A 115,343-nucleotide genomic window follows, 5' to 3' on the forward strand; every position below is an offset into this window, starting at 1 on the left:
AAATCAGCAAAATTGATCCGTGGTTTTTAGAACAAATAGCATCCATCGTTGAGATGGAACGACACGTCCGCGCTCACGGACTCCCCCAAGATGCAGAAAATTTACGCATGTTGAAAGCCATGGGCTTTTCGGATGCTCGCTTGGCTAATCTTACCGGACAAACGCCGGATGATATCATCGCTTTACGTAAATCGCTTAATATAAAGCCTGTTTTTAAACGTATCGATACTTGTGCAGCTGAATTTTCTTCTCCTACAGCTTATATGTATTCGACGTATGAAAAACCCTTTACAGGCGCGGAATATTCAGAAGCAAGAGTCTCTCAGCGCAAAAAAATTGTCATTTTAGGCGGAGGTCCAAACCGCATCGGCCAGGGCATCGAATTTGACTATTGTTGTTGCCATGCCGCCTTTGCTTTACGCGATGCTGGCTTTGAATCTATCATGATTAATTGCAACCCTGAAACTGTCTCGACGGATTACGACACATCTGATCGCCTTTATTTCGAGCCTTTAACAACAGAAGATGTATTAGCTATCTTGGAAACAGAACAAGAAAAAGGCGAATTAATTGGAGTGATCGTCCAATTTGGCGGGCAAACGCCATTAAAATTGGCAAGCGCTCTAGAAAAAAATAATATCCCCATTTTAGGAACTTCACCTGATGCTATTGATCTAGCAGAAGACAGGGACCGCTTTCAAAAATTATTATTCAAACTCAAGTTGACGCAACCCCGGAATGGCATCGCCCATTCAGTTGAGCAAGCGCGTCTTATCGCCCACGAACTAAGCTTCCCGTTAGTTGTTCGCCCCTCTTATGTTTTAGGCGGACGTGCTATGCAAATTATTCGCGACGAACGTGACTTGCAGAATTATTTAGTCGGAACAGTCCCTGAATTAGTACCAGAAGATATCAAAGCCCGTTATCCCCATAGCACTGCAGATCAAGTCAACATATTACTTGGTAAAAATCCGCTTTTATTTGATACCTATCTAACAGAAGCCATTGAAGTTGATGTTGATTGTCTATGTGATGGAGAAGAAACGCTAGTCGTTGGTATTATGGAACATATTGAAGAAGCCGGCATCCATTCTGGTGATTCAGCTTGTTCTTTACCGGTACGCACACTGTCCCATAAATTAGTAATTGAACTGGAGCGGCAGACCAAAGCGTTAGCGCAAGCACTACATGTTCGTGGCTTTATGAATGTACAATATGCTATCAAAAATGAGACGATTTATGTTTTAGAAGTCAACCCTCGTGCCTCACGTACTGTTCCATTTGTTGCAAAAACCATTGGCCGACCAATCGCCAAAATTGCTACACATATCATGGCAGGAGAAAACCTTCACGATGCATTTAAAGCTTATGGTGGATTACCGTCTATACCGCAAAAACCGTATGTTGCTGTCAAAGAAGCAGTCTTTCCTTTCGCTCGTTTCCCGGGTGTAGATACACTGCTTGGCCCTGAAATGCGTTCAACCGGCGAAGTAATGGGGCTTGATTACAAATTTCCTCTTGCTTTTGCTAAAGCCCAACTTGGAGCCGGTATTGAGCTACCACATGAAGGTACTGTCTTCGTCTCTGTCAGAGACGAAGACAAAGAACGTATTTTAAAGCCGATCAAACGCTTAACTAAACTTGGTTTTTCTGTTTTAGCGACAAGCGGAACGCACAAATTTCTCAGCGAACACGGTATTAAGTCTGATAAAATTAATAAAGTGCTTGAAGGTCATCCTCATATAGAAGATGCCATTCGTAATCGGCATATCCAATTAATTTTCAACACAACCAATACTGCCAGTACCATCTCGGACTCCAAATCATTACGCCACGCAGCGTTAATGCACAAAGTGCCCTATTATACGACAATAGCCGGTGCTGAATCCGCAGTGCACGCCGTAGAAGCGCTTAAAACCAATAATCTTGAAGTGCGCCCATTACAAAGCTATTTTGCTTAATTTGTGTTGTATCATAAATACAGCGCTCTTTATTTTCTGGCCATCTTTGCCTTGTATAAAAAGCTTGTTTTTTATACTAAAATCGTTTAGGGATGCCCCCATCGAATTTTCGGTTATGCGACTTTCTTTCCTGTGCAACGCGCACTTTTGATGAAACTTCTCCTGCCTAATTTCGATCTAAAGTTGTATTGAAGACATTTGGCTTCAGTACTACGGTAATTTTACATATTTATTAAGGAGTTTCCTATGTCTACAGGAACAGTAAAGTGGTTTAATACAACGAAGGGTTTTGGATTTATTCAGCCTAGTGACGGTAGTGCTGACGTCTTCGTACATATTTCTGCCGTTGAACGCTCTGGTTTAAGTGGTCTCAATGAAGGACAAAAAATTTCTTATGACGTTCTCCAAGATCGTCGCTCGGGAAAATTTGCTGCTGAGAACCTTGCCGCTCTTTAAGTTCTGCTTATTTTATTTGAGAAACCTCTCCGTCACAGGCGAGGTTTTTATTTTTCTAAAAGTGTAGCCCATATTATAATGCGTTTGCTATTAACTTTGTGCAATTGTTAAAGAGTTTTCGTATTCTCTCTGCAGTTTATCATAATAATCGGCAATTGTTCCTTGCTTAAAAAGATTCCAAGAAAAGTAATAGAAAATTCTAGATACGAATCACTTTCGCAACCGCGAGGAGTAACATATCGTCGCTGCAAAATCCGGGGCGGTTGATCAAATCATGAATAACTGCAAACATAGACAATGGTTTTCTCCAAACGTAGAGCATGTGTAAATGCTTGCATAAAAAATCTTTGGTCATATCGCTTGATGAGTAGGCTGACCGTCTTTAAACCCATTGTTAACTTTATCTGTCAAAATTTTATCCACTGGTAAACTTTAACGACTGTCGACGCGCCGTACACATCTTTAATCGTACAACTCTTCTTCATAACTATTAATTAATCCAAAAAAAACTTATCCGTAACAAAACTGATAGCGAAAATTCCGGCTACAGTTCTGACTGCAAGAATTTTCAAAGTGAAGGCTCGTGCTTCCGCACACAAAAGAAATTTTTTCTCATATTTATTCCAGAGAGCTTCTTTAGAATCCTCGCGAAGCGGAGTCGTAAAATTTACGCCTAAAATTAAGTTTTGTAGGAGCCTCCTTGCAGTTTTTTATCGCTTGCGACATAATCCCCTATAGAGTTCACCCGGGTAAATAACTATCCGTCCACCTACAAAGGAATCGAAATTATGGCTTTTATCGCCGACAAACTTTCTCGTATCAAACCTTCTGAAACGATCGCCATTTCTGGAAAGGCACGTCATTTAAAAGCTTTAGGTCGTGACATTATTGCCCTAAGCATCGGAGAGCCCGATTTCGATACACCAGATAATATCAAAAACGCCGCTGCTGAAGCTATTCAACGTGGAAAAACAAAATATCCACCTGTGTCTGGTATTCCAGAGTTACGCCAAGCAATTTCTGATAAGTTCAAAAAAGAAAACAACCTTGATTACAAGCCAGAGCAGGTCATTGTCGGCACCGGTGGTAAACAGATCCTCTTTAATGCATTAATGGCTACGCTGAACGAAGGAGATGAAGTCATCATTCCATCTCCTTATTGGGTCAGCTACCCGGATATGGTTGCCCTCAATAATGGCACACCTGTCTTTGTAAAAACCAAAGGTGAATTTTTTTATAAACTCCAGCCACAAGATCTAGAGGCCGCTATTACTCCCAGAACAAAATGGTTTATATTTAACTCTCCTTCAAACCCGTCAGGCGCCGCTTATACGTACGACGAATTAAAAAAGCTAACAGATGTTTTATTAAAATATCCCCATGTGCATATCCTCGCTGACGACATCTACGAACATCTAACGTATGGAGATTTTACTTTCGTTACACTAGCCCAAGTAGAGCCCCAGCTCTACGAGCGCACACTGACAATGAACGGCGTTTCCAAAGCCTATGCCATGACAGGCTGGCGAATTGGTTACGCGGGCGGACCGCAAGAGTTGATTAAAGCCATGGATATCATTCAAGGTCAACAAACATCTGGAACAAGTTCTATCTCACAATGGGCAGCCGTCGAAGCACTTACTGGCCCTCAAGATTTTATTGCTCGCAATAAAAGCATTTTCCAAGCGCGTCGTGATCTCGTCGTTTCTATGCTTAATCAGACTCCTGGTATTAGCTGCCCAACACCTGAGGGTGCCTTTTACGTTTATCCTTCCTGCGCGGATTTCATCGGTAAAAAAACGCCCAGGGGTAAAATTATAACGAATGATGAAGACTTCGTAACAGCACTTTTAGAAGAAGAATCTGTTGCCGTCGTCCATGGATCTGCCTTTGGGCTTGGGCCGGCGTTCCGAATTTCTTACGCGATATCAGAAAAAGCATTAGAAGAAGCTTGTTCACGGATCCAACGCTTTTGTGGCAGTTTGCTCTAAAAATTTTAGATAATTTTGTCAGCTATTAACGCCATGCCCCAAAATGCCAATATTTTTGGGGCTGCGTCGTGGTGTATACGAGTTATGCGAGAGGAATTTACGCGAATAAATTGCATGGAGATATAGTTGCAATGAGTCCGTATTAAAGGGATCATCTTTCGAACAATCCTGCCTTAATAATGATAGGCAAGCGCTATGTGCGACGATGCCTGTGGGGGGTGTTTATCCATTTATATCAAAGGCGGGACGCTTGTTATTTTAGCGGTTCCTTAATTAATTGTAATCGCGCCGCTTTAACAAAATAAACGAGAGTTTACGGGCAGAAATACGGGTCTGTAATTATCTGATAAAATCACTGCTTTATTGAATGATCGGTCCCGAAGACCTACAGGAAAAGCTATCAATCAAATTCGTCATGTCTAAAAGCATTTCGTGCTTACCTTGATTTTCTATATCCAAGAGCTTTACGATACAAACACCCTTTTTTCCCCCTTTACACCGAACCTTTTTTGAAAAAATTATTGAACGCTCATAAAATTTTAAAAAATTTCTGCCTATCTTTCTTACAATATCTTAATTTTTCGACCTTATCCCAGAGGCAAAAAAAAACCGGACTAAAGCCCGGCTAATTAAGGGGGGCCTTCAGAAAAAAATCCTACAGACCTCCACAGGGGAACACTCAAGAAAATGTAATAGGAGTAAACATGATCAAGAGACAGCGCTTTATGCCATTTTATCCGAAGAAGCACAATGAAAACTCGAGCGCATCTGCTATGCAATAAACACATAGCTCAGTAGTTTTTTTTCATTCTTGATAGCCCGTTAGCTTATAAAATATCATTTAATTAAAAAGACCATTTACGAGCTTTTAGGAAAATATAATCTCGAAAAGCATTCAGCTTTGCTAAATTTTTCAAAGCATCTGGGTAACAAAAAAAGGTATCAAAGGAAGGGATATCAGTTGTATCGGGAAAAAGCCTCACAAGCTGCTCATTATTATGAGCAATATAATCAGGAAGTACAGCAATACCAAAATTGCGCATAATTGCATTTTTAATAGAGATTATATTGTTAATTTGTAGCACTGAAGCACGCAAGGAACCATCATTTCTTCCAGCCTTTTCTAGCCAATTTAAGCCAGATAGATAATGTGGAACCGGTTGACCAAATGAAATAATACGATGTGCATCCAGCTCAGATAATTTTTCTGGCTTACCATACTTCGCTATATAACCTTCCGAAGCATAAACATGCATATGAACCGTAAATAATTTTCTTTGTATCAAATCAGGTTGCTGCGGCTGATGTAAGCGGATAGCACAATCTGCATAACGCATTGTTAAGTCAAGCTCTTCGTCATTGAGCAAAATTTGGACGCGCATATCGGGATAAAGGTCCAGGAATTCGGGCATACGCTCTGCAAGCCACCCTGCCCCCATCCCAAAAGTCGATGTGACGCGTAAACGCCCCGTTGGCTTTTCACGACTTTCATTTAATTGCAAACGCGTATTTTCTAGTTTCATTAAGACATCATGGGCTGCGCGGTAAAGAATCTCGCCCTGCTCTGTTAAAATTAAACCACGTGCATGACGTTGAAATAAGGGCACACCGACGTCCTGCTCTAAAGCCGAAACCTGTCGCGAAATTGCCGATTGAGATAAATGAAGACGCTGAGCTGCGTGCGTAAAAGAACCTGCCTCTGCCGCAGCGTGAAAAACTCTTAACTTATCCCAATCTAGCGGTGAAGTCACAATCCCTTCCCCTTATTCCCTTTATTTTATATTTTATTAATAAAAGCCATTTTCCAGATGTTTCTATCTATGTTTCCAAAAATCGCTCTGCCTCTAGTGCCGCCATACATCCTCTTCCGGCCGCGGTTACGGCTTGGCGGAATACATCATCAGCAACATCGCCTGCTGCAAAAACGCCAGCAATACTCGTCGCTGTTGAATCTGGGGCCGTCCATAAATAGCCGCCTTCTTTTTGCCTCAATTGCCCTTCAAACAAAGAAACAGCGGGGTCGTGCCCGATAGCAATGAATATCCCCTCTGCATTTATTATTAATTCTTGGCCTGTTTCAACATTTCTGAGGCGTGCACCCGTCATAACAGCGCCCATTGATGATTGAGCCTGTAAACCAATAATTTCCTCTACCGTATGATCCCAAATGACGCGCACATTATCTCGAGCGAATAACCTATCTTGCAGAATCTTTTCCGCACGAAAACGGTCTCGCCTATGAATCACGCTCACACTTTTAGCCAAATTAGATAAATAAAGAGCTTCTTCAACAGCTGTATTGCCGCCCCCCACAACAAGGACATCCTTACCACGATAAAAAAAACCATCGCAGGTGGCACAAGCAGAAACTCCCCCCCCCATAAAAGTCTTTTCGCTTTCTAAGCCAAGCCAGCGAGCCTGCGCCCCTGTCGCAATAATAAGCGTGTCACAACAATATTGCATTCCTGAATCGCCGTATAAGATGAAAGGACGCTTCGATAAATCAGCTCTTACAATAGTATCGTAGGCAACTTCCGTTCCCATACGCTCGGCTTGCTTCACCATTTGTTCCATCAACCACGGCCCCTGAATTGGATCAGCAAAACCTGGATAATTTTCAACGTCAGCCGTAATTGTCAGCTGTCCCCCTTGCTGCAACCCAGTAACCAAAACCGGCTTGAGCATCGCTCGAGCCGCATAAATTGCCGCTGTATAACCAGCCGGCCCTGAACCAATAATCAGAACGCGAATATGCGACCGCACCGTAGAACCTCTTTTATCTTTGGCTTTTTATTTTCTGTCCATCAATTATGATAAAACGTATTTTTTAAAAAAATATTTTTCGACGATTTAAATTATGGTATATGCGCGTTTTTTGCAAGATTAGCTAAGAGGTTGATTGTCAATTTATCGCAGCGTACTTACTATTAAGAATTGAACTTTATTCTACGAGCATAAAAATATATAAATTCTAGTAGGCGCAAAATGCAATAAAAACAAACAGAGATAGGGAAAAGTCATCTTTCAATTTATCATCAATGTCTGCGCCCGTTTTGCCTTAATCATGGGAATGGCTATGCTTCTCCCGATTTTTGTTGATTTGTGCGATGGCAACCGTAGTTGGGTAACTTTTCTCCATCCTTGCGCCGTAACCGTCATGCTGGCAACACTGATCCTTTTAGCTACCAGAGGCTCTACTTGCCGTTTTTCAGCGCGACTTGGCTTCACTCTGACAGTTTGTCTTTGGCTAACAGGAAGTATAGTGGGTGCTCTCCCTCTTTATCTTTCTCCGCTCCCGATTTCTCTAGCCGGAGCGATCTTTGAATCTGTCTCTGGAATTACAACTACAGGCTCCACAGTAATCATTGGTCTCGACTATTTGCCACGAAGCATTTTATTGTGGCGTTCCATTATGTGCTGGATCGGTGGCATTGGCTTTATTGGTTTAGCTTTATTGCTCTTACCTTCACTTCGCGTCGGGGGAGTGCAGCTTTTTCATATGGAATCATCAGATAAATCTGAAAAAATACTGCCCCGCATCAATCAAATCGCTAACGGAATTATTACTGCTTATATCGGGCTAACACTCGCTTGTATGATTTCTTATTTTGCCGCTGGTATGACCTTATTCGATTCCGTTAATCACGCGATGAGTACGATAGCGACAGCAGGTTTTTCAACGCACGATACCTCTTTTGGTTATTTTTCTAATAAACCGGCCATCCTGATCGTTGCGACTATTTTTATGTTGTTTTCTGCTTTGCCCTTCGTGCTTTACGTTAAATTAGTACTCCCAGGCCACTCCAAACGCTCCATTGATCCGCAGGTTATCGTTTTTCTAAATATAGTTTTCTTCTTTAGCCTTGCTTTGGCTGTGTGGCTGCGATTTCACAATCACCTCGCATTTCACTCGGCCTTCCTCGATGCAATTTTTCACATCACATCTATCATCAGCACCACAGGCTACAGCGCCAAAGACTACCAACTTTGGGGCCCCTTTGCACTTGGTATTTTTTTCATTGTTTCTTTTGCAGGTGGGTGCGCTGGTTCTACCTCCGGTGGCATAAAAATAAACCGTTTAATTATTCTCTGGCGTATTGCGCAAGCGAATATGGCAAAACTTCTTTCTCCTAACGCGGTTGTAAAAGTCCGATACGATCACTCAAATGTATCAAGCGATATCGCTAAAGCAGTCCTTCTTTTTGTATGCCTTTATATGTCTTGTCTTCTCACTGGTACCGCACTTTTGCTTACGACCGGGCTCGATTTTACTTCTGCCTTTACAGGTGTCTTAACAGCACTTTCGAATATCGGCCCAGGTTTTGGAGATATCATCGGTCCTGCCGGTAATTTCTCAACAATTAACGATAATGCTTTATGGATTTTGAGCTTTTTAATGCTGGTTGGCCGCCTTGAAATCGTGACCATATTTGTGCTTTTTATCCCTGCATTCTGGCGCAAACAATTTTAAATTGGTATTTCAGCTCCTTTTATATTAGCCGAGGCCTTGTTTTGTTGTGCTTTATTAGCCTACGCCGCCAATTTGAAACCAATCTGCGCACCTATCTACTGCAACTTAATAACGAGCTATTCTCGGTACAACAAAGGAAATTTTTGGTGAATTTAATTTTTCTATATCGATGTTTAACATTACCCAAGATACAGATAGCCTTACTGTTCGCGTGCAGAATTTTGGCCTATGCAGGAGTGCAATCAGTAAGCGTTGAATTAAAATTTTAGCATAAACTAAAAAAGAACTGCACAATTTCCTTTTACAAAAAACTTAACCTAACCAAAACACTGATTACAACAAAAATATCATCATATTGATTGTTCATCCTGGGTGGCAGAGTACCTTCATTAAAGATAAACTTAACATCCAATTCCAACTACCTAAAAGCTCAATTTTTTATAATTGACCACGAGCTATCATCGTAACCATTAAAATAGTTCTTCGTTCTTTGCAAAAACGAAAGACTATATTTTATTTACATTTTTAAAAATAATAATTTTCAAAGATTTTTAGCGTATTTAAGGCGTTTGTTCCGCAAATATTGCCTCATAAACACTCTCAATCGCGATGGCTTCTTTCTCTAAAGGAAAATGCGCGCGAACATGGGCTAAAGCCTTTTGCCCTTCTTTCGATGTTTTTCTTAAATCACTAAAATAAGATTCAATTGCTTTCGTCAAAGCTGCTCCATCGCCCACTTCAACAACCGTTCCTGTTCCATTTATGACTAATTCTTCATAAATACCGGTATTACTAGCCACCACAGCTGTCTGCGAGGCCATTGCCTCCAAGGGCGTTAAACCGAAACCTTCTACGCGAGAAGGAGCCACATAAAGCGACATACGACGATACCACAAAGGTGTATCCAAAATCTCGCCAAGCATAATGATGCGATTATTTAAACCAGCAGATGAAATTTTTCGACGCAATTCCTTATCGAACATATAATGTTGCGCTGTAGTCCGGCCGGCAATAACCGCAGTCCAATCAGGATAGCGCGGCAATAATGCCAACATCGCGTCTACAAACAAATCCGTACCCTTCGAATGACGCACACGGCCAAAACACCCTACCGCATATTTCCCTGGCAGCCCAGATGCTGAAAAAAAGTCTTCAGCAATCTCTGGTGGAGAAAAACGTTCAAGGTCCACCCCATGCATAATAATTTGATAAGGAACCTTTAGATAAGCCCCTACACGCTCACTAGTAGCAATAACTTTATCCATACGGCGAATCAACCATTCGGTGAAAACTGTATGATGGCGCTGGGAAGCTGACGTGAATATGAGTTTGAGCTTCATACGTAAAACATCACGTAAAAGAACTCCACAAAGCATCTCGATATTACGCCGTGCATGCCAAATACGAAGCGGTTTGTCTCCTGAGCTCTTCCAAAGCCCAAAAAGATCCCTAAAGGCAAGATGCGGCAAATTCTGCGGCAGCCCCATTCCCAAAACAGAGACACGCACACCTCGCTTTCGCTGCAATGGAATAAGCTGAACGACTGTAGACGTCACTCCAGATAAACGTTTTTTAAAGTGAACAGCAATAATATCAGTGTCTTTTAGGGATACACGCATGACAATTTAAGCGTAGTGAATCTTAATGATTTCGTAATTATGCGCACCACCTGGTGCGTTCACTTCAATCACGTCGCCTTCTTGCTTTCCGATAAGCGCGCGCGCAATGGGCGAAGAAATAGAAATTTTACCGGTTTTCACATCAGATTCTTGATCACCAACAATCTGGTAAACCTTTTCTTCCTCAGTATCTTCATCCAAAAGCTTAATAGTGGCCCCAAATTTAACTTTGTCTCCTGAAAGGCGAGAAACATTAATAACTTCAGCCCGTGCAATATAATCCTCAAGCTCATTTATACGCCCTTCATTATGGCTTTGTGCTTCTTTAGCAGCATGATATTCAGCATTTTCTGACAGATCGCCGTGCGCACGTGCCTCAGAAATCGCCTCAATAATCCGTGGCCGCTCTTGTTGCTGACGCCAACGCAATTCCTCTTTGAGACTTTCGAAACCGGCTTTAGTCATTGGAAACTTTTCCATGATCTGTCCCTTTCTTTTCTATGAAAGATCTTAATAAAAATACAAAAAACAGACTCCAAAATCACTTTTGGAACCCGAGAACCACGACCGCCTTTTATTATATAGTACAGAAACCCTATTTTCCATACAAAAAATAAAGGAGCATCCTCCGACCATTATCAAAATTAAATTTTTATTTTAGATCGAAAATATTTAATTGAATCCTTATGGCAACCAACTCACAAAAAGGAAAATTCACCACAATTTTAAATTTAACACATTGCGCAAAAACAAAAAAATATATTTAAAAGAAGATTATAAAAAAGTGAATCAATTTCCAGGATTTTGGCACTCTATTTCTATAACGAAATAACAATTTAAATTGTAAATAATATAGAATCAAAAAACAACGTATTTTGTATCATAACTTAATATTCGATGTATAATAGCAACCGACCTCTTAATATATTGGCATCTTCCTACGCCCAAAGGTGCGACTTTACGTTAAACTAATGATGATTTACGGGCAGGTTAAGCATCATTTTACGACCATTTTCTTCAAGACTAAAGAGGAACTCTTTAATGTATATACGGCGTTCATGCGCAATAAGCAGCACCATATAACTATAAATTATATATATTTTGCTTATTTTCTGAATATTATTGCCTATGATTTCATTTCCACCGGCCATATTACCTCAGATGAGCTCAGTTTTCACCGAAAATAGCTGCTACCCCCCCCACAACAACAAGCATCCGTCATAAAGAATAGGAAATACAGAACAAGCGCCGCTGCAATGTAAATAGAAAATAAAAAGAATCAAAAGAACGCTATTAAAGTGTTCCCCGTAACAAATGAAACACAAAATTCTTTCATCTTTCTCTTGTTATACCAAAATGACTGTATAAAATATGTCTTTATAATGTCGCACCAGAAACCTAAGATAACTCCGAAACAAGTTAATCAAGCGTCCCGTGGAGCGCCGATGGGTCGTGCTGCGGCTATTAAGAAGCATTCCGCTGCAAAATTGGATCCAGTTACAGAGCTTTGTGCCTCTACTGAAACCAGCGCTCTTACATCTAAAAAAAAGGTCAATAATGTTACAAGGACGGTTGAAGCTCTTACTGCACTTATTACTTCAGAAAATCCCCTTTTTAAAAATGGTGTGTTATGGACACCGCACCGTCCTGTTCATCCCCAAAAATCTGAAGGCGGTATTCCATTTCAGGTCCAAGCACCCTTCGAACCTGCAGGCGACCAACCCACAGCAATTCAGGCTTTGGTCGAAGGAATTGAGAAAAATGAGCGTACTCAAGTGCTTTTGGGTGTTACGGGATCAGGAAAAACCTATACAATAGCTAAAGTTATTGAAAAAACGCAGCGCCCTGCCCTTATCTTAGCGCCCAATAAAACTCTAGCAGCACAGCTTTACGGAGAATTTAAAAGCTTCTTCCCTCACAATGCAGTGGAATATTTTGTCTCTTATTACGATTATTACCAGCCGGAAGCCTATGTTGCGCGCTCTGACACTTATATTGAAAAAGAATCCTCTATCAACGAGCAGATAGACCGCATGCGCCATGCCGCAACACGCGCCGTGCTTGAGCGCGATGACGTTATTATCGTCGCCTCCGTATCCTGTATCTACGGAATTGGTTCTGTAGAAACTTATACTGCTATGACATTCCAAATGCAAACAGGCGATAAACTGGACCAAAGACAATTATTGGCCAACTTAGTCGCTCAACAATATCATCGACAGGACAATCACTTCACCCGCGGTTCTTTCCGCGTCCGAGGCGATACGATTGAAATTTTTCCTGCACATCTTGAAGACCGCGCTTGGCGTATTTCATTATTCGGTGAGGAAATTGACATGATTACTGAATTTGATCCCTTAACAGGACAAAAAACAGGTAATCTTCAATCTGTTAAAATTTACGCTAATTCGCATTATGTAACGCCACGGCCAACATTAAACCAGGCGATAAAATCGATTAAAATAGAATTAGCTCAACGCCTCAAAGAACTGAACTCCGCCGGTCGTCTTTTGGAAGCACAACGCTTAGAGCAACGCACGATATTTGATTTAGAAATGTTGGAAACAACCGGCTCCTGTCCCGGGATCGAAAATTATTCACGCTATTTAACAGGCAGGAAGCCTGGAGAGCCCCCTCCTACCATGTTTGAGTATATTCCTAACAACGCTCTGATTTTCATCGATGAAAGCCACGTAACTATCCCCCAAATTGGCGGTATGTATCGAGGCGACTTCCGACGAAAAGCAACCCTGTCGGAATATGGATTTCGCCTCCCTTCATGCATGGATAATCGTCCTTTACGCTTCGAAGAATGGGACGCTATGCGCCCGCAAACTATTGCTGTTTCTGCAACACCTGGACACTGGGAAATCGAACAATCATGTGGTGTTTTTGTAGAACAAGTCATCCGCCCAACAGGGCTCATTGACCCACTAACAGAAGTTCGCCCGGCGCGTACACAGGTTGATGACCTCGTGGATGAAATTCGCAAAACAATCAAAAAAAATTATCGGACATTGGTAACCGTTCTGACCAAACGTATGGCCGAAGACTTAACTGAATATCTCCACGAACGAGATATTCGTGTACGCTATATGCATTCTGATATTGATACATTAGAGCGTATTGAAATTCTACACGATTTGCGACTTGGTACCTTTGATGTTTTGGTCGGTATTAACCTGCTGCGAGAAGGCCTGGATATCCCAGAATGTGGTTTTGTTGCCATACTAGATGCTGATAAAGAGGGTTTTTTACGCTCAGAAACCTCACTTATTCAAACAATTGGACGAGCCGCACGGAATGTAGATGGCCGAGTTATCCTTTATGCAGACACAATCACCGGCTCCATGGAACGCGCCTTACAAGAAACAAAACGACGCCGAAAAAAACAAACAATTTACAATGAAGAGCACCACATCACTCCAAGCAGCGTCAAAAAAAATATTGACCATATTCTTGATGCGACTGGCGAAACTAACTACATCCGCGCAAATATCTCTAATTTAAGTACACAAAGCGATATAGCCGGTCACAATTTAGCCAACCGTATACAGTATCTTGAAAAACTAATGCACGAAGCAGCCGCCGATCTCAACTTTGAAGAAGCAGCCCGCTTTCGTGATGAAATCAAACAGTTACGACAAATGGAATTAACTATCGCCGACGATCTCTTAACGCACAATAACGAATTTCCCATCAGCGAAAATCACGAAGAAATCAAATCTTTTCACAAGACTAAGTCGTAATCAAAATAGACCAACTAGAGATACCTTGTCCCAAATATCCTCAAACAAGAAAAATTTTTCGCAAGATACAACGAGAAAAACTAGGTACACCTAAATCAGAAAGTCACCCTAATTCGCCTCCGACTTTGTACATAAAGTTACTCGAGTGCAAATGCAGCTAACAAATAAAACCGTCCTTCAACAGATAATCATCCTAAATGTCGATAATGTATCCAAGTTCAAAATACACAAAAACGGATAAGATATACCCCATATTGTTCCTATTATTTGGCAAAAATAAGCAGTTTTTAACTTCTTTTAGACCGTTTTTGGTAAAAAAATGACATAAGAATACAGATTTTATGAAGAAAACTCTTGTCAAATATTTTCTTTTCAAGCAATCTTTCCTTGTTCAAGCACATTATGAAACATCGGAAAGATATAAAAAACCACCTAAAAGTAAAAGCGCTTCTAATTTCTAACTTAGCGAAAACGAATAAACAAAGTGCTTTCCGAATGTCAGAAACTGCTTGGATATACCGTTTTGCATACGGTATGGTACATGACGTAGACATTCGAAAATAAGTTGTATTTTACTATCTGCCTTCACAAAGGCAATCAAATAAGGAAAAATTCTATGGCTCAAACGGGCGAAGTAAAATTTTTTAATAGCAACAAGGGTTTTGGTTTCATTAAGCCCGACGATGGCAGCGCTGATATCTTTGTTCACATTTCTGCCGTCCAAGCTTCAGGTCTTACCGGATTAAGCGACGCACAAAAAGTATCGTTCGACGTAGAACCTGACAATCGCGGAAAAGGACCAAAAGCTGTAAATATCAGCGTTGTGAGTTAAGCTGGATATATTGCATTTCTCAAAATCGGGTCTTTGGCCCGGTTTTATTTCGCGCTCCTGTCATCATTCTCCGCTAAAATTTCTTTTTTTGGTCTGACCAGTATAGAATTTTGAGCTGTCTGCACTATATTAGTATAGGGAGTTGTAGAACGCGGATAAATAAGTTCATTAAGGAGTGTTTTATGAAAAAATTGACCAAATTAGCGGCACTATCGGCGGTATCGACTGCGATTATTTCCGCACCGCTAACCGCAGCGCTGGCCTATGACGGGTACAGTACAAAAAAAACAACAGAAAGCTCCCATATTACCAGCAATTACCATCATCAAATACAGGGCCAGCAGAATCGCTATTCGGGGCATAGTCGCGTCCATAGCGAACAAGAAACGCACCGTCGTACTGAACGCAGAGTAGAGAGCCGCGTCCGTGAACGTGAACGCCGCGTGAGTCACAGTAGCAATGTCAATATGGGAGGTGTTTTAGCAGCGGGCGCTGTGGGCCTCATCGCGAGTGCGATTATCGGCAACGTTCTAAGCAAAAAGCAGCAGCCAAAGGTTGTTTATCAAACTCGACCGCAAAATCAGGTAACTTATCAAGGACAAGCAACAACGCACCAACTTGCTCAGCAACGGGGGGCTAACTGGCTTGAATACTGCACGAAAAAATACAAAACATTTAACCCCGAAACGGGTACTTTTCGGGGCAATGATGGCTTAAATCACGTCTGCCGTGCCCCAGTGCAGTGATGCTGTGATCCATTTCAGCAGCATTAAAAATCCTACTTTAAAGCGGAGTTTTGTGTGTTTATTTTCAAATTCCCTGCAGAAAAAGGGGACGTCGTTTTCGTTGTTTAGCTGATTCCCAGACTTTCTAGGCCTTACAGCCAGAGCTAAAGCTGGCATCACCGCCTAAGAGCGGGGGCTTTTACTTAACAGCGGGGACTGTAGTTTTATTAAGTCTAATAACGATGAGGTTGTCTGTTCTCTTTGCCTGTACTTCCGCTACCCAAACTTCGGATTTTACCGAATTAAGCGACGCGTGAAAAGTGTCGTTCAGTACAGAATCTGACTACCGGACGAAGGAATGAAACTCTTAAATACCCGGTGTGACGGGTTGAGGTGGACGCGCTGTATTCTTCAAAACTGGGTCTTTGGCCCAGTTTTATTTTGTACCGCTATAATTATCCTCAACTAAACAGCCCCTTTTTTCGTTCTGCTTGCGTACAACTCAAAACCGTTCAGGCTATATTCAGCTTAGAGCGTGTAAAGTGCGAGTAAATATAAATTCACCGAGGAGTGTTGTTATGAAACAATTGATTAAATTAGCGGTGTTCTCAGTAATATCAACTGCGATCATTTCAGCACCGCTGACTACAGCATCAGCCTATAGTGAATACTATTATCGGCTGCAAAATCCCCCACATTATCGTTCAACATCTCACTACATTTCCAGCGATCATAGAATACATCATCATCATTATCGTCATACTGAGCGCCAAGTGAATTATAACGTTCATAAATATTACGTGGAGCGTAATAACGCAGGTGATGCTTTAGTAGCGGGCGTTCTTGGCTTTGCTGTGGGTGCAATTCTTAGTGAGGCTCTGAAAAAACCGCAGCAACCAGAAATTATCTATCAGGTCCAATCTCCAAGTCAGGTAATTTATCGACAACTCCCGCAAACTCAGGTAATTTACCAAGTACAGCCAACAACGACGTACCAAATTACCTCACAGCCACAAGAAGTAAGTTGGCTTCAATACTGCACGCAAAAATACCGTACATTTAACCCGCAGACAGGCACTTTCCGGGGCAGTGACGGCTTAGATCATTTTTGTCGTGCCCCGTTACAATAATTTCTTTGATGACACCCAAAACCCGCTTTGGAGCGGGTTTTCGTGTATTAAATTCCTTGGAGAAAGGGATTATAGCGGCGTTCATAGCCTATTCGGCTTCCTGGGCCATGGCCGCAAATAAAGCTGACGTCATCTCCTAATGGCAGAATTTTTTGCTTAATAGATTTTATTAATTCTTCATGAGAGCATAACGGAAAATCAGTCCGCCCGATAGAACCACGAAATAATACATCACCTAATAGTGCAAAGCGTTCTTTCTCGTTAAAATAAATAACGTGGCCGGGAGAATGCCCTGGTGTATGAAAAACATTAAACATATGTCCGGCACAATCAACGCTAAATCCATCTTCCAACCATTGATCAGGCGCACAAACGCGTGCATCGCTCATACAATAGCTTTTTGCCATTTCAGTAACATTATCCATCACTGGCTTATCGGCGCAATGTGAACCGATAATTGGGACATCAAGTGCTTCCTTCGCTTGCATCGCCGCCCCCACATGATCAATATGACCGTGTGTTATCCAAATAGCCTCAACTGTAATACCCGCTTCTTGAATCGCCCCCTGAATTCGGGGCCAATCACCGCCAGGATCCACTAAAACACCTCGTTTACTTTCATCATCAAAAAGCAAAGTACAATTTTGCCGGAAAGGTGTAACTAAAATGATACGCGCGCTGAGATAACCCATGGTATCCTTTCCTAATATTAAACATTCTTAAGCTTATCGATAATGCTTCTTACCCCCATTATAGAGGATTTCCCGCCCGACAGCTTCATGCAATTATGCAAACTATACCTCTCGCGTAAATTAAATTTTTGTCAAGGTCTTGGGTAATGAATAATCATATTCAAGTTTTACGCGATAATCCGCCTCGCCTTTTTGTGATTGATGACAATACCTGCATTAGCGATCTCTCATCTCAATTTCTTATTAAAAATGGGTTTCCTGTTTTTGTTTCCGCCAACTCTAACGGAGCTAGACGGTGACTTAAAAATTCAGATTTGATCTTCTTATCATTGATGTAATGGTGTTTAATAAAAATAGCATCGATCTTACCCGATCGTTCCTCTAAACACAAAGAGCGTTCCCATTGTGATACTTATAGTTTTGTCAGAAACAAATAATCGTATTCACAGGCTAAAAGCAGGCATAGAGAATTATCTCGCTAAACTATTCAATCTTCGTGAACTTTTCACTTTGTAGCTTAAAAATCATTAAGTTGTCGAGCAAAGAGCGAGGAATGACGGCCATTTTTTCTGCACATGTAGGTGCACAATTGTGCACTATAAATCCGCAACAGGCGACAGCAATATAAGCGAATATGCGATCAATGTAGAGATCAACTACCCGCGCCGTAAAACAGAAAAAACAAGCCAACTCCTATATAACTCCGGTATGCAAAATATATTGGGAAACTCCCTCGCTTTAGCGCGTGGCGAAGATAATAAAAACGTCAAAAATTTCGATGCAAATACTCTTATACAAAATTTTCCGCCAATGCTCGTCTTCACCAGCACTAATTTTCTTACACCATCGGAGTTCGCGCAGGTTCGAGTGCGCCCGCATACCTGCCCTTTTGGCTAAAAACCTTGTATCAAAATCATTTTATTATGCAGACATTATCGAGCCAACAGCAGTATCTCAGCAAGAATCTTTTATCATTATCATTAGCAATGACTGACTGGATATTCATAAAGCCACGCACTCAGAAATATTTAAACCATTTTTTCGACTTAATAAGGCACGAAACTGAAGCGCCAATAGAACGGATCTCGGCCTTTTTATTGCTCAAAACATAACCCATGACCACGAAGACAATATTCGGTCAGAGGACGGCCTTTAAGAGGCTTGCGTGCCGCCGCTAATACCCCTCATGGGATGCGCTCGGAAAGTCCTCTGTAAGAAAAAATCGCAAAATAGTTTCACCAAATAATCTAGGCGTTACCTACAGTTTCAAACAGAGCATATTGTAATGCTTTACGAGCGCTTTCGCCGGCCCAAGCAACCATTTGAAAAGCAGCATAATGGCTTTCGCAAACTTTTAGTGCGTGTATTAGCAGTGTCTCAACCTGTATGTGGGATGGATGCGCACCACCAGCAAGAAGAAGGCCTTGCCGATAAATGACCGAATTATCCCCCCGCCAATAATCAAAATGTCCCAACAATAATTTCTCATTAATTGCCAACAATAAACGATTCACTTCCATTGCCCGAGCATTTTCAATAGACAGATCAAATGCACAGGCTAAATGAAGAGCTTCTTGTTCTTCAATCCATGAAAAAGCAAGGCGATAATTAGCTCGTTTCCCTTCTACGCAAACGCTAATTTCATCTTTTACATTCCGCTCAAAAGACCAATCGTATTTATAGGCAATCTGTTCAATAAAATCGACCGGATGCTCTTCTCTTTTTATAGTGCTAAAGGCAAGCCTCATTATTATCCCTCGACGATGGTAAGAACACTATCAATACAGCATTAAAATTTATAACCGCAGGAGAACTTTTGCTACGATTAAAATCTTTACACCAAGCAAATACGCATAAAAAACACCGACGACACGCGATACAAAAAACTAAAATATTCTCTACGGTAATGCGCCTGATAAAGACAAAACGAATCACCGATCTTTTTCAGTCTATTGATACAATTTCATAGTGCTAGCCCCCTGATTCAAAAAAAATATTTTTTTGTAAAAAATAAATCAGCACTCTGCCCTAACAGACTCAGGATTAAGCATTTTTCGGCCTCGCGCACGATACCGAAAAATTGGGGATTATTTTTTTGAAGTTACAATCTCTTGCGCTGACTCTTGCACCGAAACCGTTTTAATTTTTTTACGGCTCTGTTCTTCTAAAGTGTCAACACGTTTTTTCAAATCAGCGTTTTCAGCACGTGCTTTAAGAACCATTTCCTTGACCACTTCCAATTCTTCGCGTGAAACGAGATCGAGGTTATTAGCTATCTTCTCCACCTGCAAACGGAAAGCCGTCTCGGCCTCGCGCTGCACGCCTTGCGCGATACCAGCTGCATTCACTACTAATTTTGCTAATCCATCAAAAATACGGTTTGGCTCGTCACTCATGAGGCTTTCCTTTAACTTCAGTCACAAACGCACTCCGGCGCATTCTATATGACACCTAGATACCGTACTCATCTTTTTGATCACCATCAACAGCGATAATCCGCCTTTCTCTAGCTTGACCATTATATATCCATCTGGCATGTTCTAAAGATCATATAATTTTACAAATGTAAAGCGTCCACTTATGAATGATTCCCCTTTTTGTCCCACCATTTCTTTCCCTACTTTCCTAGATCCTGTAATTGTGCGTTTAGGGCCGGTGGCACTCCATTGGTACGGCCTTGGTTACGTTTTAGGTATTCTTTTTTCTTGGTGGTATGCACAAAAATTATTAAAAAATAAACCTTTATGGCATGCTGAACAACCTCCTATGGATACGGAAAAAGTGGGCGATTTTGTCGTATGGGCGGCCATCGGGATCGTTGTTGGCGGTCGCTTAGGGCAAGTACTGATATGGAATCCCGCTTACTATTTTAGCCATCCAAGTGATATTATCGCGGTGTGGGACGGAGGAATGTCCTTCCACGGAGGGTTAATTGGCATCATCATCGCAATGATTTTATTTGCCCATAAAAATAATATCGACACTCTGACCATGTTTGATATAATTGCCGCAGGCGCGCCTGTCGGCATTGGTATCGTGCGAATATGCAATTTCATTAACCAAGAATTATGGGGCAATGTGACTACTGTTCCTTGGGCCGTTTGCTTTCCTTATGATCCTCAGTATCTACCGCGCCATCCAAGCCAACTTTACGAAGCATTAACGGAAGGATTTCTCCTCTTTATTATATTGGCCATTATTGTTTTTGCTTTTAAAGCACTGAAACGGTCCGGCGTTGTAGCAGGTACCTTTATCATAGGCTATGCAGCAGCACGCAGTATTTCCGAAATCTTCCGCGTTCCCCAAGAAGATCCGCAGTGGTTTTCCGCCTTTTTTCGTTCTACGGGACTCACCTATGGTATGGTTTTATCTTTCCCTATGTTTCTTTTGGGGTTTTATCTACTTTTCTGGGCCTTTAGAGATCAATCCACAAAATAATGGCTACCTTAAAAAAGAAAATTAAGGAAATTATTGCTCTTAATGGACCAATAACTGTGGGCCGATATATGACATTGGCGCTCTCAGATCCCCAATTTGGCTACTATCAGACACGAACGCCTTTTGGACGTACAGGTGATTTTGTCACTGCTCCCGAAATAAGCCAATTATTTGGAGAAATGATTGGCATTTGGGTCATTGCAAGCTGGAAAGCCCAAAACTGCCCTCAACCTTTTATTTTGGCTGAAATAGGACCAGGGCGCGGAACTCTGATGGATGATGTTTTACGTACCATACGAAAATTATGTGCACCAACATTCAATGCTGCTGAAATTTTTCTCGTCGAAATAAGCAGACATCTTGCAACAGAACAAAAAAGTCGTCTTTCGCCTCATCAAAAACAAATCCACAGCATTAAAAGCTTTGATCAAATACCGCCGAAACCTCTCTTCTTAATTGCTAATGAGCTATTTGATGCACTTCCTATTAATCAATATATTAAAAGTAACGGAGAATGGAGAGAACGTCGAATTACACTCAATAAAGATGGTGATTTTACATTTATCGCCGGCCCACATAAATTTCCTTCTGCCCACTTACCGCCTCAATGTTCCGGAGTCCCTGATGGAACTATTTTTGAGCACGCACCTTTACGGGATCAATTAATGAAACAAATCAGTGACCACTTAATGCGAATGACAGGTTCTTCTTTGCTCATTGATTATGGTTCTTCTGATTTTGCGTTCGGAGATACACTGCAAGCTGTATCAAAGCACACATTCTGCAATGTTTTTGACGCCCCTGGTGAGCATGATTTAACATCACACGTTAATTTTTGTACCCTGAAAGCGGTAGCAGCTCAAAGAGGCTGTTTTGCCGAAATTTTTGAACAAGGAGATTTCCTTTTTAAAATGGGACTATCGGAACGCGCACAGAAACTCAGCGCTGATAAAACTACCCTAATCCAAGACAAAATCCGCCAAGATGTCGAGCGACTAGCCGGACCAGATCAAATGGGTAAACTTTTCAAAGTTCTATATATAAGTGATAAAAATATAGCGCTACCTCCGGCCTTTCTTGACCGCTAACAACAATATTTGACAAATAGCGGCCCCTCACCCATCATCTCTGTTTCAAATAATCCATAATGGAGCTTTTATGAAATCCATCCTTAAACCCATCTTGGCAAAAAATCTCGTCACATTACACTCGCACCAAGTGAAACACGGTTTTTTTACACGTCAGGAAGACGTTTCAACAGGCCTTTATCAGCAACTTAATATCACTCAAAGCTCAAGCAATCACTCTGAACATATCACGAAAAACCACAAATTGATTACCGATTATTTTGGTATCGAAGTAAAAAATTTAGTCACCGTCCGTCAGATACACTCCTGTGAAGTAGTAGTAGTTGATCAGGTTTTCATTGGTGAACCTCCCGAAGCTGACGCTCTAGTTACAACCGTAAAAGGCCTCGCAATTGGCGTCATTACAGCAGACTGCGGACCAGTTCTTTTTGCTGATCCGCAAGCAGGTGTCATTGGCGCTGCACACGCTGGCTGGCGGGGGAGCTTAAACGGAATTTTGGAAAAAACGATCTCGACAATGGAAGAACAAGGTGCCAAGCGGCAATCAATAACAGCAGTTCTTGGGCCTTGTATCGGCCCCCGCTATTTTGAAGTAACAAGCGAATTTTACGACCAATTTATTAACTGCCATAGCCAATTTAAACGGTATTTTTTGAAAACAGCAGATCATTTTAGCTTTAATTTATGGGCATTTATTACGGACCGACTAAAAAAAGCAGGCGTCAACGCTTCTTGTGTAGAACTTTGCACTTATCAGCATGCACAGCATTTTTTTTCTTATCGCCGCGCAACACACCGTAACGAACCCGATTATGGACGGCAAATGTCCGCTATTATGTTAGAAAATAAAAGATAAGCTTCTTTTGGGCCGTAATGATATTCAAAAATTCTTCCAGGCAACAGCCTTCTTTTCGGAAAATACACTATCAATTCCCGCTGCGGTACTTTTTCAGTCTATCATCCATCGTAAAGACATCAATGATTCGAAGACAACTCGAGATCCAATATTATCGATACTCCGACAACGCGCGCTGCTACTCTCATTAATCAGCTAATCAATATAAAATATCGATTGCACCTAAAGCCCTCAAATTAGTAAAAGACTCCGAAAATCGAACGTGACCTTTAGAAAAAAGGCAATAGACTCCATACCACTTTAACCAATGATAAATAAAATTAGAGTGATTTTGCGATTGTTTCCTTGCAATCTGATAACAAAAAGTTAAAAACCGTGTCACGTTCCACTATGATCATTTAGAGGCTCCATCATGAAACTTTTTTGCGGTAATTCTAATCCACGCCTTGCCGAGGATATTGCAAATTATCTTAACATCTCCCTAGGTAAAGCAACTGTAAAACGCTTCGCTGATCAAGAAATTTTTGTGGAATTGCATGAAAATGTGCGCGGGCAAGACGTATTTGTACTGCAATCCTCATCTTATCCCGCAAACGATCACTTGATGGAATTGCTTATCATGATTGATGCCCTTCGCCGCTCTTCGGCCCGCCGAACTACGGCTGTTATACCTTATTTTGGGTACGCCCGCCAAGACCGCAAACCTGGACCGCGCACGCCTATTTCTGCAAAACTTGTTGCCAATCTGATTACTGAAGCAGGCGCCAACCGTGTTTTAACATTGGATCTGCACGCTGGGCAAATTCAGGGTTTTTTTGATATTCCAACGGATAATCTTTACGCTGTTCCTGTTATTTCTCGTGACGTTAAGATGCATTATTCTCTTGATAATGTCATTGTTGTTTCACCTGATGTCGGTGGTGTAGTCCGTGCGCGCTCCTTAGCTAAACGCTTAAACAGTCTTCTTGCTATTGTCGACAAACGCCGCGAGCGCCCGGGTGAATCAGAAGTTATGAACATCATTGGAAATGTATCTGGAAAAGATTGTCTTTTGCTGGATGATATTGTTGATTCAGGTGGAACCCTATGCAATGCAGCCAACGCCCTTCTCGAACACGGGGCAAATAGTGTCACTGCTTATATCACGCACGGCGTTCTTTCCGGAAACGCTATAGAACGTATCACTAATTCTGCATTAAAAGAATTAGTTATTACCGATTCAATTATGCCAACAGAAAAAATTGAACGAGCGCACAATATCCGCGTCTTAGCAATTGCTGACTTAATAGGAGAAGCAATTGCGAGGACCGCGGCGGAGCAGTCTGTTTCGAGCTTATTCAGCTAAATCAACGCTTTTAAGCCTCCCGCATCCTTTCTGTAAGCAAAAAATCAAAAAAAGACCACAGGGCTTCTGCTGCTAAAAATCGGTGCCGCTTTTTTGTCTTTTTGCTAAAAAATGACTATTATTGGTCTGAAAGGCTGTACCAGCCGGCCTCAACGATATTCATAACAAGTGGCAACTAAAAAGGGACAATTCAAAGTAATAAAGTGGCTACGGTTAACGTTCTTGCAATCTCTCTATTTAACAATATCTAACAATACTCCATTTCCAAAAGAGCAAGGGCGCACGCTATATCAGTACTCGATAAAATCTTTTCATCTAAAAACAAAGATTCATAGATAATAATTCCCGCGGACCTAGCCGATGCTATTGACACAGACTAAGCTACGTTTAAAGGCCAAAGCGTTAGCGAACTGTGGTCTACTTCATAAAAACTTCCCCCCTGTGACTAAGGTCGATAATTGCACCTTCATTAACTACCACTGACAAAAATAGACACCACTAATAGCACTCACCCTCAAAAATACCCCGAGAAAACACTAATAGCTTACGTCCGGCACCTGACTTTAAACCTTCAAAACTGAACGCAGCAGCTCCCAATGCGGTTAAATACGATAAGCAATCCATGTCATTTTTTTCTTCGCCGAGCTTCAAAAAGCGTTGCAATTAAGTTCAGCTACCAAAACCACAAAATCATCTTCCAGGTTAATGACACACTCACGGAATACATTCAAAAAATACCGGAAAAGATAGCTCCTCCTAAACAGAAAGCCTCATAAAAAAGCGCAGCACCAATGATTTACCAAAATTAACAGGCAGCCAGCACCAATTTGTGTGGCAAGCCCTGCTCCGGCACATCATTCTTGTACGCCCTAGACTTTATAATATCTCCTTCATCTAACATGCAGAGATACCGATTAACACTGACTGATGCTGTGTTTACTTCGTCTCTGTAATATTTTCTCTGCATTAATAGTGAACAACCACGGATTTTTCTCGCAACTCTTGCATCTGTGGATGGTTTGAATTATAGAATGGAGCTCCTACGTAGACACCCTTGGAGGCAACGTAGGGTGGAGCAATCGCTGCCTTACAGCGCGTACCTTCATATTCATGTAAAAATCGTTGTTGATTTTTAGTGAATCTCCAATCATGTAAAAGGGGCTTAATTATGAGCAAAAGCTACACTCTTAAGGCCGAAATACGCGAGCGGGTTGGTAAGGGGTCCTCCCGTGCACTTCGCCGCGACGGTCTTATCCCGGCCATCATCTATGGCAACAAGCAACCTCCTTTAGCTGTTGCGGTTTCCTACAAGGAAATTTTTTATAAAATTCACGCAGGCGGCTTTCGTACTACAGTCGCTACTGTTGAAGTCGGTAAACAAAAAATTCAGGTTTTACCTAAAGATTACCAACTTGATCCAGTTCGTGACGTTCCTGTGCATGTAGATTTTTTGCGTATTTCTGCAGAATCGGTCGTACAAGTGGATATTCCCGTTCACTTCCTCAATGAAGATATAGCCCCAGGCATTAAACGAGGTGGTGTTTTAAATATCGTGCGCCATGAAATTGAATGTACCGCGCCGGCAAATGCCATCCCTGAATCGATTAAGATTGATCTTTCCGGCTATTCTATTGGCGATTCTATCCATATTTCAGCGGTACAACTTCCAGAGGGTGTTGTCCCGGTTATCCAAGATCGAGACTTCACCATTGCAACCATTGCAGCCCCTGCTAGCATGAGTGCTGACGACGATGCTTCAGAACAAGAAAATGGTGAAAACGGCATAAATAATTAGCGAATTCTAGAAGGCGGGAAAAATCCCGCCTTTCCGTTAAATATTTCGCTAATTTCTCACACTCTACTGAAGGCGCGCATGTTGCTTATTGCTGGTCTCGGCAACCCCGGTTCGCACTATCAAAATAACCGCCATAACATAGGTTTCATGGCTGTTGATGCCATTCACAAATCTTTTCCCTTTTCTTCATGGTCAAAAAAATTTCAAGCCGAAATTTCTAACTGCCTTATACATGGCGAAAAAATTCTTCTCGTAAAACCTCAAACTTTCATGAATTTATCCGGCCAAGCCATTAGTGAAATTTTGCAGTTTTATAAATTAGACTTAAGCAACTTAATTGTCATCCATGATGAACTCAATTTGCCAGCCGGGAGAGTGCGTATAAAAACCGGAGGAGGGAGTAATGGACATAACGGCATAAAATCTATCGATATTCATTGCGGCAACGATTACCGCCGCCTGCGCTTAGGGATTGGGCACCCTGGTTCCAAAGAATTGGTTTCACAATATGTTTTAGGAAATTTTACAAAATCCGATCAAGAATGGCTTCCCCGTTTATTAAACGCAATCGCAAACAATATTGTCGTTTTAATCAAGGAAGATGCTAACCGCTTTATGAATAAGATTTGCTTAGCAACAGAAAACAAAGAATCACAATAGTATATCGCCGGTCTTGAGTGTATAAATTTAACTACGCGCCCTCTCTCGCGGTTCTTACATATGGCATTCCCTTTACTAATAAGAATGTCAAAATGTATAAGCCTGAAGCAAAAAACACAAAATTGATCAAACCGATCTACCCGATACTGTGCCGCTCAAAACTAGAATAAATCGTCTGAGCTAACATCCGGCTGTCGACGATTCATAGCCGGCCTATATCTTGATTTGCTTGATGCTTGTCTAGCATCCTGCGAGGCTAATGATTTTGAATCTGGAGCACTTGACGCCCATCTAGCACCTTGCGAGTCTGCCGATTTTGAATCCGGAGCACTTAGCGCCCATCTAGCACCCTGCGAATCTGCCGATTTTGAATCCGGAGCACTTGGCGCCCGTCTAGCACCCTGCGAATCTGCCGATTTTGAATCCGGAGCACTTAGTGCCCATTTATCACCCCGCGAGACCACTGATCTCGTATCTGGCATGCTGAAAGCATCTTCACCATTTTGCAACACGACCACACGTGAGCCTTTAGGGACACGGCCGTAAAGGTCAATAATATCTTGGTTTAGTAAGCGGATACACCCGCTTGACATAGCGTGACCAATCGACCACGCTTCGTGTGAGCCATGAATACGGAAAAGTGTGTCCTTTCCATTTTTGAAAAGATACAACGCCCGCGCACCCAGTGGATTATCAGGCCCTGGTGGCATACCTTGCGCTAAATGGCCATAACGCTCTGGTTCGCGAGCCATCATAGCTTCAGTAGGAGCCCAATTCGGCCAACGGCGCTTATATTGTATAGTCCCCTCGCCTTCAAATGCCAAACCTTCTTTACCTACACCGATACCGTAACGTAAAGCTTTTCCATTTTCACCAACAAGGTAAAGAAAACGCGCATTGGTATCCACGACCAACGTACCAGCTGGATAAATAGTGTCATAATCTACTTGCTGACGCCAAAATTTCGGATCAATTGCTGCTATATCAACTGCAGGCAACGCATAAGGCTCGTTCGTTACAGGCCCATATAAAGCCCGCACTTCCTCTGGAACATTCTGAACCCGCGGGGAAGAAACCGGCGACATATCTGACCGGAACATAGAGCAGCCCGCTAACGTCGCAAGAGCTGCAATTAAAAAAATACAACGAGATAACAATCCCATATTCTCTCCGATTATTTATTATGTATATTATCATACTACGAAAATTTAGCGCGTAACCGACGCCCAGCTGTAATTTCATTATCACAAAACTTCATCACTTCTACAATAAAGAATATTTAAAATCGAACATTTAAAAAAATGATAATAATTGCTCGATCTACCTTTTTTGCGCCATTATAATAACTGTAGACTAGAACTCCCCTAAAAACGTGCTATAGAAGTGCTAACATTATTTTATTTCGACTGACTAGAATAAAAAACCACAATTACACAGAAAGAGGGCCTATGGGATTCAAATGTGGCATCGTCGGGTTGCCTAATGTTGGCAAATCGACTCTTTTTAATGCGTTAACGAAAACAGCCACAGCACAAGCTGCTAATTACCCTTTTTGTACAATCGAACCTAACACAGGTGAAGTGGCTGTCCCTGATCCGCGAATGCAAAAAATTGCTTCCATCGCATGTTCCAAAGAAATAATTCCTGCACGTATTAATTTTGTTGATATTGCAGGGCTCGTGCGTGGTGCATCAAAAGGCGAAGGCCTAGGCAATAAATTTTTAGCCAATATTCGTGAAGTTGACGCCATTATCCATGTTTTAAGGTGTTTCAAAGATGAAGATATCGCCCATGTAGAAGGTCGGATTGACCCTGTTTCTGATGCGACAACCGTTGAAACAGAGCTTATGCTTGCAGATCTCGAAAGTCTTGAGCGACGAATCTTACAAATCCGCAAACGTGCAACCGGAAAAGACAGAGAAGCGCTGTCGATTCTTCCTATGATGGAAGCAGCGTTGAAATTACTACAAAAAGGACACCCTGTACGGTTATTGCTCAAAAATATTTCCGCTGACGAGCGCTATATTCTTAATAGCCTGAATCTTTTAACTTCTAAGCCCGTGCTTTATGTCTGCAATGTAAGCGAAAATGATGCTGCTCGTGGTAATGAATTAACTCAAGCAGTTGAAAAAATGGCAACAGAGCAAAACACGCAAAGCATTATCATTTCTGCCTCCATCGAATCTGAAATCGCCCAACTTACTGAAGAAGAATCTGTAGAATATCTCAGCGCCCTAGGGCTGACTGAACCTGGCCTTAATCGGCTTATTCGTGCTGGCTATCATCTACTTGATTTGATTACTTATTTTACTTGTGGACCTAAAGAAACACGGGCATGGACGATCGTCCGCGGCGCTAAAGCACCTCAAGCAGCTGGAATAATTCACTCAGACTTTGAACGTGGCTTTATTCGCGCCCAAACTATTAGCTACGAAGATTACATTACCTCAGGTGGAGAAAATGGAGCAAAAGAAGCAGGCAAAGCTCGTGATGAAGGAAAAGAATACATCGTGCAAGACGGCGACATCATGCTATTTAAACATAACACTTAAGACTGAGGCACTTTTGTCTAAATTTTATCGTCGCTTAGCTACCCAAAGCAACTTTCTATATAAAGCGATTTCCCCTTCTCAAAAAGAGAGTTTTAACGGAAACAGCCGCCCTCACGCGGCTGGGCTATCCGTTAAAAATAAAAATGTTAAAAATTAACGTACTCAACGGCCTTCATATTTAAATTCTGGGGCTGTCTTAAGAGAATCTTTCGTTGCATTAATAATAAATTTCCATTTTCCATAATCATTTGTCATCTGGACCGTTTCGGGAGAAACAGCAACATAACGTTCACCTATACCGAGGAAACCACCGACACCAATCACAAATCCCCCGACGTCATCTTTGTCCAAAATAATATCTTTCACTTCACCGATATTTTCATCATCTACATTATACACTTGTGCACCAATAAGACTTGAAGCAGTAAAGTCAGTTGCAGCAGGCGTGACATAACGCACTACCGTATTTGAATCGACCTGTACGATGCCAGTTGATGAAATCATTTCAGACGCAGAAGGCATAACAGAAGGCTGGGCATAAACACTAGAAACCATAAGGCCTGACACAAAAGTAGCGAAAGCAATTTTCTTCATTTTAATATCTCCATTTTTACTTACGGACTTTCAACGTGCGATAGCTTAATTTGTTCCCTCTGTACTTCTCCAAGATCAGTCACCTCAACTTTTTTTCTTCAATTTTTCCGCAAATTTTATATCACAAACATACCAAATTTAATTTTTTGTAATACAAGCAAACTCTTCAAAATAACTAAAAATGATGCGAAAATTCACTTCCCCACGAAACTTATAAGAGTTTCGGCCGCCTGATATCGAACAAGTAGGCACATCGCGTGCATAAATATTTAACTTTTTCTGAAATTTGCCCCCTACAAATAGAATTTATCCTCAGATAAAACACCGTCCTTACGCAGTCCGTTACAAACGCCATATCACGAGAGCTTAAAATATGTAAAATAAACTAGGTTTAAAGATTGATAAGTAATATCTCGCGAGTTCACTGCTTTTTTAAAATATCAAAAGTTGTCGGCAAACTTATCCCAAGTTGCTTTTTATCTGAATGCAGCATAATTTCCTTTCCTCACTTCCGCTTGCGCAGCTTAGCCCTATTAGACGTTGCATTTTAAATATAGCATGCTAATTGTGAGCTCATGTCTGCCCTGTTTTATGTCGGATATATCGACATTTTCCTACACAGAATGAACTCCTATTTGTTAGTGCCCCCGCTTAAAAAAATTAGAGTGCGTAGAGTGCACGTTATTGTCGTCACTAAGCTGAAAATTTTTGAATTCTTATCACGCAAATAATTCCTTAAGCCCATTATGAAAATGAATTTCGCTGTTGCGCTTAAAAGTTAATGACACGGTCGCCTATCTTTGAATAAGCGCTCTCTTACGTCGACGTAAGATTCCCACTAACCGTGAAAATAATATAAACGGCCAACGCGCACAAAAATCCATAAATAACGACCTGTCTAAACAAAAAGAAGCAACAGCCCCGTGTAATCTAGCGAACCACAACACCACGCGCAATAACAACTAATAGTAGAAAAACAAAAACGCCCCGGTAATATTAATGACAGTAGCTAACTTCCAACTTTATGCAACAAAAACGCCTTATGTTGACTCGTAGTCAGTTAATCCAAAACTGAGTTGTTCAAATCAAAAAGAAACATTTTCACAACCGCGGTCAGTACCGTCAATCGCCATAATAATGGGCCAGAATACAATCGTGATGTTGACAAAAAGCAGCGAGCTCTCAAAAGAGGTAGGCGTATGTTCATTAAAAAAATGTACCTAAAATCACTTCCGCTTAAAGCCACTCCTATGTTCCTCGGAGTGTGTCTCTGACCTCAATAACGTAGATTCAGTTACTTGCAATATATGAAAAATATTTACGCGCATAAACTCCCCCGAGATTCAAAATAAATTATAACCCAGTGCTCTCCCTTTACTATATAAGCCTGAAACAAATTCCATGTCTCCTTTACAAATTAGTCTGAATACCATATTCACGGCCTATGACACTCCATATCGCTCTTTTCCAACCAGATATTGCTGGTAATACGGGGACGATTTTACGCCTCAGCGCTTGTCTTGGTTTGCACGTGCATATCATCGAACCTGCAGGCTTCGATTTATCGGATCGCAACCTTAAACGAGCAGGTATGGATTATATCGAACGTACCTCGATAGAACGCCATATTGATTGGCAGCATTTTATTGATGCAATGCGGTATTTTAACCGCCGCCTCCTGCTTTTGAGCACGAAGGCCAAAACATGCTATACAAACATATGTTACCAGAAAAATGATGTTTTACTTTTTGGTCGTGAATCAGCTGGCGTTCCCGATTATGTTTATAAAGATATTCACGACTCGCTGACGATTCCCATGCAGCCGCATGCACGCTCCTTGAATCTCGCTATGAGCGTGGCCATGACAACAGGAGAAGCCCTTCGCCAAATTGGCTATCAGTGAAAGCAATAAAACCTTATGAAAATAAAAGAAAAAATTGTCCAAGGGAAAAGAACTCGATAATTTCGACAAAAACTCGGCATCACCCTTCAATTCTTTCTAGTAGCTCATTTTGATCTATCAAAAATCCACTCTCAACCCATATTGCTTCCAGTTCTTTTAGCTTTTCTCCTAAAAGCACCCCTTTAGCCAAACCTTTTTTCATCAAATCCTTCCCACTAACAGGAAATACTGGAATTTGCCATTTTTGGGCAAACTGGTAAAGCCTGGCATAATGTCTTTCTTTTTGCAAATCCTGATCTTTTCCTGAAGAGGCAGCGCGCGCTGCCGCCAAAGATAAGGATAACTGGTCCAAAATTGGCTGCCTACCACGGAAATAAATTAATTTTTTTAAAAAAATATCTGAATAATTTTCGTCAATCTTCTCCAATTCTGCCCATTCTTTTAATCGTACTTTCTCCTTATTAGATAAACGCAAACGGCGAGCCATATCGTGAATACGCGCAACATCGGGAGGAAGAAGGCTCTCTAACCGCAGTAATGGATCTATTTTCCAACGAAGAGCATGCTCTGTTTCTACCAGTGAGTGAATAGCATCAATGCCCCACTTTTCTGTTTCAGGCAAAATGAGCGTCAAAATGCCACCTTGGCGCATCCATAAAAGGGCACGTGTTGGATCCGGCGCACAAAGAAGTTTTTTCATTTCCCCCCAAACACGCTCAGGTGAAAGTTTTTTCAAACCTTGCTTTAAACGAACACACGCTTTTAATCCCTGCGCATCAGGCCGCCCTGCCCCATACCACGCAAAAAAGCGAAAAAAACGTAAAATACGCAAATAATCCTCGCAAATACGCTTCTCTGCGGTGCCTATAAAACGTACCGTCCGGCTCGCAATATCAATTAAACCTCCCACTTCATCGTAAAGCTGGCCAGCCGCATCGCAATAAAGTGCGTTAATAGTAAAATCTCGCCGTTCAGCGTCTTTTTTCCAATCACGGCTGAAAACAACCTTTGCATGTCGACCGTCCGTCTCAATATCAGAGCGAAGAGTTGTCACCTCATAAGAACACGTTTCAGCGACTACTGTTACTGTACCAAAATCAACACCAGTGGGAATAGCTTTAAACCCTGCTTCTTTCGCACGCTTTATAACCTCTTGCGGCAAACAGGTGGTAGCAATATCGATATCACTAATAGGTTGCCCAAGAAGCTGATTACGCACCGCCCCTCCAACTACGCGCGCTTCCTCGCCATTCAACGATAAAACATGAAGAAGTGTTTGTATTTGTCCATGCTGTAGCCAGTTAACCTGTTTGAAATCTCGTGTTATGCTCACCCCTCAGGCCTTTCAAACAAACCCTTATTATGTCTCCATTAAGAGTCTTTCCACGCACCAATTTATGATACATCTCCGCAAAAGCCGCACCTCCTACTCCACGAAGAGTATTCTCTGCCTGTGCGCAAATATCAAAAAAAAATAGCTCTCTACGCTTCTTTTCTTTTTGCTTTCTGCTACAAATTATAAAATATTATTATCGTACGGAGAAAGTCCTTACTCCGTGATAGATACCTTAAGGAAAAAATATGAGTCAAGGTAATAAGATACCCCGTTCCGTTAAAAAAGCCGGTATCAATGATAATGCCGAATTAATTATTGGTGATATTGATAAAGCACATAAAGAATTGGGTATTCTGCAAAAAGAAATTAACGAGGTCATTTTTGGGCAAAACCGTGTGATTGAATATACCTTAACGGCTATTTTAGCCGGGGGACACGCTCTTCTCGTTGGTGCCCCAGGACTTGCTAAAACGTGTCTTATTGAAGCATTAGGAACCGTACTAGGACTTGACGAAAAGCGCATCCAATTCACACCAGATTTAATGCCATCAGACATCATCGGGTCCGAGATTATGGACTCAGATAAAAATGGTCAACGTTCTTTTCGTTACATTCAAGGTCCCGTCTTCACCCAACTTCTTATGGCCGATGAAATTAATCGCGCATCTCCCCGCACTCAATCAGCTCTTTTGCAGGCCATGCAAGAATATCACGTCACTGTTGCGGGCGTACGCTACGATTTACCACAACCTTTTCACGTACTAGCAACCCAAAATCCTCTTGAACAGGAAGGAACTTACCCACTTCCTGAAGCACAACTTGATCGTTTTTTAATGCAGATTGATATTGGTTACCCTGATTTAACCACAGAACGGCGCATTATTTTGGAAACAACAGGCGAGAATAGACAAGTTGTGAAACCGATTTTATCAACCCGAAAATTGCAAAAAATTCAACAAATCATTCGCAAAATGCCTATTTCTGAAAATGTTGTCGAAGCTATTTTAAAGTTAGTGCGTTCCGCGCGCCCTAATAGCGATCATCCGCTCGCGGCCTATATTGCTTGGGGACCGAGTCCTCGAGCGTCGCAAGCGCTTTCACTTTGCGCTCGCGCTCGCGCTCTTTACCACGGGCGGTTAGCGCCCTCACTCGACGACATCCGGGCACTAGCTCAACCCGTGTTACAGCACCGCATGGCACTCAATTTTTCTGCACGTGCTGAAAATATAACTATGAAAGATATTATCGCTAATCTTGTGAAAGACGCCCTCTAATGGCCTTTGGCAAAAAAGTTTTACAAAAAGCCCCCTTATCGCTCGCTGCAAAATTACATGAAAATGTGGTCGATATGCCCCATCTTCTCCTGCAAGCGCGCCTTATCGCTAATACACTCACAACTGGTCGGCACGGTCAGCGCAAACACGGAAATGGAGAAAATTTTTGGCAATTTCGTCCTTATACTGGGGAAGAATCTGCCGCGCGCATTGACTGGCGCCGCTCAGCACGTGGTGAAAATGCTTACCTGCGCGAACGCGAATGTGAGATCACACAAACGGTCTGGATCTGGCCTGATCAAAGCGCCTCCATGCATTATTGTTCGCGCTTTTCTAAGATTTCTAAAGGCAATCATGCCGTCATTATTTCTCTCGTATTAGCCACACTTTTCGCACGCGACGGCGAACGTATCGCTGTCCCTAATTTAATGGCCCCCACGATAACCTCAAACGCAACAGAGCGCATGGCCCTAGCTTTAACAAATTATCAGATTAATAATTCATTCCCAGATTTTTCAGCTATCACGCGCTTTTCGCAGGTTATCGTAATCAGCGATTTTCTCGATCACCCTGAAAAAATAATCCAAAATTTAAAAATTTTGGCCATAAAACAGGTCAGCGCACATTTAATTGAAGTCGCTGACCCAGCAGAAGAGCATTTTCCTTACACAGGTCGCGTAGAATTTTTTGATCCTGAAACGGAAGAAAAATTTATTTCAGGAAAAGCGGAAAATCTCCGCGGGCATTATTGCAAACTTTACCAAGCAAGACGGGAAGAACTAATAAATTTTTGTTCACATCAAGGGTGGACTTACCAAGTTAGTAAAACCGATCGCCCCTTAACAGAAACCATTTTACAGCTTATAAGCAGCCTGAACGTTTCTACACCTCACGCAGGGAGGGTACGTTGAGTTTTGGATCCCCCTTACTTTTGCTTGGGCTTTTTGCTTTACCGCTTCTATGGTGGTTATTGAAAAAAACACCTCCTCCTCCTCATAAAGAGCTCTTTCCTCCTTTACGCCTTTTGTTGAAGCAAGCTGGTCAGCAAACGATGGCTGACCGCACATCTTGGTGGATGTTATTATTACGGTTAACTATAGCGGCCTCGGTCATTATTGCCTTAGCACGTCCTAATTGGAACGAAAAACCTGTTATGTTTTCGGGGTCTCAGCAATTTGCGCTCATCATCGATAATGGGTGGGCATCTGCCGAAGCATGGCAAAAACGCATTGCTGTCGCGCAATCTCTGCTCACACAAGCAGAGAAAAACAAGAAGAGTGTTTATCTTCTTGCAACAGCTGAGGACAATACTCAAATTGATCTTCTATCTGCAAAAGAAACAATACAACATTTAAGGCATTTACAATCTCGGCCTTGGCCTACTAACCGTGTAGATGCACTTAAAAAACTCATTGAAAAAATTGGCAAAGAAACCCTCGATATCGTCTACTTGAGCGATGGACTACAAACAAGTGAAGATAATCAGGCTTTTGCTTTAATTGAACAGTTAAAGCCCCAAACGCTCCTGTGGTACTCAACTGATATCTCTAATCTAGTCGGTATAACAACCATAGAAAATGATAATGGAAGCATGGCAGCGCGCGTTATCCGTGCGACCGCCCGCGGTAAAACTGCGGTGACATTGAATCTTTATAACGCAAAAAATCAGCTCCTTGGCCGTTTTAGCGCGAGCTTCCGCGAAGGAGAGACCGCAACTCTCGTCCCTTTCAACTTACCGCTTGAATTGCGTAATGATATTGCGTGGATTAAAATTAACGACCATCCTCAAGCTGCCGCAACCTTTTTGGTCGACAAACATAATCAGATAAATCGTGTTGCTCTCCTATCACCAAGCATCAACAAAATGGTACAGCCCCTACTTTCCCCATTTTACTACGTTATCAAAGCGCTGCAAGGGCACGCACAACTTATTACAGCTGAAGGAGGAGAGCTTTCAGGCGATATCAGCAACTTACTTGAACAAAATCCATCTGTCTTTATTATGGGCGATATCGTTAATATCTCAAAAGAAGCAGAAAAAAAGCTCTCCGATTTTGTGAATAAAGGGGGAGTACTTATCCGCTTTGCCGGAGAGAATCTGAGCACTGCCCAACATTACGACAGCTTACTCCCTGTTCCACTACGTCACGGAAAACGCCTACTTGGAAGTGTTATGTCGTGGGCAAAACCGCAAAAACTCGCATCTTTTACAGAAAGTAAGCTTTTCTTTGATCTTCCTTTTCCAGAAGACGTTACTGTCTCACGTCAAATCTTGGCAGAACCAAATTCAGATCTTTTTGAAAAAACATGGCTCAGCCTTGCTGATGGCACTCCCCTTATTACAGCTGCTACCCGAGGCAAAGGGACGCTCGTTTTTGTTCATATTGCGCCTGATCCCACATGGTCAAACCTCCCGCTTTCCGGATTTTTTACACAAATGTTGCAAAAGCTTATCGCGCTCAGTGCGCACGAAAATGAGACCTCGATGCAAATAAAAGCAGCGACGATACAGCCCCCTTGGAAAATATTGACAGCCGACGGCCAATTGCAAACACCTCCCTCACATGTTGCCCCGCTGGTCATTGACGCGCAAAAACCGCCTCTTCCCTCTTACCGTACCCCACCCGGACTTTACGGCTTTAAAGATAATCTTCATGCATTTAATTTACTAAACCATTCATCACGCTTAGTAAAACAATCACCGTTACCACCCTACCTCAACGAAGTTACTTTATCCTATGATATAAAAGAAAAAGATCTTACCGGACTATTTTTTGGATTAGCTAGTTTGTTATTAGCTCTGGACAGCTTTTTAGTTTTATGGGCGGGTAGAGCTTTTTTTCTCAACCGAAAAAGCAGTATTCTGCTTCTTCTCTTTTGTGTGGCAAGCTTCGACATTTCACCCCCTAATATATCAGTTGTTCATGCACAATCTTCTGAAAAATATAATGAAATCACCGTGCAGGCAGCTGGTTCTACCCATCTTGCTTATGTCGCAACCAATAATTATGAAATTGACGCAACAAGTAAGAGCGGGCTGGAGACGCTTAGTCGTTTCATTGCAGAACGCACAATGCTTTCACCTGGTTCAGTGGTAGCACTTGATCTTGATAAAGACGAACTGGCTTTTTATCCTCTCATTTACTGGCCAATTGATGCTAATAGTCCTATGCCAACAAGAAAAAGCCTCGAAAAAATAAGTGCTTTTATGAAACACGGCGGCACAATTTTATTTGATACTCGTGATCAGATAAGCGCCAATCTCGACCTTGAAGGAACTGCTACCCCAGCCAGCCAAAGATTGCGTGCCATATTAAATGAATTAAACATTCCATCCCTTGAACCAGCATCATCCGATCACGTCGTTGCCCGTTCCTTTTATATTATGCCCGATTTTCCTGGACGCTACCGCGGTTCACTTTTATGGGTTGAAGCATCATCAGTGAATAAAGAGAGCAAAAATTCTATTGCTGCTGGTGACAATGTCAGTTCTCTTCTGATTACCGCTAATAATTTCGCTGACGCTTGGGCTCTGGACGAAAAAGGCACATGGAAATATCCGCTTGTTCCTAATGACCCTATGCAACGTCTTTGGGCATTTCGTGCAGGATTAAACATTGTCATTTATACGCTCACGGGAAACTACAAAGCCGATCAGGTACATGTTCCCGCACTATTAGAGCGCTTTAACAGAGAAAGAAGGCGATGATACCATCTATTACCTTTCAGCCTTTTTTGCCTATCTCTTGGCTTCTGTTTTTAGGAGGACTAACCACCCTTTTTATAATTATAGGCCTTATTACACAACGTGATAGAGCTTTATTGCGCTCTATGGCGTCGGCCTCACTTATCCTTGTTTTGCTCAATCCCACGCTCATAAAAGAGCAGCGCGAACCTGTTAAAAGTACCGTGGGTATTGTGATCGATCACAGTGAAAGTCAGACTTTTGGCACACGCGCGCAGGATACTGATACAGCACGCGCGCAATTAATAAATGAACTTTCTCATTATACGCAATTTGAGCTACGCTTTATTGAGGTTGGGAAATCTTCTGATAACCATTATGCATCATCAACGAACTTATTTAACGCTTTAGCACACGCCATATCCGATATACCACCATCTCGCTATGCAGGTACAATTTTAATCACCGATGGGCAAATTCACGATATTCCGTCACTACCAGAGCTTAACCACAATGCACCCATCAACGCTCTTATAACAGGCAAGAAAAACGAATTTGATCGACAGATTAAATTCGTCTCCCCTCCCCGTTTTGCTCTCGTCAATAAACCACAAACTCTGTCTATTTTAGTAGAAGATAAAGGTAAAATCAGGGAATCCGTGCCGGCGCAAGCAAACATTACCGTCAGCGTAAATGGCCAAGATGTCGGCCATTATTCTGTAACTCCCGGTGTCATTTTCCAAACTGAAATCACACTCTCCCACGCAGAAAAAAATGTTATTCAAGTTACAACTGATACATATGAAGGTGAATTAAGCCTTGATAACAACCACGCCATAACTATTATCGAAGGTATTAAAGAAAATTTACGAGTTCTTCTTATTTCGGGTGCACCTTATAATGGTGAGCGTACATGGCGCGATCTTTTAAAAAGTGACTCTAATATCGACCTTGTCCATTTTACTATTTTGCGTCCAGCTGAAAAAGCGGACGATACACCTTCCAGTCAATTATCACTCGTCGTATTTCCCACAACAAAACTATTTGTCGAAGATATTAATAATTTCGATCTCATTATTCTCGACGGTTACCAACATTCAACCACGTTTCCATTAATTTATTACGATTATATCGCTCAATACGTAAAACAGGGCGGCGCACTATTAATGGTGACGGGCCCTGAATTTACTGAAGAATCTTCACTTGCAAAGACGCCTTTGATAAGTGTTCTGCCGGCATTACCGAGTGGTGCAATTATCCAAAAGCCTTTTCGCCCTACATTAACCAAAGAAGGTGAGCGCCACCCTGTTACACGAGATCTCGCGACACCTGCTTATCCAGCGTCGCAATGGGGACGATGGTTGCGGCAAATTGCGATTCAAAACACAGGAAAAAGTATTGCCGTCATGAAAGGAGCCGATGAAGAGCCTCTTTTGCTCCTTTCCCGTGTCGGTGAAGGCCGCGTAGGCATGTTGCTTTCCGATGAAAGCTGGCTTTGGGCACGAGGCTTCGAAGGTGGAGGTCCCTACGCAGCTCTTTACCGCCGCATCTCTCATTGGCTCATGAAAGAACCAGAACTTGAAGAAGAAAAATTAAGCGCTATAAGCGACCATAACCGCTTAACAATTCGCCGACAAACGCTTCAAAATCATCCCGGGCCAACTGAAGTTATTTTTCCTTCTGGAAAAAAAGAAAATATCACCCTCACTAAAGAGAAAGAGGGTATATTTACGGGCGCCATTAACACTGACGAAATAGGGCTATTTACGATCCGCAATGGTGATCAAACAGTACTTTCTCCCGTAGGCATATCCAATAACCTTGAATTTTCTGACTTAATTTCAACAGAGGAAAAACTCGCTCCCATCAGTAAACACACTGGTGGCCATATTATACGTTTACATAATGAGAAAAAAAACGACATTCATCTTCCTCCTATCAAACTCATTCAATCACAAACAGGACAGGTATCTCCCTTTTCCCATTCAATTGTCCTAAAAGAAGCAACTGAAACTCGTTCAGTTAATATCTCTCATTTTTCGTTATTTTCTGGATTTTTTGCGTTACTTACCTGCCTGTTATTACTTGGTGGCACGTGGTATCGTGAAAATTACTAAAAAAAATCACAAACTGCTCACAACTTTCAAGAAACCTGAAACCTGCATTACAAAAAATTTGTTTAATAATGCGGATAACAACGCGCCTTATCGCGCACGGTTTTTAATGCACCTTCTCGCAATTCCAGAGCCAATAATCGCCTTGATTTCACCGGTGCAGACATTCCTATCCGCCCATATTGTGCATTTTTGAACCCGAAACGGCCACAGTAACCTTCATCTCCAATCAAAATGACCAAAACAACATTGTGATTTTTCGCTACCTGCAACGCCGTGTGCATTAATTTGCCCACCGTACCAACATTTTACAGTCAGATAGAATAACAAAGGGATCTAATAAACAAGCAACTTACGCGCCAGCTTTTATAGGAATCATTCTCACTGAACCAATAATATAGTCCCCAAAAAAGCGACAAAGGAAAGTTGGCGATTATGCTTACTACGTTTTCTCGATAAATAGCCTGCAATATATAAAAGATTATGGACGAAAATTAATTGATTAATTTGAACGCCACGGTCAATTGTTTCAATACAGTGATTCATCCTATTACCATTTGTAGAAAGAGGAGTGGAAAATTGAAAAGAAAAAGGTGTATCCATTACAAAGCATTTTTTCCTGGGAGCAGAATTATCTAAAAAGATTCTGTAAAATTTTCCCATAAACTGTTTTTTATCCCATAATCCCCTCTCATTTTATACCGTAAACAAGCTTGTCTTTTTTTCATTTTTCATTGTCTAAATTATTTTCAGCGTTATTCTAAAGTTATGTTTTATCTAGCCCATATATCAGATGTGCATCTTTCACCTCTGCCAGAACCGTCCTTATTTGAGCTTTTTGGGAAACGCATTACTGGCTATCTTAATTGGAAGAAAAAACGTAAAGGCTGGATGCAGCCAGATGTTTTAGATACTTTAATGCACGCATTAAAAAAGAAGGAACCTGACCATCTTGTGATTTCTGGTGACCTCGTTAACCTCGCCTTAGATAAAGAATTTGAACAAGCGCGCAACTGGTTACTCACTCAAGGTGAACCCCGAAATATCTCTTTAACGTTTGGTAATCATGATGCCTACGTCCGTGGGGCGTTCCAAAAGGCCTGTACTGTCTTTCAACCTTGGATAACCGGCGACCTTTCACTAAAGAACAACCTTCCCTTCCCCTATATGCGTATTCGCGATAATGTCGCTATTATAGGTGCTTCTTCTGCTATCGCCACGCCACCTTTTCAAGCTTTCGGATATTTTAGCGGCATGCAGGCACAAGCTTTATCCCAGCTTTTACACGAAGCTGCAGAACGCAGCCTCTTTCGCATTGTCATGATTCACCACCCCCCTTTTTCACCAGGCCGTTTCTTGGCGCAAAAAACTATGGGGTATAGAGCGTTTTCTAAACGTTATTAAGCACCACGGCTGCGAGCTTATTCTCCACGGGCATACCCATTTACCCACATTAAACATCATTGAAGGGGGAATTCCTATTGTCGGCGTCGCTTCTGCATCACAAGCTTTTGGTGAAAAAAAACCGCCTGCAAATTTCAATTTTTTTACTATTGAGCGCTCCAATCATCGATGGCATTGTCAATTACAGCGTTACAGTATTACGAATCAAAGTAACGAGGTAGCATGTATTGAAAGAATTGATCTTTAGCATTACGAGCAAATGATAAAAATGAAACTACCTTGCGATTTGTGCCTTATGAAACAATCTTAAAATCAGTCCTACAAAAACGCCACTGAAAGAGTAATTGCGACATTATCTTTCATCACGACGCCCAATATTGTTGCTACTGAATGAATGCTTATAATACTCAGTTACTAACACTTTAGTGCCTATGTAACTAATCATATATCAATGAGGCCCCTACACCACCTCTCGCCCTTTTTCTCCCTGGAGGAAGATAAAAGCCACCGGATAACCTTAATAGTAAAACAAAACGACCGCAGCAACAAGCGTTGCGCTTTCTATCTTCCTTAAAATTATTGCTATTTTCATAAACGAAGTAAAAGGAAACCCTTTATATAAAAGGGACAGCCGTTGTGCCAGGAGGCAACTTAGCTTCATTTTCAGGTTCTACGTGGATAATAACACGCGCATTATCAAATTCCGCTTCGAGGACATTTTCAATTTTATTACAGATGTTGTGTGCTTCCCCTACCTGCATTGCTGCCGGCACAACTAAGTGAAATTCTATAAAGGTCGCCCTCCCAGCAACACGCGTCCGTAAATCATGCACCTCAATTGCGCCGCACGCATTGGTCGAAATAAGATCACGAATTCGGACGGTTTCGCTTAATTCAACTCCTGCATCCATTAACCCTTGAGCAGCATTCTTCACCACTTTCCAGCCTTGTAAAAGGATGTGAACTGCAACTATTACCGCCAAAATCGGATCTAAAACAGCCCATCCACTCAAAAAAGCAACTAGCAATCCAACTAAAATGCCCAATGAAGTAAAGACATCTGTCATTAAATGCACGCCGTCAGCTTTAAGAGCTGGCGAACGGTAAATTTTCCCCTGCCGGATGAGAATCGCTCCCCACAAATAATTAATAATACTTGCTACAAAATGAATAGCAATCCACGTTCCAGGCTGCTGCAACGGTCTAACAGTAGAAAAAGCCGCCCACGTTTCTTTCAAAATCACAATTGCTGCGATAATAATGAACACACCTTCAAGGATAGCAGAAAAATATTCTGCCTTATGATGCCCAAAAGGATGATCTTGATCAGCCGGCTTCGTACTCACTTTAACAGCCCACCACGCTGCTAACGCGGAAAGCACATTAACAATTGATTCCAATGCATCAGAATAAAGCGCAACTGAACCCGTGATGTAATATGCCCAATATCTGAGAGCAGAAACAATACAAGCCACGACAATAGACCATATGGTTAATCTTTGTATCTCTATTGTTGTAGTATTCATAACTACGCACTCTTATTTGTTTGATAGGCAATAACAGTTCAACTACGTACCTTATTATATTTCTAGTATTCGCTCAATATCATAACGGATTCCGTATAAACTGAAACAGCCACCACCTCCCGCCCTATCATTCACGGCAGCTTATAAGCGACGAATATCACGGCTTAGATAGCACTAATTAAGAAAGAGATAATTGCTCAAAGCTATAAACTGAACTCCTCAAATAAAACGGATGCTCCCTACTTATCTCATGGTTAAAAATTACCGACTTCTCCTATACCCACTATACTTACACGTTACCTTTTATATTATATTTTACATGCCGATAAGCAGATCACACGAAGCGCAAAAAGGCTATTTAACGTTCTATTGAAAACTCCACCATTAATAGTATGGTCTCCGAAAGAGCCTCGAAAATGCAAAAGATCTTCAGTAAAGAAAGGAAAACATAGGCTGTAAGCCGAACCACCATAAAAAAAGAATCCGGGCATTGGGAACCCAGATTCTTTTCCCTTAGCATTAAGGAAATACAGGCCCAGGAAATAGCGGGGACCTGGGCCTTGTACCCGATACGAAAACAATATTGCGACGCACTCGGTATTCTCTTTTTATACCTATAGTTGCATTAAGTCAATAGCAATTCTACTTTAAATTTAAAAAATAACAAAAACCTCTATTTTCTATTTTATAGCGAAAAGAATATTCAGCATATGGCGGTTTATAAAAAGAATATTAAAAAAAATTGCCAAAATATTGAACAGCCTCATAATCCACTTTAAGGAGTAACAAGCAAAATTTTCGCCGGCAATGACTTTTAGAATATCCACACACAAGAGACATTAAAATTGATGGCATTATAGCAATTTTAGGTGATACGAATTTTCGTGCTTCATGTGCTTTTTTCTCCTGCCGTTCTTTTTTGAAGAAGCACAAATTACAAAATATAATGTGCCTATTTGAAAACAAAAATGATAACTCTGATCAGCTGCGTTTCTCGGCAATTAGGAGCTTCCGTACATCTGTGTAGCTTACTTTCGAAAGCCTTGAGCTGCCGCAACACCTGACTTACACTAGCGTATTTTACCAATTTTTGTGAAAAAAACTTAAAGTGATGATACTTTAAATTACAGAAACAACACATCCCTAGGCTGTATATTCTATCGATACGCAATAACCGTCTTTGCTTTAGATAAAACAGGAGCTTGTGCTTTCGAATCACATAAAACACGTTTTAACATCGCCTCGGCTTCAGCCGTACGTTCTGTACGTGTAATAAAACCACCCCCAAGAACACGCGCTTCATTATTATGTCCACTATAAAAAACACAAGCTTGACCAGGTGCTACACCACTTTCGCTTTCTAATAAATCAACAGAAAAAAGGCCTCCTTTATAATGTAAACGAGCAAAATGTGGAGGACGCGTTGAACGAACTTTTACAGCTATATCAACACCATCAGAGGGAAAATTATCTAATTTCTCATCACCGAGCCAATTCACATTACGTAAAAAAAGCTTATGTGTTTCTAACATCTCATGCGGACCAACAATAACGCGGGCATTTTCTGTATCTATGTGAATTACATAAAGAGCTTCGCCAGTTGCAATACCAATACCGCGACGCTGGCCAACAGTGTAATTGACGATCCCTGAATGTGTGCCCAGAATTTGTCCATCAATATGCACAATGACCCCAGGATTGTTGGCTTCCGGTCGTAATTTCGCAATAATATCAGAATATTTCCCCCTTGGAACAAAGCAAATATCTTGGCTATCATGCTTATGAGCAACAACAAAACCCATTTCTGCGGCTATTTCGCGGACACGCGCTTTCGGAAGATCGCCAAGTGGGAAACGCAAATAGTCAATTTGCTCTTGTGTCGTTGCAAACAGAAAATAACTTTGATCACGATCAATATCGAGGGGACGGAACAGTGCACGGTGAGTGCCGTGAGAACGACTACGAATGTAGTGGCCCGTCGCTAATGCGTCTGCGCCCAATTCCTGCGCAGTTTTTAACAAATCGGCAAATTTTACAGTTTGATTACAAGCCACGCATGGTATAGGCGTTTCTCCGTGTGCGTAGCTTTCCGCAAAAGGATCAATCACAGCTTCACGAAACCGTGCTTCGTAATCGAGGACATAATGAGGAATTTCTAATATTTCCGCCACGCGACGCGCGTCTTCAATATCTTGCCCTGCACAACACGTCCCTACGCGATTTGTCGCAGCGCCATAATCATAAAGCTGTAACGTAATCCCGACTACATCATAGCCTTCTTTTTTTAAGAGGCCCGCAACAACCGATGAATCAACTCCACCAGACATCGCAACCACAATGCGAGATTCTCCAGGCGGCCTCGGCAAATCAAGACTGTTCAAAAACATATTTACTCTCTGCTCTGCTTAAATACGCATTACTAGTCAATGTGCTCGTGCGTTTTACAAACTTTTCATATTACCTTTTTCTTTTTTCTACAACCATAACATCAGCTTCGAATAAGAGCTCAAAAACAAAAAAATTCCAAAAAAATATCACAATGTGCTGTTTTACTCATCTTTCGCCATTTTTTTTACATTTTATCTGACTTTGTTAATTCTTTTTCAATGAGCTTAGCTTTTCTTATGGATCATTCTTTATAAGTAAGCGGGTTTTGAATATAAAATAGAGAATATAATGACTAATTTGATGAAAACACAAACAAAATATGTTATTGGTCCAGACGGCGGTCCACTCACAATCGCCGATTTACCGCCAATAACGACAAAACGCTGGGTTATCCGCCGCAAAGCTGAAGTTGTTGCCGCCGTTAAAGGTGGATTATTAAGTCTCGATGAAGCGTGTCAACGCTACACTTTGACCTTGGAAGAATTTCTTTCATGGCAAAGTTTAGTTAATGAACATGGTTTAGCTGGACTACGGACGACGAAAATCCAACATTACAGGCATTGACGGTTATTGATAGTGAAAATTATTAAGTCCAGGAAGGTATTTCGGAACAGCCAGGTTTGATACGAGCTTGGCTGTTTTTCCTTTTAGCCCATAATATAAAGAATTTATCTTCGGCTTATAGCTTTCATCACCCAATCATAGAGCAAGATTGGACGGAAATATCGTTATCGCCCGCGACAGCCTTATCTTCCCGCATTTCAAGAGTTTGCATATGTTGAAGCTCTGAGTCAATTTCATGTAAAACGATCTCAGCATTTGTTTTTCGAAGCCGCAAATCACGAAGTGAGTCTGTGAGATTATCACACCTTTTCCGCGCAGCGCGCGCGAAAGCTGAATACGCAAAATGGTGAATATCATTGTTTCCGGATTTACGTTCCTCATGAACAATTTGCACTTCTAACTCTGATACCATTCGCGCAAATTCTGCAATCATCATCTCAAGTTGTGCAATTTCGCGACGCTTTTCGCGCGCTTGAAACCTTTTTAACCGCACTGTATTTTCTCGTGCCTTCATACTCGCTACTCCTTGGTCACGCTAACAAAAAACGTGCATCCGCGCTATTACACGTGCCTTCAGTACTATTTTACCAACAGCGTATCTCTTTTAGTTTCAGCAGCAACTCTTCCTGGCCTTCTTTAAAGCATCCGTAAATGCGACCAGATTTAAAAGTGCTCACTATTCCTTCACCGTCCTTTCCTGTTTTAGAATAAAGAGGCTTAAAGCTCGGTAAATAAATATTCAAACTTAGTAATAAACACAGAAATTTTAAACAAAAATAATAATTGAAATAACCAATTATCAAATTTTGTCTGATTCAAATGAACAAAAAGTATTAATGTATTTTTTATCAAACTGAAAAAATGCGAAATCTTTTCCAAAATAATTTCATTAACCTCTTCCAAAAACAAAAATATTTTGTTAACCACTGTCTAAGATAGTGGGGGAAACAGCGGCAATTGTTGCGCGTACTGCTGAACTATTCATAAACACTTTGGCGACAAATGTTTGATTTTATGAATCATTTTTTATTAACAGTGGTTTTACCAACTGTTCAGAATGAAGTTGCTCCACTTGATTCGGGAGGAGCGGAATGAGGGATTGAAAATGCGCGTGTTATTAATTGAAGATGATAAAACAACCACTCAAAGCATCGAATTGATGTTAAAATCTGAGAACTTTAATGTCTATATCACTGATTTAGGAGAAGAAGGTGTCGATTTAGGAAAGCTTTATGACTACGACATCATTTTACTTGACCTAAATTTACCTGATATATCAGGCTATGATGTATTACGGACCTTGCGATTGGCGAAAATAAAAACCCCCGTCCTTATTCTTTCCGGCATGGGGGGTGTTGAAGATAAAGTGCGTGGTTTCGGTTTTGGTGCCGACGATTATATGACTAAACCATTCCATAAAGACGAATTGATTGCGCGTATCCACGCTGTCGTGCGTCGTTCTAAAGGTCATGCTCAATCAGTTATTATCACAGGCGACCTGACCGTCAATCTTGACGCGAAAACGGTCGAAATTGCGGGCCATCCTGTTCATTTAACAGGCAAAGAATACCAAATGCTAGAACTTCTCTCTCTACGCAAAGGTACTACTCTTACTAAAGAAATGTTCCTTAATCATCTTTACGGCGGAATGGATGAGCCAGAACTCAAAATTATCGATGTTTTTATTTGCAAATTACGGAAAAAGCTCGATGCTATATCCTCTGGTGTAAACTACATTGATACGGTTTGGGGGCGCGGTTATGTATTACGCGATCCAGTTGAAGAAAACATACGTAAAACTGCCTAAATTACCAAAACACACATCCTAAAATCCCAGAAAATGATCTTCTGGGATTTTTTGTTCAGTGAAACCTATATAGGACACCTTTCTCGTATCCAAAATACTTACAAATTTAAGAAATTACGGACAAAAGATACTGACAAGCCCCAAATTTCTTTCTTCAATACAGCTTAAATAAGTTTACTCCAATCAAAGAATTTTTGTACTTTCTAAAATAACGCAACCATCAGTTTCATTCATGCTTATTTTCATAGCCGTTTCCTCGGCAAGAAGTAGCGTATAATAAGGTTGAATCGTATGAGCGTCGATTTCCAGACTTTTTCCACTGTATAACTCGACAAAATTGGCCGGAACACGTAGCGTTTTACCCAAAATTTCAAGCCGGAAAGAACGCTTACCTCCGTCTTGTGAAACCATTACACTTATTTCTCCCCCGCGAGAGACAATTGCATTTGCGATCAACAACAAATTAAGTAAGAGTCTAACTTCGTCCTTCGGCAAAATCAAAGCAGGGGCTTGCCATTTCAAAGTTGCTTTCCCTTCTGCTATATATTGTTGTGCAATTTTTCCGGCAAAGCTCGTATCTATTTGTCCTTCCCTCATCCCTGAAGAACCAAATGCTAGCCGCGCAAATTGCAAGCGCGCAGAAGCGTTCGCGACAGACAAACGCACTAACTGCAAAACATCTTCATCAGCTCCTGCTTCATCATAAAGTTCCATCGCATTTTGTATAGCACCAATAGGTGAAATCAAATCGTGGCAAATACGGCTACAAAGCAAAGCAGCAAGGTCGGTAGACTTCAAAGAAATAGCTAACGTCATAATTATCGGCAACCTCTGAATTTTTTCAAATAGGATTCATTTTGAGCTAAAACTATTAACATCCGGTACATACAAAGAACTTTAACAGCTACGCTAACCTTTTCTTTTTAGAATAAATTTAAAATTTTAAGCAATATTATATCTTTATCCTCTATCTAAATTAGAGAAAATCTTTTAATATTGCTCCCTCGTACGTAATTAAGAACTTAGAGAAAAATCCTATGTCTCTCTCTCTCCTATCACGCTGGTACATAAATATTGTATTTTTAATATATCTTGTATTCGCAGCTACAAATGCTGCAAATGCCCAAATTCAACCAAGGGAACAGGATAACCAATATTATTCTCTAAAAGAAATTATTGATTCTGGACATAATTTTTTTGGTAAAACTGCAGGTGGTATAGCAACTGCAATTGAAAATATCTTTTCGCGGCACGGTCGCCCAAATGCTTATATTTTAGGAGAAGAAGCCTCCGGCGCTTTTTTTGCCGGGTTAACCTACGGCGAAGGACAGATTTTTACCAAGCACTACGGTCAACATAAAGTTTTTTGGCAAGGGCCATCAGTGGGATGGGATTTTGGTGGTCAAGGTTCTCGTTTAATGGTCCTAATTTATAATCTCGACAGTATAGGTAATTTATGGGGGCGTTATGGTGGTATTTCAGGTTCAGCCTATTTAATAGCGGGGGTTGGTTTCCATATCCTAAAACGCGATGACACCCTGCTGATCCCAATCCGTACAGGAGTTGGCGCGCGTCTTGGCATCAATATGGGGTATTTAAAATTAACGTCCACACCAACATGGAATCCATTTTAGGCAACTTTTGTTGAAAAAGATAATTATGCTTATCCAGTCAATTCTTTCTTTTATTCTCGGGGTTTCTGTAACTGCGTGGTTATTAGTGCTCGTCGCTCCCCTTATTTGGCGAAGAGCGCTTTATTTTGCGCGTCAAATCGTTTCTGCGAAAATTCCGTTATCGCTCACTGAAATGCAGGCAAATAAAGACTTTCTTTGCGCTCAGCACGCTGTAGAATTAACGCACCATAAACAAAAATATGATGCTTTGCAAAAAAAATACGCCCAACAAAAAATACAGCTTAGTCGAGTAAAAAAACAACTTTATCAATTTGTTACAAACAAACAGTGTGCTCATCATCCCCTCCCCGAAACGGAAACTACTGCGGAGGAGGACGAACAGGATGTCATTGTAACCAGAACTTTTGCCGCAGAAATTGAAACTATGCGTGAGAAAATGGCGCATTATCAACGACGCTTACAAAAAATTAAAATCGATGAGCTTGACGTTACTTCAAGCAATCAACTCTTAAGTGAATTACGCGAAGAAACAAAAGAATTAGCAGCCACATTAGCCGCTCAAATAGCCATGAAAGAAGGAAAAGATTCACCCATCGACACATTAACCAAAAACTCTGAGGACGGCAAAGACCTTGCGTCCTACATTCGCAAAAAAATAGCCTGTAGCTCTGAAACGCCTTCTACAAAGCGCTCCTGACATAAATTACTCAAATACACAAACATCATATCGATTTTGTTTTTGTGATCAGAATTATAGTCAAGCACATAAAAGGCATTTGCCACGCTTAAAAGGGTGTCTTTGACCCAAGAAACTTCTTATAGAATTGCCCTTCTAAGGGATAAGCTCAGTAAACCAACTGCCAGAAAATAAATATCCGGTATAGTTGGCCAGCATAATGGCAGCCCACCGCGACCAATTTCACAGTTTTTTTAAATAATAACCGACTGACGGACAACAGACCGCCGCTAATGGAACTTTGGTTGCGGTATCTGCAGCAACAGTCTTAACTATGATCATGAAAATTTCATTCAATAAGATTTTGGGCAAAGCCGTCATAACTTTAAACTCTGCGCATGAACTGTATTTGAACTATCCCTTAAAAGAGCTCTCAACTATTAATTCAAAGCAAAACACAATTCAGCGCTCGCGGCCATATACTGCATCTGGCCTTGCTATTTTTGCGTCTTCACTTCAAAATAGCCGGTATTTTTACAAACAGCCACCAACTTAATATCTGCCCCGCTTTAAATCTTACTACCGGTGATTTTACGATAGCAATTTTTATGATTTATAAATGCCAGACTACCTACAACACTAAACTCATCAAAATTTTTCGCATCATTTACCGGATTTATCTTCCCTCTAATGATTTAAAGTTCATTTTTTAGCACACCTCTTTGCCAAAAACTGTACAATCCCCGGAAATCAACTTAAATAAGCGGCTTTTTAGGTTACAGACAGCCTTCTTTTAAGAGCGATAAAAATCCCTTATGCGCTGGATAATCGTATCCTGATCACTCTGCGATAAATAGGGATACATAGGTAAACTTAAAACGCAATTTCCCAGAGATTCAGAAACAGCAAGAGAGCCCTTTACATACGAAAAATTTTTATAAGCTGGTTGTAAATGCAACGGAGTATTATAATAAACCATTGTAGGGATAGAACTTTCTTGTAAATAAGCCTTTAATTGATCGCGATTTTCCACCTTAATGGTATATTGCGCATAAGCACAACGAATGCCTTCTCCAACTTCAGGAACAACAACGATATCTTTTAAACCATCGGAATAGCGTTGAGCAATCACTGTACGCTTTTCCATCTCATCTTCTAAGATGATGAGTTTTTCTAACAAAATGGCCGCTTGAATCGTATCCAACCGCGAATTTAAACCAATACGTACATTGTCATATTGTGTCTTCCCTTTGCCATGAAATAAGATCGAACGTAAAAGCGCCGCCAGATCGTCATCATTGGTCATCATGGCACCCCCATCACCGTAACACCCTAATGGTTTTGCCGGATAAAAACTGGTTGCTGCGACATCACCACAAGCTCCGCACATAACATTACCATTTTTACCTCCTATAGATTGAGCGGCATCTGCGATAACAAAAAGGCTCTCTTTTTCAGCTACCGTAGCAATCTTAGCGTAATCAGCTGGTAAGCCAAATAAATCGACGGAAATAATTGCTTTCGGTTTGAGGCGTCCCTCTTTTTTGATCATTTCAATCGCTTCACCCAATTTATCAACGTCGATATTGAATGTATCAGGCATAACATCCACAAAAATGGGTTCCGCTCCCACCAAAGCAACAACTTCGGCAGTCGCGGAAAAAGTGAAACTAGGGCAAAAGACAGCGTCACCTGGGCCAATATTTTTAGCCATGAGAGGCATCTTCAATGCATCAGTTCCATTGGCACACGCGATCACGTTCTTAACGCCAAGATAGTCTGCTAACCTATCCTCAAATTCCGTTACTTTCGGTCCCAAAATATATTTACCACTAGCTACTACATGTGCGATTGCAGCATCAATTTTGTCTCCAATGCGCACACGCTGCGCCCCAAGGTCAATGAATTGCATATTAACTCCGTTGATAATTATGGTAACGCGAAAACGCTACTCATCTTTTTTGTCATGATGATTAGTACTAGCAGCAGTTAAAATCCGTAAAACAGCAACGGCATCATCGCCATTTGTACAAGGCGATTGACGCGTCTCAATACAATGAAGAAAATGCTGTAATTCATTGGTAAGCGGTAAACTTTCACCAACGCCGATATAACGGGACTCACCAGCGTTAAATATCCATTCTTGATTCTCCTGCCAAACAGCGAAGCGATGAAACGCCAATTTGCGACTCCACGGTTCCATATCATCAAATACAAGCACAGCTTTTGTGCCGACAACTGTCAAACGCCTTTCACGGTACAGACTGAGACGTGAAACAAAAAGATGGCTGTGTATACCATTCGGAAATGTCATATGAATATGCGCAAAATCAGAAAGCTGATCAATCACCGAGGACCCCTCTCCGCGGACTCCGGAAGGCTCACATCCCGTTAAAGCTAAAATCATTGAAAGATCATGAGGAGCAAGATCCCATAAAGCATCGCTTTCTGCATGAAATTTTCCGAATCCTAACCGATGAGAATAAATATAACGCACATCACCTAATTCGCCTTTTGCCACCAACTCACATACTTTTTCAAAAGCAGGATGGAACCGCAAAACGTGCCCCACCATAAAAATCCGCCCGTATTCACCAGCAACTCGAACTTGATGCTCGGCATCAGCTACGTTCAAAGCTATCGGTTTTTCCACTAAAACATCTTTACCGTTTTTAATAGCACGCAGCGCATTTTCTGTGTGAAATTGCGGAGGTAACGCTAATACCAATGCATCAATATCTACGCGAGTAAAAAGATTGTCGGGCGCAATAACTTCGACATCGTGCGTACGTGCAACCTCCCTAGCGCGATCTACATCAACGTCAGAAACTGCCGCTAAAGCTCCAAGACTTTGGAGGGTTCGTATGTGATTCCCTCCCCAATAACCACACCCTAAAACCGCTATACGTGGCACCATTTTTTATGCCTTATCCTGCAAACATATAAACATTACACTTCCCACTTACTCCATATCGAGGATAAAATAGAATGACAAGAGAAAAGCTTAAAAACGACGCTTGACATTTTGCTATTCTACCCCTTATACCCGCCAAAGATAAAATCATCATAATGTCTAGATATCTTGGCGGAGTAGCTCAGTAGGTTAGAGCAGAGGAATCATAATCCTTGTGTCGGGGGTTCAAATCCCTCCTCCGCTACCGGTTCTTTCTTTACGGCATTTTTCCGCAGAGCTTGCGTCTTATATCTCTGATCAGCTCTAGTGGGTGTGGCCATGGTCATTTTCCATAACAGAATAATAGCCCAACCAGTAAAATACGCATAAAGTCCCTTGCAAGCAAAAAATTGGAAAAAATGCTATAAAAACACCTATTTTGGCTTATCGGAGCCCAGAGAAGGAATTTTTGCAGAAAATGGTTTGAAACTACGTGTCAATATTGCCGATTTAGCTTCTTCATACTCAGTTTCTATAAAGAAAAATCGTTTTACGTACCTTCCTTACCTCTCGTTTTTTTAAGAAAAGAGCAGCACTCAGAAATTTTTGATAAAAAGGAAAAGCTAAAGATGTAAAAATGAAACACATGCCGTAAAACAATCAAACGGACGACCCTTGTCTCAATAACAGAAACGACCCACTAATTTTCTGGGCATCTAGATTTTCAGCCGTCCAAATAATAATCGCCGAAAATTAAATCAACCTCAAAAAACAATGATAGTGATGATCATAAAATAACGAAATACTCTCGCGGCTATAATTAACCGCATAACCGCAGTTCCAAATAATAGCAAAAACAACAAGACACGTTCTTGACACAGCTCCGAGCGCAGAATTTATGCTCACGAGGCACTCGATATAAGAGAAAAGTAAATATCCCCTGCCTCAACGAAAAAAAACAAAGAAAATTTTTCTCCTTTTTACAAAAATTATCAGCCCCCCCCAACCCTATGAGCAACAGGCTCAATGCTAGCCTCAAAAAACATCTTTGTATAATCATCCTTTGCACGTAAATGACGCAAATCATCGTTACTTAACTCTTCAAGAATAACCCCTTGATGCATAATTCCAACACGTTCGCATATATGTGCAACAACAGAAAGATCGTGGGACACCATCAAATAAGTAAGTTGTTTTTTCTCTCTCAGTAATTTCAGCAAATTCAAAATTTCGGCCTGTACCGATACATCCAATGCAGATGTTGGCTCGTCGAGTAACAAAACTTCTGGCTCAATAATTAAAGCACGCGCAAGAGCAACGCGCTGGCGTTGCCCACCGGATAACTCATGTGGGTAACGATAAAGAAATGAAGAGTCTAGACCAACCGCACTCAAAGCATCACATATCCGTTCCTTCCGATTACCCATACCATGAATCGTGAGGGCTTCAGAAAGAACTGTATGCACCATTTTTCTTGGATGAAGTGAAGCATAAGGGTCTTGAAAAACCATTTGAATACGGCGCAAAAAAGCCTTATCCCTCTCCTGCGACACTTTTTCTCCATCAAAAATAAACTGTCCACTGTGACAAGGAATAAGCCCAACCAATGTATTCAAAATGGTCGATTTTCCACATCCAGATTCACCAATTAAGCCGTAGGCCTCACCCCTCTTAATACTAAAAGAGACATTTTTAACAACCATTTTTGCCTCATGCCCACGCCTAAAAGTCACAGACAAATCAGAAACATCGACAATATTTTTATAATTGGCCATGGCTATCTCCTGCAACACCATTAACAATTGTAGGACTATTCAACCAATCAGGATCCCTTTCAGGAACAGCTAAAACATCAACGGGCTTATCAAGACGCGGTAAACTAGCCAGTAAAGCCTTAGTATAGGGATGGCATGCGCGAGATAAATCGCATGCAGGTAATTCTTCTAATATACGGCCAGCATACATTACTAAAACACGATCACAAAAATCGGCAATCATATTCAAATCATGACTGATAAAAATAAGTCCTGTGCCAGATTTTATCACAAGCTCATCCAAAACCGTTAAAACTTGACGTCTCACTGTAACGTCAAGCGCAGACGTCGGCTCATCTGCGATAATTAAATCAGGTTTAGGAATAAGCATCATAGCTATCATGACCCGCTGTCCCATTCCACCTGATATTTCGTGAGGGAACAACCGCATGACATGTTCAGGATCGCGAATATGAACAGATTCCAGCATAGAAATTGTTCTTTCCCGTGCGTCTTTTTTTGAAACCTTGTAATGAACACGGTAGGCCTCCATGATCTGCTCCCCAATCCGTATTAATGGATTAAGAGAATATTTTGGATCCTGTAAAATCATCGAAATACGCCTTCCTCGAATAGTGCGCATCTGAGTTTCATCCGCAGCTAACAAATCTATATCCCCAAAGCGCATTTTTTTGGCTTTGATGACTGCCGATTTTGGGTTTAATTTCAAAATGGCGCGCCCGGTTGTTGACTTTCCGGATCCCGATTCTCCGACAATTCCAATTTTTTCTTTTCCGACAGAAAAATTAATACCACGCACGACCTCTGATAGGCCGCGCGCACCAGGAAAAGAAATTCGTAAATCTTTTATTTCTAATAATTTTTTATCCATTACGTGGATCCAATATATCGTGAAGTCCGTCGCCTAAAAGGTTAAAGGCAAGACTGGTAAATAATATCGCACAACCTGGTATCGCCGCTAACCACCAACTTGTCATCATAAATTCACGACCCGTTGAAAGCATCACACCCCATTCAGGGCTTGGGGGTTGAGCACCCAACCCTAAAAAACCCAGACCTGCCGCCGTCAAAATAATCGCCGACATATTTAGTGTTAACCGCACAATCACTGAAGGGATACACATCGGCGCTACATGAAGGAGGATAATTCGCCAAATAGACGCGCCCTGTAAGCGAATTGCCGAAACATAATCAGATGAACGTATAGTCAAAGTCTCAGCGCGTGCTAAGCGCGCCACCGGCGGCCACGCAGCAATTGAAATCGCAATTGCTGCATTTTCAATGCCGGGCCCTAAAGCTGCTGAAAAAGCGAGGGCTAAAATTAAACTCGGGAAGGCAAGGAAAACGTCGACAATACGCATCAAAACGGTATCAACCCACCCTCCTATATAACCAGATGTAACTCCGACAATTAACCCTATAGGCCCTACAATAACTGTAGTTAAAAAAACAATGTAAAGGGTAATACGCGTACCAAAAATTAATCTACTAAAAATATCACGCCCCAATTCATCTGTTCCTAGATAATGCGAAAGAGATGGCGGCTGCAACCGGTGAGCAAGATCGTTATTCATAATATCGTGGGTAGCAATCCAAGGTGCAAAAATCGCGCATAAAATAACAATAGAGATAACAGTCATACCCAATAGAGCCGAAAGATTACGAAAAAAACTGATCAATGAACGATAAATTTTTTGTATATTCGCCTGAAACGCCGACTGTGGAACGGAAGTACCCAACCAACGTCTCAGGGAAAGAGGTGATCGCGATTTATTATAAGTTTTATCCATATTTAACGTGTCCTTGGGTCAAAGATGCGGTAAAGTAAATCAGAAAGTAAATTAATAGCAACGAAAAAACACCCTATGAGAAGCGTACAACCAACGACAGCATTCATATCTCCTGCTAGAAGTGCTGTGGTTAAATAGCGCCCAAAACCAGGCCACGCAAAAACTGTCTCTGTTAATACAGCGCCCTCCAATAAAAAGGCATAAGAAAGTGCCACAACGGTAATAACCTGAACAGCTGCGTTGCGAAAAGCGTGCTTCCAAACTGTTCGTCTCCACGATAATCCCTTAACACGCGCGGTAACAATATATTCTTGATTCAACTGTTCAACCATAAAACTGCGCGTCATGCGACTAATATAAGCCATAGAACCAAAAGCTAAAATTAAGGCAGGCATAATAATATGGCTAAAAACATCTCTGAAAGCCTCCCACTGCCCTTGTATTGCGGTGTCCCAGAGAAAGAAACCTGTTCTTGGTTCAAAAGAATATTCATAAACGAAATTAATACGACCTGGACCCCCAATCCAACCCAATTTAGCATAAAATACGAGTAACGCCATCAACCCCAGCCAAAAAGTCGGCGTTGAATAACTGACCAGTGTAAAAACACGAACAAAATAATCAATGAATGAATCACGATACATTGCTGCGAGAACACCAAGCGGAATACCAAAACCGGTACCAATAATGGTAGCGACTGTTGCAAGCTCCAGCGTTGCAGGAAATACACGTGCGATATCCGCTGAAACGGGATACCCCGAAGTCAAAGAATCCCCGAGATCAAATGAAAAAACGCTTTGAAGATACTTCCAGTACTGGACAACCAACGGCTGATCGAGGCCCAATTTATGGAACATTGCGTCATACGCTTCCTGGCTAATATTATCACCCAGGATAGCAGTCACGGGATCTAGAGGAAGAAGGCGACCAATAAAAAAAGTGACCGTCACCAAACCGAGCAACGTAATAAACACCGAAAATAACAGCTTAAACACTTTATACAAAAAGGCCCACATACGCAAATTTTTCTGCTTTTGTGATATGATTGTATCAGCTTTCAAAAATGACAAATTCATTACAGTAATTTCCTACATACTTATGAAACATAAGTCCGGCAACTCCTTGACTCCGGAGTCAAACGAGCCCTCCGTTAAGCGTCGTATATGATCGCTATTTGTGACATGCTTCACTTATTTTTCCGCTTCGTTGTAATAAAGCCTAAAGCTATTCCAAACCCATTTTTTCACCGCTGGCCCCATACCGATTGTATAATACGTTTGAAATAAATAAACCATAGGACCATGATCAAGCATATAATGCTGTAGATCACGGTACAGCTCAAGGCGTTTATTTTGATCTTTCTCAAATAAAGCATCCATCACCATTTTGTTTGCCCTTTCGTCGTAATAACCGGCCCGCAAAGCCAAGTACATACCGTACTTTTTTGTAAATGTCGGATCAGGATTAAAAACATTATGTAATGAAGGAGGATGTCCATCAGAATCAGCTGTATTCCACCCCATAATAGCCATGTCATATTTCCCATTACGGACACGGCTTAGTAACTGGGACTGCGCCATTCTTTCAATCGCAAGATCAATACCAATTTTGCGCGCATTCGCTTGGATAGACTGTGCAACGGGAGACATATAGGAGAGACTCCCAATCAAAAAATTGGCCTTGAAACCATCAGGGTAACCCGCCTCACTCATTAATTGTTTTGCTTTTTCTAGGTCTAACTTAAACGGCGTCCCTTCTTTTTCATCTAAAGCGCCTGACACACCTAATGGCATATAACTTGCGCGAGGGATTGCAATACCCTTTAGAATAGTTTTACCGAGGGTGTCATAATCGACCAGATAACGCAGCGCTAATCTCACCTTTTCATGAGACAAAGCCGGATTCCTATTATTCAACGATAAATAGACGGACTGGGGCCGTAAAATCCGATTAATTTTGACCGCCCCTTCCTGCTTTTCAATATCTAAAACATCGTCTGAAAGCAAATCACGTGCGATATCCACATCACCTTTTTCCAAAAAGAATCTTTGACTTGCCGATTCGGCTACATGGCGAATTATAAATTCTTTAATTTTTGGCTTATTCCCCCAATAATGCTCTGTAGCCTGTAATACAACCCGCTCTCCCGGAATCCAACGTGCTAATTTATAAGGACCAACACAAGCTGAATGAGAAGCTAAATACTTATTTCCCATATCACCATCAAGGCTATTTTTTTCGAGTGTTTGCCTGTCAAGCAAAGCAGAAGCGGGAGACTGCCCAATTACACTTAATATAAGATGGATAGGATAAGACTTATCAAACTTCATCTGCAAAGTTGTATCATCGACTGCCCGAATATTTGTTTCAATATTCTCTTTGGTAAATCCATAGTCCATGAGAGATTGAGCATAACCAAACCCCAATTTAACAACCCGTTGCATTGACCATGCAAGATCATGTGCCGTTGCAACCCTCCCATCATCAAATTTTAAATCATCACGAAGGTGAAAAATAACGAGTTTCCCATCATCCAAAACGTCCCAAGACCGAGCCATAGAAGGGCGAATTTTTGCGGGATCGTACTTGTCAAACTCCACCAAAGCACTACAGATATTGGTCAATAACTCGCTTGTTACAGTTTCAAGTGATTGTGCCGGATCAAAATTGTTAATAGAATCGATATTCCATGCCATCACCAGCATATTTCTAGACGTCATGCCCAGCGATGCTGATGCGAACCCGATTAAAAAAACGACTAATCCTAATAAAATACGGAAGTTGCTGAGCATTCTGTGTGAACTCATTTTATCGCCGCCTTTTGCATCGCACCCAACCTCTCACAAACAGAGCAGCGATGGCTTTTTTCATTACTTTTTCATCACAAAACACTGCACCAACTTTCTGAACAATTAAGGTGCGTTCCTTGCCGCTATTTTATAGTTAAAATCGCGAATTACCACCTTAGCACGCCAGCAGACTCTCCCCCAATGATATTGCGTACTACATCATCGATGCTTATTAACATAGATGAACCATACTTTAAATGGATAGCTCCGTGCTCAAAATTTCTAAAAAACTACTTTACGCAAGGAGCTATCTTCATCTCTTACTCTACAGTTACTCTTTCTTCGTATTTTTATGATCTAAGAGAGTCCTCATTTCTCGATCGAACTATAAAAAACGCGCCCTATGCTGTTCCAGGGCCACTTTTTAACAGTCGGAGAAACGGCCGCAACGTCGTACCTTTGAAAGATGAAAGCATAAGGCCCTTTCTGCATAAGTTCACGCTGCAAATCAGCGTATTTCTGCATCCGTTTTTGTGTATCCTTTTCAAATAAAGCATTTTCAACTTTCTGATTCATATCTGCATCAAAATACGCAGTATCCCAGCTAGTATAAGCTGTATTTCTAGCCTCAAACCGATTATCGGGGTTATAAATCATGCGCGAAGCCATTGTATGAGGATCCACAGACTCGTTAATCCATCCCGCAAAAACAGTATCGAAAGCACGCGCATAAATCCTTGAAAATAATTGCGCCCCCGCTAGACGTTCAATCTTAATATGCACTCCCACTTTTTTTGCGTTATCTTGAATAGACTGGGCAATCGGTAGATTTTGCGCAGCCGCTGCTATCAAAATAGTTGTCTCGAACCCATTTGGGTAACCAGCTTCGGTCAAAAGCTGTTTAGCTTTTGCAATATCAAGTTTAAAAGGCAATCCTTCTTTCTCATCTAAAGCACCTAAAGCACCGAGAGGAAGAAAACTTGAACGCGGAATACCAATACCCCTGAGCACCGTCTTTCCAAAACCATCATAATCAATGAGATAGCGCATAGCTAAACGCACTTTTTCATTGGCAAAAATAGGATTCGCCGTATTGAATCCCCAATACATCATAGATGGCTGCAATATCTTCTCAACTTTTATATCTGTTGTTTTTTGCAGATCTTCTAAATCTTCAGGCACCAGATTACGCGCTACATCGATGTCTTTTTTTTCCAACAACAAGCGCTGCGTACTTGGCTCAGAAACATGGCGGATAAGTATCTGTTTAAGTTTAGGTTTCTCCCCCCAATAATGGGAATTAGCGCGCAGCACGACCGCTTCTCCAGAACGCCAACTGACCAACCGATAAGGCCCAACACAAGCCGCATGAGCAGTTAAATATTGGTGCCCCATATCACCTTTTTTTTCGTGTTTCAGGATTGTTTCACGGTCAAGCAAAAAAGAAGTACGGTTAGTAGCAATATGATTAAGAATAAGCTCCGCGGGATAAGGCTTATTAAATTTCATTACTACAGTTTTGTCATCCAATGCTTGAATAGCATCATCGACTGTTTGCTCTGTAATACCATATTCCGTGAATGTTGCTGCGGTAGCCATATTCAATTTAACAACCCGTTTCATACTCCAAACGAGATCTTGAGCACCAGCAGGGCGACCATCAGAAAATTTCAAATCGTCACGTAAATGAAAAGTAATTGTTGTACTATTGTCATCACCAGAAACATCCCAACTCTTCGCTAAATTTGGCACAATTTTAGTCGCATCATCCGGGGAAGAATCAACCAAACTATCACAAACATTGACAATAATTTCTTGGCTGTAAAGATCATTGATCTGCGCGGGATCAAATGTATTGATTCCTTCAAGGTTCCAAGCCATTACAAGCGTATTGGCGGGCGTACCTGCCGACGCTTGCTGCAAAAGCGCGCCCACGACAACACATGCAGAAACAAAAGAACAGCTTCCCTTAAATATCTTTTTTCTGGTATTCATTATTTTCCCCTAAAACTTCACCGCGTGAATCGATTATTTTACGCTCCGGTGGAGCTTATAACAATAAAACTGAATCAACACAATGGAAGCATTATTTTACACAGTTATTTCTGGCTTGGTTGACTAATATCGCCTCTTAGTAAACCGTGAAAGCACGTATTATACTCTATTAAACACATCTCTAATAACGAATTACACAGCGAACTCGTTACTTTTACAGCCGCTTTTGTGATTTTTTGTCCAAACAATGTATTTTTAACAAGCTAAGTCATAACAGAAAAATACCCCTTCAGCCGTTTAAACTAAACTGTATCGTCAGATACAATATCGACAACCGGCATTAGAAACAGCGCGCAGAATTATTACATCTACACGTCACTCGCTATCATTTTTTCCGATGATAAACTGAGCGCCTGACCCAGCAATAAGATAGATAAAAACCTTTTCGAGCAAGTTTGCTCTCTGATAATTGAAATGAACGCACAGCAAAATTGTCATTTCAAAAAACCGGCCTACCCACTAATTTCTATATACGCCTTTTTTACGAATATCTCACAGCTTAGCTTATTTATATTTTACAAAATAACCTCCGCAAATTTACCGGCGAAAACAGTTTTCAAAATGATTATTAATGATCCCTATTGCCTGTACGAAAGCATAAATAATATGCGCGAGATCAACGGACACCTAATTACGTTTTTTTCGGACAGAAACCATAAACCGTCCCCAATATATTGGCAGGTTTCTCTCAAAAATATTAGGTACCCTATTACCGACGTTCATTAATACAGATAAACCGTATTTAAATGAATAGCTCCATCCATAAAACAGCTGAAGAACCACTTTAATGTGAGGAGCTATTTTCATCGCTTACTCTACAGTCACTCTTTTTCCGTATTTTTACGGCCAAAAAGAGTTCTCATTTCTCAATTGAACTGTAAAAAACACGCCCCATGCTATTCCAAGGCCACTTTTTAACGGTCGGAGAAACGGCCGCGACACCGTATCCTTGAAAGATGAAAGCATAAGGCCCCTTCTGCATAAATTCACGCTGCAAATCAGCGTATTTCTGCATCCGTTTTTGTGATTCCTTTTCAAATAAAGCATTTTCAACTTTTTGATTCATATCTGCGTCAAAATACGCGGTATCCCAGCTAGGATAAGCTGTATTCCTAGCCTCAAACCGATTATCGGGGTTATAAACTACGCGTGAAGCCATTGTATGAGGATCTACAGACTCATTAACCCATCTCATGAACACAGTATCAAAAGCACGTGCGTAAACCTTTGAAAATAATTGCGCTCCCGCTAAACGTTCAATTTTAATATGCACTCCCACTTTTTTCGCATTATCTTGGATGGACTGAGCAACAGGCTGAGTATATGGAAGCGTTCCTATCAGAACACTCGTTTCAAACCCATTCGGATAGCCAGCTTCAGTTAAAAGCTGTTTAGCTTTTTCAATATCAAGTTTAAAAGGTAATCCTTCTTTTTCATTTAAAGCACCCGAAGTACCAAGAGGAAGAAAACTTGAACGTGGAACACCAATACCATCGAGCACCGTTTTTCCAAGACCATCATAATCAATGAGATAACGCATAGCTAAGCGCACTTTTTCATTGGCAAAAATAGGATTCGTCGTATTGAACCCCCAATACATCATGGAGGGCATTAATACTCTCTCAACTTTGACGTCTGTCGTTTTTTGGAGATCTTTTAAATCCTCAGGCGCTAAATCACGTGCTACATCAACATCATTTTTTTCCAATAACAAACGCTGCGTACTTGGCTCTGCAACATGCCGGATAAGTATCTGTTTAAGTTTAGGTTTCTCCCCCCAATAATGGGAATTAGCGCGCAGCAAAACTGCTTCTCCAGAACGCCAACTAACCAACCGATAAGGCCCAACGCAAGCCGCATGAGCGGTTAAATATTGATGCCCCATATCACCTTCTTTTTCGTGTTTCAGGATTGTTTTACGGTCGAGTAGCAAAGTCATACGATTAGCAGCAATATTACTGAGGATAAGCTCTGCTGGATAAGGCTTATCAAATTTCATTACTACAGTTTTTTCATCCAATGCCTGAATAGCGTCATCGACTGTTTGCTCTGTAATACCATATTCCGTAAATGTTGCCGCAGCAGCCATATTCAATTTAACAACCCGTTTCATACTCCAAACGAGATCCTGAGCACTAGCAGGGCGACCATCAGAAAATTTCAAATCGTCACGTAAATGAAAAGTAATTGTTGTACTATTGTCATCACCAGAAACATCCCAACTCTTCGCTAAATTTGGCACAATTTTAGCCGCGTCATTCGGAGAAGAATCAACCAAACTGTTGCAAATATTGAGAATCATTTCTTGGCCGTTAGCGTCGTTGATCTGTGCTGGATCAAATGTACTGACTGAATCAAGGTTCCAAGCCATCACGAGCGTATCGGCTGGCGTCCTCGCTGGCGCTTTTTGCAAAAGCACACCCATGACGACACACGCAGAAATAAAAGAACAGCTCCCTTTAAATATCTTTTTTTTGGTATCCATTACCTCTCCCCCAAACCCTCACCGAGTGAATCAATGATTTTATTCCGCTTTAGCGAAATTTATAACAATAAAACTTAAATCAACACAACGAAAGTATTCTTTTACAAAAATTACTTCTTCTCGGTCAACTAAACAAACTTTTTCAGTAAATTGTAAAAACCACACCTCATACTCTGTCGCGCCCATCTTGGATAAGGAATGAAATAGTTATATTATTATACATTCGAAACCGTAGAGTTCTTTTTGCATAAGTCTACGGTACAAGGCAGTCACACCTGCAGCCAAAATATCCCTCCGACTACCCTGAATAAACTGTATCTGAGATTCAGTATTGATAACCAGAACCAGAAAGTGCATGCAAAATCACTGTATATATACCAAATTTATATCATTTTTGGCGTATCTAACTCGGCAATACAGCGGATAAAACATCTTTTTAAGCTTGTCTGTTCCCCCAAAGTTGAAGTTAGTGGCGATAAAACCTCCGCTCCAAAATACCAATTTTCAGCTAATAAAGTCCACCACCAGCATTAAAGGCAGCAAGGCGCTGATCCGTCCATAATTATATATCAGGCGTTTCATAAATATTTTATAATTCAATCAAAGATAATGCCGAGCAAAAATATATTGCCTGCAAATTCACCGACAAAAACATCCTTCAAGATGATCATTAACGATCCCTACTGCCTGCATAAAAGCATAACAGGTAACGGGGCCAATAAACGTCCAACCACGTTTTTTTAAATCCGCAGAAAGACGAATAGAAGCAGGCGTCATAGGGTTAGTTTGCCATGTTTGAAAATTTATCTTTTCATAGCGCTCAGATTGCGGCGGCCGAAAGGACCAAAAATAAAGGGACAAACTCCCCCATTCTGCTATAATTTCTCGCGCTCTGAGAGCATTATTGAGTACTGATCGAATTTTCCCTTGATGGCGAACAATTCCTTTATCATGTATCAGTGTTTTGATCTTGTTTTCATCATAGTGAACGATCTTTTTAAAATCAAAATAATCAAAAGCGTCCCGAAAATGAGAGATTTTTTTTAAAATTGTAAGCCAAGAAAGTCCTGCTTGAAAACCTTCGAGGCATATTTGTTCAAACAAACGACGATCATCAAAAACAGGCCTTCCCCACTGATTATCATGATAAGCACAATAAAGAGGATCAGTTCCTGCCCATGCACAACGAACTTTTCCGTCCCTTCCCATGAGTAGTCCTTCCTTAAGGCTTAAATTAGCCTTATCAAAAAAGGGTTCCTTGATCATCTTGCTGCGATTTTATTTTTTTCAGTCTTGATTTTTTTTCGAGGGTACGATCACACGCTGAAACACTGACCTCACCATCAAAAAAACGCAAATTTATTTCGTCTGTTTCAGAGAACTGCGCCAACCGCTTAATCGGCTTATCGCCTTTTCCTAAAGCCAAAACAAAACCGCGCTCTAAAACATTCTGGTAAGAAGTGCTCTTCAAAAGTCTAAACGCCATCTCAGCCCGAGCGCGGTATTTTTCGACATTCCGTAGAAAAGCGCGATGAAGGCGTGCCGCGTATTCTTCCGTATTGTGCCGTGCTTTTTCAGTATTCAATAAGCGCGAAGAAAGCCTCATACTTAGTGCACAAAAATAGAAATGTTTTTTATCGTAACTCACGCGGAGAGCACGCACTAACCGGCTTGAAATCTCATCAAAACCACGCCTCGGTAAGGCAAATAGCTGATCAGCAGTAGGAAGACCTCGTACAATAGCGCGTAATTTTTGTCGGTGAAAATCAAAATAACGTGTAAGCCCTACACGAAGGCGCGCGTTAAGCGAGGCCAACAGCGCTTCAAGATCAAGCTTGACGGGGACAGCTATTTCCGCTGCTCCCGTAGGAGTTGGTGCCCGCCAATCCGCAACAAAGTCAATCAGAGTCCAATCCGTTTCATGGCCAACTGCGGAAATAACCGGGATATTAGACGCACTAACAGCGCGAACGACCGCCTCATCATTAAACCCCCACAGATCTTCCAAACTGCCCCCCCCGCGTGCTACAATAATAAGATCAGGCCTCACTAAAACACTACCTGAAGGCAGTGCATTAAACCCTTTAATAGCGGCCGTCACTTCTCGTCCGCTTGCTTCGCCCTGAACTCGCACAGGCCAAACCAGAATATGCAAAGGAAAACGATCTGATATACGGTGAATGATATCGCGAATAACAGCTCCTGTCGGAGATGTAACAACTCCTATAATTTTGGGCATATAGGGCAAAGGCTTTTTCTTGGTTTCATCAAACAAGCCTTCATCAGCGAGTTTTTTCTTGCGATTTTCTAAAAGTGTCATCAAAGCCCCGATACCCATCGGCTCAAGAGCTTCAACAACAATCTGATATTTCGATGAACCTGGATAAGTGGTAAGCTTACCGACGGCAACCACTTCCATCCCTTCTTCAGGAGGGAATTTAAGCTTTGCCATAGTACCGCGCCAGATGACAGCCTCTAATCGCGCCTTATCATCTTTCAAAGCAAAATAAGCATGACCTGAAGCGTGTGTGCCGCGATAACCCGATATTTCCCCGCGTACTCGTACATAACCAAACTTTTCCTCAACAACATGCTTTAAAGCAGTCGCTATTTCAGAGACACTAAATTCCGCTACATTCGTTGCCGCTGGTCTTTCAATAAACAAATCTACCATATTTTCCAATTCGCCTACATTAAAACACTCGATCTAAACTTCTTATATAGTACATATTCTTGCCGGAATGGACGGCATCTCTATAAAATACCTCTTAAAATCAGATTTTAAGCGCAACACATTGGTACTCCCACGAAAGTTTTTAGTATGCCGGCAATTCTTATCATCATTCAGAACTTAAAACACTGCTAAAAATCACTCCCAGAATTATAAACTCGGGACAAATCATAATGCCTTAATCAATTAATTTAAAATATCTATAAAACAGCGTGAAAAATACCAACCGAGAGTGTTCTTCATAAACAAAAAGAGCGCACCGCCTGCATTTAAAATGGATGAGCTGAAAAAGCGGACAAAAAACAAAATAAGCTGTTATCACTCTTCTATAATAAATACTCACACCACCGCATCACGGTACATAATCGAGTACGACTGTATATTATTCCAAAAAATAATATACCCAATTTCCTTAATTTATTTTTTAGCCACACATCAGATACATCATTATAAATCTTATACATCTCTTTATTTACCGATAAAACCATGATAAATTTCCCCAAAAAACGTCTATAGATCTTACCTCGGGGGCAAAAGGCAGGTTTCTCCGGCCGACTGTGAGAAATAAGGCTTTTATCTTGGAATTTTTTTCCGACGAAATCTTAACGGGCACAGTGATTATTGTATTTGTCCCCTTTTTTGCGCATTTTCAGTAACAAACAAAGCGTCTTTTGCCCTTGTCTTCTAGTCTTTTCGGAAAACTAAACGGCACAAAAATCCTGTGGCTACTGCTACGAGCACGGCACCTATTCCATACAAAAAACTATGCTTGTGAGCTTCGTGAAAAATTGCATAAGCGATGTGTGCTTTAACAATTTTAAGAGTAGTGGTTGCTTTATCAATAAACTGTCCATCACGGAAAAGATAAGCGCGCACACGATAAGGCCCGACGGGAACATTTTTGGGTAACCGGAAATATGCCGTGAACAGCGAAGCAGAACCAAAATGGACCTCACCTACTTTCTCAGTATAAAGTTTTTTGGCTTTTTGCAGCTTTATAAGCTCATTGCGAAAAATTTTTATTTTCTCTTGGTCGCGTTCATCTGTTTGTAGACGAAAATAAGATAGTCCCAGACCTAATCGCCTATAATTATCAGCGCTGGTAATATCACTAATTTCGCGCGTTGTTACCATTGAATAAAAGAGGGGGGCATCTTTAAAAATTAAGGAATCCGCATTAACCCAAACCCCAGCATTACGTTTTTTTTCCCATACAACCATCGGCCGAGTCTGCCCCTCCAAGCTAACGATAATATCATAACGATTCTGTTGGCGAAATAATGGATCTGTATTGTCTAAAACCCCCGCAATATAAAGATCGCGACCAGAAAAATTTGTACCAATCGTTATCGTGCTCGTCGTTACAATGATTTCAATAGTTTCATGATCAACCGGTGTAGCCCTCTTACCGACTTGTGCCGATGCAAAAAGAGGAACCATATAAAACGAAACCACTATCACACATAAGGGAAATAACTTACCCATTTTTATCTCATAAGGATGGTCAGAGAAAAAAGGTTATCAGGGCGTATAAATAATTGGAAAGCTAAACGCGTACACACAATTAACACAAGAAACGCGAGCGCCATACGCAATTGTTCGGCCTTTAATTTTCTCCCAGCCCACGTCCCATATTGCGCGCCAACGCCGCCACCAAGCATGAGCAAGAAGGCTAGAACAATATCAACAGACTGATGACTCACACTTTGTAAGACAGTGGTAAAAGCCGATACAAATGTAATCTGAAAAAGCGACGTTCCTATTACTACATTGGTCGGGACATGCAAAAGATAAATCAGCGCCGGCACTGTAATAAAGCCCCCTCCAATGCCCATAATAGAAGATAACAACCCAGTAATAAAGCCAATCACTAAAACCGGGATCACACTTACGCAGATCATTGACGCCCGAAAACGCATTTTAAAAGGCAGCCGATGAATCCAATTATGTCGGCTAAGACGACGAACACCGATTTTTTGTCCCCCGCTTCGTCGCATTATAGCACACAGACTTTCAACAATCATCAAACTCCCTACGCTACCAAGAAGAACTATGTAAAGAAGCGAAATCACAAAATCTAACTGCCCCCATCTTTTAAGAACAGAAAAAATCTGGATCCCCGTAACAGAGCCAACTCCCCCCCCAAGGACTAAGAAAATACCAATCTTGATATCAAGAGTTCGCCTCTTAAAATGCGTAATCGCCCCTGTCACGGACGATGCAATCATCTGATTAGCCCCCGTCCCAACAGCGATGGCAGGAGGAATATTATAGAAGATCAATAAAGGTGTTATTAAAAAACCCCCACCAACCCCAAAAAGACCTGAAATAAAGCCAACAACCGCCCCCATGCTGATTAAGACCAGCGCATCAAGCGACATTTCAGCAATCGGTAAATAAACGCTCACTTAATAAAACCTTTGATGAAATTTGGAGGTTATGTCAAAATCCTTTCTCGATCAACTTCGTTGCACCTTTAGTTGCACCTTTAACGGCAGTTCACGCAGTGCATGTGTTTTACGAGGCCATTTAGCCAGCCATATATTCTCTGTAGCACCTTCTGTTTACTAAAATAACAGCAACGGTGAAAAATAATAAAGAATCCCGTCACTTTTAAAAAGCTGTAAACACATAACGTTATGACTATTATAAATGCAATAACAAAAAATGGATGAAAATTTTTCGATGTGATCATTCTCGCAAAAGAAAGGACCACCGCCCCCTTCTGGAAAAAAGCACATACCGAAATTCCGCAATTAAACTTCCACATAAGGGCAGTTTTTTCCCCACATTCGTACATATATAGAAGGTAATTTAATTGCAATACCCAACATCATTCTTTCGGTGAACATTTCCGATTCCCGCTCTTAAATGGCAAAAAAGGGGATAAGCGGTCATATACAACCAGATTTGTAATGCGGAAGGTCCACGCTCACAGATTCCACCTTTTAAATCATACTAATAGTGAGGAGTGCGGCCTATTTTGGTAAACAGGCCTTAAATATGGCAGGAAGAGGAAAATTAAAAACGATAATATTGAAAATTAAAGAAGCAGGTGAATATTTAAGAAACCCTATTATCAATCCTAGCCTTATTTGGTGTCTAATAGAAGAGCGTAGTTTTTTCGCCCACATTATTGACAGACTACTTAACCTTTATGAACAACAAATTTTCTCTAATCAACTATCAGATAATCAGCAATTACATAAGAAACTTATACCACAGCCAATTTCTTCCCAGCGCCGATTATTGTAACGGCACATCAACTGGTAGATAACAGCTCCACTAATAGGAACACTGAAAACTTAGCTAAGTGCGTTTTTACGATCTAGTATGAGTCTCCCCATAAATGATTCTGCTTTTATGTATAATCACTGGATGTCCGCTTTAAAGAGTAAGGCGTGTGCATTCTAGACCGTAAATTTTATCCATTATACCCTTTCAGCGCAACTCCGTTTTTTGTCAATCTATTGATGAATCAAGATCACTATCGGCCCAATATAGCTTTTCTTTTTTGTTATTTTAGCGTTATATAAAAAGGCATTTTTCAAGAGGGCGTTCATTATTGAACCGTAAAAAAGAAAAACTATAAATTCGTAATAAAAATAGAATAGTATAAACGCCCGTAGCAAAATCTATATAATCAAAAAAGCCGATTATGATAAAAATTGATTTTAAATGATTTGGTTTCCCGTAGTTATTATTATAAACTTGCAATCACATAAACAAAGAGGATCATCATGAAAGTAATTGTCGCCGTCAAACGCGTTGTTGATTATAATATCAAAATACGTGTTAAACCTGACGGCACAGGTGTTGATCTGTCTCATGTAAAAATGTCTATGAATCCTTTTGATGAAGTTTCCGTAGAAGAAGCAGTTCGCCAAAAAGAGGCTGGAAAAATTTCAGAAATTGTTCTTGTTTCAATCGGACCGGTAGAAGCACAGGAGACTCTGCAAACAGGACTTGCAATGGGCGCCGATCGCGCCATCCTCGTGAAAACTGAAGAAACACTCGAACCCTTGGCAATTGCTAAAATTCTCAAAGCTGTTATTCTTGAAGAAAAGCCGGAAATGGTTTTTTTAGGAAAGCAAGCCATTGATGATGAAAGCAATCAGACAGGTCAAATGTTGGCAGCTTTGCTTGGTTGGGGGCAAGCAACTTTCGCCTCGCATCTCAGCATAGAAGATAGACATGCGACAATCACCCGTGAAGTAGACGATGGCACACAGACCATTCGCCTCCTTCTCCCCGCGGTTATGACCGTCGATTTGCGGCTAAACGAACCCCGTTATACCTCTCTTCCCAATATTATGAAGGCTAAAAAGAAACCTATTGAACAAAGAGACATTGCGGATTTTCACATAGACAAACGAGCGCGTTTAACAGTGCTTCATGTTGAAGAACCTGCACCCCGCCAAACTGGCATCAAAGTAGCAAATGTAAAAGAACTCGTTAGTGCTCTGAAACAAGCAAACCACATTTAACATACGATAACGAATATCGCAAAAATAACGCATACAAAGGCAACAATTTATGGCAATCCTTTTATTAGCCGAACATAATAACCATTCTCTATCAAAAGAAACTGCAAAAGCACTTACTGCTGCCCAATCAATTGGCAACGATATTGATATTTTAGTTTGTGGAATGAAAACTCAAACTGTTGCCGAGAATAGTGCTCAATTAGCTGGTGTGCGGCGAGTTCTCGTAGCTGAAGCCGATTATTTAATGCACCAGTTAGCCGAACCTGTGGCCGCAACGATTGTTGAACTCGCCAGTAATTACGATGTAATCATGGCCGCATCCACCAGTACCGGTAAAAATGTGATGCCGCGTGTAGCTGCTCTTCTTGATCTCATGCAAATTTCGGACATCACCGCCGTTGTTGCACCTGACACCTTTAAGCGATCGACATATGCGGGCAACGCTATCGAAACTGTACGCACAAATGATCGCCAAAAGATTATAACGGTACGCACTGCCTCTTTCGTGCCGGCACCAAAAGGAAATACGGCGCCCATTAAAGCAATAACGCCGGCTTCAAACCCAGAACTTTCCTCTTTCGTAAAAGAAGAAAGCAACAAAAGTGACCGCCCCGACCTAACCTCGGCGCGAGTTATCATATCGGGCGGACGCGGGCTCGGTTCGCGAGAGAAATTTATGGAGCTTCTTTCGCCGCTCGCAAATAAGCTAAATGCGGCCTTGGGTGCCAGCCGCGCGGCGGTTGATGCAGGCTATGCCCCCAATGATTGGCAAATTGGACAAACGGGCAAAATCGTCGCCCCTGAGCTTTACATTGCAATCGGCATCTCCGGTGCTATACAGCATCTGGCTGGTATAATGGACTCACAAGTTATCGTGGCCATTAATAAAGATGAAGAAGCCCCTATTATGCACATCGCTGATTACGCCCTCGTAGGTGATCTTCACTGTATCATCCCAGAACTGGAGAAAGCTTTGTAAACCATGAATGCAAAGATGGCTCATCAACGCGAAAGTATGGAATTCGATATAGTGATTGTAGGGGCAGGTCCCGCGGGCCTTTCTGCCGCGATTCGTCTAAAACAGGTTAACCCTGGACTTTCTGTCATAGTTCTCGAAAAAGGTGCTGAAATTGGCGCTCATATCTTGTCAGGCGCAATCATTGATCCTATCGGCATAAATACACTTTTACCAGGATGGAAAAATGAACAAAATCATCCCTTCAAAACACTTGTCACCAACGACCAATTTTTTCTGCTTAAACCGAAACGTGCTAGACTATTTCCAAATGCTCTTCGCCCAAAAATTTTATCAAACGACGGTTGCTATATCGTTTCACTCGGTGATGTTTGCCGCTGGCTGAGCAAAAAGGCTGAAGCGCTCGGCGTTGAAATTTACCCTGGTTTCGCTGCGTCCGACGTTCTTTATAATGATGACGGCGCTGTTATTGGCGTTCTTACTGGCGATATGGGTCTTAAAAAAGATGAAACTCCTGGAAAAAATTATATGCCCGGTATGGCCTTATTAGCAAAATATACCTTGATTGCGGAAGGAGCACGCGGTTCAATTGCAAAACAATTGATACAAAAGTTTGACCTTAGTAAAGACCGAGAGCCGCAAAAATTTGGTCTCGGTCTTAAAGAACTCTGGGAAGTAGATCCTCAAAAACACAAACTTGGCCTCATTCAACATTTTACCGGTTGGCCACTGGATAATAATACCGGCGGCGGAGGTTTTCTCTATCATCAAGAAGAAAATTTGATTTCTGTGGGCTTTGTTGTGCACTTGGATTACAAAAATCCCTATCTTTCTCCTTTTGAAGAATTTCAGCGTTTTAAAACGCACCCAAAATTATACGAAATCTTCAAAGGTGCAAAACGCCTTGCTTATGGGGCACGCGCCATTAGCGAAGGCGGCTGGCAATCTGTACCTAAGCTTACTTTTCCTGGTGGCGCACTCATCGGCTGTTCTGCCGGTTTTGTCAATGTACCTCGCATAAAGGGATCACATAACGCTATATTATCCGGCATATTGGCAGCTAATAAAATCGCCACTGCCCTTGCTCAAGGCCGCGCCCATGACGAAGTCAAAGAAATTGAAGATCACTGGCGCAAAAGCCTTATTGGCAAAGATCTTTATAAAACACGCAATGCCAAACCGCTGTGGGCAAAATACGGTACAAACTATGGAATTAAGCTCGCCGGTTTTGACATGTGGTGGCAGCAGCTCTTTGGTTTTTCCTTGTTCAAAACGCTCCCCCACGGAAAAGAAGATTACGCATGTCTCGAACCAGCAGAAAAATTTAAACCCATTGCCTATCCAAAGCCAGATGGTATTGTAACCTTTGACCGTCTTTCCAGTATAGCATTGTCGAATATCCATCACGAAGAGAACCAACCTTGCCATTTAAAAATAGCCTCGCTGGAAAAACAAAAAAGTTCCGAATATACAATCTATAGAGGACCTTCTGCGCGCTACTGCCCCGCCGCCGTTTACGAATGGCTAGACTACAATAACCAGAAAAATTACGTAATTAACGCTTCAAACTGTATACATTGTAAAACATGCGATATCAAAGATCCTAACCAAAATATCAATTGGATTTGTCCGCAAGGGGGTGACGGGCCTGTTTATCCGAATATGTAATCAATATCTTATGAATTTCATTCCGCAAAAACAAAAAACCATAAAAACTCGGTAAATAATATGGCCCCATTCAGCAAAGATCCTGCTCTGTATTTACTGAGATACAGGACTTTTTTCAATATGGGGGCAATCTTTAACATTATGCTCACGATAAAAATTTAATTGTTATCTCAAGCTTTATTTATGAAGGAAAACTCCATAAAAAGGACAAAAAGAGCGCTCTATTTTGTGCAGTTAGTCACGAGAATAACGCCAATCCTTCCAAATACAAAATCCAACCTATTACCGCTTAGCCTACGTTAAATGAAGAAATATTTGATCAAACCTTTTCCTTAATTGCCGAGCAAGTAGAAATTTTCTGCAAAGCGTTTTCAAGAGCCGTTTTTAGAGCCATTTGCCCACCTTGACGGGAAAAGCAATTTGATAAAAGTTCATTTGTTCCCCCTTTTGTCGAAAATTCTCTCTCAAGCCACGCAAAATCGACAGGTTCTCTGGGATTATTTTTCGCCATCTTGCGCATTTCATCGGCGAGATTTCCAAACATCATTACAAAAAAATCCGCAGATTGGTGTTTCTTGAGTCCCTGATTTACTAACCACTGATGCGCCGTCTCCATAAAATTAAAATAAACACCCATTAATGAACCAGCCGTCATAAAAAGGTTAAACTGGTCTTCCTCCTGAAGAACCAATGTTCCTCCTAGTGCATCAAACATAGTGCGCAAGAATGGGTGATCAGGGTAGATTGGCGTCAAATTTTTGCATTCTGCCACAAAAGGAAGTGGGACAGCACGATAAACCTTATGGCTTATCCATTCTTCAACTTCCGCCACTTTTGCCGTCGCAAGAACAGAAATTACAAGTTGCTCTGGAGGGAAATAAAGAGAACGCAATATATTTTCCGCACTTTGGTTAGGTAAACAAATAAAAACATAATCACTAGAATCCAGCAATGCTTGGTTACTTTCAGCGATGGTGACCTTATCATAATTGTGCGCAAGACGTGCCGCTACGTGTGCATTACGTGGTGAAATTATAATCGAAGATACATCAAAAGTACCAGCCATTAACCCATCAACCATTGAAGCGCTAATTTTACCTGTTCCCAAAAAACCAATTTTCATCTCTATTCCTCGCGCTTATAATTTTTAAATGAAGCTCAACCAGCGCTCAACATACTTATATGGTTTTGCCCTCAATATAGCCCTCAAACAATTCTCACAAAACAATTAGGAGAGCTTTTCAAAAATAATCGATAATCATCGTGAATATTCCCCAATCATCCCAAAATAACCTATTTACCGGCCATCGCCGCAGTAATCGAATAATCCTTCTAATAAATCTAACATATCCTCAAAAAACACCAATTAAAGTAAAATTGAATTCTCTATCATACAATTAATCCATCGCTATTACGTAATTTTAATAACCGCCGCTCACGCAAATAAAAAATTCAGCTATTCGTAAATACGATAATTATTGCTACCAAGCTGCCAATGATTTAACGTTCCGAAAATAACTGAGCCCCCTGCAAATTTTTTACAGACGCAGACACCTCAGTTAGGCCCCTCATGCAACACAGAGGGCGCTATTTATCGGACTCGAAAAACGCTGGAACGTGGCGCGGCAAACGCCACGGTAAAATTGCGATTAGATCAAAGCGTACACATAAAAGAGCGTAATCTTTTTGCCGTCCTAACCATATATCAGCCGCTGCTTCAATGCGTCTTTCATTCAGCGGGCAAACCGCGGCCATTGCTTCAGCCAATGTTGGGCGGGCTTTTACCTCAATAATTAAAACGAGGTTTCCGCGCCGTGCAATCAAATCAATTTCGCCACATTTTGTTTTGAAACGAGTTTCAGCGATATGAAACCCTTTCAGGCGCAACCACCATGCTGCCCATCTTTCTGCGCGAATCCCCTTATAAAAAGATTTTTGTTTGCGTTTTTTGTGCATAGTTTATGACCCCTTTAAAGAGGTCAATCGTCTGAAAAGTTCCTGTTTTTTCAAACCGGTCTTTTTTGCTGTTAAAGCGGCTGCCTTAGCAGCAGGGTGTTTGTCTGCCAATTGTAGAAGAATCTCATCAATTTCCTGAGTACTCATCGCCTTGGCAGAAGCTGTTGCTCCCCCGACCAGCACGACAATCTCTCCACGTATGCGCTCTTTTTTTCCATATTGCTCAACCAAATTTTCTAAATTGGAGACGTCCACTGTCTCAAATTTTTTCGTTAATTCGCGACATATTGCTGCTGGCCGGTCAGTCCCAAAAATAGCAGATATATCCTGCAAAGACTCTACAAGACGGTGGGGCGACTCGTAAAAAACCAAAGTCGCGGGAATAGTTTTTAATTGCTCTAATCGATTTTGGCGCTGCGCCTTCTTTGCACTCAAAAAACCTGCAAAGAAAAAACTATCCGTGGGGAGACCTGTGGCTACAATAGCCGCTAAAAGGGCCGAAGCACCCGGAATAGGAACAATTTTATGACCCGCTTTGCGCGCTTCCCCCACTAATCTAAATCCTGGATCAGAAATAAGCGGAGTGCCTGCATCTGACACAAGAGCTACCGTTTTATTTTTTGCCAAAGCTTCTAATAATTTTGGCCCCGCTTTTTGCACATTATGTTCATGATAAAGAAAAGTTTTTTTCTCGATCCCATAACGCTCTAATAAAATACGCACGACTCGAGTATCTTCGCAAGCTAAGATATCGACCCCTGCGAGGATTTGTAAGGCGCGAATGGTTATATCGTCGAGATTCCCGATAGGTGTTGCCACCAAATAAAGCGCTGGTTCTATCACTGGTGCACAATAGGCGTGAACACCTATACAATACGTGTTTTCACTCATGCTCTTTTTTCACGTCAAGTGCCCCTTCTCCACAAAATTTTTCCGACAATTTCACTGAAAACCATCAGCCATTACTGCCAAAATATTCCTCGCTGCCGCTAAAAGATCAACCGCTTGAATAATCAGCCGTGCTGTGGCGAAGATGATTTTCGCCGGCATCCAAAGCCTTCCTCGGCGTTGTGATCCGTTTTTGATCGCCTTTGCCGCTTATATTAGGACGAGTTCCTAGTGTCACCAACGCCGTATCACCACCAATAACTTCCCGCAAATCTTCTGCTTCAAGTGCTGATGTAACAATTTCGCCCACGCCTGCTTGCTGTGCTTGTTGTTTCAAGCACTAAATTTTGCGTGCTATTTCTATAGCCTACATTTTAAAAATCAACCTTATCCATCAATGTCAAAGCTGTCGCCCCCCGGTCAACATAAATTCTACCTTTAGCAGCTTAAGTAGCTATTTGCGTTGCTACTGGATAAGCGTAAAGGACCAACTTTTCGGTACTTCCCATAGCCTTTGCAATGACACAATCAATAGTTTGTAATCTACACCAAAAAGCAATTTTCCGCGCTTGAATAAAATCTTCGGCAAACTCTATTTCTCCGGAAAAAACAACTTATAACTGATTTCACAAAAATCAACGCGACCGCCTAATTGCTCGACCAGCCTTTCCACTTAAATTTAATACCTGAAATATCTAACCTAACAAAGAGGCGCTTACCTGCTATTATTACCACCAGAGCACTCTTTGTATGTTTTAAGATTATTTTACCTCAATGAACCCTGCTGCAAAAACATAACCTTAAGAAAGTTTATCTTTGATCTGATTGATCATAGTACGATAAAGCTCTGCATACTTTCCATCAGGGTCAGCAAAAAAGACCGGCACACCATCGTCTGAAGAAGACCTTAAAATTGCATCAAGCGGAACTTCAGCTAAGAAAGGAATGCCCCGGCTCTCCGCTTCCGCCCGCGCACCACCAGAACCAAAGATATCGTAGCGTTTTCGCGTGTCCGGCGCGATAAAATAACTCATATTCTCAACGAGCCCCAAAATAGGCGTGTCAACTTTCATAAACATTTCTATCGCTTTACGCGCATCAACCAAAGCAAGATCCTGCGGAGTAGAAATAATAAGCGCACCTGTTAGCGGTACCTGCTGAACAAGAGTTAATTGCGCATCCCCTGTTCCCGGCGGCATATCGACTACCAAAACATCGAGGGGATCCCATAAAACATCCCGTAGCAATTGCTTCACAGCCGCCATAACCATGGGACCACGCCATACAACTGGCTGTTCTTCTTCAACGAGAAAGCCTATTGACATTAATTTAAGGCCAAATTTTTCGAGAGGCTGCAGCTTTTTACCATCAGCGAGCTGTGGTTTTTGATTAACGAGCCCTGTCAAACGTGGCAGAGAAGGACCATAAATATCCGCGTCCATCAAACCCGTTTTGAAACCCGCACCACGCAAAGCCAATGCGATATTCATCGCCATAGTAGATTTCCCGACTCCTCCCTTTCCAGAAGCAACTGCTATGACATGTCGTACTCCTTTTATCGGCATTTTCAAAGGAAGCGCGCTTGCTTTACGTTTTGACGCAAAAAATTTCCTATCTTTGTGCGTTTGAGTGTGTGCCACCGGTTTTCTTTCTGCCGTGAGTGTAACAATAACGGTTTCAACCCCGTCCATAGCGCACACCGCCTTTTCAGCAGCACGGCGCAATGACTCCCACTCCTGCACGCGCTCGTCAGGAACCGTAATGGAAAAAAAAACTTTGCCGTCAGCAATTAGTATTTCTGAAAGAAGCCCAAGCGATACAATATCACTCTCAAAATTCGGTCCTTTAATTTTCTGTAGCTCTTTGCAGATAGCATCGCGCGTGATAAGACCCACACTCCCTCCTCTCTATGTAAACGCCGAATAATACAGCAATAAGAATGCAAAATACTTAAACCGCCCTGGGTTATTCTCTCCTTCGATTATATAAGCTTCCTCAATAATCAAAAGCCAGCTGACGTTTCACATTACAAAATGCTGCAGACTCTTTCTAAAATAACATTTTCACGGTCACACAACAGCAGCTCACCGTTTTTAAAATTCCTTTTTGTCGATCATTTGTTCACGGTAAACGGCGACTATAAACTGAATCACCGCAACCAACAATCGTTTTCCTTAAATGAAATTACTAACGAAATGAAAATTCGCTTATGATCTCTTCATATTTTTCAGAGCGTGAAGAAGCATCCAAGATTGACTTTTTTCGTACTTTTCCTTATAGGGTGTCAGTCAACTTAGAAGTCGCGTAAGGGAGCGATATTGTTCATTAGGTGCGTAGCTGCGCCGTAGAACCAAGAAGGGCCGCACACCGCGGTAATAAAATAAATGAAACGTACTTATCAACCCTCTAAACTTGTCCGTAAGCGCCGGCACGGTTTCCGTGCTCGTATGGCAACGGCTGGCGGCCGTAGAGTTATCGCAGCGCGGCGCGCCCGCGGGCGTAAGCGGTTATCTGCTTGACACTCTAAAATTTTTGCAGCAGACTGGACGTCGCGGGTTATTCTGTTTTTGAAGACCTGGGATGCCTGCTTTTGCAGATGTTGGTTAGAATTGCGAAGCGCCCCTTATGAAAAAAAAACATCCATGCCGCATTCGCAAGAGAGCGGATTTTTTAGCTGTACGCACAGGAGAAAAACGACGTGGTCCTTTATTTCTACTTGAAGTGAAATCCTGCGAACAAACGGAAGAAATGAAATATCCTCGTGTCGCGCGTGTGGGCTTCACAGTAACGCGTAAAAACGGTAACGCCGTCAAACGCAACCGCATTAAAAGGCGCCTACGCGAAGCGGTCCGGGTCGGTGTAGTAGATGACATGGAAGCGGGAACTGATTATGTTATCGTAGCGCGCCCTGGCGTGCTTTATGTGTCTTTTGCGTCCCTGATCAACGAATTAAGTCGACGAATGAAGTTAAAGGCAAAAAGCCAATCACGGTAATAGGAATGGCAATAGGGTAGTACGAATGGAATATAACCGCAACTTTTTCATCGCTATTGGGCTGTCTTTTGTTGTTTTCGCTGCGTGGCATTTTCTTTATGTTGCTCCCTACCAAGCAAAGTTGCAGCAGACGCGAATGATCGCACAGGAATTATCAAAACAAAATTCAGCATCGCCCGTCACTGGCGCACCTTCTTCCAAAGCTGCGCCAGAAAGTGCGGCGCAACCTGTAGCTGATCGTCCAATGACACCTGAAATCCGTAGCGCGGAGTTAGCTAAGACAAACCGTATTGCAATTAAAACCAGCGAACTTGAAGGCTCTATCAATCTTATTGGCGCACAATTTGATGACCTTTTGCTCAAAAAATATCATCTGACAGTTGACAAAAAATCGCCTAAAATTGCTTTATTGAATCCCAATGGTTTTACCACGACTTATCTTGCCGAATTTGGTTTCACAAGCTCGTCTTTGGCTGCAAAAACCTTGCCACAGTCTGACACGCAATGGCAATTAGAAGGGAATAATGCGACGCTAACACCTTCAACACCAGTTGTTTTGGTTTACAATAACGGACAAGGACAAATTTTCCGCCGGACCCTTTCTGTCGACGATCATTACATGTTTACTATTGAGGATTCTATCAGAAATGAAAGCGATAGCTCTATTCATCTCTCGCCCTATGCACGAGTCGCGCGTGCTGCCCCGCCGGAACACGCAAATGCAACTTATTTGCTCCACGAAGGTATGATCGGTGTTGTGGGTGATTCGCTTAAAACTGAAAAATACAAAGCCTTAGCAGAGCTCAGCCCTAACCCAGACAATGGACAAAAAAGCGTAATCTTTTCTAAGGCCACAGGAGGATGGATTGGTATTACCGATAAATATTGGGCTGTAGCTATTGTCCCTCCACAAGATGAAGAATACACAAGCCGTTTTATTTATTTTGATCAGTTGAATACGCATTATCAATCCGACTTGCTTGGTGCGCTCTTGACAATTGCTCCCCACGAAACAAAAACTATCACAAACCATCTCTTTGCTGGCGCAAAGCAGGTTGAAATTATTAATAGTTACCAAGATCAGTTAAATATTAATAAGTTCGGCCTTTTAATTGATTGGGGTTGGTTCGACTTTATTACGAAACCGATGTTTGCCCTTATTGACATTCTTTATAAACAAACGGGCAATTTTGGCATTGCTATCCTCCTCGTCACGGTGCTCTTAAAAACCCTCCTGTTCCCGCTCGCTAATAAATCTTATAAATCTATGGCACGGATGAAATTAGTGCAACCAATGATGTCAGAAATCAAAGAAAAGTACGCAGATGACCGTGTTAAACAACAACAAGCCATAATAGAATTGTATAAGACGCAAAACATTAATCCTCTCGCGGGGTGCTGGCCGATACTGATTCAATTCCCAATATTTTTTGCCCTTTACAAAGTCCTTTATATCACCATTGAAATGCGGCATGCGCCTTTTTTTGGTTGGATTCAGGACTTAGCAGCCCCGGACCCAACTTCCATTTTTAACTTATTTGGCTTATTGCCCTACGCAGTGCCAACGTTTCTTGTCCTCGGTGTATGGCCTTTAATCATGGGGATAACGATGTTCTTACAGATGCAGATGAATCCATCGCCCGCAGATCCAACGCAGGCTATGATCTTTACTTGGATGCCAGTTGTCTTTACCTTTATGCTAGCGTCATTTCCTGCTGGTCTCGTTATTTATTGGGCGTGGAACAATACATTATCAATTATTCAACAAAGCATCATGATGAAGCGTCAGGGTGTGAAAATTGAGCTTCTGAATAATCTCAGAGCTATTGTGAAAAGAGGATCGAAAAAAGAAACACACAAATGACGAAATGTCTTATCTCTTCCGGATTTTTTCCCCGTAATTGGGTTTTTATCCGTGGTGTACCCGCAGTGCACTTCCTCCCGCCCGAAGGCCCGCCAGAAATCGCTTTTGCAGGACGTTCCAATGTTGGGAAATCTTCTTTAATCAATGCGCTTGTCCAACAAAAAGGCTTAGCGCGCACCTCGAATACACCAGGACGCACTCAGCAACTCAATTATTTTGTACCTGACGGCTTCAGCGGCCAACCAGGAGACCTCCCTCCCCTGGCGCTCGTAGATATGCCAGGTTACGGTTTTGCAGAAGCCCCCAAAAACCTCGTTGATGCGTGGACACATCTGATTTTTAATTATTTGCAAGGTCGTACAACACTTAAACGTGTTTATGTTTTAATTGATTCACGTCATGGAATTAAAAAAAATGACATAGATGTACTTGACCTTCTTGATAAAGCAGCAGTTTCGTACCAAATTATTTTCACCAAAAGTGATAAAATTAAATCTAGTGTTCTCGAGAACCTTATAATAACCACAAAAACGAAGTTTCTTAAGCGTCCCGCGGCTTATCCGGAGCTTTTAGTGACTTCTTCAGAAAAAGCTTTAGGCTTAGAAGAATTGCGTTCTGCTATTTTGGGAGCTATCGCGCGGTAAATATTACTTGTTAACATGTTGTTGAACCTGAGTATTGGCAATTTTTAATGATCTCATTCTTCCGGCAAAGAGCTTTTATAAAATTTTCGTTACCTCCAAAATCTATTTCCTCTATCTGATTGAGTAGACTATGTTAACACTGTTTCACTATCCTCTATCTTCTCCTTCGCGTTTTATACGCCTAATTCTTGAAGAGTACGGTGTAGCCACTAATCTTATTGAAGAACATGAATGGGCAAAGAGACACGAATTTCTCGCGCTTAATCCTGCTGGGCATCTGCCCGTTCTTCTTGCTGAACAGGAAGTTCCGTTATCGGGTGCTATCGTTATCTATGAATATTTAGACGAAACACGTGGGAGTTTGCGGCAGGAGAAAAATTTTTTCCCAAACAACCCTTTAGATCGCGCTGAAGTACGCCGCCTCAATGACTGGTTTTTGCATAAATTTGAAAATGAAGCTACACATCATATCGTACGGGAACGAATCTATAAACGTGAAATGCCATTAACTATTGGTGGTGGAGCTCCCAATTCGCAAATTTTACGCAGTGCCCGTGCCAATATCCCACCGCATATGAATTATCTGAATTGGCTCTGTGCTTCTCGTGATTGGCTGATCGGTGCTGAACTGTCTTACGCTGATTTGGCGGCAGCAGCTTCTATTTCTGTGCTCGATTTTCTAGGTGAAATCGATTGGGAACAATACTCTGCTGCCCAGGAATGGTATATGCGAATTAAATCGCGTCCTTCTTTCCGCCCCCTTCTAATGGACAGGATCCGAGGAATTGTGCCCAGCCCTCATTACGCAGATCTTGATTTTTAAGCCGGAGAGATCGGGCTTTTTGTTATTCAAAAGGGGATGTACAAAATTTCATTGTTTATATAATATCCTTGACTGTTATACACGAGCAAATACCACACAATTCTACCCAAAATCTTTTTATTAAGTCACGAAAAAGTCACACCTATCATATTATAAAAACGGGGGAGTTTTTAATTGGGTTGGAGTCGTATTACGGATATTATCAGGCAATTCGTGCACCACGAAACCGAAAGCATAGTCAATCTCGGAGATGATGTGCCTCTGTCATAAACGAGGGCTTGTGGGCTGCATGACGAAGTATGGGAACGCTATCCCGCTTACGAAGTGTGTTTTCCGACGGCTCATTGCCTTACTTTTTCGCTATATATGCTGTAATGGCAGCAAATATTTTTTTACATGGATTTTAATAAACCAACCAACCGCTAACATAAGTAAACACGCAAAAAGTTTTTTCATTAATAGGAAAAGAACAATTGGAAAGAAGAAGAAAATTTACCTATAATAAGGACAGAGTATCACAAGGAGGGAAATATGCGCCTCACAGTTGTCGGTGCGAACGGGAAGATGGGGCGCGGGCTGCTTACGGCTCTCCAGAATAAAAAAGGTGCAGAGCTCGGCGCCGCTCTTGTGCGCAAAGGTTCCCCGTTTGTAGGAAAAGACGTTAGTGCGTTAATCGGCCCGGACTGTCTCGGAATTCGTATCACCGATGACGTGGAAGAGGCCTTTTCTAACACAGAGGGCGTTTTAGATTTTTCTGGGCCACAAGCCAGTGTTGCCTACGCGCGTTATGCTGCCCAAAAAGGAATTGTTCACATTATCGGAACAACCGGATTTAGCGAAAAAGAAGACGCACAAATTGCGGATTTTGCAAAGCATACAGCCATTGTCAAATCTGGAAATATGAGTCTTGGGATTAATCTTTTGGCCAATCTTGTTACAAAAGTGGCCAAAACATTAAAATCTGATGATTTTGACATTGAAATTTACGAAATGCACCATTCCGGCAAAGTTGATTCTCCCTCTGGGACAGCCCTTCTTTTAGGGAATGCGGCGGCCGAAGGCCGCAATGTTGCGCTTAAAGACGTTAGTGTCAGTGATCGGAGTAATTGCACAGGCAAACGTGAAAAAGGCAGCATCGGTTTTGCTTGCTCACGAGGCGGAACAGTCGTCGGCGACCACAGTGTTATTTTTGCAGGTCAAAATGAGCGCATTATTCTTTCACACGCGGCTCAAGAACGCTCTATTTTTGCTAATGGCGCGATAAAGGCCGCTTTGTGGGCACAAAAACGTAAAAATGGTCTTTATTCAATGCTCGATGTTTTAGGACTAAATGATTAATTATAAATAGTTAGAGGCTGTCGTAGAAAGTTCGCAATGGGACGCACGCTTGTATTAATTCGCCACGGGCAAAGTGAATGGAATCTTAAAAATCTCTTTACTGGTTGGAAAGATCCAGATTTAACAGAAAAGGGTCATTTAGAAGCGATAACCGCGGGAAAAAATTTAAAAGCCGCCGGCTTGAAATTTGACGTTGTTTATACCTCTGCCCTGCAGCGTGCACAAAAAACAGCTCAGCATATTTTAGCAGAGATGAAGCAACCAGATCTGCGATTGATAAAAAGCCCAGCGTTAAATGAACGCAATTATGGTGATTTATCCGGCTTAGATAAAGACGAAGCGCGCCGACAATGGGGGCCAGAACAAGTACATATATGGCGCCGCTCTTATACCGTCGCTCCTCCTAACGGAGAAAGCCTGCGCGATACTGGCGCTCGCGTTTTGCCTTATTACCTTTACCATATCCAACCGCATATTTTACGCTCTCAGACTGTTTTGGTTACCGCACACGGCAATTCTCTTCGTGCTCTTATCATGGCTCTTGAGGGTCTAAGCGGTGAAGAAATCGTGTCGCGAGAATTGCCAACCGGCGTTCCTATTATTTACCGATTTAACGCAGATTCTACAATTTTATCTAAGAAAATGATTGCACCTTAAATTATGATAGCTGCGGTGATTGCAAAAATTCTTGGATAATTTGCGGTTACCTAATGAATTTTTATAATTGCATTGACAGGGTTATTTCTCAAGCTTAGATGAATTTCGCTGCCCAGATGGCGGAATTGGTAGACGCGCAGGTTTCAGGTACCTGTACCGCGAGGTGTGGAGGTTCGAGTCCTCTTCTGGGCACCAAAGCGCTTTTTTAAGGCCTTTTGGAGACCTTTTTGTACCTTTTTTTAAGATGTGGAAACACGTCACGGGTTTTGTTGTGCCCTTTTTCAGGAAGTGATAGGATCAAAGTTTCAGAAGCCATCTTTTGATATGAGTGAGGCAGTTATCAATTGCATCAATGAACTGTGATATCCCAAGCGTGAATGCTAGAAGACATAATATAATCCATTTTAACATCCACGTAAGCAGCTTGAATTTTTCGTAATGACCTAAAAAATCAAGTAAGAGCCTGAACTCTTTTTCATTGAGCTTTTGGATATCTTTTTCGCGAGTGATTCTCTCCTTCTCTTCCATGCATCACCTCATAAAAAAAGCCCCCAAAATGGAGGCCGGTGTTGATATAATTAATTATAAATTTATCCGTCAGTTAGTTTTATTATTAAACGTTACTAGCGCGATATTCTAGCTTAAGAAATTTCACATAAAATAGATTGGAGATCTTGATGAAGAAAATTCATAAAATTATTTCCCGTTTCATCCTGCTAGCTTCCGCTTTTGCAGCTTTTCTCCTTAAGGCACAGATGACTGATATAACAGTACAAACTCTTATGATGTTCTTCTTTACCACACTCATCTTCTACATGATCTCGATCGCCATTTTATATAATTCATCCTACCTCAAAAGCGTGCATAAGTACGTAGATAAAAAGTTGCAGAAACGCGGCACATATATTCTAAAATCTTATTTGCTTACCAGTGGCCGTTTGTCCATTTTTTCTATTACATCGATTATTCTTTTTACGGCATTCGCAACCAAAGATACTAGTGGCGTATTAAACACGAAGATTCCCCCGTTAACTGTACCTTTAACAAATACAGCACTGGACTTGAATCTATTGTTAAGCTCCGGCCTATTTGGAAGTGCCGTGCTCAACATTTTTTACATGCTGCTTTTGATGAACGCCATTATTAACGGTATGGTTGAAGAGGCCAAAGGAAAGGCCGCCTAAATCATTCACCCCAAATTTGGGGAGAGCTGCCGTGCTCGATCAAAATTGTACGGATTTCCCGGAAAACCTCTGTCTGCTCAAAATTGGGCCGACAGCTATAAACATCTAATTTGTGCCTCACAATATCTCATCATCGACTTGAACCGTGAGGCCCAGCATCTGAATAATCACTAAAACTTTACCGATATGGCAAGATTCTTTCCCTTGTTCTAATTCGCGAATAAAACGCACCCCAACACCACTTACACCCGCCAGTTGCTTTTGCGTTAGCCCTTGCATTTTTCGTGTTTGCCGAACAAGGCTTCCTAATCTTTGAACTGTCTCGTCCATTAACTTTCAACTCGTGCTCATTTCATAAAAAGGCCGTTTAAATAGGCCTCGTCAAATTTGGGGAGAGCTGATGACTCAATTAGGTTTTTTGCATAATGAGGACATATTCGTTCTTCATTGAACCAGGCATACGTTTGCTTGGAATGTTTCTTTCTAGAAGATGGACTTTCCTTAAACCTAGTCTTTCCAAAAACTCTTTTACAATCTTATCCAGGGGGATGCTGACCGAACTGATAGATCTATTCCCAAGAGTAAACATCATGAATCCACCATGACTAAGCGTCTTTACAATCCTTTGTAAGGATAAAAATAAATCATAAGCGAACATAATAAGCTTCCGCTCTCCCCTTTTGGCTTTCTGAATAAGCAAGGTGGTGATTTTTTTAAGACTAGGTGATTGTTCTTCTACCCAAAAGCGGCGTAAATCCCACTCCCCTAATTTACCTCCCAAACTCACGCTATCTATCGCCGATTGAGAGCAAATCAAATTGTCATCAAAGGACGCACCTATATCCTCTAAATTTATAAACTGTAGCGGTAAATAGGAATATTGCCCATAGGTGATGGTCGTTGCATTGTCCCCGTAAGGTGGAGATGTAATAACCAAATCCGCTTTAACAGTCTCAGGTAAATGACGCACATCCTGGATATATAATTCATTTTTCAGTGATAGCTCATCTTGTTTTACATATCCATTCTCGCTCAGCTCACTCCAAAATTTTACTTTAAGCTTAATATTGAGAGTGCATTTTTTAATAAAATCACGAAAAATATCCTCGGCTGTGTAAAGCGATTTGTCTTTTCGGATATGAAGCTTGTAGGTAGAAAGGCGGGTATTACTATATTTGCGAATAATATCCACCATGGCAATCCATAAAAACCGCCTGCACCAGACTAACTCTTGTTGATTTATGAAATGGCGTATTTTTGATAAGGCCTTGAGGGCATCTTCATCAAACCATTTGTCCGCTCCCTTAAAGCAGCATAGATCAAATGACACATTTTCTTTCTGCAAATTTTGCTCAATATCTTGAATGATCTTCTCGATCTTACTTTGATCAAAAAAGTCCGCTTTAGATTTGCAACAAAGAATAGCCAGGGGATTTACATCTGTCCCGATAAAATTCTTTCCTCTCAAAAGGGCCTCTGCCAAAACCGTACCTGAACCGACAAAGGGATCATAGATTGTTTCGATTTTGGGATTTACCTGCAGCAGAAGATCAATCAATTCCGCCTGCATTTGCGGGACCATCATAGCAGGATAAGCCATGAGAGCATGACAATGCTCACGCCGCGACCGCCTCCCTTTAAAATCCCAATAATCCTCGTTTCGAGCAGAGATTGATTCAAACTTCTCTGCAACAGAATGGTCCGGTCTGTGCATGAAATAATCTTCCTTAGGGGCACGTTTGCATGTTCGTTATTATCGCACAAAAATGCAATAATAATCAATAAGTTAAAAGATTTTTCCCACTAGATTTCCACCCACAAATCCTGGCTCTGTGGGTATTATGTTTTAAGATTTGACGGGTTGAGAAGAGGCATTTACTCGTGATTTTAAAATGAACCCGTTCGGTACTATTTTATCAAAAATGGGGGTGTTTTTAGTGAATTCGTCCCGTTCGGGTTCATTTCATAAAAGCCGGTTTAAATAGATGCCCCCAAATGGGGGCCGGTGTTGATATAATTGATTATGAACTTATGCGCACTTCTTGATCTGTACGCTCTTCTCAAGCTGTAAGCTCTCTAAAATAGGGTAACAACGCGATATCAATTCACCATTGCCATAGGTCGTATCTGCAAAAAGGAGTTTCATTAAATCATCAGCAGGCGAATCTTCACTAACAACTCCCCTCATTTTAGTTACGACGTTGTTCATAGCTTTTTGGATATCAACAAACAAATCATCGTATAGGCGGGCAACTTTGCGACATTCATCTAAATATTCGCACAAAGTAAAGAGTTCATCTATTCTCTTTTTACTCATCATACGGCCTCCCTCAGCGTTGAATTTCCCGAAAGAATCTCCGATAAACGTGCCAGCCCCTTTGAAGTAACACGTGCCTGAACAGCGATCTTCTCACTTCCGTCACCACGGCTAATAACTTTCGTAGGACAATCCATGAGGCCTGACTGTATCTTCTCCTGGTAAGGGATATAGGCAGTATTCCCCATGCGCCTGTAGATCCATTTATTCTGCGACAGATAGGCGAATAGATCTCTCGGTCTCATCTCTAAGGCTTTAGCAGCATTAGTGATACACATGGTACCATCTGCCCTGGTTAAGTGCTCATAGGCTGCAACCTTGGGCTCTTGCTCTTTAACCTTGCTTTCCAAGGCAATAACTTTTTCAACATTATTCAAGAGCAAAGTCTTTAGATGGTTTGGGTCGTTTAAAATCTCCTGGACATTTGTAGGAGCCGTGGCCCGACGTTCACACTCAATGAAGTATTGTCGTGCTTGCCTGCCCTTCTTGTTGCGTTCAACCATGGATAACTCTTTCGCCATATTTAGTGAGAGGTGATATTCCTTCTGTTTTCCACCGCTTACTAAATTTTTAGTAAGCGTTACAAAGTCCCGGTTTTCAACGAATCCAAAGTCATTAATGCGGTTTTTAATCCAATCATTAAAGCGGCTTGTTACCCCTAAAAATGCGTGTAAGTCGCGCGCATTTACCGTTTGAACAGTCTCCTGCCCAATTTGTTTTTCATTAATTGTAATGAGAGTCATCGTGTACTCCTGTGAAGTTAAATGTTTTTGATGAAGACAACCTAGAAGGCTGTCGGGCGCTCAAAAACACGGTTCACAGTCCGTCGTTACGCTTTTCCCATAAGGGTATTGTATGGCGTAACCACACCCGACAAAGACTACTAATGCACGAAACTGCGCACAGAGTCAAAATCATCGCGGAAGAAAGTTTATCGGAACTCACCCGCTGTGAACTTAAAGTGTTTTTGAAGCACTTGTCTTCAAAAAAACATGTTTAAAAAAAATTGTCAATAAGTGTTTTGAGAAATTTGTGAGTGCGTAAAAACGCCGAGAAGCGATGCTTACTTGCCCTTCTTGTTGCGTTCAACCATGGATAGCTCTTTTGCCATATTTAGTGCGAGGTGATATTCCACGCTCGGACGGCCTCCTGAAGGTTTCGCTAAAATTTTAGCGAAACTGATAAAGTCTTGATTTTCTTTAAAATTATATTCATGAATGCGGTTTTTAATCCAATCTCTAAAATTGGAACTCACTTCCAAGAACGCATGCAGATCACGCGCATTTACCGTTTGAACAGTCTCCTGCCCAAGCGTTTGCTCTGATATTGTAATGAGATTAGCCATAATAGGCCTCCTTGTTGTTTAATATAGTTTCTTATTGAGGCACCTCGAAAGGTTGCCGGGTGCTAAGAAACACGGCAACAAGCCCGTCGTTACGCTTTCCCCATAAGGGTATTGTATGGCGTAACCACACCCGACAAGACTATTAATGCACGAAAGCGCGCAAAGAGTCAAAATCATCGCGGAAGAAAGTTTATCGGAACTCACCCGCTTGTTGCTACGGTGTTTCTTACGCACCTTCTCTTAAGGAATCACACTAGAAAATATTTGTCAATAAGTATTTTGAGGAAAGTGCTCTCAAATTTGAGGAGAGCTGCCGTGCTCATTAAGCTTAATTTATCTTTATACACTTCAATCCTTCATGAGGTTTTAGAAATAAGATCTTCGTAAAATAATATTTCCGAGCGCAATTCTCCAACAACGTGATTAGTGCCCGGTTCTTTTATTTGTGCTGTGCTGAAATAACCGTTGCGGCCGGAAAATTTTATCCAATGCGATAATCGGTTGGGGTTCAAAGTCGAGCCGATTAAATAGCCGTAAAATTGCTGGAGCTTACCGTTAGACTTTGCCAGCAATAATTGGGAATATTCCATTAAATCAGCAACGTGATTATCCATTGAAACGCCGGGGGCCTTAAACTCTACGATGACGGCAGCACCTTCCTTGTTTAAAATTGCTATATCAGGCCTTTTTAAATTATTTTCTTCCACGTTTCCTTTAAATCTTCGTAACAGCTCTTCCATCCTCTCGTCTATGTCTTGCTCAAAAAAAGGACTATTATCAGGAAGTCTAATTGACGAAAGCGCTTTATCCGAGGCTATATAATCATAATACTGGTATTCTTCATTCAATAGCCAAATATCATGCTCTGACGTTTCATCACTATCTTTCTTCTCTGCAAGAGAATGCTCTTGTCTATGCATGGGATAATCTTCCTTAGGGGTGCGTTTACACGTTCGTTATTATCGCACAAAAATGCAATAATAATCAATAAGTTAAAAGATTTTTTCACTAGATTTCCACCCACAAATCCTGGCTCCCTGGGTGTTATGCTTTAAGATTTGGCGGGCTAAGGAGAGGCTCATATCAGCCACATCCCTTGATGTTGAATAAATCGGAAACCACCCTATGCAAGACGAAGACGGCACTCTATTTGTCGCGCACCCATTTAAGCAGATTAGAGCGCACGCTATTATCGTCCATTTGATCAATTTCATGATCAACCTCCAGTCTTATTTGCGCGGCCTTTAAATCAGCCTGGCTTTGTCTATCCCGCTCTTTCTCCCGTCCAAGCTTAAAGATCTTGAAGAAGGCCATAAAAAAAGCGGCTAATGCCGCACCCATCATCAGCAGATAGTTTTTCACCATTATGCTTCCTTCAAGCGCTTCATCGTGGCCCACAATCCGAACCCAACACCTGCAAGCGTCAAGGCTAAAAACGCATAGCGCATTATATCCAGATTACCGATAAAAGGCTCTAGCTGGTGAGCTGCCTCAGAACATGTAGATCCCAAAAGCCCTAAACCCGCAACGATGGCCGATTTCCCCTCACCTGTCTTATGGAAACGTTGACGTTCAGGTTCTGCACACTCAACACATTGTGATGCGATAAAGGAGCCCTTAGACCACAAACCTATTTCCGCAGCACGGCGATTGATTAAGCCTTGCGATCTTTTTCCAGAGCAATATACCCAACGATTGAGCTGTCCGGGCACACAGTCGTAATCACCTTGATTGAGCTTCTTAACCAGGGTAGATTCTTTGAAAGCAGCTACACCAATATTGAACGCAAAGGAAACAAGGGCGGCAAACTGGTTGTCATTCAAGTCCACCTTGACTGCTTCATGAACAGCCCGCTCAAAGCCTATGAGATCCTTTTTTAAAAGCACATCAGCTTGCTTAGCCGTGATCGTCTCCCCCGCTTTAACATTCTCTGTATGGCCGTAACCAATGGTCCAAACTCCTCCAATATCCTGGTAGGATTCAAGCCGTAAACCTTCCCACCTCTTGAGAGCTTCAATGCCGTCTTTATTGATTTTTCGCATAAATACCTCCTGCCGTAGCTTAGCCATTAAAGTGGACTTTCATTTTTAGAATGCCCCCTCATATATCGCCTTCTTCCATGTGAATGACGCCCTCGCCTTCATCATAAGATGCATCTGGCGGAGCATTTGGGTCGATAGTATCATCCTTATCTGGCATCGTATTTGCTACATTTCCTGCAGCATCTTCCTGCGCTTTATCAAAAAGCTCGCAGTCTATTCTCGTTGTATATCCGCCCGTTCTATCGAGTTTGTGTTTGACACTTTTTATACACCACTCAGCAGGAATGTAAGGCCGAAATGGTGGCTCCTGTACAAGTTTTGCTTCTGCTTGAACAAAGGGATCACCGCCAATATCGCACGAAAAAGATGACTTCCCTCGTGATGACTTATTGCGGTAAGCGGCGATTGCTGCAACCGCTTCTGATTGATTATGATAGGTGTATTTTAATTCATGAAAAGGCGGGTTACCAACTTTGACTTCCTTTTTTTCACCACTGCGTATATCATGATAAGTTGCGGTAACGCCGCCCTTTTTTTCTTCCTCTTGCTTTTCAGGTTCTTTGACTGTCGTTTCTGGTTCAGGTGGGTCCGGCATGTCCTTTTCATCCATGTGAATGAAATCCCCACCATCATCAATCTCTTCGGGTTCTCGTATATCCGCCGCGGCTTTTTGGTCGTCTCCGGCATCTGTTTCTAAGCCATTTGCGGCACCAGCTTCATCACGCGCACTATATTTAAAATCCCAAGAGGTGCATAATTTTTCATGAATAACCACGACAGGAAGTGTTTCACCAGTTATAGCTTTGCCTTCACCACGTTTAGCGAGAACAAGTTTGCCATTAACGGGCTTTGCGACAGCATCATATTCCCCCGCAAGACGCGCTGCAAAAGCCATATCGCTTTCAGCAGTTTGGTCTATGTGACGGACAACAATTTTTGCAAGAGTAGGATCAACTTTTGGCGTATAGCCGTTGCGCTGTGCTATCTCCTGGATGATATTCCCTAATGTTTGCTGGTGATAAGATTGGCTTTTTGGCGTCCTATAAGACGTGTTCATGGATGCCGCGCGTCCTGTAACACTTAAATTTCGTGGTGGACTACTAACAGATATCTCATCAATCAAATAGGCTCCCATATTGCGTATTTTGCCACCCTCATATCCAAGTGTCACAGAAATGATTGTCCCTATTAAAGGGATATCGAGCGAGCCGTTATCACTGTCCCGTACACGGTCATCAAGCTCTATGGTGATACGATCACTTTTGTTCTCTGCCTCATCGGTGATTTCAATCGACAACACATAATTCATTAAGCTTCTTGTGATGTCTTCTCCATTTGCTGTAACCGTGCAAAAAGGTTTCATTGCCTGCTGCCCCAAATTCTGATCACTGGCATCGCTTTGGGATAAGGCAGGACAGGTAAGAGGATAGTGATGCCCGCTTCTAAGATTGGCCCATATTCTGCAAGTCCAAAATTAGCCGCATAGACGCGCTCAACAGCAAGCGCTTGCTGACCTTTGGTATAATATTTCCAGCAAATGGCATCAACCATATCGCCTTCTTTGGTCACATAAAGATCACTCATTAATCTTCACCATATTCTTTTAAATGCACGGTAAATTCTTGTTTCTTGGGAAGGCCATTTTGATGAAAAACGCTCTGCGTTTCGCTCACGGAAAGGATGACAAATTTGCCTAAAATCAGGCCCTGACCCGTCACCAGGATGTGAGGTCCCCCATGCGCCATGTGCCGCAAATATTCTAGCTGTCCATAACCGCCTTTGAAATCTGGATAAATCACGCCTGTTAAAGAAAATTCCACATTTGCAGCAGCAGGCAATTGAAGTGCCGTTTTTCGTCCCAATCGCCCTTGCTCAACCCACGGGACCTCGTAAGACATATCAAGTGTTTGATAGGCTGCTGTTTCAATCGAAAAAATAAAACACCCTAAAGCCAGCATCATGGTATTTAGTCCGAAAGGCTGGAGGCTATAGCTAAGCGTTGTTGCTTAGCATGGCGTTCAAATGCTCGGTTAACCGCCGCGTGGATTTCTTCCGTGGAACCATTTCCCCCCGAAATATTTAAATTTGTAATGGTTATAGAAGCGTCTATTTCTGCTGATCTATGGACCCTAATAGGTTCAGGAGCCTTAAAGGATCCAACTTTTACATTTGTTGCCTCCCCGTATTCTGTTTTGACTTCACCTGGATGGAAACCATTATCGCTTTTTCCAGACGGAGTGCTCGTAACAACTGCCCTATCAACCATTCTTTTTGCGCGCGCATTAGTTTCATCGGTGAAGGTTTTCAGAGTTTCCGTTGAAGTTTTATTGATCGTGACGTTAAAACCTAACTTTTCTTTTATCCAATTGGGCATCCAACTCGTTAATTTGTTAACGCTATCGCTGAACCAATTGCACAGAGCATTCCATTTGCTTTTCATGCCTTCCCATAATCCCGCAATGAGATTAGAGCCTGCTTCGATTAAATTGTGCTCCAGCAACCACTTAACCAATGCGTTGATTTTTTTGGCTATCCAATAGAGTGGTGAAAAATCTTTAAAGAGAGTTATTAATTCATCAAAAACGTTACTGCATAAGCCGACAAAAGAATCCCATAATTTTCCTATAAAGCCTGCGACCCTATCCCAGTTTTTGTAGAGCAGATACCCAGCCCCCACAAGCAATGCAATGCCCCCAATTATCCAACCGATAGGGGTGGTCATAATAGCGACACCTAGCGAAACGACTGCTTCCCCAACCACAATTAAAGACGCAATGAGCGGGCCCACAATGAAAGCGCTAAGCGCAACGAGACCAACCTTAAAGAGTGTTATTTCACCGATCAGTGGCTCCATCCACCGAAACCAGGCTTTAATGCTTTCCGTGATATCGCTGATACCCCTTCTCAAATCAGAAGCGGGATTAAGCAAATCCAGCATAAATTGCTTCAGGGTTTTTGCCCATTCAGAAGCGGTTGTTTGAATGAGATCGCGGTTTTCATCAATCAATTTTGAAAAGATATCAATCATGTCATTGAGCACGGGCATGAAACGTGAACCAATGAAATTAGCGACACCACCTATTTTTTTCTTAAAAGCCCCAAGCTTATCACTTAAATCTGCTGCATAGTGCGCGACATCTGCACCTATTAGCCACTTTCCTTTGCGCGCCTTCGCGAATAGTTCTTTGAAGGGCTCCATGCCTTGCGAGAGCATAGCAGCCATTTCTTTGCCATCACCACCAAATAGTAGAGCTGCGATGTGTTGCCTTTGTGCTTGATTTTTCATTTTACTCATCTTGTCAATAATTTCTTCCAACAAGGCTGAGTTTGATTTGAGCTGTCCCGAGGCATTTTTGACAGAAATGCCAAGTGCCTTAAACCCCATAACACCTCTTCTTTGTCCAGAGAAAGCTTGTGCAGAACGCCTATTCAAAGTTGCCAAGGACTGCTGAAAGAGTTCACCGGAATATCCTGAACGATCAGCAGCATCACTCCATAATTGAAGCGCTGCGACACTCATACCTAGGTGCCGCGACGCGTGATGAAGGCTATCCCCCATATGTATGGTTTTCATGGTAATGGCACTTAAGCTTGCCACAAGGCCACCACCAGCCAGCCCTAAAGCTCCGGACAAAATCGAAGCACGTTTTGCCACCGTGCTGAGGGCACCTTGAACACCTTGCAGACTTTTGGTCATATTTTTTACCGCAGCAGAAAAACGGTGAACACCCAATTTATGCGATATCTTCTTTGAAAGGACATCAAATTCCTTTTGAAGACGCTTGATAGGTGCAGTGAGCCCGTCTTCTAAAGACAGTTTTACTTTTGCATCTGCAACTTTTTTGCTCATTTTGTTTTATGCCTTTCTGCTGCTAGATTACGCCAAAAAATTAACTCTTTTGGCTCCATTTCCATCATGTCTGAAAGCGGCCAATGAAAAACGATGGCGATATCGGCTATGAGTTTTGCGGCGGTTTCCCAGTCGAGGATGCCCGCCGTTTGATAAAAGATTCAAGAATTTCTCCAATGCCCGATAAGTCATCGATATCGAGTTCGCTGATAGCCTCATAAGGCCACCCAGAAAGGCGTGTGATCATAGCAATCGTTTGCTCTACGCCTTCCTTCTTATCAATCGCTTGCAAATCCTTTGCTTTTGGACGACGCAAAGTAATCTCACTATGTTCTTTTCCTTCAAATTCAACAGGCATGAATAATTGATACGTAACGCTTGATTGTGATGCCATTTTTATATTCCTAAAAATTTTCTATGCTTTGCTAATTGATCAACACCATTGAATTTTCTCACCATGTTGATGGCGTCTATCTCGACAATTTCGACGTCTTTCTGGACATATTTAAAGTAATTCAATGCGAATGTTGCCGTAGATGTATTTTTGCCTCCTGGTTGCCATTCTGCCATTTCGAAACCTTTGCAAAGTCCTCTCATGGTGATGACAACACCTTCCGCTGCTGCACCTTGCGCTTGCACGGAACCTCGTAATGAGATGTCTACATCAGGACGTCCTAATTGCGTCATAAGCTCTGGAGAGCAATCAGAAATGGTCATGGCGAGTGTCAAAACTTCGAGACCCATATCAATCTCAATGGGCACATCCATGCCGCCTCCTCGGTAACTTTCAACGGTAAAATTCAAATTCGGGGGGGTTACACTTTCGCATTTGGCCTGATATGGAATGCCATCGACATAAATATTAAAATATTTCAGAACTCTTGGTAAAACGGGTACGGCCATTAAAAGATCTCCTCTAAATAATCACTGACGATTTGTGAACGGAATGTGATATGTTCTGCCGGTGTTGTTGGTGTGAATTCCACGTTGAAATAGACTTTGCCACTTTCAAGAGCGCTAGCTGTGTTCAGTTCTGGATCGGGAGCGCAATGCCCACCAAGAATGGCGCCTTGTGCTTTTAAATCGCGTAAGTAAGCATTGACGCTTTCACTCACATCGTTCATGTAGGTTTTTTTGATATTGCGATCGACTGCCCATAGATGCCCGCGTAAAACGGCATCATTGATCATATCCGCAGTTCTCACCACCGATAAAAAAGCAAATTTTGCGTCACTTGAAAGTGTGCGGTTGCCCCATAGGCGATAACCGTTTTCCCGGATAATAGTCGTGATATTTTGTTCGTTAAGAAGATTGGCGCGGCTAGAGCTGTCACCGATAGAAAAATCAATCGGGCGTGCTATACCAACAATCCCATTGATTACTTTATTTGAAGGGGAATGCCAAAAACCATTTGCAGCGTCAGTTTTGGCAATGACACCTGCAACTGCTGCACTCGCCGGTTCTTCTAAGATTTTGCCATTTCGATTAACCTTCACAAAGGGATCAATGAGAATGACACGTTTTGAATCAAAATCTTGTGCCGCAGCAAGAGCTGCTTCATCTGTCGTGTTTGGTGCATCAATCACCACAATAGCACGCAGACGTTCTGCAATACCGATGAGTTCTGCTGCCACAGGATTAGACGTTATACTGGTTTCAGCCTTGGCGGTAGCACCAGTCCCGTCACCTTCAATGGTTACAATTGGAGCAGTTTGATAATCAAAGCTATTTTTCTTTATGACGATAGACGTCACTTTCCCATCCGTAAGGATCGCTTCTGCTTCTATATCACCGGCAATCTTAACTGTCGCCTGGGTGTAACCACTCCCTTGGTTTGTAACATCAATCTTGTTAATGCTAAGAGGACGCTTATGGGTAAAGCCTGGAGCGATCAGGATGCGTGGTGTTTGCCCCACAAGGGATTGTGCTCCAATCAAAGCGTGAACGCCTTCATAAGAACCATTTGCGTCCACACCACCCAGAATATTCGTCAATGTTGCGCTCTCATCGTCGCCTTCCTTTACCCGTACGACAACAACAACAGCTCCCACTTGCTTGAAAATCAGGTCAAGAGCATTGGGCAAAGTGCCGCGTCTCTTGCCTGTTTTATCAAGTTTGGCTGCTTGTGAAAGAGAACCTGATATCAAAACCGGTGTGTTGAGAGGAAAGGCTAGCTCGTCTGCATCCGGTGCTGTGCCGACAATGCCGATAACCGCTGATTGAACCGCGCGAAGGGGACGCGTGGCATCATCAACCTCGACGACTTCAACGCCGTGTAAAAAATCTGTCGCCATGCTTTATGCTCCTTTAAAATGGTTGGATGATTTTAAGATTAATGGGGGGTGAAAAACTCATTATACTTCCCGCCGATTCATATAATGAGTTAATAGAATCCCGTTCCGCTATAGAACCTCTCGTCTATGCAGATGCCTCAAAGGATATATGAGATGATTTAGATTGTGCTTTAGATGATAGTTGGAATGGCGATGAAAATATCTAAAGTCGGCGCTATCGTCCGATATGATTATTTGCTTCTGATAAGCAAATTTCTAGCGGCTACGTTCTATTTGCGCGTCCACCCTACCAACCGTTAATGTTGGAATGGAAGAAACATCAATATCTCGTAATGCATGCCATGTGTCATAATTTGCCTGCAACTGTAACCATAAAGCTGGTCCATTGCCCAAAAGTTTGCCGATACGTGCAGCTGTAGCCGCTGTAACAGGACGTGCCCCCTTAAGAATGCCATGCAAATGTTGGCGTGATATTTGAAGAATTCGAGCAATTTCTGTTTTACTTATATCTAGATTTTCTAAAGCTTCAGCTAAAATCTCTCCTGGATGAGAAGGGCAACGTTCGGGATTGCGTGTAGTCATAGGTAAAAACTCCTTCTGAAGAACTTAATGATATTGCTCTAAATCAACATGAATTGCATGACCATCAATAAATTCAAAAGTAATGCACCACGGTCCATTGACGTGGATAGTATAACGAGCTGGATTAAATCCCCTAAGCATATGAAAATCATAGCCCGGTATATTAACGTCGCTTACTTGAGAAGCGGCTTCAAGAGTATCAAGACGGCGAATGATACGCTTATGGAGCCTACTATCAATCTTGCTCTTTCCTGTCTCCCAAAGAGATTGCAAGTCTTTATTTTTAAATGTTTTGATCATAGCAACTCAATGGCTTCATTTTAAGTAGAATGTAATGTAATAAGTGACAACTGTCAACAAAAATGTTACTATCGAAACAATATGATGTAATTGATACTGTAAAAATTAAAGACATTGCAGAAATGAACCTGAGACCCATGCGTCCTGAGCAAGATTCATCAAAAAGCATTTATCCGAAAATCTCATGCCTTTATGGCGTAAATAACTGTCGCATTCACAGGCCGCGTTTCTGCTCCGCCTGTTGAAGAAATGGTTGCCCTGTGCGTATGCACACCAGCAGATTCTGTCATACGTGATCCCGTTTGCCTCTTATAACGAGGATTCCTTTGACCAATATCCGAAGCACCTGTATCAACTTCACTATACCAAAATTTGTGTGCATGCCCGCCCGCTGCATCAATGGTGCAATTATGCGTGTGCGACCTTATGCTATCTGGCTGATATTTAGCAAATTCTCTCTCTTGATCTAGACCACGACCATTATCAAAGCCACGTAAAAACACCCCTCTGAAATCAGGAACTTTAAAGGTTGTATCACTGTCTTTTCCCCATTGATCCCCTATTGCCTTGAATAATCGCGGATAATCTGTACGTTTATAAGTTGCGCCATCGCATAAAAGCCAGCCGCTTGGCACTGTCTTCATGGCAAATGTGGCAATGAATCCAGAGGGGAAAATTTCCTTTATTTCTCGCTCAATTTCATCGTGGAGCTCCTGATAAGAATCCTTAAGCCCAATAATATCTTCTGCTTTGTGTTGATGTTCTCCTAAGAGTGAAATAGCGCTACCAAAGGTAAAATGATCATCATTTAATTTATATAAAACATAATTATTCGCCGCATCCCTAGCGCCTTCTACATCACTTAAATCAGCAAATGAAAAAGTCTTATCTGCTGCCATTTTATTCTTGAGAGCTGTCTCAAGTCCCACGACATCTTCCATCGCGTGGAGATGCTGTGAAGATGCTTTGCTATCCGCCTTTTCATCAATATCGTCAATCGCCTGATCAATCTTTACTAAATTTTCACGCAAGATCGGAAATTCAGAACTGATAAAACGACCTTCTTTTGGTAGTTCCATATTTAACTTTTTTGTTTTTTCCATTATTTTACTCCAATTATAAGATGCTTGCGCCAAAATCACACACCATGGATCGTGCCGCGGGGCCACCGGTAAGCGTGAGTTTTAAGCGCACTTGTTTTGCTGTTTTATCCTCACTGACAAATTTATGTTCCATCCAAAGCGGCTCGGGGAGTTGTTCTGTCTCATCTAATTTCAGAGGAGCAAAATCTCCGTCATCCAGCTGGATCTCCATAGTGAGTGCGGCCCCTCCTGGTAAAAAACTTTTAATATAGCTGATGAGCCTCGACTTTTCGCCAAAGGCAAAAGCGCGGGTGATGTAAGTTGCTGTTTTGTGGATTCTTCCTGCAACCAATTGGACAGGAGCAAAGAGCACAGGCGAGAGCTTCTCTGTGCCTTTGAGAATAACACGCAGTTGGATTTTTTCACTGATATATTCAGTAAGGTTAAGCAACTGAAATGGCAAAAGTTGATAAATTGTGCCGTTGTTACGCTCAATTTCAAACACAACAGAACACTCACTTGAAGGCAATTCAATCGCTGCGCGGACTTGCAGATCAGAGCATTCAACGAGATCAAATTCGCCTAAATCGATAATTTTTTCTGTTTGTGTATAGCGCGCGGCCAATATACGAAATGTCAAGGCCTCATCTTGATGAGCTGTCCATGTCCGCGCATTAACAGAAGAAAAACGCGGCCCTGTCACATAAGGATGGCTTGCAACATATCTTTGATTTTGTTCATCGAAGCCTCCAAGTTTGGCTAAAGAAACAGCATGGTTAGCATCGTCTGTCTTAATGACGAAAGCTGTTAAGCGATCATCCGGAACGATTAATGGTACATCATAGCGTGCTTGCGCCCAACCTGTTTGTGCTTCTTTCATAGAATATAAGGTTTGTGCTTGAATATCGGATGTGGGATAGCCGTTTTCTGTGGAGACTAAATCGATCACCAAATCATTGGCAGGATTGCCGATTTTGCAAAGATGAAAATCTACCCCTGTTATTTGTCGTGTTTCATCCGGTGTGAAGACTTGCGCCTGAGGATCGGATTTTGTCCATATATGCACCGTTGTTGTACGCCGCATCACTTTTACATCAATCACACCTTGACCAGTAAAAAGACCTGTTGCGGTCGTCCCGCCTTTTCCCCGTGCCACAACATTTTTTGTTCCTGCGGTGATTTTTTCAGGAATTTTAAATGTGCCTTCCATGACCCCTTTGGCATCCGCAATCAGGCTATTTTCTGGCGCAACATCCACACCATCAAAGGTGAGGCTTTCTAAAACTTCTCCTTTGGCAAAGCCTTCAATTTTAAAGCTAAGCTCTATTCTCCTTAAGAAATCGGTTTGCTCTTGGTGCGTACTCACCAATTCATCTTTTGTTTCTGTCGACCAGAAACCAATGTAACGAACGCGATGATGCTGACCTATGTTCAGTTGATTGGTCGTTCCGGAAAGCCAATCAGTGCGTTGCACATGCCAAAAATCTGTTGCTGGAGTAAGGGTCAGCGTCCCCGGCAAAGAAGCAAAATTTTGATAAGGATTTATTTTTTCGCAAGCTGTCGTCAACTCTTGTGCGATGATGACTTCATTTTCCCAATCAAGAGTTACAGGGAACTGTAAAGAAGTGTAGTAAAAGGTCGGCTCAATAGCGAGCTGTAGAACACCACTGCCTATAGCAGCTGTTTGCGGAAAACCTTCATCTCTATAATTATCGTCGAGGAAAGGATCAGCAAACATGCCTTTCTTGGCAACAGGCTCTTTGGAATCGATGTTGCTTTTAATCTTCTCTAACTGCATGAGCCTATCAAGGGAAAGAACACGCTGAAAATAGCGCCACATTTCATCATAGGGAGCAACACGTGTGCCATCATTTTTTACAATAGGCACGTCCCTCCAATTATTTGTAATCGTTGCAAGGGATAACACATCTTCAGGAATGCTGGGCGCCATAGGCTGATCTGCTGAGATGCCTTTTATATAGACCACATTGCCTTGCGCATTCAGCCCTATGCGATCAATACGCGGCAATTTATAGGTATAACTGACAATAATGTCACCGCCCTGCGCACCATCTGATACGGTAATCTCCTGGTCCGTCACTTGATCGGCAGTTATTTGTGCGCGATAACGATAAGTAACCGTGTAGATACTGCCTGGTAGCGGTTCATCACCGACGGGTGCCCAATCAATCGTGTCGCCTGTTTTTTTAAAATCAATGCCTTCTTTAAACTCTTTGTTACCTTGAACAATTTTGACGAAAGATGTGATGCTTTTATCCGGGACGCCATCACGTCCTGATGCAAGCGCACCGCGTGTTACATTGACCGTTTTTTCCTTTGTGAGCAAAAGAGAATGAATATTCGCGATGGGAGAATAATAGGTTTTAAAAGTAAAGTTCGCTTCGTCTTCTTTCGTTGAAAAGATATGGGTTTCACTGGGAACCAGGCCTTCAGAAAAGTCTTCTGCTTCTTCATATCTCAAAGCAGCAAGCCGTTTGCGCTTAAAGCCGTTAATATTGGCTTCCCCTTCTTGAATGCTGAACAGTTGATTGTGTCCATCTTTGCCTAGTGCTGTGACGCGACAGCCACTCACAATATAGTGGCCATGCGCGCGGTCATAGGTCGCAATGGCTTGTATGGCGGGTTCAAGCAATGAGGGAGATTTTTGATCAATCAAGACACCATCCTGGAGAACATAAACCGGAAAGAAAGTGCCTTCTTGTTGATCGTCTTTCAGTGCCCAAACAAGTTTCGCGACTTCCCGTGCTGCTCCTGGTTCACCTTCAGCCAATGTGCCTGGAATTTGCCCCAAAAGCCCTGGATCATCCTCGTGCGTAATCCACCTCTTCTGAAGTTTTACGCCAATTTCCGTACGGCCAACCATAGAAACATTGTCTAAAATGGCTTCTGAAACTGGAAAAATATCCCCTGCGATATAAATCTTGCCATCCGTCAAAGTGACAGTTTGGCTATCTTTGTCAACAAAAGCATCAGCGCGTTCAACCCGGTCACCTTCTTTGGCCACAAGACGTCCTAAGCGATCATGGCGCCCTCGGATAATGGTCTGAACCTCATTGAGTTCACCACTTTGAATAAAGGATCGTTCTCCGTAAAATACAACACTTTGTTGTTCATCTTTGCCGATAGATCTATCAATTGCAAATGGCAAACCACTTTCATGCTTCATGCTAAAACCTCAATAAAATCTTGAATTGTTCACGAATGTCGGCTCGTAAAGGAATGTTCACAGGTGTTTTGATGATCTCTACGCCACCTATGAGTTCATCAGGTTTGAGCCATAATTTCCCAGGGGGGACATTTTTTGCTACAGATGCATGAACTAAAAGAGAAACGAAAGCAGCTTGTTGGCTGTCAACATCGTGAAACTCTGTGCGTGCCCCGAGCAAAACCATAGTGCTCGCCGTCATGGAAGGATTAAATCTTTTGCCTGAATGGCTATAAACACCGTCCAACGTTTGTTCTACAGCTTGTATAATATTGCATCTTCGGTAGCCAATCAGTGCATTCTTTGCGTCTGTCAATGCGAAATAAAGGGTGCGATTTTGAAACCACAACGCCATCAGCATATCGCGCTCATGCTTTTTGACTGAACACCACGGAAAATTCACCAATTCCCATGGATAATTGATATCTTCCCAATTTAATTCATCATCAATATCATCTATCCAATTCCCAATGAGAGTGCCTTCTTTTTTGGTTAAAATATGATTTATCTCTGTCCTGCGTCCAAAGGAAAACAAAGTGCTTCCATCTGTTACCCGAACACCACTTTCGCTCTCTAGCATACTATGATCGAGCCTTGACATATCGCTCTCAACAGCTTCAACATCGTAGCCATAAACACCACGACGAAAATCAGATCGCAAACTTTTGGAAAGATCCGTGATAGCTTCAATTGTCTTAAGGCGGCTTCGTCCAGGTAATTGATTGAAATGAAGCTGAAATGAATTCCACCATACACGTCCTGTCCACGCTGCTGTAAAGCGCGCTGACATTTTTATCCATGAAAGCCCCAGATCAACTGCCGCAAGAGATCCGCGTACCTGCTGCCATTTGGGACCAGTATCAATCAAATCATAGGGGTTTGCGATATAAGGAGTGAGCTCACCAAGTCCGTATTCCTCAATTAACCACGGTAGAAAGCCGGGAGGACGTGTGGTGAGCTTTGCATGTGAGATCCCCGAAATTGAAGCACTAACATCTCGATGAAAGTCGCAAACATCGGCAAGGCGCTTTTCAAATGCCGTCGCATTGGTCGGAAGCATAGACCCAGACACTAGCGTGCACGCCCTCTCAAATTTAAGGTAATTTTGCCAATCGATAACACTTCTTCAGCACAAACAGCATATTCTTGTGTTGGCTCAACAGCGATAATTTTCTGTACACCAGGGATCATCAATTTTGAGACCCACCAGGAGAGGCTCAATTCACGACCGAGCGCTTGCTCTTGTTTCCAAGCAGCCCGTAAATTTGCTTCCATTTGATTTAAAACCACCAGTGCCGTTTCTGGTAACAGCCAAACATCAGCTTTTAAGTCTACAACTTTTGCTACAGCGGCATGCACAATAATCGTATCGTTGGTCATGATTACATTTTTATTGTGAAGCGCTTGTGAGACTTTTTCCAAGAGCTCGGGGTTTGCTGTTTCTTCTTCATTGTTGCCAAAAAGAGCAACATGAATGGTTGGGTCTTTGCCTTTCCGATAAACAATAGCGTCCTTCACACGGCTATCTGCTGACAGAGCAATAAATTTATAATAAGGCTCTGTGCCGCTGCCTTTGCCACTGCGTGCGTAAAGCTTTATGCGTTCACGATATCTCTCATCACTTTCGCCGTCCATTCGTTGAACACCATGCCAATCCCCCAAAGCATCCAGAGAAGAGCCTATCGCGAAATCAAGAAGGCTGTTGCGTGCCGCTTCATTAATACGCTGTCTTAAAAGCAGTTCTCGGTAGCTAAAAACTTCAATGACTTTGACTGCAGGATCGCTTTCTAGAAGTGTATAGTCAGGCAACAGCCCTTTTAAATGAGCAAGAGCGGCCGCGCGAATTTCTTCAAAAGACAGTTCTGAGATAATCTCAGGTTTAGGCAGGACTTCTTTCATTGGATAATTAATCCTTCCATGGTAATAGGCTTTCCCGATGGCAAATAAATTCCCGCGAAGGACAAAGAAATTTTCCCAGCTTCGACCCAATCAAAATCAATCTTTTTCAGTTTAAAACGCGGTTCCCATTGATCCAAAGCTTCTGCAATAGCCGCATAAAGGGCGACGGCAAAAGCATCATTCATCGGTGCATCAATCAGCTCAGCAACGCGTGAACCATAATCACGTCGCATGACCCGCGTCCCAATCCGCGTCGATAAAATATCAATCATCGATTGGCGTAAATGATCAATACTGGATAAGGGCTTCCCCGTCATCCGGTCCATTCCCATGTTCAATTTGGACCTCCTGTCATAGAGCCACCAGGGGAAACACCTTTATGAACATGTGTTGCCCCTACATTTGTGCCATTATGCTTTAATCCGCTTGAGTGGATGGAGGTATCATTCCCTGAATGAAGAGAGATACTATCACTTGAAGTGAGTGAAATTTCGCCCCCTGCTTTTAGGGCAATGTCTCCCTTGGCGTTTAAATTAAGATCACTTTCCGAAATAAGCTTTATGCCCTCCGGAGCCCTCAGTTCTAACCTAGTGCCATCACCTTTTATCGATACGCCATCAGAAATTGTGAGAATGAACTTTCCTCCTGATTTTATTGTAAGGGCATAAATGTTTTGTTCATCGTCATATGCGACTGTTGAGCCATCGGGATATATGGTTTGGTGAATATTACCTCTATCAGCAGCTTGATTGCTATCGGTATGAATGGAGCCGACAATCACTCCTTGAGATAAATCGCCTGATGAAGAAACAACAATAACCTGCTCTCCAACGTCGCGTCCTTCATAAGAACGCGTTTTTCCGGCACGAGCTTGTGTATCCGGAATCCAGTCACTGATAAGGTTGCCACTTTTCACTCGATAGCGTGCATTTTTATGATCTACATGGCTGATCTTTCCCACCATAACCATATTTGCTACGCGCCTTTTTAAATCGGTGATTTCTTTATCGCGCCGTTCAAACATGAGTATCCTCGATTTTCGTATATTTCTCTTCGTTTTTTATCCCTGTCTCGGGTTCGAAGCCTGTAAAAGGCTCAACAATTCCTATCTTTCCTTCTTCTTCATTCCCGTTGGGAAACGTTACATAAGTAACTTCAAAGGTTAAAATTGCACCATGGAGTGCCGAGGAGCCATTATCACCAAATGCCATTGCAATATCGTGGAGACGACAAGTCTCTACCGTGTCGCTGAGATTGGGATTGGCATGAAAAATCTTTTCAACTTCCCACGCCAATTGATCAACGCAGCGTGCACCCCCCCCTCCTGTTGCGTAACATTCAACATCAACTGTTAAAACACGCCGCCTTAATCCATAATCATGCCCATCTTCGATCCTTTCGCTTTGCGTTGAAATGTTGATCGACGGCATTATCTCAACGAAAAAATTGAAATCGCGCATATTAAAAACATTGTCGCCAGCAGCTGTGTTTGCCGCTTTTATCAAGGCGACAAAGCTTTCTCTAACCGTTTCTCTTGGGTGCATCATCGTTAATGTTACGTAAAATAAGCTTATACATGCCGGATTCTGAAGCTTGTACATTCACTACAGTAAAATGCTCTTGAGCTTCGTTATTTTCGGTGGCTATAACTACGACACTGTCATTAGACTTTGGCGCCACTCCCCCAATATCATTGATACAAATATCAAGTTCTTTTCTTTCGATTGTCGTAGAGATTCTCCCACCAGCTTCTGATTCCGAATATCTGATGCTGTAAATCGCCGTAATATGAAAAGATTGCTGATTATCACTTCGGGTGTAGACGACGGATTGCCCAAAGGTGTTGCGTACATCTTTAATCATTTTGTCGAGCAACCCGCGCCATAGCATCTTATTTTTCTCCTATCGTCGCTTTGAAGAGCATTTCAGGACGCGTACAAATATAAAGCGGGTAGCTGTATACTTCCGGCTTTACCCACGCATTACGCTCGTGATCTGCTATCAAAATAGTGTAGAGAGGCTTTCCAACTGTATTCACAAAATCCAAGCTTTCACCTGGAGAAAAGGTTTTCTGGAATACGCCAGGTGCATCAGCAGGAAAAAATTGGCATTCATCAGGCTTAATTCCTATTGCACGTTTAGTGCCTGCTTTAGCGCTTACATTATAGTTATGAATGCTCCGGTAATTAATGAAAGTTACGCCAGCAAAGTTAAAACTTCCAAAGCTCCCTGATCCAATAGCACTCGGCGTTGCTATACCTCCCGCACTGTTCAAGGTTTGTGCGAGAGCTGTGTTTAAATAGGTTTCACGGATTGCTTTATGGTTTTTAAATTTAGAAAAGAATTCATTTCCACAAAGCCCAATAACCCGTGAACGATCAGTAAAAGCTCCTTTCGAAACTTCAACCATCTTCGTAATGACTTGATCAACATGATTAGCAACATTGGTTGTTTCTGTATTCAATTCAAAATTAATGGGTTTTGGCGGTGTGATTTCCCATTCTTTATACCAGTCGACAATGACTGATCCATCGGCATCCAGGACAACACCTTGAACAGCTCCAAGCTGCATATTTTCCCACGTGAGTTCAATTTCAGAAATCAGCTTCTTTTGTATTTTAGCGATATATTTCATCGATGTTTCCAGCTGGTCTTCTGTTCCAAATTCCCGCCGGTCTTGGATTTCTTCTGCCTTCACAGTATCACTTTTGGCGATACGTGTTGTTTTGAAAAACCGAAGATTAGAACCACTTCTGTCACCTTCTGTCAAAGGTGCACCACGTTCACTCGTTTGAATCAGTGCTAATCTATTGTCACATCTTTCAATGCCAACCACTGTCGTACTTGTTTCAACTGTCTCAAAAAGATCAAGAGAGCTGATAAGACTAGGCTTAAACTCATAGTTTTCGATCGCTTTCATCATTGTTGCTACTGAGAAAGCATCATGTTTAAAAAAATTCATATCCATATGCGCATTCTCCTATCGCAGCATAATTTTGTTGTGATCTTCTAAAGATTGAATGGCTGTCTTTTTCTGCTCATCTTTGATGGTATCCGGCCATAGCAATTCGGAAGATTTCACTGTACTTAAGCACGCTGTAATCACCGCGCGTTGCTCTCGTTCCGTCGCATCAACTGTAGCAAAAGAAATGCCTGCGGGAATTTGGCTACCATCTACTGCTTTAGGATTAAGGGGGACATATTTTCCCGTGGCTGTGACCTTACCCATAACAGTGCCAGCCTCAACAAGTGCCCCTGATGCAAATATAACTTCTTTGTTTGACATATCAGGTTCGTAGCGCCCGAGATAAGCACCATTGCGAACATCTGTATAAAAAATATTACTCATTGTATTGCCTTCCAAGCTGTTGCCCATTTTGCGTGAATCTTTGCCTTGCTCTTTCCGTCGCCATGGGGAGCAGTGGGTGATATTTTCAAAGATGTACTTTTGAATACGGCAGCGTCTAAAACAGCCTTTTTGGCTCGTCCTAATCTCATACCGCTTTTAATCGCTTTCGCTGCATTAAAAGAAACGCCTAAGCGTTGTGCTTGTTTTTCAAGTTTTGTTAGTTCTTGAGCACGTTTTCTTTCCTTTTCAAGTGCAGCTTTTACATCTTCGCGATCTTCTTCGTTGTCTTCATCTTCTTCAGTTTCTTCACCTTCAACTTCATCTTCCTTATCTTCTGGGTCGTCAAAGACTTCGGTGTTTGCGTCAATGTCGTCATCTTCTTCAGCTTCGTCGTCGTCGTTGATGATTTCGATAATCCTTTTGTCATCATTTTCTTCAATTCGGTATTTGGTGCATGCCATATTTTTTGTCCTTCTTCTGTTGATATTGGGGGTAATGAGATGGAATCCATTAAGGCTTCCAGGGCTTGTGCAAGGGTGCCCTGCACATCAGCTAACCCAAGCTCTATGGCCTGAGTGCCTATAAAAGTTTCTGCTTTCGTTTCGCGAATTGCGGCAGAACTCATAGACCTGCTTTGCGCCACCAAATCGACGAACATGTCGTAGAGCAGTGTGCAATCTGCTTGCATTTTTTTTAATGCTGTATCAGCTAATGGCTCGTGAGGATTGCCGTGAAGTTTATGATCGCCTTCAAAAATAAACGTCCATTTATATCCGCTTTTTTCATCAGCACGTGATTGATCGAGATGTGCACAAACAACGCCAATTGAACCTACAACAGCTGTGCGTGCAATCCAGATTTGAGCAGCAGAACAAGCAATGGCGTAAGCCGCCGAACATGCAAGTTCATTTGCATGTGCCCAAATAGGTTTATTATATTGTTGCGACAGTGCCCGGAACTCTTCAACCAGATCAAAAACTCCTCCGGCTTCCCCTCCTCCACTATCAATATCGAGCAATACAGCGCGAACATCAGATTGTTGAATAGCTTCACGAAAAGAAGCGCTTAAACCTTCATAAGAGGTCAATCCTGATGATGCACCAAGCCATGCACCACGGCGTACAAGTGTGCCGTGAACTGGTAGTATGGCGACATTGTTTTGCACCACGTAGGTTTCAGGCGGCCTTAAAGCTATGGCATCATTTTGCGAAAAGGCTCCTATTGGAAACTTTTCCCCCGCAAAAAGACGCGGCGCAAGAGCATTAAGAATGACATCAAGTTTTGTGGAAGCAAGCATGTGAGGAACACCAAAAAGGCGTGACATCAAAAACGGCATATCGAGATTATTTACCATATGCACGCACCTCACTGCCTTGATCTCTTTCATAATCTTCATAAGATTCTGAAGGGTCATCAATCACTTCACGATTAGCAGAAGGATCTGCTATATCTGTGTCAAAGGATAAGCCACGCGCTAAGGCGTCTTTATGTTCTTCCTCGAGTTCGGCATGAATACTGTCAATATCAAAACCGCGTTCAGCAAGTGCCATACGTCGCGTCTTCAGACCTGCGCGAATTTCTTCTTTTTCCGCTGAGATATCCTTTCTTGGATCAATCATTTCAAGTGGCGGTGCAAAGCTTTCACATTGAAGCCATGGTAAAGAATTTTCTTCCCATCCTGGTAAATGAATACGTCCAGCAAGCACGGCCATTTCAACGAAGCGTTCCCAAACAATGCGATTGAACTGAAAAGCAATAATATGTTCACGCCACTGTTTGACATGACGTCTAAACTGGATGATAGCGGTGCGTACATTAGAAAAATTACCCCGTGTAACGTCTCCAGTGACAACGGCGTAAGGCATATTCAATGCTGCACAAATTTTCAAAATATTACGATATTGAAAAGCTTCATAAGAGCCGCCAACTTCTACGGGATTTGAAAATTTAATATCTTTATTTTCTCCCAAATAAAACGCTGAACCAGGTTGCACGGCGGGCAATTCTGGTGGTTCTTCGACGCTTTTGTCGCTACGGTTATCATACAATCTTTCATCCTGGGGAGAAGTTCCTGTGATAAATATCGCAAAAAGAGCTGCTGTTCTTTTTCGATCAAGCTCCGCATCATCATAAGAATCGAGCTGAAAAATCTTTGCCATGCTGCGCGTTATTTTAGGTGACCCCCGTAATTGTCCTGCAATGCGACGTTCTTTGATATGAAGAACCATTTCAGCAGGCACTCTCACGCGCTCTTGATTTTCAAATGCTCCGTTCGGTGGGCAATCATCATAAGGATGATATTTCCAAAAATGATAAGCAACGCGCTTGCCACTCGCATTAAATTCAATGCCCATACGAATGTAATTGCCTTCAATTTCAGCTAACCCATTATAAGTGAAATCCAGCATTTCGGTGGGGTAAATTTGCAATTGAAGAGGCACACCCGAGCGCCCATAAAAGTCGATATAGTGCAAGCGCACAAAACATTCGCCAGTTAAAAAAACCTCTCGTGCAATGGTCGCTTGAAGTCCATAAAAATTCGCGTCTTCATCGTAATCGGCTTCGTCAACCCATTGCCACCAAAGATCAAGGAGCTCTTTCTTTTCTTTCTGAAAGCCTTCAATTCTAGGATAAGGCTTAATGCCATCGCTTACAGCAGCAGAGACCCATTCTTCCGTAGCAGAACCGTAAATAGATTCATTGTCATAAAGCCATCTGGATCGTGCGATAATTGTATCGCCGCATTCTTCAATCGCCTTATTGATATGTTTTTTTGCAGGATCAAAACCGCCCATGCGACGGCTACGGCTTGCTGCTTCAAAATGTGGATTATGGTTGCTGAAATTGCCCAAAAATCCTGTGATTTTATTTAAAAAGCCAGCCATTAATAACCCCGTGATATATTAAAATAAAAAACACGTGAACGCCTACGACTTTCAAGATCAGCTATTTGCCCATCAAGCATCTGGATAGCTCTACGAAGTTCTTCGACGGAACGGTTGCTTACTTGCTTATCGCCATGGCGTACCGATTGCGCACCTGAATAAAGAGCATCTTCCAGTTCTTCTCGCCGTTTTTTTAAGCTTTCAAGCCTTTCAGATTTGCTATTAAATTGCTCTGAATCTTCACTCATAGATATCTCTAATCCCTCCGCATATAAGGACTTACGACTACTTTGAATTGCTTTTTTTGAGGCTCTTTTGCTTGAAGCCTTTTCAAAGAAGACAACAAAGAATTTCCTGATATTGGCTGCTTCAAAGGCGTTTCAGCATTCTTAAGATCTTCTAAGCGCTTTTCCAAAATGTCGACTTCTCGATTAAGGTTCAGCCCCCCCGAAATCAGACCTTGTAAAGCAGCGTAAGCATAGACTCTGCAATCCAACGCTTCGTTTCGTGCTTTTTCACTTTTTTGCCATTCGATACGTTTGAAGCCTTTAAAATATTTGATGACTTTTCGTTCAGCGGTCAGCTGGTCAAAATATTCCCGATCAAGGCTTTTATGAAAGTGTGTTGCCCCAGCACCAGATGCCTCAGGACCAGATTTCTTAAACCGCGCTGTAATGATCTCTTTCGCAGCATCAACACCAACAATATAGAGATTAATCTGTCCTTTGTTGTTTCTGCTTGGGCGGCGCGGCCATACCGCACGCCATCCCGATTGTCCCTTAATCCCCCATATGCGTCTTCCCTCACGGGGACGCACATAATTATAAACAGCTTGTGTATGTCCTCCACCGGTATCAATACAAGCAGCTGCTATCCTTATGCCATCTTTATAACCTGGGTGCGGCCAGTCTTTTCGGAGATAGGCGTCTAATTGATCCCAGACTTCAAAAGAAGATGGATCACCGAGGATCACTTGATAGTCTATATTCCAGCTTTCCTCACCGCGCCCCCATCCCACCACTTCGAGTTCCAAACGATCATTCTGTACATCAATTCCTGCTGTCAATAACACGGCTTGTGGTGGTGCAATGGGATAATCTTCACGCCGTGCATAAAGGCTTTCAGGATCAACAACTTCGCCAGTCCTGTCCTCCCATGGTTCTCCAAGCACTGTATTGACAAAAGGCTGTAATAATGCCGGATCATCTTTAGCATCTAAAAATTCACGGGCACATTCTCCCCAAGTTAGCCAAGGTGAATAGAGTGCCGAAATATGATAAGAGCGCAAATTTGGTCTGCTTGACTCGCTCGTCGGTAGCCAACACGCACCTCTTTCCTCACACATCAAATCAGTTTTTCGGTGTTCCGCATGTTCGTGACCGCAATGAGCACAAACAAAAACAGCTTTCTCAGGGGCTCCTTTCGGCCACTTAATTTGGGACCAAACAATAGGTTGTAGAGTGCCACATGCATCACAAGGGACGTTGTAATATCGTTGATCTCCGAGCACAAAATCCTTAACGATACGGCTTGTGTCACGATGTGTAGGCGTAGACAATTTAAAAATCTTTCGTTGAACGAAGGTAGAGGTACGCCTTTCAGCGATCATCACCGGATCACCTTCATTATCGACGCTCAGTGGATAGGCATCGACTTCATCAAGGACCAGATAGCGAATAGGCATAGAGCGCAATCCAGCAGCACTGTTGGCTCCTGTAATCATTAAGGCACCGCCATCAAACTCTTTCGAGAACATTGTATTACCACTGTCACGTGAACGGGCGGGAGCAATGCGTTCACTTAAAGCCGGACTCGCCATAATCATCGGATCAAGACGTGTCTTTGAAAGCTTCTTGGCTGTCTCAACCGTTGGCATCACATAAAGCGCCGGTCCCGGACTGTGGTGAATAGCGTAACCGCAGAAATTCAATCCTGCTTCAGACATTCCCACTTGAGCACCTTTCATCACTATAGTAGTTTCAATCGGCACGTAGGATGAAAGGTTATCCATAATTTCGCGCAAGTAAGGTGTACGCTTCGTCCTCCACAAACCAGGCTCAGCACTTGCAACTGTGCTTAGATATCTATTTTTGTCCGCCCATTGTGAAACTGTATAAGGTGGGTCCGGTTGTCTCGCATCATTGGCATTCGCGAAAAATTCTTTAACAGAGCTCTCATCCATCATCGACCATATGATTATTCATTCTTCACTTACTGAAAACTCTCTTATTCTGGAGATTGAGAATCATGAAAAGGAACTGGAATATGAACCGCCTCAAGCAGAGCTTCCCGCATATAATGATCAATGGCACCAATAAGACTGGCAGCCTCACATCCAACCTGAGCAGCAATCGCCGCACCAAACCGATGAGGGAAATTTAACATCGTATCACGGTGAGCTCTTCCAAACTCACGGGCGGCTTTCTTCACTTCTTCGCGATCAACAGTCGTTTCGCGCAACCGCTCAAGTGCAATCTTCTCACTTTCAAGCGCAACCTGCATCCTCTCCAATTTGATCTTGTATTCATTGGCTCCATCGGTGGAGTCTTGTTTTATCTTTGCTCGCGCTTGATCATCAGGTTCTAAAAGCGGATAAGGACGCTTCGTTGGATTCTCATTCCAGATGGCTGTTGCAAGAGCTTCATTGACCGAGCCATCTTCAAAAAGGGCAGCGTCAAATTTACCTGTTTTGAAACGAGACACAACCGCATTAGGAGATACCTGCATCTTTCTTGCAAAGGCCCGAACCGAGAGACCTTGTCTATCCTTCTTATTCATCAAATATTTTCTCCATTGTGAAGAATGATATTTTGCAGAACAAATTGTTGGCTTCCTTCTCGCCATAAAGGGGGTCCTTTACGGCGCCGACTAGAAACAAATTTCAATATGGCAAGAAAATATTTTGCACAGTGTACAGGGTGTAATGCACAGTGTACATACTAAAATTATTATTTATCAATGACTTATGTGTACAATGTACAGTCAATTTGAAAATTCTGTCGCTAGAGATATCCCGCGCTCGCCTGCCCCGCAATAAAGCCACCCCGCCAGAAAGTACCTTTCTCATTGATTTTACTGCATTTTTTCCACAAGAAACCAAAGAACAATGAGTGATCAGCTTTAAAATTAAACTCATTATGTGTAGCGCACCGATATCATCTAAAAAGGTGATTAAGCTTTCTTCTTGGCAGCGTATTCTTGGCGTGCCAATTGGATCTGAATATTTTTAGTTAATCTTTCGTGGGCATATTTTTCAATGGAACCCGTTACCTCTTGTCCGGACATGACTTTCGCAATCGCAGGCCCTTCTTGTTTCGCAATAGGAAACTTATCGCCTTTGGCCTTTTCGAATACGTTACCCCCCATATTTAAATCAACGCGCTTAGGAAATCTTCCGCCCCGAATAAAACCATGGGGCAGGATCTGTCTTTTCCCAAATAGTGTATAGACTACGCCACGTTTTGTTTCTTTTGCTTTAAAGAATTTAAGAGGCAGTGCTGTTCCGCTCCCAATGATTTCCGTTTCAAGAAATTTCGCTGTGGCCTTTGCTTTGATATAAATCCCTTGCTTAACACGCTTTGATTTGGCCGATGTAAGTTCGGTAACTTGCTTTTCAGCGAAGCGCTCAACCTGCTTTGCTGAGCTATTGATAGCGTTGCGCAAAGCCCAATTAAGGCGTGGTGCTTGGAGATTGCTGAAGCTCTTTTCTACCTGTTGAAGATACCATTTTTGTCGGATGATTAATGTCAAATTCTAAGCCTTTTTTGAGATAGATGCCGATGGTTTAGAAACCTTCGATATTTTTGACTCTCCGAGAGAAACTTCCTCTGCTCCTGGTTTAATGGATGTTTGAACCGCTTCTTGCTCCACCTGTTCAACTACCTTACCAGGCTTTTCTCTTATATCGATC

The 115,343-nt window shown here is 41.9% G+C and carries 106 protein-coding genes, 2 tRNA genes and 3 pseudogenes (2 of these 111 only partly in view); 41 read left to right on the forward strand and 70 right to left on the reverse strand.

Features of this window, described 5'->3' with window-relative positions:
* From carB to BANH1_RS04645, 3 genes are all read left to right on the forward strand, one after another.
* Window positions 1-1,961, forward strand: the 3' portion of a protein-coding gene (carB, locus tag BANH1_RS04635; RefSeq protein WP_015398249.1) for a carbamoyl-phosphate synthase large subunit. 1,525 nt of this gene lie to the left of the window's left edge; the window shows 1,961 of its 3,486 coding nt (coding positions 1,526-3,486); its start codon lies off the left edge, out of view; the stop codon is at window positions 1,959-1,961.
* A 246-nt stretch (window positions 1,962-2,207) separates the two neighbouring features.
* A complete protein-coding gene (locus BANH1_RS04640) occupies window positions 2,208-2,417 on the forward strand; it encodes a cold-shock protein (protein ID WP_015398250.1) in 210 nt (69 codons plus the stop codon).
* Between the two features lie 788 nt (window positions 2,418-3,205).
* Window positions 3,206-4,408 carry a pyridoxal phosphate-dependent aminotransferase gene (locus tag BANH1_RS04645; protein WP_015398251.1) on the forward strand — a complete coding sequence of 401 codons (1,203 nt, stop codon included), beginning with the start codon at window positions 3,206-3,208 and terminating at the stop codon, window positions 4,406-4,408.
* A gap of 845 nt (window positions 4,409-5,253) precedes the next feature.
* Here the strand turns inward: BANH1_RS04645 and BANH1_RS04650 are convergent.
* Window positions 5,254-6,159, reverse strand: coding sequence for a LysR family transcriptional regulator (locus tag BANH1_RS04650; RefSeq protein ID WP_015398252.1), 906 nt, complete (start codon window positions 6,157-6,159; stop codon window positions 5,254-5,256).
* Between the two features lie 67 nt (window positions 6,160-6,226).
* Window positions 6,227-7,171, reverse strand: a complete 945-nt coding sequence (gene trxB / locus BANH1_RS04655) for a thioredoxin-disulfide reductase (protein ID WP_015398253.1) — start codon at window positions 7,169-7,171, stop codon at window positions 6,227-6,229.
* 313 nt (window positions 7,172-7,484) lie between these two features.
* Between trxB and BANH1_RS04660 the strand changes: the two genes are divergently transcribed.
* Window positions 7,485-8,879 carry a TrkH family potassium uptake protein gene (locus BANH1_RS04660; protein WP_015398254.1) on the forward strand — a complete coding sequence of 465 codons (1,395 nt, stop codon included), beginning with the start codon at window positions 7,485-7,487 and terminating at the stop codon, window positions 8,877-8,879.
* A gap of 560 nt (window positions 8,880-9,439) precedes the next feature.
* Here BANH1_RS04660 and BANH1_RS04665 read toward each other — a convergent pair.
* Both BANH1_RS04665 and greA read right to left on the reverse strand, forming a co-directional pair.
* Window positions 9,440-10,498 (reverse strand): glycosyltransferase family 4 protein, encoded by a 1,059-nt coding sequence (locus BANH1_RS04665; protein ID WP_015398255.1) that lies wholly within the window; start codon window positions 10,496-10,498, stop codon window positions 9,440-9,442.
* A gap of 6 nt (window positions 10,499-10,504) precedes the next feature.
* Entirely contained in the window at window positions 10,505-10,978 is a 474-nt protein-coding gene (greA, locus tag BANH1_RS04670; RefSeq protein ID WP_015398256.1) for a transcription elongation factor GreA, read from the reverse strand.
* 902 nt (window positions 10,979-11,880) lie between these two features.
* On the opposite strand from greA, the gene uvrB reads away from it, so the two are divergent.
* From uvrB to BANH1_RS04695, 4 genes are all read left to right on the forward strand, one after another.
* Window positions 11,881-14,247: an excinuclease ABC subunit UvrB gene (gene uvrB / locus BANH1_RS04680; RefSeq protein WP_041583022.1), complete on the forward strand. Its 2,367-nt coding sequence runs from the start codon at window positions 11,881-11,883 to the stop codon at window positions 14,245-14,247.
* Window positions 14,248-14,863: 616 nt separating this feature from the next.
* Complete coding sequence (locus tag BANH1_RS04685) at window positions 14,864-15,079, forward strand: cold-shock protein (RefSeq protein WP_015398258.1); 216 nt, start codon at window positions 14,864-14,866, stop codon at window positions 15,077-15,079.
* A gap of 182 nt (window positions 15,080-15,261) precedes the next feature.
* A complete protein-coding gene (locus tag BANH1_RS04690) occupies window positions 15,262-15,825 on the forward strand; it encodes a BA14K family protein (RefSeq protein WP_015398259.1) in 564 nt (187 codons plus the stop codon).
* Window positions 15,826-16,382: 557 nt separating this feature from the next.
* Window positions 16,383-16,934: a BA14K family protein gene (locus BANH1_RS04695; RefSeq protein WP_015398260.1), complete on the forward strand. Its 552-nt coding sequence runs from the start codon at window positions 16,383-16,385 to the stop codon at window positions 16,932-16,934.
* A 47-nt stretch (window positions 16,935-16,981) separates the two neighbouring features.
* On the opposite strand, the gene BANH1_RS04700 is transcribed toward BANH1_RS04695, so the two are convergent.
* Complete coding sequence (locus BANH1_RS04700; protein ID WP_015398261.1) at window positions 16,982-17,626, reverse strand: MBL fold metallo-hydrolase; 645 nt, start codon at window positions 17,624-17,626, stop codon at window positions 16,982-16,984.
* A 146-nt stretch (window positions 17,627-17,772) separates the two neighbouring features.
* On the opposite strand from BANH1_RS04700, the gene BANH1_RS07410 reads away from it, so the two are divergent.
* The gene (locus BANH1_RS07410; RefSeq protein WP_187287490.1) at window positions 17,773-17,925 is read left to right on the forward strand and encodes a hypothetical protein; all 153 of its coding nucleotides are present in this window, start codon (window positions 17,773-17,775) and stop codon (window positions 17,923-17,925) included.
* A gap of 292 nt (window positions 17,926-18,217) precedes the next feature.
* Window positions 18,218-18,523, forward strand: coding sequence for a hypothetical protein (locus BANH1_RS07335; protein ID WP_144050541.1), 306 nt, complete (start codon window positions 18,218-18,220; stop codon window positions 18,521-18,523).
* Between the two features lie 350 nt (window positions 18,524-18,873).
* Here BANH1_RS07335 and BANH1_RS04710 read toward each other — a convergent pair whose 3' ends face one another.
* On the reverse strand, window positions 18,874-19,374 hold the full coding sequence (locus BANH1_RS04710; RefSeq protein ID WP_015398262.1) for a type III secretion system chaperone family protein: 501 nt from the start codon (window positions 19,372-19,374) through the stop codon (window positions 18,874-18,876).
* Window positions 19,375-19,713: 339 nt separating this feature from the next.
* A complete protein-coding gene (locus BANH1_RS04715; RefSeq protein WP_015398263.1) occupies window positions 19,714-20,022 on the reverse strand; it encodes an accessory factor UbiK family protein in 309 nt (102 codons plus the stop codon).
* A 184-nt stretch (window positions 20,023-20,206) separates the two neighbouring features.
* On the opposite strand from BANH1_RS04715, the gene lgt reads away from it, so the two are divergent.
* The 6 genes from lgt to pth all read left to right on the forward strand — a co-directional run bounded on the left by lgt (window position 20,207) and on the right by pth (window position 26,808).
* A complete protein-coding gene (gene lgt / locus BANH1_RS04720; protein WP_015398264.1) occupies window positions 20,207-21,064 on the forward strand; it encodes a prolipoprotein diacylglyceryl transferase in 858 nt (285 codons plus the stop codon).
* Window positions 21,064-22,152 (forward strand): class I SAM-dependent methyltransferase, encoded by a 1,089-nt coding sequence (locus BANH1_RS04725; RefSeq protein ID WP_015398265.1) that lies wholly within the window; start codon window positions 21,064-21,066, stop codon window positions 22,150-22,152. The genes lgt and BANH1_RS04725 overlap by 1 nt, the downstream gene beginning before the upstream one ends.
* A 70-nt stretch (window positions 22,153-22,222) precedes the next feature.
* Window positions 22,223-23,008: a peptidoglycan editing factor PgeF gene (gene pgeF / locus BANH1_RS04730; RefSeq protein WP_015398266.1), complete on the forward strand. Its 786-nt coding sequence runs from the start codon at window positions 22,223-22,225 to the stop codon at window positions 23,006-23,008.
* 412 nt (window positions 23,009-23,420) lie between these two features.
* The gene (locus BANH1_RS04735; RefSeq protein WP_015398267.1) at window positions 23,421-24,353 is read left to right on the forward strand and encodes a ribose-phosphate pyrophosphokinase; all 933 of its coding nucleotides are present in this window, start codon (window positions 23,421-23,423) and stop codon (window positions 24,351-24,353) included.
* Window positions 24,354-25,521: 1,168 nt separating this feature from the next.
* A complete protein-coding gene (locus tag BANH1_RS04740; RefSeq protein ID WP_015398268.1) occupies window positions 25,522-26,148 on the forward strand; it encodes a 50S ribosomal protein L25/general stress protein Ctc in 627 nt (208 codons plus the stop codon).
* Window positions 26,149-26,226: 78 nt separating this feature from the next.
* On the forward strand, window positions 26,227-26,808 hold the full coding sequence (pth, locus tag BANH1_RS04745) for an aminoacyl-tRNA hydrolase (RefSeq protein WP_015398269.1): 582 nt from the start codon (window positions 26,227-26,229) through the stop codon (window positions 26,806-26,808).
* 488 nt (window positions 26,809-27,296) lie between these two features.
* Here the strand turns inward: pth and BANH1_RS04750 are convergent.
* A pseudogene (locus BANH1_RS04750) lies at window positions 27,297-27,965 on the reverse strand (L,D-transpeptidase); the annotation flags it as partial.
* Between the two features lie 291 nt (window positions 27,966-28,256).
* On the opposite strand from BANH1_RS04750, the gene ychF reads away from it, so the two are divergent.
* On the forward strand, window positions 28,257-29,360 hold the full coding sequence (gene ychF / locus BANH1_RS04755; protein ID WP_015398271.1) for a redox-regulated ATPase YchF: 1,104 nt from the start codon (window positions 28,257-28,259) through the stop codon (window positions 29,358-29,360).
* Between the two features lie 162 nt (window positions 29,361-29,522).
* Here ychF and BANH1_RS04760 read toward each other — a convergent pair whose 3' ends face one another.
* Window positions 29,523-29,954, reverse strand: coding sequence for a PRC-barrel domain-containing protein (locus BANH1_RS04760; RefSeq protein ID WP_015398272.1), 432 nt, complete (start codon window positions 29,952-29,954; stop codon window positions 29,523-29,525).
* A 1,444-nt stretch (window positions 29,955-31,398) separates the two neighbouring features.
* Here BANH1_RS04760 and BANH1_RS04765 point away from each other — a divergent pair.
* The gene (locus BANH1_RS04765; RefSeq protein ID WP_015398273.1) at window positions 31,399-31,857 is read left to right on the forward strand and encodes a tRNA (cytidine(34)-2'-O)-methyltransferase; all 459 of its coding nucleotides are present in this window, start codon (window positions 31,399-31,401) and stop codon (window positions 31,855-31,857) included.
* 79 nt (window positions 31,858-31,936) lie between these two features.
* On the opposite strand, the gene BANH1_RS04770 is transcribed toward BANH1_RS04765, so the two are convergent.
* Window positions 31,937-33,190 (reverse strand): CCA tRNA nucleotidyltransferase, encoded by a 1,254-nt coding sequence (locus BANH1_RS04770; protein ID WP_015398274.1) that lies wholly within the window; start codon window positions 33,188-33,190, stop codon window positions 31,937-31,939.
* Window positions 33,191-33,438: 248 nt separating this feature from the next.
* Here BANH1_RS04770 and BANH1_RS04775 point away from each other — a divergent pair, with 248 nt between their 5' ends.
* Genes BANH1_RS04775 through BANH1_RS04790 form a run of 4 tightly spaced genes read left to right on the forward strand, consistent with a single transcriptional unit; the run spans window position 33,439 to window position 40,269 of the window.
* On the forward strand, window positions 33,439-34,467 hold the full coding sequence (locus BANH1_RS04775; RefSeq protein ID WP_015398275.1) for an AAA family ATPase: 1,029 nt from the start codon (window positions 33,439-33,441) through the stop codon (window positions 34,465-34,467).
* Window positions 34,467-35,378, forward strand: coding sequence for a DUF58 domain-containing protein (locus tag BANH1_RS04780; protein WP_015398276.1), 912 nt, complete (start codon window positions 34,467-34,469; stop codon window positions 35,376-35,378). The genes BANH1_RS04775 and BANH1_RS04780 overlap by 1 nt, the downstream gene beginning before the upstream one ends.
* Window positions 35,375-38,176 carry a DUF4159 domain-containing protein gene (locus BANH1_RS04785; RefSeq protein ID WP_015398277.1) on the forward strand — a complete coding sequence of 934 codons (2,802 nt, stop codon included), beginning with the start codon at window positions 35,375-35,377 and terminating at the stop codon, window positions 38,174-38,176. Before BANH1_RS04780 ends, BANH1_RS04785 begins: the two co-directional genes overlap by 4 nt.
* Complete coding sequence (locus BANH1_RS04790) at window positions 38,173-40,269, forward strand: glutamine amidotransferase (protein WP_015398278.1); 2,097 nt, start codon at window positions 38,173-38,175, stop codon at window positions 40,267-40,269. Before BANH1_RS04785 ends, BANH1_RS04790 begins: the two co-directional genes overlap by 4 nt.
* Before the next feature lie 62 nt (window positions 40,270-40,331).
* Here the strand turns inward: BANH1_RS04790 and BANH1_RS07060 are convergent, their stop codons facing one another.
* On the reverse strand, window positions 40,332-40,550 hold the full coding sequence (locus BANH1_RS07060) for a hypothetical protein (protein ID WP_144050542.1): 219 nt from the start codon (window positions 40,548-40,550) through the stop codon (window positions 40,332-40,334).
* A gap of 97 nt (window positions 40,551-40,647) precedes the next feature.
* Entirely contained in the window at window positions 40,648-40,869 is a 222-nt protein-coding gene (locus BANH1_RS07065) for a hypothetical protein (RefSeq protein WP_144050543.1), read from the reverse strand.
* Window positions 40,870-41,034: 165 nt separating this feature from the next.
* On the opposite strand from BANH1_RS07065, the pseudogene BANH1_RS04800 reads away from it, so the two are divergent.
* Window positions 41,035-41,917: pseudogene (locus tag BANH1_RS04800) on the forward strand (metallophosphoesterase family protein).
* 367 nt (window positions 41,918-42,284) lie between these two features.
* Here the strand turns inward: BANH1_RS04800 and BANH1_RS04805 are convergent.
* Entirely contained in the window at window positions 42,285-43,196 is a 912-nt protein-coding gene (locus BANH1_RS04805; RefSeq protein ID WP_015398280.1) for a cation diffusion facilitator family transporter, read from the reverse strand.
* A 1,157-nt stretch (window positions 43,197-44,353) separates the two neighbouring features.
* Complete coding sequence (mnmA, locus tag BANH1_RS04810; protein ID WP_015398281.1) at window positions 44,354-45,583, reverse strand: tRNA 2-thiouridine(34) synthase MnmA; 1,230 nt, start codon at window positions 45,581-45,583, stop codon at window positions 44,354-44,356.
* 289 nt (window positions 45,584-45,872) lie between these two features.
* Here mnmA and sciP point away from each other — a divergent pair, with 289 nt between their 5' ends.
* On the forward strand, window positions 45,873-46,148 hold the full coding sequence (gene sciP / locus BANH1_RS04815; protein WP_015398282.1) for a CtrA inhibitor SciP: 276 nt from the start codon (window positions 45,873-45,875) through the stop codon (window positions 46,146-46,148).
* A 127-nt stretch (window positions 46,149-46,275) separates the two neighbouring features.
* On the opposite strand, the gene BANH1_RS04820 is transcribed toward sciP, so the two are convergent.
* Window positions 46,276-46,662: a hypothetical protein gene (locus BANH1_RS04820; RefSeq protein WP_015398283.1), complete on the reverse strand. Its 387-nt coding sequence runs from the start codon at window positions 46,660-46,662 to the stop codon at window positions 46,276-46,278.
* A 591-nt stretch (window positions 46,663-47,253) separates the two neighbouring features.
* On the opposite strand from BANH1_RS04820, the gene ctrA reads away from it, so the two are divergent.
* On the forward strand, window positions 47,254-47,955 hold the full coding sequence (ctrA, locus tag BANH1_RS04830) for a response regulator transcription factor CtrA (protein WP_015398284.1): 702 nt from the start codon (window positions 47,254-47,256) through the stop codon (window positions 47,953-47,955).
* A 183-nt stretch (window positions 47,956-48,138) separates the two neighbouring features.
* Here the strand turns inward: ctrA and chpT are convergent, their stop codons facing one another.
* The gene (gene chpT / locus BANH1_RS04835) at window positions 48,139-48,771 is read right to left on the reverse strand and encodes a histidine phosphotransferase ChpT (protein WP_015398285.1); all 633 of its coding nucleotides are present in this window, start codon (window positions 48,769-48,771) and stop codon (window positions 48,139-48,141) included.
* Window positions 48,772-48,992: 221 nt separating this feature from the next.
* Between chpT and BANH1_RS04840 the strand changes: the two genes are divergently transcribed.
* Window positions 48,993-49,589 (forward strand): DUF1134 domain-containing protein, encoded by a 597-nt coding sequence (locus tag BANH1_RS04840; RefSeq protein WP_015398286.1) that lies wholly within the window; start codon window positions 48,993-48,995, stop codon window positions 49,587-49,589.
* A 25-nt stretch (window positions 49,590-49,614) separates the two neighbouring features.
* The gene (locus tag BANH1_RS04845; RefSeq protein ID WP_015398287.1) at window positions 49,615-50,286 is read left to right on the forward strand and encodes a hypothetical protein; all 672 of its coding nucleotides are present in this window, start codon (window positions 49,615-49,617) and stop codon (window positions 50,284-50,286) included.
* A 772-nt stretch (window positions 50,287-51,058) separates the two neighbouring features.
* Here the strand turns inward: BANH1_RS04845 and BANH1_RS04850 are convergent.
* Both BANH1_RS04850 and BANH1_RS04855 read right to left on the reverse strand, forming a co-directional pair.
* Complete coding sequence (locus BANH1_RS04850) at window positions 51,059-52,177, reverse strand: DegT/DnrJ/EryC1/StrS family aminotransferase (protein ID WP_015398288.1); 1,119 nt, start codon at window positions 52,175-52,177, stop codon at window positions 51,059-51,061.
* A gap of 36 nt (window positions 52,178-52,213) precedes the next feature.
* Window positions 52,214-53,182, reverse strand: a complete 969-nt coding sequence (locus BANH1_RS04855) for a Gfo/Idh/MocA family protein (protein ID WP_015398289.1) — start codon at window positions 53,180-53,182, stop codon at window positions 52,214-52,216.
* Window positions 53,183-53,349: 167 nt separating this feature from the next.
* Here BANH1_RS04855 and BANH1_RS04860 point away from each other — a divergent pair.
* Window positions 53,350-53,423: transfer RNA gene (locus BANH1_RS04860), tRNA-Met, on the forward strand.
* Window positions 53,424-54,150: 727 nt separating this feature from the next.
* On the opposite strand, the gene BANH1_RS04870 is transcribed toward BANH1_RS04860, so the two are convergent.
* The 12 genes from BANH1_RS04870 to BANH1_RS04920 all read right to left on the reverse strand — a co-directional run bounded on the left by BANH1_RS04870 (window position 54,151) and on the right by BANH1_RS04920 (window position 69,191).
* Window positions 54,151-54,933, reverse strand: coding sequence for an ABC transporter ATP-binding protein (locus BANH1_RS04870; RefSeq protein ID WP_015398290.1), 783 nt, complete (start codon window positions 54,931-54,933; stop codon window positions 54,151-54,153).
* The gene (locus tag BANH1_RS04875) at window positions 54,920-55,804 is read right to left on the reverse strand and encodes an ABC transporter ATP-binding protein (RefSeq protein ID WP_015398291.1); all 885 of its coding nucleotides are present in this window, start codon (window positions 55,802-55,804) and stop codon (window positions 54,920-54,922) included. Before BANH1_RS04875 ends, BANH1_RS04870 begins: the two co-directional genes overlap by 14 nt.
* On the reverse strand, window positions 55,797-56,723 hold the full coding sequence (locus BANH1_RS04880) for an ABC transporter permease (protein ID WP_015398292.1): 927 nt from the start codon (window positions 56,721-56,723) through the stop codon (window positions 55,797-55,799). Before BANH1_RS04880 ends, BANH1_RS04875 begins: the two co-directional genes overlap by 8 nt.
* Before the next feature lie 2 nt (window positions 56,724-56,725).
* Window positions 56,726-57,799, reverse strand: a complete 1,074-nt coding sequence (locus tag BANH1_RS04885) for an ABC transporter permease (RefSeq protein ID WP_015398293.1) — start codon at window positions 57,797-57,799, stop codon at window positions 56,726-56,728.
* Between the two features lie 114 nt (window positions 57,800-57,913).
* Window positions 57,914-59,530: an ABC transporter substrate-binding protein gene (locus BANH1_RS04890; RefSeq protein WP_015398294.1), complete on the reverse strand. Its 1,617-nt coding sequence runs from the start codon at window positions 59,528-59,530 to the stop codon at window positions 57,914-57,916.
* Between the two features lie 351 nt (window positions 59,531-59,881).
* Complete coding sequence (locus tag BANH1_RS04895) at window positions 59,882-61,507, reverse strand: ABC transporter substrate-binding protein (protein WP_015398295.1); 1,626 nt, start codon at window positions 61,505-61,507, stop codon at window positions 59,882-59,884.
* A 597-nt stretch (window positions 61,508-62,104) separates the two neighbouring features.
* Window positions 62,105-62,194 (reverse strand): DNA-3-methyladenine glycosylase I, encoded by a 90-nt coding sequence (locus BANH1_RS07630; protein ID WP_144050544.1) that lies wholly within the window; start codon window positions 62,192-62,194, stop codon window positions 62,105-62,107.
* A 232-nt stretch (window positions 62,195-62,426) separates the two neighbouring features.
* Entirely contained in the window at window positions 62,427-64,052 is a 1,626-nt protein-coding gene (locus BANH1_RS04900; RefSeq protein ID WP_015398296.1) for an ABC transporter substrate-binding protein, read from the reverse strand.
* A 639-nt stretch (window positions 64,053-64,691) separates the two neighbouring features.
* The gene (locus tag BANH1_RS04905; protein ID WP_015398297.1) at window positions 64,692-65,318 is read right to left on the reverse strand and encodes a DNA-3-methyladenine glycosylase I; all 627 of its coding nucleotides are present in this window, start codon (window positions 65,316-65,318) and stop codon (window positions 64,692-64,694) included.
* Complete coding sequence (xseA, locus tag BANH1_RS04910) at window positions 65,296-66,726, reverse strand: exodeoxyribonuclease VII large subunit (RefSeq protein ID WP_015398298.1); 1,431 nt, start codon at window positions 66,724-66,726, stop codon at window positions 65,296-65,298. The genes BANH1_RS04905 and xseA overlap by 23 nt, the downstream gene beginning before the upstream one ends.
* A 741-nt stretch (window positions 66,727-67,467) precedes the next feature.
* The gene (locus BANH1_RS04915) at window positions 67,468-68,268 is read right to left on the reverse strand and encodes a TIGR02186 family protein (RefSeq protein WP_015398299.1); all 801 of its coding nucleotides are present in this window, start codon (window positions 68,266-68,268) and stop codon (window positions 67,468-67,470) included.
* Between the two features lie 2 nt (window positions 68,269-68,270).
* Window positions 68,271-69,191 (reverse strand): sulfite exporter TauE/SafE family protein, encoded by a 921-nt coding sequence (locus tag BANH1_RS04920; protein WP_015398300.1) that lies wholly within the window; start codon window positions 69,189-69,191, stop codon window positions 68,271-68,273.
* 595 nt (window positions 69,192-69,786) lie between these two features.
* On the opposite strand from BANH1_RS04920, the gene BANH1_RS04925 reads away from it, so the two are divergent.
* The 4 genes from BANH1_RS04925 (at window position 69,787) to BANH1_RS04940 (ending at window position 73,914) form a co-directional block, all read left to right on the forward strand.
* Window positions 69,787-70,038 carry a hypothetical protein gene (locus BANH1_RS04925; protein WP_041583030.1) on the forward strand — a complete coding sequence of 84 codons (252 nt, stop codon included), beginning with the start codon at window positions 69,787-69,789 and terminating at the stop codon, window positions 70,036-70,038.
* 485 nt (window positions 70,039-70,523) lie between these two features.
* Window positions 70,524-71,270 carry an electron transfer flavoprotein subunit beta/FixA family protein gene (locus BANH1_RS04930; RefSeq protein ID WP_015398301.1) on the forward strand — a complete coding sequence of 249 codons (747 nt, stop codon included), beginning with the start codon at window positions 70,524-70,526 and terminating at the stop codon, window positions 71,268-71,270.
* Between the two features lie 49 nt (window positions 71,271-71,319).
* Entirely contained in the window at window positions 71,320-72,249 is a 930-nt protein-coding gene (locus BANH1_RS04935) for an electron transfer flavoprotein subunit alpha/FixB family protein (protein WP_015398302.1), read from the forward strand.
* Window positions 72,250-72,252: 3 nt separating this feature from the next.
* Entirely contained in the window at window positions 72,253-73,914 is a 1,662-nt protein-coding gene (locus tag BANH1_RS04940) for an electron transfer flavoprotein-ubiquinone oxidoreductase (protein WP_015398303.1), read from the forward strand.
* A gap of 319 nt (window positions 73,915-74,233) precedes the next feature.
* Here BANH1_RS04940 and BANH1_RS04945 read toward each other — a convergent pair whose 3' ends face one another.
* The 5 genes from BANH1_RS04945 to BANH1_RS04965 form a co-directional block, all read right to left on the reverse strand.
* A complete protein-coding gene (locus tag BANH1_RS04945; protein WP_015398304.1) occupies window positions 74,234-75,037 on the reverse strand; it encodes a pyrroline-5-carboxylate reductase in 804 nt (267 codons plus the stop codon).
* A 464-nt stretch (window positions 75,038-75,501) separates the two neighbouring features.
* Window positions 75,502-75,870, reverse strand: coding sequence for a YraN family protein (locus BANH1_RS04950; protein ID WP_015398305.1), 369 nt, complete (start codon window positions 75,868-75,870; stop codon window positions 75,502-75,504).
* Window positions 75,871-75,873: 3 nt separating this feature from the next.
* Entirely contained in the window at window positions 75,874-76,761 is an 888-nt protein-coding gene (rsmI, locus tag BANH1_RS04955; RefSeq protein WP_015398306.1) for a 16S rRNA (cytidine(1402)-2'-O)-methyltransferase, read from the reverse strand.
* 106 nt (window positions 76,762-76,867) lie between these two features.
* Complete coding sequence (locus tag BANH1_RS07545) at window positions 76,868-77,095, reverse strand: beta/alpha barrel domain-containing protein (RefSeq protein WP_244427659.1); 228 nt, start codon at window positions 77,093-77,095, stop codon at window positions 76,868-76,870.
* 463 nt (window positions 77,096-77,558) lie between these two features.
* On the reverse strand, window positions 77,559-78,653 hold the full coding sequence (locus tag BANH1_RS04965) for an Mrp/NBP35 family ATP-binding protein (RefSeq protein WP_015398307.1): 1,095 nt from the start codon (window positions 78,651-78,653) through the stop codon (window positions 77,559-77,561).
* 489 nt (window positions 78,654-79,142) lie between these two features.
* Between BANH1_RS04965 and rpmH the strand changes: the two genes are divergently transcribed.
* From rpmH to BANH1_RS05015, 9 genes are all read left to right on the forward strand, one after another.
* Window positions 79,143-79,277, forward strand: a complete 135-nt coding sequence (gene rpmH / locus BANH1_RS04970) for a 50S ribosomal protein L34 (protein WP_024864273.1) — start codon at window positions 79,143-79,145, stop codon at window positions 79,275-79,277.
* 106 nt (window positions 79,278-79,383) lie between these two features.
* Complete coding sequence (rnpA, locus tag BANH1_RS04975) at window positions 79,384-79,752, forward strand: ribonuclease P protein component (RefSeq protein WP_015398308.1); 369 nt, start codon at window positions 79,384-79,386, stop codon at window positions 79,750-79,752.
* A gap of 25 nt (window positions 79,753-79,777) precedes the next feature.
* Window positions 79,778-81,616, forward strand: coding sequence for a membrane protein insertase YidC (yidC, locus tag BANH1_RS04980; RefSeq protein WP_015398309.1), 1,839 nt, complete (start codon window positions 79,778-79,780; stop codon window positions 81,614-81,616).
* The gene (gene yihA / locus BANH1_RS04985; protein ID WP_015398310.1) at window positions 81,613-82,260 is read left to right on the forward strand and encodes a ribosome biogenesis GTP-binding protein YihA/YsxC; all 648 of its coding nucleotides are present in this window, start codon (window positions 81,613-81,615) and stop codon (window positions 82,258-82,260) included. The genes yidC and yihA overlap by 4 nt, the downstream gene beginning before the upstream one ends.
* Before the next feature lie 130 nt (window positions 82,261-82,390).
* Window positions 82,391-83,083 (forward strand): glutathione S-transferase family protein, encoded by a 693-nt coding sequence (locus BANH1_RS04990; RefSeq protein WP_015398311.1) that lies wholly within the window; start codon window positions 82,391-82,393, stop codon window positions 83,081-83,083.
* A 531-nt stretch (window positions 83,084-83,614) separates the two neighbouring features.
* Window positions 83,615-84,421, forward strand: a complete 807-nt coding sequence (dapB, locus tag BANH1_RS04995; protein ID WP_015398312.1) for a 4-hydroxy-tetrahydrodipicolinate reductase — start codon at window positions 83,615-83,617, stop codon at window positions 84,419-84,421.
* 36 nt (window positions 84,422-84,457) lie between these two features.
* Complete coding sequence (locus BANH1_RS05000) at window positions 84,458-85,078, forward strand: 2,3-bisphosphoglycerate-dependent phosphoglycerate mutase (RefSeq protein ID WP_015398313.1); 621 nt, start codon at window positions 84,458-84,460, stop codon at window positions 85,076-85,078.
* 110 nt (window positions 85,079-85,188) lie between these two features.
* Window positions 85,189-85,273, forward strand: a tRNA-Leu gene (locus BANH1_RS05005).
* Between the two features lie 482 nt (window positions 85,274-85,755).
* Window positions 85,756-86,262: a hypothetical protein gene (locus BANH1_RS05015; protein WP_015398315.1), complete on the forward strand. Its 507-nt coding sequence runs from the start codon at window positions 85,756-85,758 to the stop codon at window positions 86,260-86,262.
* 117 nt (window positions 86,263-86,379) lie between these two features.
* Here BANH1_RS05015 and BANH1_RS05020 read toward each other — a convergent pair whose 3' ends face one another.
* The 35 genes and pseudogenes from BANH1_RS05020 to BANH1_RS05185 form a co-directional block, all read right to left on the reverse strand.
* Window positions 86,380-86,592 (reverse strand): type II toxin-antitoxin system Y4mF family antitoxin, encoded by a 213-nt coding sequence (locus BANH1_RS05020; RefSeq protein WP_015398316.1) that lies wholly within the window; start codon window positions 86,590-86,592, stop codon window positions 86,380-86,382.
* 79 nt (window positions 86,593-86,671) lie between these two features.
* A complete protein-coding gene (locus BANH1_RS05025) occupies window positions 86,672-87,976 on the reverse strand; it encodes a class I SAM-dependent methyltransferase (protein WP_015398317.1) in 1,305 nt (434 codons plus the stop codon).
* Window positions 87,977-88,291: 315 nt separating this feature from the next.
* Entirely contained in the window at window positions 88,292-88,582 is a 291-nt protein-coding gene (locus BANH1_RS05030; RefSeq protein WP_144050545.1) for a hypothetical protein, read from the reverse strand.
* Window positions 88,579-89,322: a phage antirepressor Ant gene (locus BANH1_RS05035; protein ID WP_015398318.1), complete on the reverse strand. Its 744-nt coding sequence runs from the start codon at window positions 89,320-89,322 to the stop codon at window positions 88,579-88,581. The genes BANH1_RS05030 and BANH1_RS05035 overlap by 4 nt, the downstream gene beginning before the upstream one ends.
* 323 nt (window positions 89,323-89,645) lie before the next feature.
* A pseudogene (locus BANH1_RS05040) lies at window positions 89,646-89,924 on the reverse strand (antA/AntB antirepressor family protein); the annotation flags it as partial.
* A 356-nt stretch (window positions 89,925-90,280) separates the two neighbouring features.
* Window positions 90,281-90,844 (reverse strand): hypothetical protein, encoded by a 564-nt coding sequence (locus BANH1_RS05045; RefSeq protein ID WP_015398319.1) that lies wholly within the window; start codon window positions 90,842-90,844, stop codon window positions 90,281-90,283.
* Between the two features lie 226 nt (window positions 90,845-91,070).
* Window positions 91,071-91,289, reverse strand: coding sequence for a hypothetical protein (locus BANH1_RS05050; RefSeq protein WP_015398320.1), 219 nt, complete (start codon window positions 91,287-91,289; stop codon window positions 91,071-91,073).
* Window positions 91,289-91,966: a lysozyme gene (locus BANH1_RS05055; protein ID WP_015398321.1), complete on the reverse strand. Its 678-nt coding sequence runs from the start codon at window positions 91,964-91,966 to the stop codon at window positions 91,289-91,291. Before BANH1_RS05055 ends, BANH1_RS05050 begins: the two co-directional genes overlap by 1 nt.
* A 58-nt stretch (window positions 91,967-92,024) precedes the next feature.
* On the reverse strand, window positions 92,025-93,329 hold the full coding sequence (locus tag BANH1_RS05060) for a phage late control D family protein (RefSeq protein WP_015398322.1): 1,305 nt from the start codon (window positions 93,327-93,329) through the stop codon (window positions 92,025-92,027).
* Entirely contained in the window at window positions 93,326-93,550 is a 225-nt protein-coding gene (locus BANH1_RS05065; RefSeq protein ID WP_015397646.1) for a tail protein X, read from the reverse strand. The genes BANH1_RS05060 and BANH1_RS05065 overlap by 4 nt, the downstream gene beginning before the upstream one ends.
* On the reverse strand, window positions 93,550-93,927 hold the full coding sequence (locus BANH1_RS05070; protein WP_015397645.1) for a phage tail protein: 378 nt from the start codon (window positions 93,925-93,927) through the stop codon (window positions 93,550-93,552). The genes BANH1_RS05065 and BANH1_RS05070 overlap by 1 nt, the downstream gene beginning before the upstream one ends.
* Before the next feature lie 5 nt (window positions 93,928-93,932).
* Entirely contained in the window at window positions 93,933-95,816 is a 1,884-nt protein-coding gene (locus BANH1_RS05075) for a phage tail tape measure protein (protein WP_015398323.1), read from the reverse strand.
* Window positions 95,813-95,884, reverse strand: coding sequence for a hypothetical protein (locus tag BANH1_RS07550; RefSeq protein WP_083878138.1), 72 nt, complete (start codon window positions 95,882-95,884; stop codon window positions 95,813-95,815). The genes BANH1_RS05075 and BANH1_RS07550 overlap by 4 nt, the downstream gene beginning before the upstream one ends.
* 38 nt (window positions 95,885-95,922) lie before the next feature.
* Window positions 95,923-96,210: a phage tail assembly protein gene (locus BANH1_RS05080; protein ID WP_015397643.1), complete on the reverse strand. Its 288-nt coding sequence runs from the start codon at window positions 96,208-96,210 to the stop codon at window positions 95,923-95,925.
* Window positions 96,211-96,212: 2 nt separating this feature from the next.
* Entirely contained in the window at window positions 96,213-96,719 is a 507-nt protein-coding gene (locus BANH1_RS05085; protein WP_015398324.1) for a phage major tail tube protein, read from the reverse strand.
* Complete coding sequence (locus BANH1_RS05090; protein WP_015398325.1) at window positions 96,719-98,110, reverse strand: phage tail sheath subtilisin-like domain-containing protein; 1,392 nt, start codon at window positions 98,108-98,110, stop codon at window positions 96,719-96,721. Before BANH1_RS05090 ends, BANH1_RS05085 begins: the two co-directional genes overlap by 1 nt.
* Before the next feature lie 255 nt (window positions 98,111-98,365).
* A complete protein-coding gene (locus BANH1_RS05095; protein ID WP_015398326.1) occupies window positions 98,366-98,692 on the reverse strand; it encodes a HigA family addiction module antitoxin in 327 nt (108 codons plus the stop codon).
* Window positions 98,693-98,716: 24 nt separating this feature from the next.
* Window positions 98,717-98,992 (reverse strand): type II toxin-antitoxin system RelE/ParE family toxin, encoded by a 276-nt coding sequence (locus BANH1_RS05100; RefSeq protein WP_015398327.1) that lies wholly within the window; start codon window positions 98,990-98,992, stop codon window positions 98,717-98,719.
* A gap of 182 nt (window positions 98,993-99,174) precedes the next feature.
* The gene (locus BANH1_RS07230; RefSeq protein WP_015398328.1) at window positions 99,175-100,095 is read right to left on the reverse strand and encodes a Bgr_08870 family protein; all 921 of its coding nucleotides are present in this window, start codon (window positions 100,093-100,095) and stop codon (window positions 99,175-99,177) included.
* A 13-nt stretch (window positions 100,096-100,108) separates the two neighbouring features.
* Window positions 100,109-103,261: a DUF4815 domain-containing protein gene (locus BANH1_RS05110; protein WP_015398329.1), complete on the reverse strand. Its 3,153-nt coding sequence runs from the start codon at window positions 103,259-103,261 to the stop codon at window positions 100,109-100,111.
* A gap of 1 nt (window position 103,262) precedes the next feature.
* Window positions 103,263-104,372 carry a phage tail protein gene (locus BANH1_RS05115; RefSeq protein WP_015398330.1) on the reverse strand — a complete coding sequence of 370 codons (1,110 nt, stop codon included), beginning with the start codon at window positions 104,370-104,372 and terminating at the stop codon, window positions 103,263-103,265.
* Window positions 104,372-105,199, reverse strand: coding sequence for a baseplate J/gp47 family protein (locus BANH1_RS05120; protein ID WP_015398331.1), 828 nt, complete (start codon window positions 105,197-105,199; stop codon window positions 104,372-104,374). Before BANH1_RS05120 ends, BANH1_RS05115 begins: the two co-directional genes overlap by 1 nt.
* Window positions 105,196-105,537 (reverse strand): GPW/gp25 family protein, encoded by a 342-nt coding sequence (locus BANH1_RS05125; RefSeq protein WP_041583040.1) that lies wholly within the window; start codon window positions 105,535-105,537, stop codon window positions 105,196-105,198. The genes BANH1_RS05120 and BANH1_RS05125 overlap by 4 nt, the downstream gene beginning before the upstream one ends.
* Window positions 105,534-106,223: a phage baseplate assembly protein V gene (locus BANH1_RS05130; RefSeq protein WP_015398333.1), complete on the reverse strand. Its 690-nt coding sequence runs from the start codon at window positions 106,221-106,223 to the stop codon at window positions 105,534-105,536. The genes BANH1_RS05125 and BANH1_RS05130 overlap by 4 nt, the downstream gene beginning before the upstream one ends.
* Complete coding sequence (locus tag BANH1_RS05135) at window positions 106,216-106,743, reverse strand: hypothetical protein (protein WP_015398334.1); 528 nt, start codon at window positions 106,741-106,743, stop codon at window positions 106,216-106,218. Before BANH1_RS05135 ends, BANH1_RS05130 begins: the two co-directional genes overlap by 8 nt.
* Window positions 106,721-107,089 carry a head-tail joining protein gene (locus BANH1_RS05140; protein ID WP_015398335.1) on the reverse strand — a complete coding sequence of 123 codons (369 nt, stop codon included), beginning with the start codon at window positions 107,087-107,089 and terminating at the stop codon, window positions 106,721-106,723. Before BANH1_RS05140 ends, BANH1_RS05135 begins: the two co-directional genes overlap by 23 nt.
* A 1-nt stretch (window position 107,090) precedes the next feature.
* Complete coding sequence (locus BANH1_RS05145) at window positions 107,091-108,167, reverse strand: major capsid protein (RefSeq protein WP_015398336.1); 1,077 nt, start codon at window positions 108,165-108,167, stop codon at window positions 107,091-107,093.
* A gap of 12 nt (window positions 108,168-108,179) precedes the next feature.
* Entirely contained in the window at window positions 108,180-108,548 is a 369-nt protein-coding gene (locus BANH1_RS05150; RefSeq protein ID WP_015398337.1) for a head decoration protein, read from the reverse strand.
* 259 nt (window positions 108,549-108,807) lie between these two features.
* On the reverse strand, window positions 108,808-109,902 hold the full coding sequence (locus BANH1_RS05155) for a S49 family peptidase (protein ID WP_015398338.1): 1,095 nt from the start codon (window positions 109,900-109,902) through the stop codon (window positions 108,808-108,810).
* The gene (locus BANH1_RS05160) at window positions 109,892-111,433 is read right to left on the reverse strand and encodes a phage portal protein (RefSeq protein WP_015398339.1); all 1,542 of its coding nucleotides are present in this window, start codon (window positions 111,431-111,433) and stop codon (window positions 109,892-109,894) included. The genes BANH1_RS05155 and BANH1_RS05160 overlap by 11 nt, the downstream gene beginning before the upstream one ends.
* Window positions 111,433-111,681: a phage head-tail joining protein gene (locus BANH1_RS05165; protein WP_015398340.1), complete on the reverse strand. Its 249-nt coding sequence runs from the start codon at window positions 111,679-111,681 to the stop codon at window positions 111,433-111,435. Before BANH1_RS05165 ends, BANH1_RS05160 begins: the two co-directional genes overlap by 1 nt.
* Window positions 111,682-111,689: 8 nt before the next feature.
* A complete protein-coding gene (locus tag BANH1_RS05170) occupies window positions 111,690-113,615 on the reverse strand; it encodes a phage terminase large subunit family protein (RefSeq protein WP_015398341.1) in 1,926 nt (641 codons plus the stop codon).
* A gap of 44 nt (window positions 113,616-113,659) precedes the next feature.
* Entirely contained in the window at window positions 113,660-114,211 is a 552-nt protein-coding gene (locus BANH1_RS05175) for a hypothetical protein (protein ID WP_015398342.1), read from the reverse strand.
* Between the two features lie 393 nt (window positions 114,212-114,604).
* Entirely contained in the window at window positions 114,605-115,183 is a 579-nt protein-coding gene (locus BANH1_RS05180) for a hypothetical protein (protein ID WP_015398343.1), read from the reverse strand.
* A 3-nt stretch (window positions 115,184-115,186) separates the two neighbouring features.
* Window positions 115,187-115,343 carry the 3' portion of a hypothetical protein gene (locus BANH1_RS05185; protein ID WP_015398344.1) on the reverse strand. 155 nt of this gene lie beyond the right edge of the window, so only the last 157 of its 312 coding nucleotides appear in the window; its start codon lies beyond the right edge, outside the window; it ends in the stop codon at window positions 115,187-115,189.

The organism is Bartonella australis AUST/NH1 (assembly GCF_000341355.1).
In the GTDB taxonomy this organism is placed as follows: domain Bacteria; phylum Pseudomonadota; class Alphaproteobacteria; order Rhizobiales; family Rhizobiaceae; genus Bartonella; species Bartonella australis.

Bases quoted from the DNA above. Each gene is read 5' to 3' on its own strand.
- BANH1_RS04640 (WP_015398250.1), top strand. From the start codon at position 2,208: ATGTCTACAGGAACAGTAAAGTGGTTTAATACAACGAAGGGTTTTGGA.
- BANH1_RS04645 (WP_015398251.1), top strand. From the start codon at position 3,206: ATGGCTTTTATCGCCGACAAACTTTCTCGTATCAAACCTTCTGAAACG.
- BANH1_RS04660 (WP_015398254.1), top strand. From the start codon at position 7,485: ATGCTTCTCCCGATTTTTGTTGATTTGTGCGATGGCAACCGTAGTTGG.
- BANH1_RS04665 (WP_015398255.1), bottom strand. From the start codon at position 10,498: ATGCGTGTATCCCTAAAAGACACTGATATTATTGCTGTTCACTTTAAA.
- greA (WP_015398256.1), bottom strand. From the start codon at position 10,978: ATGGAAAAGTTTCCAATGACTAAAGCCGGTTTCGAAAGTCTCAAAGAG.
- uvrB (WP_041583022.1), top strand. From the start codon at position 11,881: ATGTCGCACCAGAAACCTAAGATAACTCCGAAACAAGTTAATCAAGCG.
- BANH1_RS04685 (WP_015398258.1), top strand. From the start codon at position 14,864: ATGGCTCAAACGGGCGAAGTAAAATTTTTTAATAGCAACAAGGGTTTT.
- BANH1_RS04690 (WP_015398259.1), top strand. From the start codon at position 15,262: ATGAAAAAATTGACCAAATTAGCGGCACTATCGGCGGTATCGACTGCG.
- BANH1_RS04695 (WP_015398260.1), top strand. From the start codon at position 16,383: ATGAAACAATTGATTAAATTAGCGGTGTTCTCAGTAATATCAACTGCG.
- BANH1_RS04700 (WP_015398261.1), bottom strand. From the start codon at position 17,626: ATGGGTTATCTCAGCGCGCGTATCATTTTAGTTACACCTTTCCGGCAA.
- BANH1_RS07410 (WP_187287490.1), top strand. From the start codon at position 17,773: ATGAATAATCATATTCAAGTTTTACGCGATAATCCGCCTCGCCTTTTT.
- BANH1_RS04710 (WP_015398262.1), bottom strand. From the start codon at position 19,374: ATGAGGCTTGCCTTTAGCACTATAAAAAGAGAAGAGCATCCGGTCGAT.
- BANH1_RS04715 (WP_015398263.1), bottom strand. From the start codon at position 20,022: ATGAGTGACGAGCCAAACCGTATTTTTGATGGATTAGCAAAATTAGTA.
- lgt (WP_015398264.1), top strand. From the start codon at position 20,207: ATGAATGATTCCCCTTTTTGTCCCACCATTTCTTTCCCTACTTTCCTA.
- BANH1_RS04725 (WP_015398265.1), top strand. From the start codon at position 21,064: ATGGCTACCTTAAAAAAGAAAATTAAGGAAATTATTGCTCTTAATGGA.
- pgeF (WP_015398266.1), top strand. From the start codon at position 22,223: ATGAAATCCATCCTTAAACCCATCTTGGCAAAAAATCTCGTCACATTA.
- BANH1_RS04735 (WP_015398267.1), top strand. From the start codon at position 23,421: ATGAAACTTTTTTGCGGTAATTCTAATCCACGCCTTGCCGAGGATATT.
- BANH1_RS04740 (WP_015398268.1), top strand. From the start codon at position 25,522: ATGAGCAAAAGCTACACTCTTAAGGCCGAAATACGCGAGCGGGTTGGT.
- pth (WP_015398269.1), top strand. From the start codon at position 26,227: ATGTTGCTTATTGCTGGTCTCGGCAACCCCGGTTCGCACTATCAAAAT.
- ychF (WP_015398271.1), top strand. From the start codon at position 28,257: ATGGGATTCAAATGTGGCATCGTCGGGTTGCCTAATGTTGGCAAATCG.
- BANH1_RS04760 (WP_015398272.1), bottom strand. From the start codon at position 29,954: ATGAAGAAAATTGCTTTCGCTACTTTTGTGTCAGGCCTTATGGTTTCT.
- BANH1_RS04765 (WP_015398273.1), top strand. From the start codon at position 31,399: ATGACACTCCATATCGCTCTTTTCCAACCAGATATTGCTGGTAATACG.
- BANH1_RS04775 (WP_015398275.1), top strand. From the start codon at position 33,439: ATGAGTCAAGGTAATAAGATACCCCGTTCCGTTAAAAAAGCCGGTATC.
- BANH1_RS04780 (WP_015398276.1), top strand. From the start codon at position 34,467: ATGGCCTTTGGCAAAAAAGTTTTACAAAAAGCCCCCTTATCGCTCGCT.
- BANH1_RS04790 (WP_015398278.1), top strand. From the start codon at position 38,173: ATGATACCATCTATTACCTTTCAGCCTTTTTTGCCTATCTCTTGGCTT.
- BANH1_RS07060 (WP_144050542.1), bottom strand. From the start codon at position 40,550: ATGCACACGGCGTTGCAGGTAGCGAAAAATCACAATGTTGTTTTGGTC.
- BANH1_RS07065 (WP_144050543.1), bottom strand. From the start codon at position 40,869: ATGGATACACCTTTTTCTTTTCAATTTTCCACTCCTCTTTCTACAAAT.
- BANH1_RS04805 (WP_015398280.1), bottom strand. From the start codon at position 43,196: ATGAATACTACAACAATAGAGATACAAAGATTAACCATATGGTCTATT.
- mnmA (WP_015398281.1), bottom strand. From the start codon at position 45,583: ATGTTTTTGAACAGTCTTGATTTGCCGAGGCCGCCTGGAGAATCTCGC.
- sciP (WP_015398282.1), top strand. From the start codon at position 45,873: ATGACTAATTTGATGAAAACACAAACAAAATATGTTATTGGTCCAGAC.
- BANH1_RS04820 (WP_015398283.1), bottom strand. From the start codon at position 46,662: ATGAAGGCACGAGAAAATACAGTGCGGTTAAAAAGGTTTCAAGCGCGC.
- ctrA (WP_015398284.1), top strand. From the start codon at position 47,254: ATGCGCGTGTTATTAATTGAAGATGATAAAACAACCACTCAAAGCATC.
- chpT (WP_015398285.1), bottom strand. From the start codon at position 48,771: ATGACGTTAGCTATTTCTTTGAAGTCTACCGACCTTGCTGCTTTGCTT.
- BANH1_RS04840 (WP_015398286.1), top strand. From the start codon at position 48,993: ATGTCTCTCTCTCTCCTATCACGCTGGTACATAAATATTGTATTTTTA.
- BANH1_RS04845 (WP_015398287.1), top strand. From the start codon at position 49,615: ATGCTTATCCAGTCAATTCTTTCTTTTATTCTCGGGGTTTCTGTAACT.
- BANH1_RS04850 (WP_015398288.1), bottom strand. From the start codon at position 52,177: ATGCAATTCATTGACCTTGGGGCGCAGCGTGTGCGCATTGGAGACAAA.
- BANH1_RS04855 (WP_015398289.1), bottom strand. From the start codon at position 53,182: ATGGTGCCACGTATAGCGGTTTTAGGGTGTGGTTATTGGGGAGGGAAT.
- BANH1_RS04870 (WP_015398290.1), bottom strand. From the start codon at position 54,933: ATGGCCAATTATAAAAATATTGTCGATGTTTCTGATTTGTCTGTGACT.
- BANH1_RS04875 (WP_015398291.1), bottom strand. From the start codon at position 55,804: ATGGATAAAAAATTATTAGAAATAAAAGATTTACGAATTTCTTTTCCT.
- BANH1_RS04880 (WP_015398292.1), bottom strand. From the start codon at position 56,723: ATGGATAAAACTTATAATAAATCGCGATCACCTCTTTCCCTGAGACGT.
- BANH1_RS04885 (WP_015398293.1), bottom strand. From the start codon at position 57,799: ATGAATTTGTCATTTTTGAAAGCTGATACAATCATATCACAAAAGCAG.
- BANH1_RS04890 (WP_015398294.1), bottom strand. From the start codon at position 59,530: ATGAGTTCACACAGAATGCTCAGCAACTTCCGTATTTTATTAGGATTA.
- BANH1_RS04895 (WP_015398295.1), bottom strand. From the start codon at position 61,507: ATGAATACCAGAAAAAAGATATTTAAGGGAAGCTGTTCTTTTGTTTCT.
- BANH1_RS04900 (WP_015398296.1), bottom strand. From the start codon at position 64,052: ATGGATACCAAAAAAAAGATATTTAAAGGGAGCTGTTCTTTTATTTCT.
- BANH1_RS04905 (WP_015398297.1), bottom strand. From the start codon at position 65,318: ATGATCAAGGAACCCTTTTTTGATAAGGCTAATTTAAGCCTTAAGGAA.
- xseA (WP_015398298.1), bottom strand. From the start codon at position 66,726: ATGGTAGATTTGTTTATTGAAAGACCAGCGGCAACGAATGTAGCGGAA.
- BANH1_RS04915 (WP_015398299.1), bottom strand. From the start codon at position 68,268: ATGGGTAAGTTATTTCCCTTATGTGTGATAGTGGTTTCGTTTTATATG.
- BANH1_RS04925 (WP_041583030.1), top strand. From the start codon at position 69,787: ATGGCAGGAAGAGGAAAATTAAAAACGATAATATTGAAAATTAAAGAA.
- BANH1_RS04930 (WP_015398301.1), top strand. From the start codon at position 70,524: ATGAAAGTAATTGTCGCCGTCAAACGCGTTGTTGATTATAATATCAAA.
- BANH1_RS04935 (WP_015398302.1), top strand. From the start codon at position 71,320: ATGGCAATCCTTTTATTAGCCGAACATAATAACCATTCTCTATCAAAA.
- BANH1_RS04940 (WP_015398303.1), top strand. From the start codon at position 72,253: ATGAATGCAAAGATGGCTCATCAACGCGAAAGTATGGAATTCGATATA.
- BANH1_RS04945 (WP_015398304.1), bottom strand. From the start codon at position 75,037: ATGAAAATTGGTTTTTTGGGAACAGGTAAAATTAGCGCTTCAATGGTT.
- BANH1_RS04950 (WP_015398305.1), bottom strand. From the start codon at position 75,870: ATGCACAAAAAACGCAAACAAAAATCTTTTTATAAGGGGATTCGCGCA.
- rsmI (WP_015398306.1), bottom strand. From the start codon at position 76,761: ATGAGTGAAAACACGTATTGTATAGGTGTTCACGCCTATTGTGCACCA.
- rpmH (WP_024864273.1), top strand. From the start codon at position 79,143: ATGAAACGTACTTATCAACCCTCTAAACTTGTCCGTAAGCGCCGGCAC.
- rnpA (WP_015398308.1), top strand. From the start codon at position 79,384: ATGAAAAAAAAACATCCATGCCGCATTCGCAAGAGAGCGGATTTTTTA.
- yidC (WP_015398309.1), top strand. From the start codon at position 79,778: ATGGAATATAACCGCAACTTTTTCATCGCTATTGGGCTGTCTTTTGTT.
- yihA (WP_015398310.1), top strand. From the start codon at position 81,613: ATGACGAAATGTCTTATCTCTTCCGGATTTTTTCCCCGTAATTGGGTT.
- BANH1_RS04990 (WP_015398311.1), top strand. From the start codon at position 82,391: ATGTTAACACTGTTTCACTATCCTCTATCTTCTCCTTCGCGTTTTATA.
- dapB (WP_015398312.1), top strand. From the start codon at position 83,615: ATGCGCCTCACAGTTGTCGGTGCGAACGGGAAGATGGGGCGCGGGCTG.
- BANH1_RS05000 (WP_015398313.1), top strand. From the start codon at position 84,458: ATGGGACGCACGCTTGTATTAATTCGCCACGGGCAAAGTGAATGGAAT.
- BANH1_RS05015 (WP_015398315.1), top strand. From the start codon at position 85,756: ATGAAGAAAATTCATAAAATTATTTCCCGTTTCATCCTGCTAGCTTCC.
- BANH1_RS05020 (WP_015398316.1), bottom strand. From the start codon at position 86,592: ATGGACGAGACAGTTCAAAGATTAGGAAGCCTTGTTCGGCAAACACGA.
- BANH1_RS05025 (WP_015398317.1), bottom strand. From the start codon at position 87,976: ATGCACAGACCGGACCATTCTGTTGCAGAGAAGTTTGAATCAATCTCT.
- BANH1_RS05030 (WP_144050545.1), bottom strand. From the start codon at position 88,582: ATGATGAGTAAAAAGAGAATAGATGAACTCTTTACTTTGTGCGAATAT.
- BANH1_RS05035 (WP_015398318.1), bottom strand. From the start codon at position 89,322: ATGACTCTCATTACAATTAATGAAAAACAAATTGGGCAGGAGACTGTT.
- BANH1_RS05045 (WP_015398319.1), bottom strand. From the start codon at position 90,844: ATGCATAGACAAGAGCATTCTCTTGCAGAGAAGAAAGATAGTGATGAA.
- BANH1_RS05050 (WP_015398320.1), bottom strand. From the start codon at position 91,289: ATGGTGAAAAACTATCTGCTGATGATGGGTGCGGCATTAGCCGCTTTT.
- BANH1_RS05055 (WP_015398321.1), bottom strand. From the start codon at position 91,966: ATGCGAAAAATCAATAAAGACGGCATTGAAGCTCTCAAGAGGTGGGAA.
- BANH1_RS05060 (WP_015398322.1), bottom strand. From the start codon at position 93,329: ATGAAACCTTTTTGCACGGTTACAGCAAATGGAGAAGACATCACAAGA.
- BANH1_RS05065 (WP_015397646.1), bottom strand. From the start codon at position 93,550: ATGAGTGATCTTTATGTGACCAAAGAAGGCGATATGGTTGATGCCATT.
- BANH1_RS05070 (WP_015397645.1), bottom strand. From the start codon at position 93,927: ATGATGCTGGCTTTAGGGTGTTTTATTTTTTCGATTGAAACAGCAGCC.
- BANH1_RS05075 (WP_015398323.1), bottom strand. From the start codon at position 95,816: ATGAGCAAAAAAGTTGCAGATGCAAAAGTAAAACTGTCTTTAGAAGAC.
- BANH1_RS05080 (WP_015397643.1), bottom strand. From the start codon at position 96,210: ATGGCATCACAATCAAGCGTTACGTATCAATTATTCATGCCTGTTGAA.
- BANH1_RS05085 (WP_015398324.1), bottom strand. From the start codon at position 96,719: ATGGCCGTACCCGTTTTACCAAGAGTTCTGAAATATTTTAATATTTAT.
- BANH1_RS05090 (WP_015398325.1), bottom strand. From the start codon at position 98,110: ATGGCGACAGATTTTTTACACGGCGTTGAAGTCGTCGAGGTTGATGAT.
- BANH1_RS05095 (WP_015398326.1), bottom strand. From the start codon at position 98,692: ATGACTACACGCAATCCCGAACGTTGCCCTTCTCATCCAGGAGAGATT.
- BANH1_RS05100 (WP_015398327.1), bottom strand. From the start codon at position 98,992: ATGATCAAAACATTTAAAAATAAAGACTTGCAATCTCTTTGGGAGACA.
- BANH1_RS07230 (WP_015398328.1), bottom strand. From the start codon at position 100,095: ATGGAAAAAACAAAAAAGTTAAATATGGAACTACCAAAAGAAGGTCGT.
- BANH1_RS05110 (WP_015398329.1), bottom strand. From the start codon at position 103,261: ATGAAGCATGAAAGTGGTTTGCCATTTGCAATTGATAGATCTATCGGC.
- BANH1_RS05120 (WP_015398331.1), bottom strand. From the start codon at position 105,199: ATGAAAGAAGTCCTGCCTAAACCTGAGATTATCTCAGAACTGTCTTTT.
- BANH1_RS05130 (WP_015398333.1), bottom strand. From the start codon at position 106,223: ATGTTTGAACGGCGCGATAAAGAAATCACCGATTTAAAAAGGCGCGTA.
- BANH1_RS05135 (WP_015398334.1), bottom strand. From the start codon at position 106,743: ATGCACCCAAGAGAAACGGTTAGAGAAAGCTTTGTCGCCTTGATAAAA.
- BANH1_RS05140 (WP_015398335.1), bottom strand. From the start codon at position 107,089: ATGCTATGGCGCGGGTTGCTCGACAAAATGATTAAAGATGTACGCAAC.
- BANH1_RS05145 (WP_015398336.1), bottom strand. From the start codon at position 108,167: ATGGATATGAATTTTTTTAAACATGATGCTTTCTCAGTAGCAACAATG.
- BANH1_RS05150 (WP_015398337.1), bottom strand. From the start codon at position 108,548: ATGAGTAATATTTTTTATACAGATGTTCGCAATGGTGCTTATCTCGGG.
- BANH1_RS05155 (WP_015398338.1), bottom strand. From the start codon at position 109,902: ATGGTAAATAATCTCGATATGCCGTTTTTGATGTCACGCCTTTTTGGT.
- BANH1_RS05160 (WP_015398339.1), bottom strand. From the start codon at position 111,433: ATGGCTGGCTTTTTAAATAAAATCACAGGATTTTTGGGCAATTTCAGC.
- BANH1_RS05165 (WP_015398340.1), bottom strand. From the start codon at position 111,681: ATGAGTGAAGATTCAGAGCAATTTAATAGCAAATCTGAAAGGCTTGAA.
- BANH1_RS05170 (WP_015398341.1), bottom strand. From the start codon at position 113,615: ATGGATGAGAGCTCTGTTAAAGAATTTTTCGCGAATGCCAATGATGCG.
- BANH1_RS05175 (WP_015398342.1), bottom strand. From the start codon at position 114,211: ATGAATAAGAAGGATAGACAAGGTCTCTCGGTTCGGGCCTTTGCAAGA.